Raw genomic sequence first — 86,762 nt, 5'->3', positions numbered from 1 at the left:
CGGGTGACCTGCTGGAACGCGACTTCACCGCTGACCGGCCGGATCTGCGATGGGTCGCGGACATCACCTATGTGGCGACCGCGGCCGGCTGGGTCTACACCGCGTTCGTGCAGGATCTGTACTCGCGGCGGATCGTCGGTTGGCAGGTCGCCGACCACCTGGGCGCTGACCTGGCACTCGACGCCCTGGAAATGGCGATCTGGTCTCGCGGAGGTGACGTCGGCGGCCTCGTCCACCACTCGGATAGAGGAGTTCAATACACTTCCATCCGCTACGCGGAACGGCTCGACCAGGTCGGCGCGGCGCGTTCTGTTGGCAGCAAGGGTGACTCGTATGACAATGCAGCAGCCGAGTCCCTGAACAGTCTCTACAAGAAGGAGCTCATCGACTTCCATGGCGGCTGGAAAGGCGTCATGGACGTGACTATCGCCACGATGGAATGGGTTGCCTGGTTCAATTCTGAACGGCTACATTCTTACTGCGGGAACGTCCCTCCGGCCGAGTACGAGGAGACGTTCCACCGATCGACCGCCGGCACTGACCTGACGGCCGAGAACCAAGCGATCTAGCCTCCAACTTCGCCGGGGCGATCCAAGTGCGGGGAGCGGCGCGAGATGGTTCCCACGTTCACTGCTGACCGCTCGCGAGAGGAGGTGTCCAGCTATGCCCCTGCGGCATCGCCCTGGCTACGCCGTAGACCTTCACCAGAGCCTCCTGGCCAGGCGCGACAACCGGCCCAGGAGTTCCCCAACCGGGCACTCGCCCGGCGGGTGCGCACCGCGACCCAGCCCATATCCACCGGATTTGAGCTGGTGGAAGCCTTGAAGGGCGTTACACCACTGGTTCCTCACGTACACCTTTCCCGCTCGTTGACCAGGCCCGCACCGTCCGGCAGTACCGGCACGCCCTGACGTCGTCGAGGCTGCTTTCCGCCCTCACCCGCGCCTCCGGGGTCAGACTGCCTCCTACTTCAACGGCCCGCTACGACGAGCCATCGGCGAAGGTCTTCCACCTCCGCACGGTCAAACAGCGCCTCGTGGCGCACGCCGCCCCGCTTCCGGTGCTAATGACGGTCGGGTTGCCATCGGATGAAACGGGCGACCTGATCGCGGCCATCTCGGGTCGGGTGCGGCGGCGCGGGTGCGGGAAGAGGAAGGAAGGTCCCGTGCCGCCACACCGGCTTTCAGGAGTGATGTCGAGGTGTCCCGTGGAGGTCCGCCACCACCAGAGCATCACTGAGCACGGTGATCGCCAGCGACCCAGCGGGCATGAACTCGCAGTACAGATCGAGGAAGTCGAGATTCCGCCCTGCGGGCACCCGCCGAAGGTCAGTGACGCGTGCCCACACCGGATCCGTCACCCCCTGCCGGTCCGCCGACCAGTCCTCCGCCCGTACCGGCCGGACCACAAACGAGTTACCTGCATCCCGCGCGAACAGCAGGCCGTAGCCGTCGCGCAGTTCTGCCGCGGGCCGCGCGAGCGCCGGTTTCCCCACCACGGGGAGGACCGCGTCCTGGCCCGTCGTGCCGGTCATGTCGAGGCTCCGCCGGGGTGCGCGGAGCCGGGGGGCGATTGCCAGAAGCGGGCGTGGTGGGCGGCGATCCTCTCGGCGGCCCGGTCGAGCGCGCTCACCTCCTGCGAGGCGTTCACCCGGCAGCGGCGCTGCGCATCCCACCTGGCGTACCACCAGAACCGTTCCCCGTTGCACCACACCGTCAGGCCCGCGCAGACCGAGACCATCGCCAGCCCGTCGTCACCCTTGACGATGGCGCTGATCCCGTGCCGCGCCAGGGCCGCCCGAAGCCGCTGAGCCGTGGCCAGCGCTGCCGGAGACCGCGCGGGAACCACGTCCCGCCTTTGGTGCGGTACCACTACGCCGTCTCCTTCGGACCGGCCGCCACGATCATCTCCATGACCCCGTCCGGGTGCTCGCTCTTCACTGCCTGGAGAGCGGGGCCGTTGTGCGGTGACACCAGGCGGTGGCTTGAGCGCGGTCCCACGGCCGTCGTGGCATTCATGACTCCAGCCCTTCCTGGTCGCGAAGGTGCTGGGCGAGTTCGGGAACGTCGTCGGCATCGATCGTCTGGCAGAGGCCGCGGTTCACTTCTTCATCGGTGAGATGTCGGCCATTCCGGGTAGCCCACAAGCGGCCCGCAGAACTACGCCATATGCACCATCCGGGAAAAGCGGCCTGGAGGTCTTCCAGAATCACGGGGGTTGACATGGGGTAAGCGTCGTTTCGTTCGGGTGACGATCCCACCGCGTTCCGGAGACGTCCAGGACGTTTCAACGTTAGAGTTGAAAACGTCCCTGACGTCCTCAGCGCCCAGAGGTGTACCGTGGCCAACGTCGCCTTACGCCGTGCCATGCGCGATGCGCAGGTCGGCAATCAAAGTCTGGCGGAACGCTGTGGGGTGGACGTTAAAACGGTGGAACGCTGGTTGCAGGATGAGACGCGCATTCCGCACCTTCGGCACCAGTGGGCCGCTGCTGAGGTATTAGGAGTTGATACGTCCGTGTTGTGGCCAGAGGCTATCCGTAACACCGTGAAAACCGGCCCGGATCGAGAAGTCCTGACCGTTTACCCCTACCGGTCCGCCTGTCCGAAATCGATCTGGCGCAACCTGATCAGCTCAGCCCGAAATGAGATCGTCTTCGCTGGATACACCAATTACTTTCTGTGGCTGGAACATCCCAACCTGGCCAAGGTTCTCAGGCGCAAGGCCGAGCAGGGTTGCAAGATCCGTTTCCTCATAGGTGACCCGGACAGTGAGGTCACCCGCCGTCGTGAGGAGGTGGAGGACGTCCCGCTGACCGTCTCCACCCGTATCCGGATCACCCTGTCGGAGATCGAGCAGGTGCGCGGGGTGCCCGGCATCGAGGCGCGGTTCGGTGACGAGCACATCGCGATGAGCGTCTTCCGGTTCGACTCCGAGATGCTGGTGACACCGCACCTGGCCAATCTGGTCGGGCACGATTCGCCGATGCTGCACCTACGCCGCTACCAGGACGACGGCCTGTTCGACCGGTTCGGGTACCACGCCTCCGAACTGTGGAGCAACGGCCGGGATATCTGGGCGGAGAACCCGAAGGAGCACACGGGGAGCGTGAATCCTGGGTGACTAACTGAGTGACAACGACCCTGGACAAGGTCGGACAACGGTGGATCGCCATGGACTGTCTGCGCAGGTGGGGGCAGGTGTAACCCATGATCCCGCCCCCTCCCGGTTTGCCTGGGGGTCAAGGGGTCGCAGGTTCAAATCCTGTCGTCCCGACCATGCTTTGGCTGGTCGGCAAGGGTGTCACCCGAAAGGGAGACACCCTTTCTGCATTCCGGGTGACCATCTGAGTGGCTGCCGCTCCGCTCACATGAAGATCCGGTCCATCGCCTCCACGCCACCGGGCGGCACCGGGCGGATCCGCTTGCGGTGGACCGCCTCCGTGACCGCCGTCCCGAACCGGCCGGCGGGCCGGGCGTGCGGTCCTGACGCCGGTCCCGGCCCGTGCCATCCGGACCGGCACGGCGTACGCCCGTCACCCGGACCGGCACGGCATACGCCCGCCGCCCGACGCACCGAGCGCACCCGCCCCGGGTGCGCGCTGCCGCCGCTCCGTCGCCGGTTCCAACCGCTTTACAACCCCCGACCGCCTCGCATGGGCACGGCCGTTGTACCGCGCGCCGGCTTCTCCCGCTCGGGGGCGACCGGGCGCGCGGGACACCTGTGAGGGGGAGCCGGGAGGAGTCTGCACCGTACCCTTACATTCTCTGCGCCCGATGGTCACAGGAATCTGTTTTGATCGCTTCGTGACTGAGAGAAACACATCGGGAGCCGACGATGTGTTCTGGGCCATGGGCTGCGGAACGCTGGTGGCCGTCGCATTGACCTGGGCAACGCTCGGAACTCTTCTGGATATTGTTCTGGTGGCTCGAACGCAACGCTACTGTCTCGGTGATCTGAGTGTCGGCGAGGGGCTTGCCGGATTCATGTGGGCGGCAAGCAGGCTCGTCATATTTCCCGTCGTTTCGGGCGTCTCGGTGCTCGTCTCCCTGCCGATCGATCTCCTCGCCCGCCTGCCATGGTTTGCCGAACGTGGCTGGCTGAAGGCGGCCATGGTGACTCTCGCCATTCTTGTTTCGATTTCGGGACCAATGGCGATGATCCTTTACGACGTTGCCACCGTAGGAACTCCGGGTGATTGTGTCCCGCCTTGGTGGCCCTCCTGGCTTCCTCTGCAATAGGACGCGAAGCTTTCGCGTACCGTAAAAGCTGCCGCCCCGCTTCCCGCGCTCGGGCCTGACGGCCCCGCGCTCCGGGTCGGGTTGCCGTCGAATGACACGGGTGACCTGACCACGGCCGTTCCGGACCGGCCGCCACGATCATCTCTGCGGCCCCGTCCGGGTGCTCACTCTTCACGATCCGGAGATCGGGGCCGTTGTTTGCGCCTGCTCCAGCCGCGCCCCGTACGCGCCGAGCAGGCAGGCGTCGTCCGGGGCGGCGGCGAGCGCACGGGTGAGCCGGTCGAGCTCGGTCAGGTCCGCACGCGCCTCGCGCAGGGCGTTGTCGAGCACGTCGGCGATCGTGGACCGGCCGTCGAACGGCATCTCCTGGTGCAGGAAGCCGAGGTCGGCGGGGCGGACGACAGTGCCGGAGTCGGGCTGGTCCACCCCGGCCAGCAGCCGCAGCAGGGTGGACTTGCCCGCGCCGTTCTCCCCGATCAGCCCGATTCGGCGGCCGGGGGCGGCGGTGAGAGTGACGCCGTCGAGCACCCGCCGTGTGCCCAGCGTACGAACGAGGTCGCGGGCGAGCAGCGCGTCACTCACCGGCGGGCCCTCCGGTCTCCAGGAGACGGCCGCCGGACAGCTCCAGCCACCGATCCACCCCGATCTCCGCGAGGAACCGCTCGTCGTGGCTGACCACCACGAACGCCCCCTCGTAGGCGCCGAGCGCGCTCTCCAACTGCCCCACGCTGACCAGGTCGAGGTTGTTGGTGGGCTCGTCGAGCAGCAGGAGCTGGGGTGCCGGCTCGGCGCACAGCACGCAGGCCAGCGTGGCGCGCAGCCGTTCACCGCCCGACAGCACGCCCACCGGCAGGTGCGCCCGTGCGCCACGGAACAGGAAGCGGGCGAGCAGGTTCATCCGCTCCGCCTCCGGCATGCCGGGGGCGAACGCGGCCAGGTTCTCCGCCACGGTGCGTTCGACGTCGAGCAGGTCGAGCCGCTGCGACAGGTAGGCGACCCGGCCGTCGGCCCGCCTGGTCCTGCCGCCGTCCGGCTCCAGCTCGCCGCTGATCAGGCGCAGCAGGGTGGACTTGCCCGCGCCGTTGGGGCCGGTCAGCGCGATGCGCTCGGGTCCGCGGACCGTCAGGTCGATGCCCGGCTCGGCGAACAGGCCGCGGGCCTGCAGACCTTCGCCGAGGAAGACCGTGCGCCCGGCGGGCACGTTGGTCCCCGGCAGCTCCAGTGAGATCTTCTGGTCGTCGCGCAGAGCCCGCCCGGCCTCGTCGAGCCTGGCCTTGGCGTCGCTGACGCGGGCGGCGTGCATCTGGCCCGCCCGCCCGGCCGACTCCTGGGCGCCCCGCTTCATGTTCCCGGCGAAGATCCGCGGCAGCCCGGCGTTCCTGAGGTTGCGGGCGGCGTTGCCCGCCCGGCGCTCGGCCCGCTCGCGGGCCTGCTGCATCTCCCGCTTCTCGCGCTTGAGCTCCTGCTCGGCGCTGCGCACGTTCCGTTCGGCGGCCTCCCGCCCGGCGCGTACGGTCTCCTCGTACGTGGTGAAGTCGCCGCCGTAGAAGCGGATCTCGCCCCGGTCGAGTTCGGCGATGCGGTCCATGCGGTCGAGCAGGACCCGGTCGTGGCTGACCACGAGCAGGCAGCCGTTCCAGTCGCCGAGCACGTCGTAGAGCCTGCGGCGCGCGCCGAGGTCGAGGTTGTTCGTCGGCTCGTCGAGCAGCAGGACGTCGGGCCGCCTGAGGAGTTGCGCGGCCAGGCCGAGCGAGACGACCTGGCCGCCGCTCAGCGTGCGCAGCGTGCGGTCGAACGCGATGTCGCCGAGCCCGAGCCGGTCGAGCTGGGCGCGGGTGCGCTCCTCGATGTCCCAGTCGTTGCCGATCGTGGTGAAGTGCTCCTCACTGGTGTCGCCCGACTCGATGGCGTCCAGCGCGGCGATCGCCGGGGCGATGCCGAGGACCTCGGCCACGGTCAGGTCGCCGGTGAGGGGCAGGCTCTGCGGCAGGTAACCGAGCACGCCGCTGACGGACACGCTTCCGCCACCGGGCCGGTACTCGCCGGCGATCAGCTTGAGCAGCGTGCTCTTGCCCGCGCCGTTCGGGGCGACGAGACCCGTACGGCCGCTGCCCACGGTGCAGGACAGGTCACTGAAGACGGGCGTGTCGTCAGGCCAGGAGAAGGACAGGTGAGAACAGACGATGAACGCATCGGACATGCGAGAGACCTCGTACGTGATCCGGGCGCGCCGGAGCCGCCCGGCAAGGGGACAGGGATTCGGGGAACGACGACGAGGGCCACATCGGCGGCGGTCATGTGCGCCTGCCGGGGCCGGTCAACCTCCGGTATCACCCGGAGATGTCGTCGTCACCTGCCATGTCTGGTCTCCTAGCTTCCGATCATGAGCGTTTCGTACTGTAGCATCCCGCCGGCAGTGGTCGTCCCCGGTTCCGGAGCCGGGCCGCCACGGTATGGAGTCTGGCGGACGTCCACGGTGTGCTGCGCGGCCAGGCGGCCATCCGTTCCGTCGCTCCTGCCTGAGCTGGTGAAACCTCGTACCGGGACACTTTCGGTATGGTCGCGGTCAGGACTCGCGTACGGCCGGGGGAGACCGCCGAGGACACCGAAGGTAGGAGTGCCGCACCATGCCGCTTTTCGGACGGGAAGCCGAGCTGAAGGTCCTGGCCGAGCTCGTCGACGGGCCGGGGGGCCGCAGCGGCGTCCTCATTCGGGGAGAGGTGGGCATCGGGAAGTCCGCGCTCGTGGCGGAGGCCGTTTCCGCCGCGTCGGTCGCGGGCCTGCGCGTGGTGACGACGACCGGCGTGGAAGCCGAGCAGAACCTCGCCTACGCCGGTTTGCACCAGCTGCTGTACCCGGTCCGGGCGGGCGTGGACGCGCTGCCGGCCCCGCAGCGGGACGCCCTGCGCAGCGCGCTGGGCCTCGCCGACCCGGCCGAACCCAGTGCCTACCTCGTCGGCCTGGCCACGCTGACCCTGCTGGCCGAGGCGGCCGCCGACCGGCCGTTGCTGGTCGTCGCCGAGGACGTGCACTGGCTCGACCGCGCCAGCGTGGACGTCCTCGCCTTCGTGGCGCGCCGGATCGAGTCCGAGCCCATCGTCGTGATCGCGACCCTCCGGGAGGGCGAGCGCTCGCCCGTGCAGGACGCCGGACTGTCCGCGATGCCCGTCGACCGGCTCTCCGACGAGGTCGCCGCCGAGTTGCTGGACTCGATCGCCCCCGACCTCAACCCGGCCGTCCGGGCGCGGCTGCTGGAGGAGGCCGCCGGGAACCCGCTGGCGCTGACCGAGCTGCCGGCGGCCATCGGAGGCCACGGCGGAGCCGGTTCGCCGCTTTCGCCGAGCGATCACCTCGGCGGGCCCGGCCCGGTGCCGCCCCTGAGCGAGCGTCTTGAGCGCGCGTTCACCGCCCGGGTCGCCGCCCTGCCGGCGCCGGCCCGCACCGCCCTGCTGGTCGCGGCGCTCAACCAGAGCGACTCGGTCTCCGAGACGCTCGCGGCCACCGGCCTGATCCTGGAATCGGCGGCCGAGCCGGAGATCCTCGAACCGGCCGTCGAGGTCCGGTTGATCGAGCTGTCCATCGGCGCGGTGAGGTTCCGGCATCCCCTGATGCGGTCGGCCATCCCGGCGGCTTCGACGCTCGCCGAGCGCCGGCAGGCACACCTGGCCCTCGCCGAGACGTTGCGCGAACAGCCGGACCGCCGGGCATGGCACCGGGCCGCCGCGACGGCCGGAGCCGACGAGGGCGTGGCGGCCGAACTGGACCGCGCGGCCGACCGGGCCCGGCGCCGGGCCGGGGTCGCCGCCGCGATCGCGGCGCTGGAGCAGGCGGCCCGGCTGAGCGAAGGGCAGGACCGCAAGGCGGTCAGGTTGCTGCGCGCGGCCGAGCTCGCGGTCGAATCCGGCCGCCGCGACACGGCCGAGCGTCTGGTCCGCGACGCGCAAGCCCTCGAACTCTCACCGCGCCGGCGCGCCACCGCAAGCTGGTTGCTCAGCGGCTTCGAAGACGGGGTGCGCGAGGACGTCTCCCGCGTGTCGGAACTGGCCGGGCTGGCCGCGTCGGTCGCCGCCGACGGGCAGGCCGAGCCCGCTGTCCGGATCCTGTGGGGCGCCGCCATGCGCTGCTTCTGGTCCGAACCCGGCCCGGCCGTCCGCCGCTCGCTGCTGGACGTGGCCGACCGGCTGCCCGTTCGTGACGGCGATCCGCGCATGGTCGCGGTCGCCGCGTACGTCGCGCCGTTCGAACGGGGCGCCACCGTGCTGGACCGGCTGCGCGAACTGGCCGGCGTGGCCGGTGCGGACCCGGAGGTCGACCGCTACCTGGGCAGCGCGGCCCTGCAGGTCGGGGCGTTCGACCTGGCCGCCCGCTTCTCCGCGGCGGCCGCGCCCGGCCTGCGCGCCCAGGGACGCCTCGGGCTGCTGCCCCGGGCGCTGGCGGTCCAGGCGTGGAGCCGGGCCCGGCTGGGCGACCTGGCCACGGCCGTGCCGGTCGCCGCGGAGGCCGCCAGGCTCGCCCGGGAGACCGGCCAGCCGTTCATGTACGGGCTGGCCACGGCCGTCCAGGCCGAGATCGCCGCGCTGAGAGGTGACCACGAGCAGGCCGGAACACTCGCCGACGAGGCCGAACGGGTTGGACTCGCCGCCGGCGCCCGGCCCGTCCTGGCCACCGTCCAGCTCACGCGCGGGCTCACCGCCCTGAGCGAGGGGCGCTTCGACGACGCGTTCGCCGACCTGAGCCGGATGCTCGATCCCGCGGACCCCGCCTACCAGCTGGCCCTGCGCGCGTACTGCGTCGCGGAGCTCACCGAGGCCGCCGTGCGTGCCGGGCGGACCGCCGCCCTGCGCGACATCCTGCGCGACCTGGAGCCGCTGGCCGCGTCGACGCCGTCACCGGCGCTGCACATCGGGTTGCGCTACGCGCGCGCCGCGCTCGCCCCGAACGAGGAGGCGGAGAAGCTGTTCACGGCCGCGCTGCGGACGGACCTGACCGGGTGGCCCGCGGAACGCGGACGCGTCCATCTGGCGTTCGGCGAATGGTTGCGGCGGCAGCGCCGGGTGGTGGAATCCCGGACGCACCTGCGCACGGCCAGAGAGACCTTCGACGCGCTCGGCATGGCCGCATGGGGCGAGCGCGCACGGCGGGAGCTGCGCAGTGCGGGGGAGTCGAGCCCGAACCGGGGCCCGGACGCGCGGGAAAAGCTGACCCCGCACGAGCTGAGCATCGCGCAGCTGGCCGCCGAGGGGCTGACGAACCGGGAGATCGGGCAACGGCTGTACCTTTCCCACCGGACCGTGGGCACCCACCTGCACCGGATCTTCCCCAAGCTGGGGGTGAGCTCCCGGGCCGATCTCGCGCGGATGCTCGAGACTTTCCAGGAGACGTCTTCCCGGTGAGGGTTGTCCGCCGGTGACGCACACCGGCCTGAGCCCGTCACCGTCACGGGGCGGGCTCAGGCCGTGCCCGGATGTCAGGCCACGGTGGCGTCGAGAGTGACCTCGATGTTGCCGCGGGTCGCCTTCGAGTACGGGCACAGCTGGTGCGCGCCGTTGACCAGCTCGTCGGCGGTCGCCTGGTCGATGCCCGAGGCCTCCAGGTGCAGAACAGCGCTGAGCCTGAAGTCGTTGGCGTCGGTGTCGTGGTGCAGGGTGACCTCCGCGACGACGGCGAGGTCGTTCAGCGGCACCTTCTTCACGCTCGCCACCCGGCGCACGGCGCCGATGAAGCAGGACGCCCAGCCCGCGGCGAACAACTGCTCGGGGTTCGTGCCGCCGCCCGCGCCGCCGAGCGCCTTGGGCACGGCGAGGTTGACGTCGAGCATGCCGTCGTCGGAGGTCGCCCGCCCCCCGTTCCGGCCCTCCGCGGTGGAGGTGGCTACCGCGGTGTACGTGATTTCAGACATGGTTTCCTGCTCGTTCTCGGGTTTCCAAGGTGAAGCCACGGTAGGAACCCGGGGAAAGCCGTGGCGACTGTCGGATGACGTCATGTGTGTACGTCATCGACGCGTGGAGTGGCTCAGACCGGTGAGGCCGTCCTGATCCGGGCGTACGTCCTCCGCCGGCCGCGACCGGGCGCCAGGCCCGGATCGTCGTCCGGCAACCGGGCGATCCGCCGGTGGGCCGAGCAGGGCCGGGGCGAGCCGTCGCCGGCCCTGCACGGGACGCCGGCCGTCACCCGGCTGAATGTCGTCGGACCACCGGCGAGTTGCCGCCGCGGCCGGCGAACACATACCGACCGTCGACATGATGCAACATGACCTTGCGGTGTCCCGGAGGGAACGCTCTCACGCCTTCTGGGCGAGGACCGGCGCGCGATCGGCGTCGTCCCTGTCATTGACGAAAAACTGATTCTGCAGGAGTGACAGAATGAACAAACGAGAGGTCTCGGTCACGCGGATCGTCCGCGCGAGCAGTGACACGATCTTCGACCTGCTGGCTGATCCGCGCAAGCACCACCTGATCGACGGATCGGGGACCGTGGTGGCGCCGAAGACGGACGCGCCGGACCGGCTGAGCCTGGGCGCCCGGTTCGGGATGGACATGAGGATGGGCCTGGCGTACAAGGTCCGGAACCAGGTGGTGGAATTCGAGGAGGGGCGGCTGATCGCCTGGCGGCACAGCGGTGGTCACCGGTGGCGCTGGCGGCTCGAGCCCGTCGGCGAGCACGCCACCCGGGTGACCGAGACCTTCGACTGGTCGACGGCGAAGGGCAGCCTGTTCTTCCCGCTGTTCCGGTTTCCGGCCAAGAACAAGGTGTCGATGGAGAAGACCCTCGAACGGCTGGCGGGCCTGCTCGAGCGGTGATCGCGCGGACGGTGCGAGAAGCGGTGCACAGTGGCCGGTCCTCGCATCGTCCCCGTACGCCGCCCAAGCCGCCGCCGCGGTGGACGACGAGGTCCGTCAGCCCCTGCTTCCGGACACCCAGTTCCGCACGGCCGGGGCGTACCCGGCCGGCTTGTCCCCGACCTTGACGCCGGGACTGACCAGCCAGCTCTGGTAGTCCGGCGTGAACATCCGGTAGACCGACCGGGGCGGCACGGAACTCGCCTCGTCGAGCTTCGCGCGCAGCTCGGCCGGCAGCTCGAAGTCGAGGGCGGCCATGTTGGCCCCAAGCTGGTCCGTGCTGCTCGCCCCGATGATCGCCGAGGCGACCCCGGGCTGGGTGGCGACCCAGTTGACGGCGACCTGGGCCATCGTCCTGTCGAGCTTGTCGGCGACGCTCTCGAGTGTCGCCAGAAGCTGCCATTCCCGGTCCGTCCACGGGTGTCCGGCCGAGCCTCCGCCGCTGAGCCGGCCTTCCCCGGCCAGGCCCTGGTCGGCATGCCGGTACTTCCCGGTGAGGAAGCCGCCGCCCAGCGGACTCCAGGCGGTGATACCGAGCCCCAGGCTCTGCCCCATCGTGATGTGCTCCGGTTCGATCGTCCGGTCGACAAGGGAGTAGGGCAGCTGCAGGCTGACCACCGGTACGAGGGAGTGGGCCTCGGCAAGGGTCTGGGCCCGCGCCGCGTACCAACTGGGCACGTCGGACAGGCCCGCGTACCGGATCTTCCCGGCCCGGGTGAGGTCGTCGAAGGTCCGCATGACCTCCTCGACAGGGGTGATCCGGTCCCAGGTGTGCAGCAGGAACAGGTCGATGTAGTCGGTGCGCAGGCGGCGCAGCGACGCCTCGACCGCTCTGATCATGTGCTTGCGGCCGTTGCCCCCCGCGTTCGGATCTCCGGGGTCGACGCTGTTGGTGAACTTGGTGGTGAGCACCACCCTGTCGCGCACCTTGGCCTCTGCGATGAGATTGCCGAGGATGGTCTCGCTCTCACCGGCGGTGTAGAAATCGGCGGTGTCGATGAAGTTTCCGCCTGCTTCGAGGTAGCGACGGAAGATGGGGCGGGCTTCCTCTTCGGTCTTGCCGTATGCGGCATGGAAGCCGCCGGTGCCGAAGTTCATCGTGCCCAGTGCCAGTCGGCTGACACGCAGCCCGGAACGGCCGAGCAGATAGTAGTGGTCCAGAGACATGAGGTTGTTGCTCCGTTCGGAAGTGGACTCGCGGAGACCGGCCTTTCCCGGTTCCTCCGGGAGCGGATGGCGCACCCGGGACGCAGGCGGGGCGGTGACCGGCGGCGCGTCAGCCGCTGACCAGCTGCGTGGCGTAGGCGGTGTTGGTGTAGTCCCGCCAGGCGGCGATCTTGCCGTCACGGATCTCGTAGACGGCCATGTTCATCACCGGGGCCGGGGAACGGCCCGGCAGGGCGAGGCCGTGGACCTGCTCGGCGATGACGACGTCGTCGTTGACCGCCTGGTGGACGGTCTCGAACCTGACCTGCTCGAAGGTGCCGAAGACGTGCTTCCACACCCGCAGCACCGCGTCGCGGCCGCGGACCTCGTCCTCGCCGTAGTTGTGAAAGAGGACGTCGGGGTGGAGATAGGGCGCGAGACGATCGGTGTTCTTGGTGTTGAACGCCTCCACGAACTCGCGGACCAGGGTGTCGTTGTCGATGGGCATGGGATTCGCTCGCTTTCCGAACCGTGCGGTCCGTTCAGCTTGCGCACCAAAAAATGGACTGTCAAGTCCAAAAAGGCGTGGTCGCACGCGGCGGACCGGTGAGGCCACGCATGGTGCGGGCATGCCGGCTCCCTGCGGAAGTGCCCGGTTCGCGGTCCGGGACGCCCGCGCTAATATGGACCGGACAGTCCAACCTGGGGGTGACCATGCGCACGCTGACCCGCAAGGGAGCCGCGACGCGACAGCGCATTCTCGAGGGCGCGGCCGCGCACATCCGCGAGCACGGCGTGGCCGCCACGACTCTCGACGACGTGCTGGCCAGGACCACCACCAGCAAGAGCCAGCTGTTCCACTACTTCCCCGGCGGCCGGGAGGAACTGCTGCTGGCCGTGGCCCGCTTCGAGGCCGACCGGGTGCTGGAGGACCAGCGACCCCAGCTCGGCGACCTCACCTCCTGGCCCGCCTGGCAGTCGTGGCGCGACAAGGTCGTCGACCGTTACCGGCGGCAGGGCCGCCTGTGCCCGCTCAACTCCGTCACGTCGCACCTGGGCAACCGCACACCTGGCGCCCAGGCCGTGGTCACCGAGCTGATGGACCGCTGGCAGGCCGAGATCGCCACCGGTGTGCGGCACATGCAGGACGCCGGCGAGGTCGACCCGGGCCTGGACCCCGACCGCGCGGCGGCCGCCCTGCTCGCCGGCATCCAGGGCGGCGTCCTGATCCAGATGTCCACCGGCCGGACCACCCACCTGGAGGCCGCCCTGGACATGGGCATCGCCCATCTCAGGACTGGCAGGCTCCCGCCGCCCTGACGAGCGGTTTCACGACCCGGGAGCGGCCCGGGGGCGGCGCGGAACCCATGGCTGTCACGACGCGCTCGCGAACCCGCCTTCTTCGAGGCGTCCCATGCGCGTTGGATCACCGGCGACGGCGAAGAGGAAGAGAGGGGCAGCGGCCCCGTACGGCCGACGAATCCGCATGATCCGCTCACACCATGATCAGCCGGAACGGGTGCGGCCGCCGCGAACTGCCGGGAAACCGGATACCCTCGCGGGGTGAACGCTGCCTCCGGTCCCCGCCGTACGTCGCCGCGCGCCGACGCGCGGCCCTGCCCCTGCGGCCTGCCCGCCGCCTACGGCGAGTGCTGCGGCCGGTTCCACCGCGGGCAGGCCGCGCCGACGGCGGAGGCGCTCATGCGCTCGCGTTTCACCGCGTTCGCGGTCGAGGACGAGGCCTATCTGCTGCGCACCTGGCACCCCACCACCCGGCCGGCCCGCGTCGAGTTCGAGCGGGGCATGCGGTGGACCGCGCTGGAGATCGAGGACGTCTCCGGCGGGAGCCCTTTCCACACCGAGGGAACCGTCACCTTCCGCGCCCGCTACACCCACCGTGGGCGGCCCGGCGAGCTGCGCGAGCAGAGCCGGTTCACGCGGTACGAAGGCGCCTGGGTCTACCTGGACGCCGTCGTCACGGGCTGACCGGCCGCCTCTCCCGTCCGTGACCGGGCGCGCGTCGCCCCGACGGTGGGCGGCTCGGGTGGCACCCGACGCGTGCCGGCTCGGCGTCCGGAGCGTGCGCGCGGGCGCCGCCCGGCGGAAGAGGCCCGGCCATGGATCACCCGGATGGGGGACCCCGGGTCATTCCGGCGGCGGGCGCGATCGGGCCGGAGACCGGACTATGGTCCCTTCCCATGACGACAGTGCGGCGGAAACCGCTGATCGGAACGGGGCTGCTGGTCGTGGCCCTGCTCCTGCTGGGGGTGAGCATTTTCCTGTTCCTGCGGGCGAGCGACACGCAGGAACGGATCGACGGGCACCTGCAGAAGGCGACCGGACTGCTCAGCGAGGCGGAGAGCGTCAAGGAGACCGATCCGGGGCGCCATGACGAGCTGACCCGGGAGGCCAACCGGTACACGTGGTTCGCCGAGACCGACCAGGAGGAGCACAGCTCCCAGTACTCGAGCGCGTGGCTCCTCGCCGCCGGTGCCGCCGGATGCCTGACCGGAGGCCTCATCGTGTTCCTCTCCCGCGGTGGCCGTGCGCCCCGGGGCGCGAAGTTCGACCGGGTGTGACGACCCGCTCCGGACCGCGGTTCCGTCCCTCCCGGTTCACCCGGGGGCCGAGCGGGCGAGGGCCCCGCGCCACGCCCGCCGCCCGGCAGGCCGTGCGTCCGAAGGCGCCGAGCCGCGTACGGGCCGTGCGGACCGTACGGGCCGCCGTTCACGGTCCCGGGTGGCTCCGGTTCGCGGGACGGGCGGGCTGGGGCATACTGGCAGCCACGTGAATCCGTGGCGGCATCCCGTGTGCCGTCGGCGACACCCGGAGAACTGTGAGGCCGACCTGATGAGCGATGCGACCACGACCGGTACGGTGGAGGTCACCGACGCGCCGGACGCGAAGCGGTACGAGGCGCGGCTGGACGGTGTCCTGGTCGGGATCGCCGAGTACATCCGCACCCACGAGCTGATCGCCTTCGTGCACACCGAGGTGGAGCCGGCGTACGAGGGCCGGGGGATCGGCGGGTCGCTGGTGCGGGCGTCGCTGGACGCGGCGCGTGCGGACGGCCTGGCGGTGCTCCCGGTGTGCCCGTTCTACACCGCCTGGATCGCCCGGCACCCCGAGTACCAGCCCCTGGTGTACACGAACAAGAGCCGCGTCACCGACTGACGACCGGGCCGGCGGGGAACGCGCGGTCAGCGTGAAACGTTCTTTCGCCAGGGTGCCGATATACCTGCCGGGGGAGGGCTCCGCGGAGGCACGGCACGGGAGGCCGACGACCATGGCGATCACCGCTTTGATCCTGTTCATCGCCTTCCTGGCGCTCGTGGCCGGGGCCCGCACGTGGATTCAGGTGCGGCGCACCGGGGACACCGGTGACAGGCGCGAGGCGGCCCGGCGTGACCCGGTGCAGCGGCGGATCGACGGGCTGGCCGCGGCGGGCGCCCTGGCCCTGGGCGTGGTCTCTCCGGTCGCCGCCCTGGCGGGGCTCCCCCCTGTGGTGGAGAGTTCACCGGTCGAGGTGGGCGGCCTGGTGCTGGCGCTCCTGGGAACGGCCGCCACCTTCGCCGCCCAGCTCGCGATGGGCGATTCCTGGCGGGCCGGCGTCGACCCCGGTGAGCGGACCACGCTGGTCACCTCCGGGCCGTTCGGGGTGGTCCGCAACCCGATCCTGACCGCCGTGCTGATCACCTGCACCGGACTGACCCTCATGGTGCCCACCGTGGTCGGCCTGGCCGGGCTGGCCGCCGCCGTGGTCGCCAACCAGTTGCTGGTCCGCCTGGTGGAAGAGCCTTACCTGCGCCGCACGCATGGCGAGGACTACCTGCGCTACGCCGCGGCCGTCGGCCGGTTCGTGCCCGGCGTCGGCCGCCTCAGGTAGTCTTCCCCGTCGCCCGTCGCCCGTCGCCCGTCGCCCGTCGCCCGTCGCCCGTCGCCCGTCGAAGGTTCGGCCCTGGGAGGGCCGCTGTGTGAGCCGGGCACCGCCCCGCCGGACGCCGGAGGGCGGTCCGGGGGAGGGGCAGGCGCAGAGGAACCAGAGGTCGCCCGGCGTTCCGCCGCGGTGTCAGCGCCCGCGCACCGCCGGAGCCACGGTGACGCCCACGCCCTTGCGCCGTAGCCGCTCCACGTGCTCCGCCGGGGTCCGCCAGTCCACGATGACGTGGTCGAAGTCGGTCAGGGGCGCGAGGGCGTGCAGGGCCCGGCGCTCGAACTTCGTGTGGTCGACGATCAGCAGGCGGGTGGCCGCCGAGTCGAACATGGCACGTTTGGTGTCGACCGTCTCCTGCGTCTGGTGGAAGCAGATGTCGTCGGTGATGGCCGAGGTGGACATGACGACGATGTCGGCGCGCAGGTCGCGGATGGCCGCGACGGTCATGTGCCCCATGAACGAGTTCGCCCAGGGATGGAACTGGCCGCCGAGCGCGATCAGGGTGAGGTCCGGTTCGCCGGTCAGCTCCTCGATGATGGGGAGGAAGTTCGTGATCACCGTCAGGGGCGCCTTGTCGGTGAGCACCGGGACGAGCTGCAGGGTGGTCGTCGAGTCGTCGAGGATGACGGCGTGTCCCGGCTCGATCCACGCGCAGGCGGCTCGGGCGAGCGCTGCCTTCTCGGCGTGCTGCCGGCCGCGGCGGAACAGGTCGCTGGCCTCGACGAGGCTGGACGGCAGGGCGGTGACCACGCCCCGGGTTTTGCGGACGATGCCTCGGGCGACGAGCGCGTCGAGGTCGCGATGGGCGGTCATCAGGCTGATGCCGTGCTTCTCCGCGAGCGCCTCGATGCGGACCGAGCCGTCCGCCATCACGTCCGCGGCGATCGCGCGCTGGCGCGCGCGCTGCCGTGACAGGCGGCCCTCCGCGGGCGGCTCCCCCATCACGCCTCCTCCTCGATCCGGCTGTCGCGTGTCCGGCCGTCGTGTATCCGACTATCCCGCATCCGGCTGCCTCCCGTGACCGGCACGGGCCCCGATGCGTACCAGTTCGACGAAGCCCGCCACGTCCCACGCGGCCCGGCCGACGAACAGGCCGTCGGTCCCGGGCACGTCGAGCAGCGCCGCCGCGTTGAACCGGTTGACGCTTCCACCGTAGAGAACCGCCGAGATCTTATGACGCGCGTCCCCGCCCGGACCGAAACGGGTGGACAGCATCTCCATGACGGGGGCGATCTCGTGCGGCGACGCCTCGCGGCCGAGGTCGCCGATCGCCCAGACGGGCTCGTAGGCGACGACGACTTTGCGCAGGTCGTGCGCGGCGAGCCTGGAGAGCCCCCGGCTCACCTGGCCGGCGATCCAGTCGATCTCCCCGCCCGCGGCGCGCACCTCGGCCGGTTCGCCGACGCACAGCAGCGGCGTGAGACCCGCCGCGGCGGCGGCCGCCACCTTGCGGGCGACGGTGTCGTCGGTCTCGCCGAAGTACTCCCGGCGTTCGGAGTGGCCGATCTCGACGAGCGTCGCGCCGGCGTCGGCGACCATCCCCATCGACACCTCGCCGGTATAGGCGCCGGCGGGCTCCCAGTGCGCGTTCTGGGCGCCGACGAGGACGGGGACGTCGGACGGCAGGCGCTCGCGTACGGCGGCGATCGCGGTGTGCGGCGGGATGACGAAGGCCCGGACGCCGCCGAGCGCGTCCCGGGCGGCGACGAGTCCGTCGACGAACGCGCGCGCCTCGGCGAGTGTCTTGTTCATCTTCCAGCTGGTGCCGATCCACGTCGTCATCGGGTCTCCTCGAACTCGGCCCACACGGCCGTCATCCTTTCCACGACGCGCCGGTAGCGCCGGTAGTTCTCCTCCTGCCGTGCCACGCCGCCGGGTTCGGGTTCGCAGATGACGGGCTCCGCGCCGGTCGCCGCGGTGGCGTCCGGCAGGTCCGCGTAGACGCCCACCGCGATGCCGGCGAGCATGGCCGAGCCGAGCGCGCCGGCCTCCCGTACGGTGCTCACCCCCACCGGCGCGGCCAGGGCGTCGGCGAACATCTGCACCCACCGGGTGCTGTTGGCCGCCCCGCCCGTGAGACGGATGTCGGTGACGTCGAACCCGTCCCGCAGCGCGTCGACGTGATGGCGGTGGTTGAAGACCACCCCTTCCATCACCGCGCGGAGCATGTGCCCGCGCTCGTGCCACCCCCGCAGCCCGACGAAGGCCGCACTCGCGTCCACCGGGTAGGGGGACCCGTAGAGGAAGGGAAGGTAGACCAGGTCGCTCGGGCTCGACTCGATCGCGCGGAGGTCCTCCTCCACGAAGCCGAACGGCCGGCCGGTGGCGCCGCCGGCCCGCACGTCATGGGCGGCGAGCCTGGTTGCGAACCACTCGAGGTTGGCCGCGCTCGACGGGGAGAGCGACATGTTCATCCACTGGCCCGGTACGACGAAGTTGCGGGCGTTCCACCGCTCGTCCACCCGGGCGGCGTCGGAGATGACCTCGTTGATGCTGAAGGTTCCCGCGATGATCGCGAGCTGGCCCGGGAGCACCGTTCCCATGCCGATGGCCCCGCAGTCGACGTCGTGCGCGCCCGACGCGACCGGGGTGCCGGGGCGGAGGCCGCACCGCTCCGCCGCCGCGACGGTGACCTCACCCGCGACCTCTCCGGACGGGATCACCTCGGGCAGCAGGCGGAACAGCTCCTCGACCCCGAAGACGCGCAGCGTCTCGCGGTCGTACTCCTGCGAGTACACGTTGGTGAACGACAGGCTCGACTCCGTCGGATCGGTGGAGAAGACGCCGGTGAGCCGCTGTTTGACGACGTCCTTGCCGGGCAGCGCGTAGGCCGTCCGCGCCACGACGTCCGGTTCGTTCCGCAGCAGCCAGGCGAGCACCGAGACCGGCGAGCCCGGCCAGGGCTTCTGCCCGCTGAGCGGGAGGGCGGTGTCGCTCCGGCCGGTGCGCTCCCAGTCCGCGACCAGCTCCGCCGCGCGGGTGTCGAGCGAGAGGATTCCCGGCCGGGTCGGCCTGCCCCGCTCGTCGACCAGGTAGATCCCGTCGCCGTGGGAGGTGACCGCGACGCCCGCGATGTCCCCGGCACGGACGCCGGTCGTCGCGACGACCTCGCGGATGACCGAGCAGGTCACCTCCCACAGTTCGTCCTGGTCGCGCTCGACGTGGTGCGGGCGCGGGTAGCTGTGCGGCACCCGCCGTGCGGCCTGGCCGATCTGGCCGCCGGTCTCGTCGAAGAGCACGGCCTTGGTGACGGTGGACCCGGCGTCGACGCCGAGGAGGTAGCGTCCCATCTAGATCACCGGCGTCGGTTCGAGTTCCAGGAACCGCCGGAGGTAGCGCAGGTAGGCCGCCTTCTGCCGGGCGGTCTCCGCGTCGTCCCAGCCGAGTTCGGCGGCGCAGACGGCGGCGACCGCGTCCATGGCCCCCTGGCCGAGGTCGGGCTCCAGGCCGATCATGGTGCGGCGGGCGAGCACGTCCGCGAGGCTGACGGCCTCCTCTTCCCTGATCGCGAAGACGACCTCGCCCGCCCGCAGCCCGGACACGGGGTCGACGGTTCGCGAGAGGGCCTCGGACGAGGCGATGAGGGCGGCGACCCGGCGGGCGCGGGCGCCGTAGACGCGGGCCAGCCGGTGCGCCTCGGCGGCCGGGAGTCCGCTCTCCCGCTCGAACGCGCGCCCGAACTCCTCGGGCCCCTCGGGGGGTCTGCCGGGGAGGTCGAGCCCGCGGGTCCGCGACGTCGTCCTCCTGCCCAGGCGCCTGCCCACCTCGTCGACGGCGTGCTCGGCGAGCGTGCGGAAGGTGGTCAGCTTGCCGCCGACGACCGAGAGCAGCCCGTCGAACTGCGGGCGGTGGTCGTGCAGGATATGCCTGCGTGTGATGTCGCCCGGTTCGCCGCTCGGCACGTAGGGGAGGGGCCTGACCCCGGTGTAGGCGTACAGGATGCCGTCCTCGCTCAGGTTCGCGGCGGGGAACAGGCGGTTGGTCTCGGCGAGGATGTAGTCGATCTCTTCCTGGTCGGCCGCGGCCATGTCGAGGTCGCCCTCGAACCGCTTGTCCGTGCTGCCGATGAGGTATCTGCCGAGCCAGGGGATCACCATGAGGGGACGGCCGTCGCTGAGCGCCTCGTAGTACATCGCGCAGCCGGGCGAGCCGGGGAACGGCTCGACGACGAGGTGCGTGCCCTTGGTCCCGCCGATCAACCGCCGGGGTGCGGGTGACGAACCGGAGGGGAGCCCGGAGAGCACTTCGTCGACCCACGGGCCCGCCACGTTGACGGTGAAGCGCGCGCTGACGTCGTGGACCGTTCCGGTGACCGCGTCGCGGACCGATGCCCCGATCACGCGGCCGTGCTGGACGCGCAGCCGGGTCGACTCGGCGAAGTTGAGCGTGACGGCCCCGGCGCCGCGCGCGGCGAGCATGATCTCGACGGAGAGCCGCTCGGCGTACTCGACCTGCGCGTCGTAGTAGACCGCCGAGCCCTGGAGCCCGTCCCGTGACAGGCCGGGCAGCAGGGCGGTGGTCTTCTCGCGCCCGTAGGCGCGGTGGGTCGGCAGCGATTTGTCGAAGGAGAGGACGTCGTAGAGCAGCATCCCCGCGCGCAGCTTGAGCCGGTGGTGCGTGTTGTTCCGGTAGAACGGCAGCGCGAACGGGAGCGGCGTGACGAGATGCGGCGCGTGCCGCAGCAGCCACTCCCGATCCCGCAGTGACTCGCGGACGAGCCCCAGGTCGAGTTTCTCCAGGTATTTGAGGCCGCCGTGGATCATGCGGGACGACCACGAGGACGTCCCGCTGCCCCAGTCTCCTTTCTCGATCACCAGCACGGACAGGCCGCGGTCGGCCGCGTCCCACGCTATGCCCAGCCCGTTCACGCCTCCACCGATGACGAGCAGGTCGAAATCGTGCCGAAGGCGGGCGAGGGAGTGGTCCCGGTAGCTGCTCATCGCGATCCCCGAGTGATCATCTCACCGCCAGGTGAGATGTTTGGTGTTACTTCTAACGTGAGTGGCGTAGACGTTATCGCTACCTGCGTGATAAATCTAGCGAACCGTGACCTGTGTCACATCTGTTGGAGATCTACCAGCGTACATAACAGACAAACCTTGATAGTTAACGTTAGGTACTGTTACGTTCTCGTGAACGCGTGACAAGTCCGCGTATCTCGCCCCCGGATCGCCGTGTTCCCGGCGTGTTCCCGGCGTGTTCCCGGAAAGGAGCCCCCGAGTCCGATGAGTACCGCAGCCGCCGCCGGCCCGCCCCGCATGCTCGCGCGCCTCGTCTGGCCTGCCGTGATGGTCGTCCTCGCGGTCGCCATGGCCATGGACACCAGGGTCCTCTCCAGAGAAGAGGTCACCTCGATCAACCCCGCGGAGTTCAACGCCAAGGACTTCGTCGCCGGGGAGTACCCCAAGATCGTGAGCGCCGTCGAGGCGAAGGCCGTGGGCCTCAAGGAGGTCGCCGCCGCGGTCGCCGCCGACCCCGCGGCCGCCGGTGAGAAGTACGGCAACGTCGCGGGCACCGACAAGTACGCGATCCCCGTGAGCTTCACCGGCGAGGTCACCGAGGCCGACGAGGGTCTCCTCACCGTCGAGGTGGCCGGCCTGCCCAAGGACAGCGTGGTCCGCGTCGCCCTCGGCCAGGCCGCCAACGGCACCGCCCTGCGCGACGCCCCCGGAACCATCAAGTTCAAGGACTTCCAGAACCAGACCGACTACCAGCAGGTGGCCAACGAGCTGAAGACCAAGGTGCTCGCGGACGTGGCCGGCAAGGTCGACGCCGCCGCGGCGCGGGGCAAGAACGCGTCGGTGGTCGGCGTGTACGTCACCAACACGGGCCCGGAGGGCAGCTACCTCGTCACCCCCGTCAAGATCGAGGTGGCGGGCTGATGTTCCGGGAAGCCGCGAGCCCTCCCCGGGCCGACGTCGTCCTGCGGGCGGTCGACATCACCAAGTGGTACGGCGCGACGCAGGCCCTCAAGGGCGTCAACTTCGAGGTGCAGCGGGGCAAGGTCACCGTTCTGTTCGGTGAGAACGGGGCCGGCAAGTCGACGCTGATGAAGATCCTCGCCGGCGTGGAGACCCCCACCGGCGGACACCTCGAACTCGACGGGGAGCGGATCGAGCTGCGCTCGCCCAACCAGGCGGTCGACCACGGCATCTCGATCATCCACCAGGAGCTCAACCTCTGCCCCAACATGAGCGTGCGCGACAACATCTTCATCGGCCGTGAGCGCACCGGCCTGTTCGGCACGGTGGACTACCGCGGTGAGCGCAAGGTCGTCCAGCGGCTCATGGAGCGGCTGGAGGAGGACATCGACCCGAGCACCCTCGTCGCCGACCTCCGCATCGGGCAGCAGCAGATCGTCGAGATCGCCCGCGCCCTGGCGACGGACGCCCGCATCCTCATCATGGACGAGCCCACCTCGGCGCTCAGCGCCTCGGAGGTCGAGGTCCTCTTCAAGGTCATCAAGGACCTCACCGACAACGGGGTCGCGATCGTCTACATCTCCCACCACCTGGAGGAGGCGATCGAGATCTCCGACCACGCGGTCGTGTTCCGCGACGGCGAACTGGTGGCCACCGAGGACGCGGCCAACATCGATCTCTCCTGGGTCGTCGGCAAGATGGTCGGGCGGGCCGCCGAGTACGACTTCCGCGACGCGGAGCGGGACTACGGCGACGTCGCGCTGAGCATCCGGAACCTCAAGGTCGTCGACGCCACCGGCGAGGGCCGCCTCGCGGTCAACGACGTCTCGCTGGAGGTCAGGCAGGGCGAGATCGTCTGCCTGTACGGGCTGATGGGCGCCGGCCGCACCGAGCTGGTCGAGGCGCTGGCCGGCCGCGGGCCGATCGCCTCCGGCAGCGTGAAACTCGGCGGCGAGGACGTCGCCGGCACGTCCATCACGGAGCGGATCGAACGTGGCATCGGTCTCGTCCCCGAGGACCGGCAGCGCGACGGGCTGGTCCAGTCGATGTCCGTCGGCCAGAACCTGTCCCTGTCGAGCCTGCTGGAGATGACCAGGTCCTTCCTCGTCTCCCGGTTCATCTCCGGCAGGCGCGAGGCGGGCCGGATCCGGGACGGCATCTCCGACGTCCGGGTGAAGACCGCCGGTCCCGGCGCGGCGATCACGTCGCTGAGCGGCGGGAACCAGCAGAAGGTCGTCATCGGCAAGATGCTGCTGACCGGCCCGAAGGTGCTCCTGCTCGACGAGCCGACCCGCGGCATCGACGTCGGCGCCAAGGGCGAGATCTTCTCCCTGCTCTTCCGCGAGGCGCGGAAGGGGCTCGCGGTCCTCTACGTGACCAGCGAGATCGGTGAGGCGATCACCGCGTCGCACCGCATCGTCGTGATGTCCAAGGGCCGGGTCGTCCGGGAGTTCGACCCCCGCACGGCGTCACGTGAAGAGATCATGGCCGCCTCCGGCGAGTCCGAGGTCGGCATCCACCCGATTGGAACGCCCAGTGAGTGAGTTGAGCCAGGCCGCCGTGAAGGCGACGGCGCCGCACGCCCTCCGCAAGATCAATACCAGGGCCCTGATGGTCGAGGGGCGCGCCCTGCTCGCGCTTCTCCTCATCGTGGTCGTCTTCTCGCTGCTGTCCCCCAACTTCCTCAGCGCCGACAACCTCATCATCATGACCCGGCACGTCGCGATGAACGCCATCCTGGCGATCGGGATGCTCCTGGTGATCCTCAACGGCGGCATCGACCTGTCGGTCGGCTCGATCGTCGGCCTGTCCGGCGTCATCGCCGGCATGCTGCTGGAGGGACTTGAGATCAAGAGTCTCGACCTCTTCGTCTACCCCGCCGTCTGGGTCGTGATCGTCGTCTCCCTCGGTGTCGGGACTCTCGCCGGCTGGGTGAACGGGGTGGTGGTGACGAGACTCAAGGTCGCCCCGTTCATCGCCACCCTCGGCATGCTGTACGTCGCCCGCGGCATCGCGCTGCTGATCACGAACGGCACCCCGTTCTCCAAGCTCCGCGGGGAGGAGGGGCTGGGCAACACCGGTTTCCTCACCTTCCTCAAGGGCGCGCCCCTCGGACTGCCCATGCCGGTCTGGGCGATGATCCTCTTCGCCGCGGTGTTCGCGGTGGTGCTCAGCAAGAGCCCGTTCGGCCGCTGGCTCTACGCGACCGGGGGGAACGAGCGCGCCGCCGAGCTGTCCGGTGTCCCGGTGAAGAAGGTGAAGACCCGCATCTACGTCCTCTCCGGGCTGTGCGCGGCGGCCGTCGGCCTGCTCCTGACGGCCGACCTGTCCTCGGCCACCCCGGCGGCCGGTGAGTTCTTCGAGCTCAACGCCATCGCCGCCGTGGTGATCGGCGGCGCCGCGCTCTCCGGCGGCCGCGGCACGATCCGCGGGACCCTCATCGGTGCCTTCGTCATCGGCTTCCTCGTCGACGGTCTCGTCCTCGTCGGGGTCTCCCAGTTCTGGCAGCAGATCATCAAGGGCGCCGTCATCATCATCGCCGTCGCGCTGGACCAGCTCCAGCAGACCCTGCAGAAGCGCCGGTCCGCGAAGGCCGCGTTCTCACCCCCCAAGCCGTCGGAGCGCGTGCCCGCCCCGGTGTAGCCCGACGTACCCCAGACGGCCCGCTGCGCGCCGCCGTCCGCACTACCAGCGTTTGTGAAAGGCTCCACATGTTCCGAAAGATCGCCGCCATCGCAGCGACAGGTGTCATGGCACTCAGCCTCGCCTCCTGCGGTTCCTCGGGTTCCGACTCCGCTTCCGGTTCCGCCGCGAGCGCCGCCCCCGCCTCGGGCGGCGGTTCGGCGGGCGGGACCATCGCCGTCATCACGGTCGACCTCGCCAACTCCTACTGGCAGGCGGAGGCGAACACCGCCAAGGCCGAGATCGAGAAGGCCGGCTACCAGGCCACGGTCAACGCCCACGGGGCCGACCCCGACAAGCAGAACCAGCTGCTCGACACCGCCATCAGCAACAAGGTCAAGGCCGTCATCCTCGACCCTGCCGGCGCCGACGAGTCCGTGGCCGCGGTCCAGAAGGCGACCGACGCCGGCATCCCGGTGTTCCTCGTGAACGCCGAGATCTCCCAGCAGGGCATCGCCAAGTCGCAGATCATCTCCAACAACGCCCAGGGCGCCACGATCGGCGCCGAGGCCTGGGTGAAGGCGATGGGCGGCAAGGGCAAGTACGTCGAGCTGTTCGGAAACCCGACCGACAACAACGCCCAGGTGCGCTCCGACGGGTACGCCGCCGTCATCTCCGCCTACCCCGACCTCAAGAAGGTCGGCCAGGAGACGGCGAACTGGGACCGCGCCCAGGGCAAGGAGAAGATGGAGGGCCTCCTGGCGGCCCACCCGGACATCACCGGCGTCATCGCCGGTAACGACGAGATGGCGCTCGGCGCGATCGAGGCCCTCACCGACGCCAAGATGATCGACAAGGTGAAGGTGCTCGGTTTCGACGGGAACGCCGACGCGGTCGAGGCGGTGCGGTCCGGGACCATGGTCGCCACGGTGCTCCAGCCCATCGTCCAGGGCACGACGAACGCCGTCACCCAGGCCGTCGAGTACCTCAAGAGCGGCAAGACCGGTGTCGCCGACGAGAAGCAGAGCATCGACTGCGTGCTGATCACCAAGGAGAACGCCGACAAGTACACAGCCCCGTTCGTCCTGGAGAAGTGAGCGGGCGGCATCCGAAGCGGGGTACCGAGCCGGCCGTCGCCGTCGCCTCGCGGCGGCCGGCACCCCCTCACCACCCGGAACCGGAATCCGAAGATCCCTACCATCTGCCAGAAAGGGCCCGATAGCGCATGCCGAACGGCCAACTGAGCCCTGCGAGGCGCGCGGAAGCGCTGGTGCGACTCGCCCGCACGGAATACGACGTCCTCGTCATCGGTGGTGGCGTCACCGGTGCCGGGGCCGCCCTCGATGCGGCCACACGCGGGTTGGCCGTCGCGCTCGTCGAGATGCGCGACTACGCGGCCGGCACGTCCAGCCGGTCGGGCAAGCTCATCCACGGAGGTCTCCGCTACCTTGAGCACTTCGACTTCGGCCTCGTCCGCGAGTCGCTGCGCGAGCGCAAGCTGCTCCTGAAGGACCTCGCGCCGCACCTTGTGAAGCCCATCCGATTCCTCTACCCGCTCCGCCGGCGGGTCTGGGAACGCGCCTACATGGGCGCCGGCCTCCTGCTCTACGACACCATCGGCGGTGCCGGCGCGGTGCCCCGCCACCGGCACCTGTCCCTCGGCGCGGTGCGGCGCCTCGCGCCCGGCGTCAAGCGGAGCGGGCTGATCGGCGCGATCACGTTCTACGACACCCAGGTCGACGACTCGCGTCACACCCTGGAACTCGTCCGCACCGCGGCGGCCCGCGGCGCGGAGGTCGCCTCCGCCGTCAAGGTCATCGGGCTCGTCACGTCCGGCGGCGCCGTCCGCGGCGCGGAGGTGCGGGACCTGGAGACCGGGGAGACCTTCACCGTCCGCGCCAGGCACGTGGTCAACGCCGCCGGCGTCTGGACCGACGAGCTGCAGAGGCTCGCGGGAGGCAGGGCCGGCTTCAGCGTGAAGGCGTCCAAGGGCGTCCACATCATGGTGCCGCGGGAGAAGATCCGGAGCGACATCTCGCTGTTCGTCCGCGCCGAGGACAGCGTCCTGTTCGTGCGGAGTTGGGGCCGGCACTGGCTGATCGGCACCACGGACACGGCGTGGACCGCCGGGCTCGACCACCCGGCGGCGACCTCGGCCGACATCGACTACCTGCTGCGCAACGTGAACGCCGTGCTGGAGACCGAACTCACCCGCGACGACGTCGACGGGGTCTTCGCCGGGCTCCGCCCGCTCATCCGCGGCAACGCCGGTACGACGAGCAAGCTCAGCCGGGAGCACGCGGTGGAGACGTCCGTCCCCGGGTTCACGACGGTCACGGGCGGCAAGTACACCACCTACCGGGTCATGGCCAAGGACGCGATCGACGAGGCGGTGAAGGGGCTCGGCCGCCGGGTGCCCCCGTCGCGCACCGAGAGCGTCCCCCTGATCGGTGCCGTCGGCTACGCCGAGACCAGGGCGCGCAGAGCCCAGCTCGCCGCGTCCGGCGGTCTCACCCCGGCCCAGGTCGACCACCTCCTCGGCCGGTACGGCTCGCTGACCGAGGACCTGATCGCCATGATCGTCGAGCGCCCGGAGCTCGGGCGGCCCATCGACGGCGCGCCGGACTACCTCCTCGCCGAGGCGGTCTACGCCGTCACGCACGAGGGCGCACTTCACCTCGACGACGTCCTGACGCGCCGTACCCACATCGCGATCGAGACGCGCGACCGGGGCGTCGCCGCCGCGCGCGCGGTCGCCCCGGTGATCGGCGCGGAACTCGGGTGGGACGCCGAGCGCGCCGGGAAGGAGCTCGGTTTTTACCTCGCCCGGGTCGAGGCGGAACTGGCCTCCCAGCGCCTTCCCGATGACGCGTCGGCCGTGGCGGCCCGCGATATCGTCAGGGACCCCCGGCTCCGAGTGGCGGACGGCGAGCGGCTGTGACGAACCTTCGGAGCGTCCCCGACGTCGAAAGAGCCCCCGTGCGGAAGAACAAGGCTCGTCAGAACCAGATCGCCGACCTCATCCTGGGCCAGGGGTCGATGACGGCGCAGGAACTCGCGGAGAGGTTCGGCGTCAGCGTCATGACGATCCACCGTGACCTCGACGAACTGGAGCGGCAGGGCGTCCTGCGCAAGGCGCGCGGCGGCGCGACCGCCCAGCCGAGCGGTGTGTTCGAGTCCCGTGTGGCGTTCCGGCACGCGGCCGCCATCGAGCAGAAGCGCCGGATCGCCCGGGCGGCGCTGCGCCACGTCGAACCCGGCATGTCCGTGATGCTCGACGACTCGACGACCGTCCTGCACATGGTTCCGGGCCTCGCGGAGCTCTCCCCGCTGCACGTCGCCACGAACTTCCTCGCCGCGCTCAAGGAGCTGACCGCCCTGCCGGACATCCGTGTCATCGGGATCGGCGGCGACTACGACCCGCTGCACGACTCGTTCCAGGGCATGCACGCCATCGAGGCCATCGAGGCCATCCACGCCGACGCGCTGTTCATGTCCACCTCGGCCGTCTCGGCCGGCCACGCCTACCACCAGGAGGACCGCATCGTGGCGTTCAAGCGCGCGATGATCGAGTCCGCCTCCGCGCGGTACCTGCTGGTGGACAACAGCAAGCTGGAGAAGACCGCGCTGCACCGGCTGGCCCCCCTGTCCGTCTTCGACCTGGTGATCACCGACTCCGAGGCGAGCTCGCAGGCGCTCGACGCCCTTGAGGCGGCCGGAGCGACCGTGGAGGTGGCCTCATGACCGACGCCCGGACCATCGACGGGGTCGTGTTCGACCTGGACGGTGTGATCATCGAGAGCGAGCACCTCTGGGAGGAGGCCTGGCGCGACTTCTCCGAGTCCCGGGGGCGCCCGTGGGAGTTGTCCGACACCCTGGCCGTCCAGGGTATGAGCGCGCCCGAGTGGGCAGGCTACCTCGCCGCGCACGTCGGCGCCCCCGGCGACGCGGACGTGGCCCGCGACCACTGCGTCGACGGCCTCGTCGGCCGCATCCGGCGCGGTGAGGCCGAACTCCTCCCCGGCGCGCGGGAACTGGTCGTCAGCGTGAGCGACCGGGTGCCCATCGCGCTGGCGTCGTCGGCCGCCCGCAGGGCCATCGACGCGGTGCTCCGCCACCACGACCTGGCCGGCCTGTTCACCGCGACCGTGTCCAGCGAGGAGGTGCCTCGCGGCAAGCCGAGCCCCGACGTCTACCTCGAGGCCGTCGCCCGGCTCGGGATCAGCCCCGGCAACGGCCTCGCCGTGGAGGACTCCAGCAACGGCATCCGGGCCGCGTACGCCGCCGGCCTGCTCGTCGTCGGGATTCCGAACGCCACCTACCCACCGAAACCAGACGCGGCGGCACTGGCGGACCACCTTGCCGCCGACCACGTCGATGCGCGCGAGTTCATCCTCGCGCAGTTGTCCGAGGGAGTACGCCGGTGACGAAGGTCTACAACGACCCCGCCGAATTCAAGAACGAGGTCATCAACGGGTTCGCCCTCGCCTACCCGGACTATGTCGAGCGGGTGCCCGGCGCCTCCGGATTCATCCGGTGCGGCGGCCCGCGCGCGGGCAAGGTCAGCCTGGTCGTCGGCGGCGGGTCGGGCCACTACCCGTCCTACTCGGGGGTGACCGGCGTCGGGTTCGCCGACGGCGCCGTACTCGGCGACGTCTTCACCTCGCCCTCGGCCGAGCAGGTCTACCGGGTCGCGCGGGCCGCCCACGGCGGCGCCGGCCTGGTCCTGGCCTTCGGCAACTACGCCGGTGACCGGCTGAACTTCGCCGCCGCCGCGGACCGCCTGCGCGCGGAGGGCGTCGACGTCCGCATCGTGTACGTGACCGACGACATCGCCTCCGCCGCCGCCGCCGAGGCGGACAGGCGACGCGGGATCGCCGGCACGTTCACCGTCTACAAGATCGGCGGTGCCGCTGCGGAGCGCGGCGACGACCTCGACGAGGTGGAGAGGATCATGCGCGCGGCGAACGCCCGCACGTTCTCGTTCGGCGTCGCCTTCGCCGGCTGCACCTTCCCCGGGCAGTCCGGCCCGCTGTTCGCCGTGGCCGAGCGCACGATGGACTTCGGACTGGGCATCCACGGCGAGCCCGGCGTCCGCTCCGACGCCTGGATGCCCGCGGCGAAGATCGCCTCGGCGCTGGTGGAGCCGCTTCTCGCCGAACGTCCCGAGGGCGCGCACCGCGCCGCCGTGCTTCTCAACGGTCTCGGGGCCACCAAGTACGAGGAACTGTTCCTGCTCTGGAACAACGTGCGTCCGCTGCTCGTCGACGCCGGCGTCGAACCGGTCATGCCGGAGGTCGGCGAGCTCGTCACGAGCCTGGACATGGCGGGCTGCTCGCTCTCGATCACCTGGCTGGACGACGAACTGGAGGAGCTCTGGCGGGCCCCGGCGCAGACGCCCGCCTTCCGCCGGGGCAGCGTCCGCACCGCGACCTCCGAACGCTACGTCGCCCCGGCGGCGGCCGCCGCCGCGGGCACGGCCGGGCAGGCCGCCCCCGAGTCGGAGCGCGCCGCCGTCGTCGTCAGGGAAGCGCTCCGCGCGATGACCGCCGTCGTGGTCGAGAACGAGGACGAGCTCGCGCGGATCGACGCGATCGCCGGCGACGGCGACCACGGTTCCGGCATGGTCCGCGGGCTGCGCGCCGCCGAGTCGGCGGCCGGGGCGGCGCGGGGAGGCGTCGCCACCGTCCTCGCCGCGGCCGCGAGCGCCTTCGGCGACCGGGCCGGCGGCACCTCCGGGGTGCTGTGGGGCCTGTTCCTGCGCACGATCGGGGAGTCCCTCGGCAACGACGAGCCCGTCGACGCGGCGCGGCTCGCGCGGGCCGTGCGGCGGGGCGCGGAGGCGATGAAGGACTTCGGCGGGGCCGAACTCGGTGACAAGACCATGCTCGACGCGGTCTTCCCGTTCGCCGACGCCCTCGACGCGAACCTCGCCGCGGGCTCCGCGCTCGCCGACGCGTGGGCCGCGGCGGCCCGCTCCGCGGTCGAGGCGGGCGCCGCCACCGCGCATCTCGTGCCCAAGGTCGGCCGGGCTCGTCCCCTGGCCGAGCGCAGCGTCGGATCCCCGGACGCCGGCGCGACCTCGATGGGCCTCATCCTCACCGTCGTCGGCGGCGTGCTCTCCCGGCACCGCGGCTGACGCCGGACCTCTCACTGACGGAACGTACGAAGGAGACGAATATCCATGGCTTCCAAGCGCTGGCGGATGGCGATCGGTTCCGATGTCGCCGGGCTCGCCTACAAGGAGATGATCCTCGCGGATCTGCAGGACGACGACCGGGTGGAATCGGTCCGGGACCTCGGCGTCCCCGCGTCGGATCCGGAGAGCGAGTCCTACGGCCAGGTCGGTATCAGGCTCGCCGAACTCGTCGCGGCGGGGGAGATCGACCGGGGTGTCCTGATCTGCGGCACCGGCATCGGCATGGCCATCAGCGCCAACAAGGTGCCCGGAGTGCGCGCCACGGTCGCCCACGACTCCTTCAGCGCCGAGCGGTCGATCCTCTCCAACAACTGCCAGGTGCTCGCGCTCGGCCAGCGCGTGATCGGGCCCGAGCTGGCGCGCCGGCTGGTCAAGGAGTGGCTCGGCTACGAGTTCGACAGCTCCTCCCCGTCGAATGAGAAGGTCGTGGTCATCACCCGGTACGAGGAGCGCTTCGCGAGCTAGGGATCCGTCCCCGGCCGCCGAGCGCAGCGCAGTCACGAAGGAGCGAGAAGCATGGCCATCCTGTGCGTCGACGCAGGCACCACCATGGTCAAGGCCGTGATGTTCGACGAGGAGGGCCGCGAGCTGCAGGTCGCCCGCCAGGCGACGCAGGTCTGGCGACGCTCCCCGGGCTTCAGCGAGCAGGACATGTACAGCGTCTGGGACGCGGTCGTGTACACCGTCCGGTCCGTCGTCCACGGTGCCCGCGAGCCGGTGCGGATGCTCGCGTTCACCGGGCAGGGGGACGGGTGCTGGCTGGTGGGACCCGACGGCCGCCCCACGGGCCCGGCCATCCTGTGGAACGACGGGCGGGCCGCCGACATCATCGACCGGTGGGAGGCCGGCGGGGTGCTCGACGACGCCTTCAGGATCAACGGGAACTACGGCTTCGCGGGCACGTCCGGCGCCATCATGAAGTGGCTGTGGGCCAACGACCGGCAGCGGCTCGACGCGTCGCACAAGGCGCTGTACTGCGACGGCTGGCTGTTCCTGCGGCTCACCGGCGAGTACGCGGCCGAGGAGTCCGACGCCGCCTCGCCGTTCTTCGACATCCGCGGGCGCAAGTACTCGCCGGAGATCCTCGACCTCCTCGACATGCCCTGGGCCGAGCGGCTCCTGCCCGACGTCCGGGGCGACGGCGACCGGGCCGGTGAGCTGCAGCCGCTCGCCGCGGCGGAGCTGCGGCTCCCGGCGGGGCTGCCGGTGGTCATGGCTCCCTTCGACATCCCGGCCACGGCGATCGGCATCGGGGCCGTCACCCCGGGTCACGCCTGCACGATCCTCGGGACGACCCTGTCCACCGGGACGCCCATCGCCGCGGTGGACACCTCGGGCACGCCGGCCGGGATGACCCTGCCCTCCGGCGTACCCGGGGGATACCTGCGCTCCCTCGCCGCGATGTCCGGGGTGGAGGCCATCGGCTGGGGGATGAAGCTGATCGGCCTGGACAACCCGAACTGGATCTCCGACCTCGCGCAGACCGTCGATCCCGGCGCGGGCGGCATCTTCTTCCACCCCTACCTCAGCCCGGCGGGCGAGCGCGCCCCCTTCCGGGACACCCGTGCCCGCGGCTCGATGAGCGGGCTCACCTTCGAGCACACCAGGTCCCACATCGCGCGCGCCATGCTGGAAGGGCTGAGCTACGTCGTCCGTGAGTGCCTGGAGTTCTCGGGCACCCGCGCCACGGAGCTGCGCATCACGGGAGGCGGCGCGAACAGCGACTTCTGGTGCCGGCTGCTCGCCGACATCACCGGCGTGCCCACGCTGCGGTCCGTCGACTCCGAGATCGGGGCCAAGGGCGCGTTCGTCACCGCGCTCGTCGCGTCCGGCGACGAGCCCACCATCCAGGCCGCGGTCGAACGGCACGTGTCCACACGCGACGTCTTCGAGCCCGACGAGAAGCGTTCCGCGCTCTACGACGAGCTGTACGGCGACTTCCTGGCCATCCGCGACGGGATCAGGAACGACTGGGGCCGCCTGGCCGCCTCCCGGGCCCGCCACCGGCCGGTGGACCCGGTCGCCGGGGAGGACACCGGCCCCGTCGTCCTCGGCTGACAGCGAAGACGTAGCCGAGCGCCTCCCACCAGGGTCTGACCCGTCGGCTGACCGGCCTCGAGGTCCTCAACGGGATCCGTCGGCCCTGGCGGGGAGGCGCTCATCTGCACTCACCGGGCGCCGCGTCTCCGGGGCCGCCGCCGAGCGTGCCGGGGGCGGCGATGTCTTCGCCCGAGGTCCGGTCCGCGGGTGAGCTCAGAACGACTGCCAGGTGCGCGGGGTCACGCCGCACGGGCCGCCCGGGTGGAACTCCAGGCGGGACGCCTCCAGGTCGAGGCTGATCGTCATCAGCGTCTCCCACCGGTCGGTGATGGGGGCGTCCGCGTCGGGATGCGCGCACAGCGGGGCCCCGTCGGGTGCGTGGGACAGCAGCGCCCTCGCCCGATCGGTCAGGTCGGCGGAGCGCAGCGCCGGGCGGCGTTCGGCCAGCGTGGCCAGCCGGTCGCGGCTGTCCGAGTCGTCGGCGTGGCGTTCCCCCCGGGCCAGTTCCGGGTCGAGGAAGTGGTTGGTGTGCAGGAGCGTGCCGTCCTGCTCGGGCCGTACCTCGCCGAGCCCCGCCGGGGAGAGTTCCAGGCACACGGCGTCGGAGTGCCCCCGGTCGAAGCCGACCACGGTGATCACGGTCGAGGCCGAGGTACGGGCCGACGCCGCGATGTCGCGGGCCTCGCCGACGGTTCCGGCCTCGTCGAGGATCCGGCGGGCGACCAGGTGGACGGGAACGCCGATCTCGTCGGTGTCGGAGCCGTGTTCGAGGAAGTTGAAGTGCACGCCGAGACCCCGGCTGTTCACGCCGATCTTGGCGAGCACGCCCAGCTCGGTGAACGTGCGGACCCGGTGGCCGGGCCGCGGCTCGTAGGCCCATACGAGCCGGACGTCGCGGAGATGCTCGTGCCAGTCCCACGTCTGGATGGTGCGCGGGGGCCGCCCGTCGCGTGGCAGGTGCACGGCCGTCGAGCACTCCCCCCTCGGGACCGTGGCGCCGCGCCGTACGGCGCTCGCGGCCAGGATCTCGGTGCGCGCGTTCAGCGCGCCGATCTGCCAGGCGGGCAGCCCGCTGCCGTCGGCGATCGCGTTCATCTCGGTGGTCAGCCGCGGGCACCAGCCGTCCGTCACGGCGAGGGCCTGCTCGCCCCATGTCCGCACCTGCGCCGCCGAGGAGCCCGAGGCCGCGAACAACTCGCCGTAGCGGGTGAAGGTCGACGCGATCTCGTCCCGCCAGGCGCGGCCGAAGGCGAAGCCCCGGAGTGCGGGGTCATGCTCGGCGGACTCGAATCGTCTGACTGTCACGGCGCGGCTCCCGTCTGCTGCTGCGTTGTCCGCGCCGGATCACGGGGATCACAGCCGAGGGCGGCCCGCGCGAAGTCGCCGATGGGTTCGAGCACCTCGTCCCTCGCCGTGCTCGTGCCCGTGACGACGTGAAAAGCATAGATGTCCGTAATGTCGGTGCAAGTAGGGGCGAGACCGGGGCCGCTCTCCGGCGGGCACCGGTCTCGTCATGGGGAGGCACGGCGCCGGACGACCCGCCGGGTCGCGGCGAAGCGGCTCCGGGCCTTCGTGCGGTTCGCGTCTCCGGGTGATTCATGCCTCCGCGTGGTTCGTGTCCCCGTGCTCGCCGTGTCCGGCCGGGGCCGGGTGGGGCCCGCCCCGCAGGCCCAGGCGTTCGAGCGGGAGGAAGCGTTCGGCGAGCACGGCCGCGACGACGGCGGCGAGCGCGATGCCCCAGGCGAGGGGGTCCAGCGGCACGCAGCCGAAGAAGTGGCTGACCCCCGGGACCTGGACGACGACGGCCAGCGCGGCCGCTGAGCCCAGCGAGCTGAGCAGGACGGCACGGCTCCGGCCGCCGGCCAGGAGCGTCTGGGCGAGCTGGGTCCCGACCAGGGCGACCAGCCCGACGGTGCGGGCGCGGGACCGGGGCCCGGTCAGCCGGGCGAGCGTCCAGCCCGCTCCCGCGCCGAGGGTGGTGAAGACCGCCCGCCGCACGATGTCGTGGGTGAGGGCCGCGCCGAGGGAGGACTCCGGTCCCTCGTCGAGCAGGGCCGCCGCCGCGTCCGCCGAGGGGGCCCGTACGGCGATGGCCAGTGCCGGGGCGAGGTCGGTGAGCATGTTCACCAGCAGGAACTGCCGCGCCGAGAGCGGGGAGCGGCCGGTGGCGAGCGACACGGCGGTGGTGAAGCCGATCTCGCCGAGGTTGCCGCCGACGAGGATGGCCAGGGCCTCCCGTACCGAGGCCCACATGGCCCGCCCCTCGACCAGGGTCGAGATGATGGTCTCCAGGCTCTCGTCGGCCACGACGAGGTCGGCCGCGGCCTGGGCGGCCGGGGTGGCGCCCAGGCCCAGGGCGATCCCGATGTCGGCGAGCCGGATCCCGGCCGCGTCGTTGGAGCCGTCGCCGGCCATGGCGACGACCTTGCCCAGCCGCTGGAAGGACCGGATCACCCTGACCTTGTGGGCGGGGGTGCACCGGGCGACCACGTCCACCGTCGGCAGGATCTTGTCCAGCTCGGAGTCGTCCATGTCGTCGACGTCGTTGCCGGTCAGGACGTGGAGGTCGGTGTCGTCGGTCACGTGGGCGGCGATGGCGCCGGCCGTGCCGGGGTGGTCCCCGGTGACGATGACGATCTGGACGCCCGCGTTCCGCAGGCCCGCCACCGCGGACACGGCGGTGTCGCGCACGACGTCGGCGAGCCCGAGCAGGCCGGCGAAGGTGAGGTCGCCGACCACGTCGTCGTCGAGCCGGTCGGTCTCCACCCGCCGCTCCGCGACGGCGAGGACCCGGTGCCCCAGGGACGCGAGATGCTCGATACGGTCCTCGACGGCGCGACGGCCGCGGTCGTCGAGCCCGGAGCATCTCGGCAGCACGGTCTCCGGGGCCCCCTTGACGCTGAGGAGCCGGTCCGCGCCGGAACGCCCGAGCGTGGCGTGGTAGCCGCGGGAGGACTCGAAGAGGAGCGCGGTGATCTCCTCCCAGCCGTCGGCGCCGGTCTGACGCGAGACCCCGAGGCCGGCCGCGCCCTCGCCGATGGCCTCGTCCGTGAGGTGGCTGTAGTTGCCGTCATCGGAGTGCGGCGTGGCGCGCAACGCCGCGGCGACCACCTTCCGCAGGGTGTCGTCGAGCTCGGTGACGTCCTGCTCCCGGTCGGCGTCGCCGACCCTGGCCAGCCGGATCCGCCCCTCCGTCAGCGTTCCCGTCTTGTCGAAGCACAGCACCTCGACGCGCCCGAGCGCCTCGATGGTCCCGGGATTGCGGGCGTGGACGCCGCGGGCGGCGAGCCTGCGGGTGGCGGCCAGCTGAGCCGCGCTGACCAGCAGCGGCAGGCCCTCGGGGACCGAGGCCACCGCCAGGCCGATGCCCTCGCCCAGGGTCTCCCGGAGCTGCCGTCCGTGGCTCAGACCGGACAGGGTCACTCCCACGGCCGATCCGATGGCGAGTGGCGTGGTCGCCCGGGTGATGGCGGCGAGCCGTTCCTCGACGCCGCTCACCCGCCTGGCGTCCCCGGTGGCGGCCATCGCGCGCCCGGCCTCGGTGCCGTCCCCCACGGCCACCACGACCGCGGTGGCGCAGCCGGCGGCGATGGTCGTCCCCTCGTACAGCATGGAGCGGCGTTCGGCGACGTGCCGGGCGAACACCGGCCCGCTGCCCTTGGACACGGGCAGGGACTCGCCGGTCAGGGACGACTCGTCCACCTCCAGGCCGTCCGCCTCCAGGATGCGGCAGTCGGCGGGGACCACCTCCCCGGTCTCGAGCATGACGACGTCTCCGGCCACCAGCTCCACCGCCTCCACCTGGCACTCCGCGCCGTCGCGCAACACGCGGGCGCGCACCTTGGCCAGGGTGGACAGCTCCGCCAGGGTCCTGGCGACGGCCGTCCGCTGCGCCCCGCCCACCAGGGCGGACAGGCCCATGACGCCGAGGACGAGCGAGGCGTCGACGGCGGAGCCGAGGATCGCCGAGCCGGCCGCGCCGGCCGCCAGCACCGGGGTGAACGGGTTGGCGAGCTCGGCGCCGACGGCGCGGGCCAGCGTCCAGGGTGCCGACGGGGGCTTCGCGCGGGTCATACGGCGCCGCTCCGCCTCCGCCGCCGTGAGCCCGGTCCGGCGGGTCTCCAGCTCGGCGAGCACCTGCTCGCCCGGCATGGCGTGCCAGGGCGTCGCGGGCGGCGCCGGGACGGTCGTCTGCCGCATGCTCTGGTGGGCCTGCCAGGTGCCCTGCACCAGCGAGAGCGCGGCGACGCCGTTCACCGCGGACAGCACCTGCCCGGTCACCCGGCTCATCCGCCCGGTCAGCCCGTAGATCGCGGCCACGGTGGTGCCCGCCCTGGCGAGCGTCACGCCGCGCTCGCTGACCCGGCGGGCCGCGCCCGCCGACTCGATGATCAGGGCCGCCGTGGTCAGGTCGTCGCCCACGAGCAGGTCGGCGCCCCACGGCGGCAGGCCGCCGGGGCCGGTCACGCCGATCGCGCAGTCGGCGGCCGCGAGCGCCCCGCGGTCGCGCGAGAGGAGCAGGACGACGGCTCCGCCCCGCTGCAGCCGGCGTACCGACGCCGTGAGATCCGCGCCGCCCGCCACCCGGTCGCCGGACCTGCCCGGCAGGTCGGGTTCGTCGCCCGCCGCGACGAGCCGCAGCCCGGCGCGGCGCGCGGCCACGGTGAGGGCGTGCGCCTCGGGAGCCCGGCGGGCGACGACCGAGACGACGGCGTGCAGCCGGTCCCCGCGGGTCAGGGCCAGCACGTGCGCGGCGGAGCCGGCCCGGAAGCGGTCGCGGTGTTTCCGGCCCGCCCAGCCCGTCCGGGGCAGGTCGTCGTACGGGCCGAGCGCCCAGTCCCCGTCCCGGTGCGTCTCTCCCGGCGCGGCCGGGTCGAACAGCCCGTGGATCCGGGTGGCGACCTCCTCGTGGTCCGCGTACTCGGCCGGGGCCACCTCGCCGATCATCATGTGCTCCGAGACCAGCGCCTCGCCGTCCACCACCACCGTGTCGACCCGGTCCAGCCGGCTCAGCGCCGCGGGGTCGGTGATGATCACACCGCGCTGGGAGAGCAGCGCGCCCAGCTCGGCGGCGAAGGCGTCCCGGCCGGCGGAGGACGCCTTGGGCAGGCCGGCGAGGGCGACTTCGAGGCCGCGGTGCGTGTCACCGGTCAGCAGGCTGCCGACCAGGCTGCCGATCGCGCTGCCGGAGAGGACCTGCCCGGCGTGCCGCTCGATCGGGCCGTCGGGCAGCGGAGCGGCCCGCTCGGGTGCCTGCAGGTGCGCCTCGGCGCGCTGCGGGGTGCCGGTCAGCTCACCCTCCTTCCGCGCCCACAGGGCGATCTGCAGCTGCGCCTGGCGCATCTGCAGCACCCGCTGCACCAGGTCGATGGCCAGACCGGTCCCGCCCGGGGTGAGGGTCTGGACGGTGGTGTTCACCAGGGGCATCCACGACCGGCATGCCGGGACCGACCTGTCGATCACGCGCCGCAGCTGGGGGACCGCGCTCATGTACCCGGCGACGCCGGCGGCCCCCGGGGGCAGCGGAGCCCGGTGGACCAGCCATTCCACGGCGGTCACCGCGAGACCGGCCGCGTCGGCGGCCAGGAGGAGGGCGGTGGGCGGCCCGCCCGCCGTGCCCTGCGTGGCGGCGGGGTTCTTCTCCAGCGCGGCCCGTTCCACCTTGTCGAGGATCGCGCCGAGGTCGTCGGCGGCCGGGGGCGGCTCCGTCACGCCGACGATCGCCCGCCGGAGCGGGACGTTGACCCGGGCCCACCGCACGGAGGGATGCACGCACAGGGCCGACTCGATGGCCTCGCACTGCTCCTCCTGGATCGGGCAGCGGAGCTCGAGGTGGATCCGGCCCGGATACGTCCACGTCGAACGGCGCATGCCGGTCAGGCCGGCGACGGCGCTGCCGGTCAGGCGGGCCGCCTGCCGCGGCACCTGCGACATCCTGCCGGCCGCGTCCGCGGCCCATCTGGCCGGCGCCGCCACGAGATCCTGACCGGGCAGCCGGGGCAGACGCGGAAGAGAGACACCAAACACCATGTCCGGTTTCTACCCATAAGAGATTTATTACGCATGATGGGAGTTTTTGGAGAACGTCGGGCGGGGTGGCGGGCCATTGCCCGGCGGGGACAATCAGGGTAGATTCATGAATATCAATAGCATTGAAGCGAGGAGGGTGGCGTGTCGCTGACGTTCGGCCTCGCCGTCATGAACGACTTCCCGCCGGGTACCGTCGCCGCCGACCGGATCGCCATGCTCCGCGAGCAGGTCCGCGCGGCCCGTGCGTCCGGGATCTCGTCGATCTGGGTGTTGCAGCACTACCTGGGCAACATGCCGACGCTGCAGCCGGTGGCGTTGCTGGCCGCGCTGGCGCAGGACGCCGGGGAGATGAGGCTGGGCACCAACATGTTCATCCTGCCTCTGCGGCACCCGGTCGAGGTGGCCGAGGAGTTCTCCACGCTGGACCACATCAGCGGCGGCCGGGCGATCGCCGGCTTCGGGATGGGGTACCGGGAGAACGAGTTCGACTCCTTCGGGATCGCCATGGGCGACCGCGTCGGCCGGTACGAGGAGAGCATCGAGGTGATCAGGCGGCTCTGGTCCGGAGAGCCCACCACCTTCCACGGGGACCATTTCCGGATCGAGAGCCAGAGCATCAGCCTCGAACCGGTGCAGCGGGGCGGGCCGCCGATCTGGGTCGGCGCGGGCCCGCACAAGACCGGCGCGCACCGTGCCGCCCGCCTGGGAGACGCCTGGATCGTCCCCCCGCACGTGCCGCCGGAGAGGCTGGGCGTCCTGCACGGCCACTACCTCGCCGAGCGGGAACGACTCGGCCGCGGCGCCGGCTCCGGTCTTGTGGTCCGCCGGGAACTGGTGCTCGACGAGGACCGCGACCGCGCGCGGGCCATCGGGATCGAGGCGCGCGGTGCGCTGACCCGCAAGTACGCCGCCTTCAACGCGCCGCAGGGCGGCGACTACCGCCACCTGCGGACGGACCGGGCGGCCGCGGAGGTGGCCGACGCGTCCTACCTGTTCACCGATCCGGCCGGCGCGGTCACGGCGCTGAAGGAGCTCGAGGCGCAGGGGGTGACCTACGTCGTCCTGCGCGCCCAGTGGTACGAGCTGCGGCAGGAGCAGGTGCTCAAGACCCTCGACCTGTTCCGGCGCGAGGTGCTCCCCGCCTTCCGCTGACACCGCCGTCCGCCGAAGCCCACGCCGGCGTCGGCGCCGCCCGTGGGGTGGCGCCGCGGGGGAACGTGGCGCCGCCCGTGGGGTGGCGCAGTGGGAAACGCGATGCCGCCCGTGGGCTCACGCCCGCGCCGGTGCCCGGCGTTCCCACGGCGCCTCGTCCAGCACCGCCGAGAGCGGGCGGCGGTCGCCGACCGCCGTCCGGCAGCGGGCGAGGGCGGCCGGCATGTCCATCGCCGCGGCTCCGGTGACCCGGCCGTCCTCGGCGTACAGGACGAGGAACCTCCCGGACTCCAGCGACCCCTCGGCCGTGACCGGTTCGGCGCCGGCGCCCGGCACGCCGAGGCACTGGATCCTGGACCCGTACTGGTCGCTCCAGAAGTACGGCACCTCGGTGAGCGGCCGCCGGTCCCGGGGCGCGGCGAGCAGGTTCGCCGCGACGAGCGCGGCCGTGTCCCCGGCGCCGGTCCAGTGTTCGAGCCGGATCGTCCCCCGGCCGTCCGGGTGCGGCATCCGCGCGACGTCCCCGGCGGCGAAGACGCCCTCGGCGGACGTGGCTCCCGTCCGGTCGCAGAGCACGCCGTCGTCGAGCGCGAGACCCGAGCCCTCCAGCCACTCGGTGTTCGGGACGGAGCCCACGGCCAGCACGACGAGATCGGTCGGGATCGCCGTGCCGTCGGCGAGGACGACCGTGTCCGCGCGGCCGTCGCCGCGCACCGCGGTCACGCCGGCGGAACAGCGCACCGTCACGCCGCGGGAACGGTGCAGCGCCGCGACCGAGGCGCCGACCGCGCCGCCCAGCACGCGTGCGAGCGGCTGGTCCAGCCCTTCGAGCAGGTCGACCTCGACGCCCCTGGCGCGGGCGCTCGCGGTGATCTCGCACCCGAGCACACCGCCGCCGATCACGGTGACGTGCGAGGCCGAGCCCAGCGCGGCGCGCAGGCGCAGGCAGTCTTCCCAGGTGCGCAGGGTGTGCACGTTGGCGTGGCGGGTGAAGGCGGTGATCGTCCGTGCGCGCGCGCCGGTGGCGATCACGAGGCGGCCGAAGGGCAGGGTCTCCCCGCCGTCCAGGGTCAGCTCCCGGCGGCCGGTGTCGAGGGCGACCGCGTGGCGGGAGAGCCGCAGGTCCAGGCCGAGTTCCGGATACCTGCCGGGGTCGCGGAGCGGTTTGGGTCCGGCCGGTTCGTCCTCGGTCAGCAGCGACTTCGACAGGGGTGGGCGGTCGTAGGGCGGGTGAGCCTCCCCGGAGACGAGCGTGACCGGGCCGGTGTGCCCGAGCCGCCGCAGCCGCTCGGCGGTCCGCAGGCCGCTGAGGCCACCCCCCACGATCACGATTCGCTCATCGGTCATCGGCGTCTCTTTCCTTGACCCCTGTCTCAGGGGTGGCTTAAGTTGTGTTTCATTATCATGAAATGTGGCGAAAATGTGAAGGCCGCAGCACCTGGAGGGCCGGTTCGGTGTCGATGATGGAACGTTCGGAGCTGTTCATCGGGGGCCGGTGGGTCCGGGGAAAGGGCTCCCGCCCGATCCAGGTGCGCAACCCCGCGACCGGTGAGCGCGTGGGCGGCGCGAGCCTCGCCTCACCCGCCGACGTCGACGACGCGGTCGCCGCGGCGCGGGAGAGCTTCGACTCGGGAGTGTGGGCGGGCGCCGCGCCCGAGCGGCGGTCCGAGGTCCTGAGCGCGGCGGCGGACCTGCTGGAGAAGCGGGCGCCGGAGATCGCCAGGCTCATCACGTCCGAGCTCGGCTGCCCGATCTGGTTCAGCGAGCGAGCGCACGTGCCCAACCCGATCAGGCATCTGCGCTACTACGCCGCGATGGCCCGGGACTTCACCTACGACGAGCGCAGGACGGACGGCGTGAACACGAGCCTCGTCACGCAGGAGCCGGTCGGCGTGGTCGGCGCCGTCACCCCGTGGAACGGCCCGTTGAGCACGCCGGTCCTGAAGGTGGCGCCCGCGCTCGCGGCGGGCTGCTCGGTGGTCCTGAAGCCCCCGCCGGAGACGCCGCTGACGGCGTACCACCTCGCCGAGGCGCTGGCCGAGGCGGGCCTTCCCGAGGGCGTGCTGAGCGTCCTGCCCGGCGACCGGGACGCGGGCGAGCACCTCGTGGCGCACCCCGGGGTGGACAAGGTCGCGTTCACCGGCAGCAGCGCGGCCGGCAAGAAGATCATGGCGGTCTGCGCGGACCGGATCGCGAGGGTGACGCTGGAGCTCGGCGGCAAGTCCGCGGCGATCATCCTCGACGACGCCGACGTCGACCGGGTGGTCCCGGCGCTGCTGCCGATGGCGCTGCTCGTCAACGGCCAGGCGTGCATCGCGCAGACCCGGCTGCTGGTCCCCGGGAACAGGCAGGCCCGGCTCGTCGAGGCGGTGGCCGAGGCGCTGCGGGCACAGCGGGTCGGCGACCCCATGGACGCGGAGACGACGATCGGCCCGATGGTCAGCGAACGGCAGCGGGAGCGCGTCGAGGGCTACATCGCCGTCGGCCGCGACGAGGGCGCGCGGGTCGTGGTCGGCGGGGCGCGGCCCGTGCTCCCGGCCGATCTCGCGCACGGCTGGTTCGTCACCCCGACGCTGCTCGCCGACGTCGACAACTCCATGCGCGTGGCACGGGAGGAGATCTTCGGACCGGTGCTGGCGGTGATCCCCTACGACACCGACGAGCAGGCGGTCGCGATCGCCAACGACTCGCCCTACGGGCTCTCGGGGTCGGTGTGGAGCGGTGACGAGGACCGGGCACTCGCCGTCGCCCGCCGGATCCGGACCGGAATGGTCAGCGTCAACGGCAGGCCGCAGGCGTTCGGGTCGCCGTTCGGCGGCTACAAGCAGTCCGGTGTGGGGCGGGAGATGGGCCCGGAAGGCTTCCGCATCTACCTGGAGACGAAGTCGATCGCGGTCCGGTCCTGACGGCCGCCGCCCATCCTGACACCCTGGGAGAACAGTTGAACGGACGTCTGCCCGGCCGCGTGGCCGTGATCACCGGTGGGGCCAGCGGCATAGGGGAGGGCACGGTCCGGCGGTTCCACGCCGAAGGTGCCAAAGTCGTGATCGCCGACGTTCAGGAGGCGGCGGGCAGGGCGCTGGCGCGCGAGCTGGGCGCGGACACGGTGTTCGTGCGGACGGACGTGACGCGGGAGGACGAGGTCGCCGCGGCGGTGGACACCGCGGTCGACCGCTTCGGCCGGCTCGACGTCATGTTCAACAACGCCGGGATCATGGGCGCGCTCGGGCCGATCGACAGGACCCGCCTCGACGACGCCGACGTCACCGTGGCCGTCAACCTGCGTGGCGTCCTGTGCGGGATGAAGCACGCGGCCCGCGTGATGAAACCGCGGCGCTCGGGTGTGATCGTCTCCACCTCCAGCCCGGCCGCCCTGATCGGCGGCGTGGGCGCCCACGTCTACAGCGCGGTCAAGGCGGGCGTCATCGGGCTGTCCAACTCGGTGGCCGCGGAGCTGCGGCCGTACGGCATCCGGGTCAACACGATCGTGCCCGGCGCGGTCGTGTCCGCGATGACGGCGGAGATCCTCGCCGACGGCGCCGGTGACATCGACGGCGCCGAACGCGCGTTGAGCAGGTCCGCCTTCATGGACCGCCCGCTGCGCCCCGCCGACGTCGCCGCCGGCGTGCTCTATCTGGCGAGTGACGACGCGGCGTTCGTGACCGGCGTCGTCCTGCCGGTGGACGCCGGCATGACCGGCGCGGGCGGGACGTCCCCGTTCGCCTCCGGCAGGTACGGGGAACCGGCCGCGATGCTCGGCCCGCGCGCCGCCGCCGGGAGCTGAGCGCCGGTGGTCACCTCCGCACAGCTCAGGGCGTTCTTCGAGCCGCGCTCGTTCGCACTCGTCGGCGCCAGCGACAAGTCCACGTTCTCGCGGCTGCTCTACCGGAACCTGGTCGCCGCCGGCCACGAGCCGTCCACGTTCCTGGTGAACCCGCGCTCGGACCGGGTGCACGGGCGCCGTACCCGTCCCAGCTGCGTGGCGATCGGGCGCCCGGTCGACCTCGCGTTCGTGATGGTGCCGGCCACGGCCGTCGCGGACGCGGTCCGCGACGCCGCGGCGGCGGGCGCGCGGGGAGTGGCCGTGCTGAGCTCCGGCTTCGCGGAGACGGGGGAGGAGGGCCGGCGCCGCCAGCGGGAACTCGTCCTCCTCTCCGAGGAACTCGGCGTGGTCCTCCTCGGGCCCAACGTCCTCGGGTTCGTCGACGTCGCCGCCGGGATCCCGGCCATGGCGCTGGCCGGTCCGCCGGGGAGCGCCGGGAACGTCGCGCTCATCTCCCAGAGCGGCGCCAGCTGTGGGGCGATGAAGGACTTCGCGGCGCTGGCGGGCGTCGGGCTCTCCCACGTGATCACCGTGGGCAACGAGGCGATGGTGACCGTGGGGCACCTCCTCGACCACCTCGTCGACGACGAGCGGACCCGGGCCTTCGCCGTGTTCATGGAGGCGATCCGCGAGCCCGAGGTCTTCGCCGCGGCCGCGCGGCGGGCCGCGGCGGCCGGGAAGGCGATCGTCGTCCTCAAGGCGGGCCGGAGCGAGCTCGCGGCGAAGGCGGCCACCGCCCACACGGGCGCGCTGGTGGGCGACGACCGGGTCGTCGACGCCGTCCTCGCCCGGCTGGGCGTCATCCGCGTGGACACCATCGAGGACATGCTGGTCACGGCCGGCGTCGCGGCGCACACCGGGCCGCTGGCGTCTCCGGGGATCGGCGTGGTCTCGATCTCGGGCGGCGCCTGCGACCTCGTCGCCGACCTCGCCCAGGCGGCCGGGGCGGTCCTGCCGGAGCTGTCCGGCGCCACCGCCGAGCGGGTCGCGGCCGTCATGCCCTCCTACGGTCACGTGCAGAACCCGCTGGACATCACCGGCGCCGCGGTCATCGACCCGGGCATCTGGGAGACCGCCGTCTCCGCCGTCGGCGGCGATCCGGACGTGGGCGTCGTCGTCGCGGTCAACAGCCTGCCGTGGCGCGAGGAGGACCGGCCCTTCTACGGGCAGAAGTACGTCGACGCCATCGGCGCCGGGATGGCCGGGGCCGGCGTTCCGGCGATCTATCTCACCCAGGTCACCCAGCCGATGGGCGCGTACACGCGCGAGGTGCTCGACGCGGGCGGCGTCGCGCACGCGGTGCCGGGGCTCAGGCTGGGGATCGACGCGCTGGCCCGGGTCGCCGGGTGGTCGCGGAGCCGCGCGACGGCCGCGGACTTCACGCCCCCCGCCGTGCCGGTACGGGACGTCCGGCCGGTGCCGTACTCCGAGGCCGACGCCAGAAGGCTCCTGGAGAGCGCGGGGATCCCGGTCGTGCCCGCCCGGCACGTCCACTCCGGCGGCGAGGCCGCCGAGGCGGCGCGGGCGTTCGGCGGGCCGGTCGCCATGAAGATCGTCTCCGCGGACATCGCGCACAAGAGCGACCTCGGATGCGTCCGTCTCGGCGTCCCCGCGGAACGCGCGGCCGCGGTGTACGAGGAGGTCATGGCGGCCGGCCGGGCCCCCGCCGCGGGGGGAGCCCGGCTGGACGGCGTGCTCGTCTCCCCCATGCGGGAGGGAGGCCTCGAACTCCTGGTCGGCGTGACGCGCGACGCCGACTGGGGCCTGGTGCTCGCCGTCGCGCTGGGGGGCGTCCTCGTCGAGGTCCTCGACGACGTCGCGCTCACCCCGCTGCCGGTCTCCCCGGCGCGGGCCCGCGCGATGCTGGAGAGCCTGCGGGGCGCCCCGCTGCTGCGCGGCGTGCGCGGTGGCTCTCCCGCCGGCGTCGGGCGGCTGGCCGAGGTCATCGCCGCCGTCGGGACCCTGGCGGCGGAGCTGGAGCCGCACCTGGAGTCCCTGGAAATCAACCCGCTGCGCGTGGACGGGCCCCGGATCGAGGCCCTTGACGCGCTCGTCGTGTGGCGCACGGCCGACGGCCGGGCCACGGAAGGAAGACAGTGACGATGCTGGACGGGAAGCGGATCCTCATCACCGGCGCGGGCAACGGGATGGGCCGCGAGATCGCGATCGAGGCGGCCAGACAGGGGGCCGCGTTCGTCAGCGTGGCCGACGTCGACCCCGTCGCCGCGGCGGAGACCGTGGCGGCCGTCGAGGCCGCCGGCGGCTCCGCGCAGACCATCGAGGTGGATCTCGCGGACGCGGCCCAGGTGCGCCGGATGGTCGACCGGGCCGTCGAGGGAGCGGGCGGTCTCGACACGCTGGTCAACAACGCCGGTCTGCTGGACCACGCGGTGTTCCCCGGCGCGACGTTCGAGAACCTCCCCGAGGAGGCCTGGGACAGGGTCTACGCCGTCAACATCAAGGCCATCTGGCTCGCGACCAAGTACGCGGCCCCCCACCTGCGGGCGTCGGGCCGCGGGCCGTCCGTGGTGAACGCCTCCTCGGTGGCCGGCATGACCGGCTACGGGCTGCCCGCGTACACCTCGTCCAAGGGCGCCGTCATCCAGCTGACCCGTTCCGCGGCCATCGCCCTGGCGCCCGAGGTGCGGTGCAACGCCTACTGCCCCGGGTCCGTCGAGACGCCCATGAGCCGGGCGCACCTGGCGGCCGCGCAGGACCCGGAGGCCACGCTGCGCTCGATGACCGGCGCGCACTTGATCCCCCGGTTCGGCACGGTCGGCGAGGTCGCCCAGGTGGTGTGCTTCCTGGCCTCCGACGCCGCCTCGTTCGTCACCGGCGCCGTCCTGCCCGTCGACGGCGGGACCACGGCCTGGCGCGGTCTCCGGTAGGGCCGGGGCGGTGCCGGCCCAGGTTTCCGATTCGTTAATAATCCATGCGCATAGACTCTTGACCCTGACCCAAATCTAGGCGAATGATATGCACATCCGGTGACATAGATCACCAAGATCGATCGAGTTGTCGGCGACGATCACGTCAACCCGACGATCGCACCAACCCTCAGTGACGGAGTAATCGATGGTCACAATGCGTGGAAGCCGGGGGGCCAAAACCTGCTGCATCGCGATCGGCCTGGCGGGCGCGCTGACGCTCGCCGGATGCGCCGAGGGCGAAGCGGACCGCGCGGAAAGCGGCTCGGGGAAGGGCGTCGCCTACGGCGCCACGATCGAGCAGTACAAGGCCGCCTTCGCGGACGTCAGTCCGATCACGCTGCACACGCAGACGCCCGCGCCGAAGGGCTCGGCGACGGGCAAGAACGTCGAGGACTACCTCAACGCGATCACCGAGTGGTCCGACGGAAAGATCAAATTCGACGTCGCGTACGCCAACGCCGTCGCCCCGCCCGCCGAGATCGACAACGCCCTGCAGGACGGCCGCCTCGACCTCGGCCAGGTGCTGCCCATCTACGAGCCGACCGACTACCCGGCGAACGCGGCGCTCATCGAGACGAGCTTCGTCTCCGACCAGAGCGTGGTCGTCGGAGCCCTGCAGTCGAACGCCTGGCCGCTGGAGGTGGCGGCGGCCACCCCGGCGATCACCAAGGAGTTCGAGGACAGGGGCATGAAGCTGCTCATGCCCCTGTACAACTCCGGCTCCAACGCCCTGTTCTGCAACTCCAAGCGCCGCGACCTCGCCGCCCTGAAGGGCGCGCAGATCGCGGCCGGCGGCCAGGCGCAGAGCAAGGAGATCGCGGCGCTGGGCGGCTCCGCGGCGTCGGTCCCCTACACCGAGCTGTTCGAGAGCCTGGAGCGCGGCGTCGTGTCCTGCTCGGTCTCCAGCCTCACCGTCGGGGTGCTGGGCGGCTTCATCCCGGCCGCGCCCCACGTGGTCGTGGACCCGGCGGCGGGCTTCGCGCTGGCCCCCGGGGCGATGGCCGTCAGCAAGGCCGCCTGGGACAAGCTGCCGCTCGCGGGGCAGCAACTGTTCTACGACCGGCTCGACGTCTTCATCAAGGGGAACATCCAGGACAAGATCTGGCCCAACATCGTCGAGGCGTCCAAGCAGGTCGGCAAGGCCGGCGGTTCGATCGACACCTTCGCGGACGACGCGCGGGCGGCCATCCAGCAGGCCAACGCCAAGCTCCTGGACGACCTCCGCGCCAACAAGGCCGTCGGCGACGGCAACGCGTTCGTCGACCGGGTGAAGTCGGCCTCGGACAAGTGGCTCAAGACCATCCAGAACGACCTGGGTTACAAGAACGAGACCGACTACAACGGGTTCGGCACCTGGTACACCCCCGGCAAGGTGAACCTCGACCCGTACGTCAAGAAGGTCTACGAGGAGATCTTCCTTCCGCGGCGCCCGGACGCCTGATCACCCCCCGGGTCGCGGCGGACGTGACGCGCCCGCCGCGACCCGTGCCTCTCCCTCCCTCCATCTGGAGATGACATGACCGCATCACCGGCGACGGCGCCGAAACGCCGCCACGGGGTCGAGCTGCTGATCGAAGTGCCGGCCGTGATCGTCACGTTCGTCATGATGATCCACATCACCGCGAACGCGCTCCTGCGCGCGTTGGCGAACAGCCCCCTGCCGAACACGCTGGAGATCGTGCAGTACTGGTACCTGCCGACCGTGGCGTTCCTGGGGTTCGTCGCGGCCCAGTACCGCGGCCAGCACATCGCGGCCGACCTGGTCTTCCAGATGCTGCCGGACGTGACCCGCCGTTACGTGCTGGCCCTGGTGTTCGTCCTGTGCACGGTGCTGTCCGCCGGCTTCGCCTGGTTCTCGTGGGGCGAGGCGGTGCACGCCATGCAGACGGGCAAGACGGCGGGCGTCAGCGACGTCGTCGCGTGGCCGGCCTACTTCCTCGTGCCGCTCGCGTTCGCGAGCCTCACCGTCCAGTTCGGGCTGGCGTCCCTGCGGGCCGTCACCCATCCCGAGGCGGACCAGTTCATCGGCGATCCGGACGACGCGATCCTCCTGGAGGAGATGGCGTCCGCCGAGGGGGAACGGAAATGACGAAGACCACCGAGCACCGGACCACACCGCCGGCCCGGGAGCCCGGTTCCGGAGGGACACGGCCCGGGACGACCGGCGGGAGCGGCGAGGGGCGCCGCCCGTGGATCGTGCTCGCCGTCACGGCGGTCGTCCTCGTCGGGTCCACCGTCGCCATGTTCTTCCCGCTCAAGCCCGAGGCGATCGGCGTCCTGGGCTGCGTGCTGATGCTGGGCCTGATCTTCCTGCGGATGCCGGTCGCGGTCGCCATGATCATCCCGGCGCTGCTCGGGATGCTCGCGCTGCGCGGCCCCCTCCTCGTCGAGAGCACCCTGACGACGCTGCCCTACCAGCAGGTGGCCAACTGGACGCTCAGCGTGGTGCCCATGTTCATCCTCATGGGCCTGCTGCTGTGGAAGGCGGGCCTCACCCAGAGCCTGTACGCGGCCGCCCGGCAGTGGCTCGGCTGGCTCCCCGGCGGGCTCGCCGTCGGGACCAACCTCGCCGGCGCCGGTCTCGCGTCGGTCAGCGGCTCCTCGGTGGGCACCACCTACGCCCTCGCCCGCATCGGGATTCCGGAGATGCTGAAGGCCGGCTACGACAAGCGACTCGCCCTCGGGGCCGTGATCGTGGCCGGACTGCCCGGCCAGCTGATCCCCCCGAGCATCATGCTGGTCATCTACGCCGGCATCGCCGAGGTCCCGGTCGGCCCGCAGCTGCTCGCCGGGATCGGCCCCGGGATCCTCGTGGCGGTCCTCTTCACGGTGATGATCGTCCTGTTCGCCAGGAAGTGGGCGGTCGCGACGCCGGGAGAGGCCGGGACGCACCCGAGGACGACCTGGAACGAGCGGTTCGCCAGCCTGCTGAAGGTCTGGCCGGTGCCCCTGCTGATCGCGGTCATCGTCGTCGGCATGTTCTCCGGGATGTTCACCGCGACGGAGGCCGGTGCCGTGGCGGCCGTCTTCTCACTGCTGATCACGTTCCTGTGGAAGCGCGGCGACGGACCGTGGCGGGCGATCGCGGACGCGTCGATGGGCACCGTGAGCAGCGTGGGCGCCATCTTCTTCATGCTCGTCGGCGTGGAGGCGCTGTCGCGCATGTTCACCCTCACCGGGATCAGCACCGGCTTCGCGGACCTGGTCGAGAGCATGAACCTCGGGCGGGTGGAGTTCCTCCTCATGATGACGGTCGTCTACATCGTGCTCGGCACGTTCATGGAGCCGCTGCCGATGATGGTGCTGACCATCCCCATCCTGATGCCCACGCTGCAGGCCCTGGACGTCTCACTGCTCTGGTACGGCGCGTTCGCGGTCTTCATGGGAGAGCTGGCCGTGGTCTCGCCGCCGGTCGGAATCCTGGCGTTCATCATCCACACCATCACCAAGGACCCGGAGGTCAACCAGGGCCACGAGATCAGCATGAACGACATCTTCACCGCCCTGTGGTGGTTCATGCCGATGGCCATCGTGGTGACCATCATCATGATCTTCTTCCCGGAGATCGCGACGTTCATCCCCGACCTGACCGCCGGCAAGTAAGAAGGACGAGAACCATGGCCGAGACCACGAGAGGCTGCCCGATCAGCCACGCCGACTTCGGCGCCGACACCGAGATCTACGGTCACTACGCGCTCCTGGACGCCCACCGGGAGGAGAGCCGTTTCCACTTCAACGACACCACCCCGCGCGGTTTCTGGATGCTGGAGAGGTACGACGACGTCCTGGAGGGCTTCCAGAAGCACGAGGTGTGGACGACGCACGCCAGGAGCGCGCTGAACCCCGACGCCACGCTGGAACTGCTGCCCCAGGACCTCAACGGCGAGGCCCACGTCAAGCTGCGCCGCGTGATCAACCCGTTCTTCGCGCCCGCCGCGGTGAAGCGGATGACCCCGATGGCGCACCGGCGGTGCGTCGAGCTGATCGAGGAGCTGAGGCCGAAGGGCTCGTGCGACTTCGTCGCCGAGTTCGCGATCCGGTATCCGACCGACCTCTTCCTCGCGCTGCTCGGCCTGCCGGTCAGCGACGGCGAGTTCTTCCTGCCGTGGTCGGAGACGCTGTTCGCCGGGTTCTTCGGCGGCGACCCGGTCGCCGCGGCCGCCGCCAGGAAGAACATCGTCGACTACTTCAGCGAGGCGGTGAACGAGCGCCGCGCGAACCCCCGGGACCCCAAGGAGGACATGGTCTCGCGGCTCGTCGAGGCACGCGTCGACGGGGAGCCGATCTCCCACGAGGACATCCTCACCATCTGCATGACCCTGATGCTGGCGGGTCTCGACACCACCCGCAGCGCCCTCGGCTACATCTACACGCACCTGGCCCGGCACGACGAGGACCGCAGGCTGCTCACCCGGGAGCCCGAGCTGATCCCGGCGGCCGTCGAGGAGTTCATCCGGATGTACCCCCTGGTCTTCCAGGCCGGACGCGAGGTCCGGCAGCCGGAGAACTTCCACGGCGTCGACCTGGAGGCCGGCGACGTCATCTGGCTCGGCATCGCCTCCGCCAACCGCGATCCCCGCAAGTTCCCGGAGCCGGACAGGTTCGTCATCGGCCGCAAGGGCGTCAACCAGCACCTCGGCTTCGGCGCCGGCCCGCACCGGTGCCTCGGCATGCATCTCGCCCGTCTCGAACTCGCGGTCGTCATCAAGGAGTGGCACGAGCGCATTCCCGACTACCGCATCAGGCAGGGGACCGAACTGGTCGAGCGGGGCGGGCAGCTCACCCTGACGACCCTGCCCCTGGAATGGGAGGTATGAGCGTGTTCATCTCCATCGACGGAGACAAGTGCATGGGGCACGGCCGCTGCTACTCGGTGGCGCCCGATCTGCTCTCCGACGACGAGCAGGGATACGTCGCGCAGTGCGGCCAGACCTTCGAGATCCCGGAGGGCCTGCTGGAGCAGGCACAGGAGGCGGCCGACGCCTGCCCGGAAGGCGCCATCTCCCTCCTGGACCACGCCCGCGCCGATGCTTGAGCACATCCGTGTCCTCGACCTCACCGACGAGCGCGGGCTGATGTGCGGCAGGCTGCTCGCCGACCTCGGCGCGGACGTGGTCCAGGTCGAACCGGTGGGCGGGTCGACGGCGCGCTCGGCCCCCCCGACGGCGGGCGACGGGCCGGGACGGTCGATGTTCTGGCAGGTCTTCGCCGCGAACAAGCGCGGCGTCGCCCTCGACCTCGACGACGAGACGGGGCTGTCCGCCCTGAGGCGGCTGGCCCGGCGGGCGGACGTCTTCGTCACGTCGATGCCGCCGGCGTGGCTGCGCGAGCGCGGACTGGACCCGGACACCCTCCGGGCGTCGCACCCGGGCCTCGTCTACGTGGCGATCAGCGCCTTCGGCCGGTCGGGACCCAAGGCGGAGTACGCCGACAGCGACCTCGTCGTCTGGGCGGCCGGCGGGCCGCTGGACCCGCACCGTGACGGTGACCGCCCGCCGCTGCGGATCAGCGTCCCGCAGGCGTTCCTGCACGCGAGCGCGGACGCGGCGGCCGGCGCCCTGCTGGCGATCCTCCAGCGCGGGCGGAGCGGGCTTGGGCAGGTCGTCGACGTCTCGGCGCAGGCCAGTCTCGGCGTCGCCACGCTGGCGCGGGTGCTGGCGCACGCGGTCGGCGACGCGCGGCCGGAATGGCACCGCAAGCCTGTCGCCAGGACGGACGCCGCCGGACCGGACGCCGCCAGGACGGACCAGAGCGGCAGCGGCGCGGCCACCCCGAACACCCTGAAGAAGTGGCGGTGCAAGGACGGACTGGTCGAGCTGCACCTCTCCATGGGGCCGGCGGCCGGCGGCTTCACCAACAACCTGTTCGGCTGGCTGCTCTCCGAGGGCGCCGTGGACGAACGCGTCGCCTCGTGGGACTGGCGGACGATGCCCGACCTGATCGCGCGCGGCGAGCTGACCGACGCCGATCTCGACGAGGCTCGCCACGCGGTGCGCGAGTTCCTCGCGACCAGGACGAAGAGCGAGGTCCTCGACGCGGCCATCGAACGCCGCCTGCTGTGCATGGCCATCTTCGACATGGCCGACATCTCCGCCGCGCCCCACCTGGAGCAGCGGGGATTCTGGGCGGACGTGCCCCTCGGCGAGACGACGATCAGGATCCCGGGCGCCATCGCCCGGGTCGGCGGGGACGGGCAGCCGGGAGTGCGCAGGCCCGCGCCGCGGACGGGGCAGCACAACGACGAGGTGCTCGCCGATTGGCTCACCGCCGCGGCCCCGGACGGCCCCGGACGGCCCGGCGGGCGAACGCCCGGAGGCGCGACCACGCCCCGGCCGCTCGACGGCCTGAAGGTGCTCGACCTGTCCTGGGTGGTGGCCGGGCCGCTGATCGGCCGGGCGCTCGCCGACTTCGGCGCCCGGGTGGTCCGCGTGGAGTCGAGCAGGCGCGTCGAGACGGCACGGCTGATGCAGCCGTTCCATGGGGGCGTCCCCGGCGTCGAGAACTCCGCGCTGTACGGCAACTGCAACGCGGGCAAACTCGGGATGACGGTCGACCTCTCCACCGAGGACGGCCGGGCCGTCGTCCGGGACCTCGCCAGGTGGGCCGACGTCGTCGTCGAGTCCTTCTCGCCGGGGCAGATGGCCAAGTGGGGGCTGGACTACGGCTCCCTGTCCCGGGAGAACCCCGCGCTCGTCATGCTCAGCACCTCGATCGCCGGGCAGTCCGGCCCGTGGTCGAGACTCGCCGGCTACGGCAACGTCGGGGCCTCCCTGAGCGGCTACCAGACCCTCGTCGGCTGGGAGGACGCGCTCCCGCTGGGGCCGTTTGGCCCGTACACCGACTACGTCGGGCCGCGGCTCGCCCTGGCGACCCTGCTCGCCGCGGTCGAGGACGGCCGCCGCACCGGGACGGGCCGCTACATCGACGTCGCCCAGGTCGAGGCGGGGATCTTCTTCCTCTCGCCCCAGGTCGCGCACCACGGGGCCGACGGCACGGTGGCCGGCCGACGCGGCAACCGCGACGCGGTGTACGCCCCGCACGGGGTCTACCCGTGCGCGCCCGAAGGGGGAGCGGACCGGTTCGTCGCGATCGCCGTCCGCGACGACGACGAGTGGCTCCGCCTGGCGGAGGCGATGGGCCGGACCGACCTCGCCGGGCGGGCGGACCTGCGGACGGCGGCGGGACGGCGGGCCGACGAGGACCTCCTCGACCGGCAGATCGCCGCCTGGACGGAGACCCGCCCGGCGGCGGAGGTGGAGCGCCTGCTGCAGGCGGCGGGCGTGCCCGCGCACGTCTCCGCGTCCAGCGCCGACGTCGCGGCCGACCCGCAGCTCGCGTACCGGGGGCACTTCGTCCGGCTCCCGCACCCCGTGCACGGCGAGACGGTCGTCGAGGGGCCCCGGTACCTGCTGTCGGAGACGCCGGGCGGCCCGGCCGGCCCCGCCCCCACCCTCGGCCGGGACAACGAGTTCGTACTGCGGGAGATCCTCGGCTACCCGGACGAGGAGATAGCCCGTCTGACAGATGGCGGAGTACTCACATGACTTCAGAAGCCGCAACCGAGACGGAGAACTGGCAGGCCGAGTGGGAGCCGGTCATCGCCGCGATCGGGCGGGACTTCTCCCCCGAGGTACGGATGGGCGCCGACGCGGTCGAACGCGGCGCGATCCGCCGGTACCTCGAACCGCTGGAGTTCGACTGCGCGCTGCACACCGATCCCGAGGCCGCCCGCGCCGCGGGGTTCGACGACGTCACGATGCCCTACACGGGGGTGGTCGCCTGGACCATCCCGCCGATGTGGCAGCCCGGGGAGCGGCTGTTCGACAGCGACGACCGCGACGCCCAGCCGGTCAGGAGCCCGATCAACAACCAGGAGATGACCCTCGGGCCGAAGACGACGGGGTTCTTCGCGACGGACATCTCCCTCGACTTCCTCCGCCCGGTGGTCGCGGGGGAGCGGATCGGCCGCCGGTCCAACCGGCTCCTGTCGTGCGTTCCGAAGGAGACGTCCGTCGGCCGGGGCGCGTTCCTGAAATGGGAGAGCGACGTCGTGACCGAGACCGGCGAGGTGGTCGCGCGCATCCGGATCGGCACCTACGCCTACATCCCGAAGAACGAGAGTGGACAGTGATGGCCGAACAGCGCTTTTTCGAGGACGTCGCGGCGGGCGACGAACTGACCGGCGTCGAGTACCCGCTGAACGTCTACCGCCTGGTGATGGCCGCCGGGTCGAACCGTGACTTCAACTCGATCCACCACAACACGGAGTACGCGCGGAGCACCGGGGCCGGGGAGATGTACGCCAACACCTCGTTCCTGCTGAGCGCGTGGGAGCGGTGCGTCCGGGACTGGATGGGGCTCGGCGGTGAGATCCGGAGCATCCGCGACTTCCGGATGAGGTCGTTCAACGTCGTCGGAGACACGATGTGGGTGCGCGCGCACGTCGCGGGCAAGCGGCTGGAGGGCGACGCGGGAGTCGTCGACGTCGCCATCCGGTGTGAGAACTCGAACGGGATCACCGTGGGGCCGGGCACCGTCGAGGTCGTCCTGCCCCGCCGAGCGGAGAGCGTGAAGTGACCATGGAACGCGCGGCGGCCATCGCCGGTCTGGGAATGACCGAGCTCGGCAAGGTGTACGGGAGGACCCCGGCGGAGTTCGCCCTGGAGGCGGTGTCACGCGCCGCGGCCGACGCCGGGCTCGCGCTGGGCGACATCGACGGGCTGCTCGTGAACCCGGGCGTCGGCAACGACATCGACCTCAGGCTCCAGTCGACCCTGCAGATGCGCGACCTGCGGCTGCTCTCGACGCTGCAGGGGTTCGGCTCGTCGGCCGGCCAGATGGTGCAGTACGCGGCGCTGGCGATCGGCGCGGGCATGGCGGACGTGGTGGCGTGCGTCTACGCCGACGCGCCGCTGAAGCAGGGCGCCGGCGCAGGTTCGGCCTACTCCGGCGCCGGCCGCGCCCTGCGCGGGCTCGACGCGCTCCCGGCCGCGGCCGGGCTGAAGTCGGCGCCCGCGCGCTACGCCGTCGCCGCGAGACGGCACATGGAGAAGTACGGCACGACGAGCGAACAGCTCGGGGCGATCGCGGTGGCGGCGCGGCAGTGGGCCGCGATGAACCCGCTGGCGCAGATGCGCGACCCGATCACGCTGGAGGACCACCAGAACTCCCGGCTCATCGCCGACCCGCTGCGGCTGCTCGACTGCTGCCTCGTGAGCAACGGGGCGATCGCCGTCATTGTGACCGGCGCGGAGCGCGCCGCCGGCCTGGCCCAGCCCCCGGTGCACGTCTGGGGCTGGGGTCAGGCGCACCCCGGCTACGCCAACCACCGGGGGAGCGACTTCGGGCTCGTGAGCGGCGCCGCCCGCTCCGGCCCGGACGCGCTCAAGATGGCCGGGGTCGGCCTGGACGAGATCGACATCCGTGAGATCTACGACTGCTTCACCTACACCACGCTGATCACGCTGGAGGACTACGGGTTCTGCGCCAAGGGCGAGGGCGGTGAGTTCGCCGCCAGCGGGGCGCTGGCCCCGGGCGGGAGCCACCCCACCAACACCGGCGGGGGCGAGCTGTCGTCCTACTACATGTGGGGGATGACGCCGCTGTCCGAGGCGGTGATCCAGGCGCGCGGCCAGGCCGGTGAGCGCCAGGTCGCCAAGCACGACCTCGTGATGGTCAGCGGCAACGGCGGAGTGCTCGACTTCCACTCGACGCTCATCCTGAGCCCGCACCCGAAGACCCGCTGAGCATGGGAGCCGAGATGACCCTGACCCCCGTCGTACGCGACGACCGTTCCGCGCCGTTCTTCGACGCCGCCGCGCGGGGAGTCCTGCTGCTGCGCTACTCGCCGAGCCGCGGCGAGTGGTCCGAGCCGGCCGCGCTGCTGTGCTCGGTCACGCAGGCCGACGACCTCGAATGGCGGGAGGCCGCGGGGGAGGGCCGGCTGGTCAGCTGGACCGTCATCCCCGGCCGCGCCAAGGACGACCGGCCGGCCGCCGACACCGTGGTGGGGATCGTCGAGCTCGTGGAGGGGCCGTGGCTGACGCTGCGGCTCGTCGACGCGGCCGGGGCGGAGCTGAAGGCCGGCCTGCCGGTGCGCGTCGCCTTCGCGCGGCCCGAGGGCGGCGAGGCCATGCCCGTCGGCCGGCTGGACGCGGCAACAGATTCATGATTACAAAAAGCATCGACTATGGCCGTCTGCCGTGAAAGGAGCGAGGTGTCCGCTGTCGAGGTCGAGCACCGGGACGCGTCGGTCTGGATCCGGCTGAACCGGCCGGAGCGTCGCAACGCGTACGACGTGGAGATGGCCAATGCCATGATCACCGCCCTGCACGGGGCCGCCGAGGCGGACGCGGTGGTGATCACGGGAAGCGGCGGCTCGTTCTGCGCCGGAGGCGCACTGGGCCAGCTCGGCGATCCCGATCCCGCGCGGCTGCGCGAGCTGTTCACCACCTCCCTGCGCCTGGTCGACGCGATCCGCGCCTGCCCGCGCCCCGTCATCGCGGCCGTCGACGGGCCCGCCGCCGGCGGGGGCAACGAGCTCGTCGTCGCCTGCGACTTCGCCGTCGCCACGAGACGCTCGACCTTCGGGCAGACCGGCCCCAGGGTCGGATCGGCGCCCGTGCTGGGCGCGACCAACCTGATGGCGGTGCAGGTCGGGGAGAAGCGCGCCAAGGAGATCGCGATGCTGTGCCGCCGGTACACCGCCGACGAGGCCCTCGCCATCGGGCTCGTCAACGAGGTCGTGGCCGACGACGAGCTGGAGGCGGCGGTCGGCCGCTGGCTCGCCGAGATCCACCGGCTGAGCCCGCGCTACCTGGAGATCACCAAGGTGAGCTCGAACCTGTGGTGGAACGCGGCGAAGGACAACATGAACGCCGGCCTGGGCATGCTCATCCAGGCGATCGGCAGCGAGGACATGCGCGAGGGCGCGCAGGCCTTCCTGGAGAAACGCAAACCCGACTTCCGCGGAGGCCGCCGAGCCGGCGCCGCCACCGATGAAAGGGAGCCTTCGTGACGTTCCGGTACTACCGCGACCTGCATCCCACCTTCCCCGACCGCCGGGACTGGTCGCTCCCGACGGTGCTGCGCCACCACGCGGCGCGACGGCCGGACGCCGTCTGGCTCGACGTCCCGGAGGAGGGGCGCACCTGGACCTTCGCCGAGGCGCTGGCCGCCGCCGAGGCGGTCGGCCGCGCCCTCCTCGCGGCGGGCGCGAGCCCGGGGGACCGGGTCGTCATCGTGGCCGCCAACTCCTCGCAGTTCGTCCGCACGTGGCTGGGGTGCGGGGTCGCCGGCCTGGCGGAGGTGCCGATCAACACCGCCTACGAGCACGACTTCCTCGCCCACCAGGTGCGCACGGTCCAGGCGCGGCTCGCCGTCGTCGACGACGTCTTCGCCGAACGATTCGTCGCGGTGTCCGAGACGGCCAAGGACATCGAGAAGTTCTGGGTGATCGACACCGGCCGCCAGGCGGAGGCGATCGAGATCCTGCGCGCGGGCGGCTGGGACGCCGCCCCCTGGGAGGAACTGGAGGAGGGCGGCGCGGCGGAACTGCCCGCGGTCACCCCGCGCGACCTCGCCTCGGTGCTCTTCACCTCGGGCACCACCGGGCCCTCCAAGGGCGTGGCCATGCCGCACGCGCAGATGTACTTCTTCGCCGACCTGTGCGTCTCCCTGACCAGGCTGACCCCCGAGGACGCCTGGATGGCGGTGACGCCCCTGTTCCACGGCAACGCCCAGTTCATGGCCGCCTACCCGACCCTGGTGGCCGGGGCCAGGTTCGTCCTGCGCCGCAGGTTCAGCGCCAGCAGGTGGATCGACCAGATCCGCGAGAGCCGGGTGACCGTCACCAACTTCATCGGCGTGATGATGGACTTCGTCTGGAAGCAGGAGCCCCACCCGGACGACGCGGAGAACACGCTGCGCTGCGTCTTCGCGGCGCCGACCGCGTCCACGATCCTCGAACCGATGAAGGAGCGGTTCGGCATCGAGGCCTTCGTGGAGGTGTTCGGGCTGACCGAGACCACGTCACCGATCATGACCCCGTACGGTGAGGAGCGCCCCGCGGGCGCGTGCGGCCTCCAGGCGGACGAGTGGTTCGACGTCAGGCTCGTCGACCCCGAGACCGACGAGGAGGTGCCCGTCGGCGTGGCCGGTGAGCTCGTCGTGCGGCCCAAGGTCCCGTTCATCTGCAGCAACGGCTACTACAACATGCCCGAGCGCACGGTCGAGGCGTGGCGGAACCTGTGGTTCCACACCGGCGACGCGCTCAAGCGCGACGAGAACGGCTGGTTCTACTTCGTCGACCGGATCAAGGACGCGCTGCGGCGGCGCGGCGAGAACATCAGCTCCTACGAGGTCGAGACCGCGATCCTGGCCCACCCGGCGGTCGTCGAGTGCTGCGTGATCGCCGTGCCCGCCGACACGGAGGCGGGGGAGGACGAGGTGATGGCGTACCTGATCACCAGGGACGAGGTCACGCCCGAGGCCGTCTGGGAGTGGTGCGACAGCCGGATCCCGAACTTCGCGGTGCCCAGGTATCTCCGCTTCGTCGACGAGCTGCCCAAGACCCCGTCGCAGCGGGTGCAGCGGAACACGCTGCGCGCCGCCGGCGTCACGCCGGACACGCACGACCGCGCGCTCGCCACGGGGTGAACCGCGATGCACCCGTACCGATCCGTACTGTTCGTGCCCGGCCACAAGCCCGGCTGGGCGCGCAAGGCGGCGGCCGCCGGAGCCGACGCGATCGTCCTCGACCTGGAGGACTCGGTCCCGCACGACCTCAAGGCGCCGAGCCGCCAGACCGTGCGGGAGACCCTCGCGGAACTGCGCGCGGAGCACCCGCGACTCGGGCTGTTCGTCCGGCCGAACGCCCTCGCGACCAGGCTCGCCGGCGCCGACCTGGAGGTCGTGGTCTGCCCCGAGCTGACCGGGCTCTTCACCCCGAAGATCAGGGACGCCGCCGACGTCCTGCGCTGGGACACCCTCGTCGACTGGTTCGAGGCGCGCAACGACGCCGCCGGGCTCGAAATGATCATTCCGGTCGAGACGGTGGACGCGATCGCGAACTGCTCCGAGATCGCGTCCGCCTCCCCCCGCGTGGGCGCGATGATCGGACCCACCTCCGAGCACGCCGACATCGCCCGCGCGGTCGGCTTCCGGTGGTCGCCGGAGGGCAGCGAGTCGCTGTACCTGAGAAGCCGCATCCTGCTGGCCTGCCGCCGGTACGGCCTGCACCCGCTGACGGGGCTCTGGGAGGACCTGGCCGACCTCGACGGCCTGCGGCGGTTCGCCGACTACGGCCTGCAGCTCGGCTTCCGCGGCCAGATCGTCATCCACCCCTCGCACGTGCCCGTCGTCAACGAGGTCTTCACCCCGGCGGACGCGGAGGTGGCCTACTACGAGGAACTGGTCGCCACGATGGAGAAGGCGGTGGCGGCCGGGCACGGGGCGGTCCGCTTCCGCGGCCAGCACATCGACCTCGCCCACGCGGAGAAGGCGCGCGACTGGCTGGCGCACGCGAGGCTCGTGCGCGGCGAGGGCTGAGCCGCGCGGGCGCCTCAGCGCCCCGTCCACCTCGGGGCGCGCTTCTCCACGAAGGCGAGCGCGCCCTCCTTGGCGTCGGCGGACTCGCGGACCGGGTTCACGAACTCCTCCTGGCGGTCGAACCTCTCGTCGAGCGGCCAGTCCGCCGAACGGACCATGACCTGCTTGGACGCGACGAGCGCGAGCGGCGCGTTCTCCGCGATCTCGCGGGCCAGTTCGAGCGCGCCGTCCAGGGCGGCACCGGGCTCGGTGAGCCGGCTGACGAGACGCGCGTCGTGCGCCTGCGGCGCGGGCCACATGCGGCCGGTCAGGACCAGCTCCATCGCCAGGTGGTAGGGGATGCGGTGCTGGAGCCGGAGCAGGCCGCCGGCGGCCGCGGTCAGGCCCCGCCTGACCTCCGGGAGGCCGAACGTCGCCGCACGCGAGGCGACGACCAGGTCGCAGGAGAGGACGATCTCGAAGCCGCCCGCCAGGGCGTATCCCTCGACGGCGGCGATCAGGGGCTTGTCCGGGGGGCGCCTGACGAGCCCCGCGAAGCCGCGGCCCTCGACGATCGGCCGCTCGCCGCGGGCGAAACCCTTCAGGTCCATTCCCGCGCAGAACGTCCCGCCCGCTCCGGTGATCACACCGACGCTCAGGTCGGCGCGCTCGTCCAGCATGGTGAGCGCGTCGGCGATCCCCCGCGCCATGCGCAGGGACATCGCGTTCCTCGCCTCCGGGCGGTTCATGGTGATCACGAGCACGCGCCCGCTCTCCGCCACGACCAGCTCCTCGGCTCCCGTGCCGGTCTCGGTCATGTGTCAACTCCCGTGCGGTCGCCGGTCGCGGCGCCCGATCGCGTTCGGCCGCGCGTGCCGGCGACGGCCGGCACGCGCGTGGGGTGGTTCGGGCCCGGACGTCACCGCGGCGCCATGCGCAGGGCACCGTCGAGCCGGATGGTCTCGCCGTTGAGCATCTTGTTCTCGATGATGTGCAGCGCGAGCGACGCGTACTCGTCCGGGACGCCCAGCCGATCGGGGTGGGGCACCGACCGGCCCAGCGACTCGCGGACCTCCTCGGGGAGCCGGGCCAGGATCGGGGTGTCGAACAGCCCCGGCGCTATCGTGGTGACGCGGATCTTCTTCGAGGCCAGGTCACGCGCGGCGACCAGGGTCATCCCGACGACCCCGGCCTTGGCCGAGGCGTACGGGATCTGCCCGATCTGCCCTTCGTACGCCGCCACCGACGCGGTCAGCACGCAGACTCCGCGCTCCCCGCCGACCTCCTCGTTCCTCGCCATCCGCGCGGCGGCCAGCCGCAGCACGTTGAACGTGCCGACGAGGTTGATCCGGACGATCTGCTCGTAGAGCTCCAGGGAGCCGGGGTTGCCGTCGCGGTCGACCAGGCGGACGGGGCCGCCGCGACCCGCGCAGTGCACCAGCGCGCGCAGCGGCGCCCCGGCCTCCGCCAGGTCCAGCGCCGCGTCGACCTCGCCGGGCTCCGTGACGTCGGCCGGCGCGAACCGCCCGCCGATCCGCTCGGCCACGGCCTTGCCCTGCGACCGGGGGAGATCGAGGATGACCACGTGGGCGCCCCGCTCGGCGAGCCGGGCCGCGGTCGCGGCTCCGAGGCCGGAAGCGCCTCCGGTGACGACGACAGAAGCTCCGTTGACGTCCACTGTGTCTCCAATTCCGGTACGGGCGAGCGTGCCTACAGACGCTCGATGATGGTGGCGTTGGCCATTCCGCCTGCCTCGCACATGAGCTGCAGGCCGAACCGGCGGTCGTCGTCCTCCAGGGCGTGCAGCATGGAGGTCATGATCCGGGCGCCGGACGCGCCCAGCGGATGTCCCAGCGCGATCGCCCCGCCGCGCGGGTTCACCCTGGCCGGGTCCACGTCGAACTCGGCGAGCCAGGCGAGGGGGACGGAGGCGAAGGCCTCGTTGATCTCGATGTGGTCGATGTCGTCCAGGCCGAGCCCGGAGCGTTCGAGGATCCTGCGCGTCGCCGGGATCGGCGCGGTCAGCATGAGCAGCGGGTCGTCCCCGCACACCGCCATCGCCCGCACCCTCGCCCTCGGGGTGAGCCCGAGCTCCTCGCACCTGGCCCGGCTCATCAGCAGCAGGGCGCTGGCGCCGTCGGTGATCTGGGACGAGTTGCCCGCGGTCACGCTCCAGGTGATCTGCGGGAACCGCTCGGCGAGGTCGTCGCGCCGGAAGACCGCCCGCAGGGCCGCGAGGCCCTCGACGCTGCTGTCCGGCCGGATCGTCTCGTCCCGGTCGACCGGGCCGTCCGGGGTCCGGACACCGATGATCTCCCGGTCGAACAGGCCGGCGTGCTGCGCGGCGGCCGCCAGCCGGTGGGAGCGGACGGAGTACTCGTCCAGGGCGGTCCGGTCGATCTTCCACGCCGCCGCGACGAGCTCGGCCGCCACGCCCTGCGACACGAGTCCGGGCGCGAACCGCTCCGCCACCTGCGAGCCGTACGGGTCGGCGCCCATCCGGGCCGAGCCCATCGCGACCCTGCTCATCGACTCGACCCCGCCCGCGATGGCGATGTCGTAGCAGCCGGCCATGATCGCCTGCGCGGCGAAGTGGATCGCCTGCTGGCTCGACCCGCACTTGCGGTCGATGGTCGCGGCCGGGACGTGCGCCGGCAGGCCGGCGCCCAGCCAGGCCATCCGGCCGGGGGTCGCGGACTGCTCGCCGGCCTGCGACACGCACCCGACGAGGACGTCGTCCACCGTGCCCGGGTCCAGGTCGTGCCGGGCCAGGAGGCCGGTGAAGGTCTGGGCGAGCAGGTCGACCGGGTGGATGTCCGCCAGGGCACCGTTCGGCCTGCCCCGTCCCATCGGGGTCCGGACCGCGTCGACGATCACAACTTCCGTGCTCAACAGATGCCTCCTTTCCCGGATATTGCTTATCATGATATTCATCTGAACGTCCAGGGTTCCGGGTCGCGGTCCCGCTGTTGACGCCCGGTCGCCGCAAATCTAGGATAATCATTACAATCAAGGAGGTTGAATGCCGTGACCATTCACCCTGTCGACGAGCATGGGGAGATCCGGGCCCTGGCGGCGCGCGTCGCCACCGAGATATACGCGCCCATGGCAGAGGACCTCGACGTGAACCGGCGCCCGATCCCGCTCGCGGAGCGCAAACGCCTGGGAGACCTCGGTTTCCTCGGTATCGCCCATCCGGAGCGGTTCGGCGGCTCGGGCTCCCCGCTCTCCGAGGCCCTCGCCGTGATCGAGGAGTTCGGCAAGGTGTGCCGGCCCGCCGCGTTCCAGATCTTCGAGGCGAACACCGGTCCGGCGCAGGTGATCAACCATCTCGGGACCGAGGAGCAGCGCGAGCGCTGGCTGCCCGACATCATCGGCGGCGACCGGACGATGGCCGTGGCGATCTCCGAGCCGGACGCCGGATCCGCCGCCACGGACATGCGCACGTCGGCCAAGCCGATCGACGGCGGTTACCTGCTGAACGGCACCAAGCGCTGGATCTCCAACGGCGGCGAGGCGGACCAGTACCTGGTCTACGCCCGCCTGAGCGACGCGCCGGGCGCGAAGGGGATCGGCGCGCTCGTCGTGGACAGGGAGATGCCCGGCGTCGGCTTCGGCCCGCCGGAGCGGCTCATGGGCTTCCGCGGGATCCCGTCGGCGGACGTCATCTTCGACAACGTCCAGGTGCCGAAGGAGAACGTCGTCGTGCCCGCCGGAGACTTCGGCCGGTTGTTCGGCGTGTTCTCGATCGAACGGCTCGGGAACTCGACCATGAGCCTGGCGATCGGACAGGCCGCCCTCGACCGGACGATCAAGTACGTCGAGGAGCGGGAGCAGTTCGGCAAGCCGCTGATCGAGTTCCAGAGCGTGCAGGTGATCCTGGCCGACATGGTGCTCCAGGTGGAGGCCGCACGTCTGCTGCTCCAGCGCGCCGCGGCCACGGCGGGCACCGGCCTGCCCGATCCGCTCCAGGTGTCGCTGGCCAAGTGCACCGCCAACGAGATGGCCAAGCGGGTGTCCGACCTCGCCATGCAGCTGCACGGGGGCAACGGGTACACGGAGGAGTACGGCATCGAACGGCTGCACCGCGACGCCCACGGCTGGGCGATCGCGGGCGGCACCCCGACCATGCAGCGCATCAGGATCGTCTCCGAGCTGCTCGGCCGGCGATTCGACCAGCGCCGGTGAGCCGGGCCGTCCCACGGCGCATCGCAACGAACCAGGAGACACGTCAGTGGAAGATGGACCGATGTTCGATCTGAGTCCGCACCACCGGAAGATCCAGGAGCTCGCCCGGGCCGTCGCGGCCCAGGTCGAGGACATCGCCGACGAGGCGGACTCCTTCGTGCGCGTTCACCCCGGCGTCGCCGCGGCGCTGCGGGACAGCGGTCTGACCCGGTACGTCGTACCGGCCGCCTACGGCGGCGAGGACGAGATCCTGGACCCGCTCTCCATCGCCGTCGTCCGGGAAGCCCTGATGTACAGCTCGGCCCACCTGGACTCGCTCTTCGGCATGCAGGGGGTCGGCAGCTACTCCCTGGCCGTCGGCGGGGCCGAGGAGCTCAAGCGCGACTGGCTGCCGAGGGTCGCACGGCTGGAGGCGATCGCCGGGCTGGCCCTGACCGAGCCCGACGTCGGCTCGGACCTGCGGGGTGTGACGACCACGGTCGAGAGCCGCCCCGGGGGCGTCCGGGTGAACGGCCGCAAGTCGTTCATCACGAACGGCGGAGCCGCCGACTTCTACTGCGTCCTCGGCCGGGAGGGCGAGGGCTACTCGATGGTCCTGGTGCCCGCCGACGCCCCGGGGCTGACCGTCCGGCCGGGCGCCGACCTGATCGCCCCGCACATCCTCGGCGAGCTGCACTTCGACGACGTCCACGTCCCCGAGGGCAACCGCCTGGGCGTACCGGGCAAGGCGTTCTCGCTCATGCTGCAGACCCTGGCGGTCTTCCGGGTCACCGTGGCGGGCTCCGCCGTCGGGCTGGCCCAGGCCGCGCTCGACGTCGCGCTGCGGCACGCCACGACGCGGGAGCAGTTCGGCAGGCCGCTGATCGGCCTCGGCGCCGTCTCCCAGAACCTCGCGCTGTCCTGGGTGGAGGTGGAGTCGGCGCGCGCCGTCACCTACCGCGCGGCGTCCCTCGCCCGGCGGGACCCGCTCGGCCATCTCGACTACTCCTCCATCGCGAAGGTGAGCGCGACCGAGGCCGCGGGCCGGGTGGTCGACCGCTCGATGCAGGCGATGGGCCGGTTCGGGTTGGTCCGCGGTTCGAAGATCGAACGGTTGTACCGCAACGCCCGCCCGCTGCGCGTCTACGAGGGGGCGACCGAGGTGCTGCTCGACTCGCTCGCGCGCCGCCTGGCGAAGGGAGCCTCGTGATGGATCTCCGACTGCGCGACACCGTCGTGCTGGTCACCGGCGCCAGCCGCGGTCTCGGCGCGGCGATCGCCGTCGAGCTCGCGGCGGAGGGCGCGTACGTCGTGGCCGCCGCCCGCTCGCGGGACGGCCTGCGCGAGGTCGAGGCCAAGGGCGACGGCCGGATCTCGGCCGTCGAGGCCGACATGCGCGACGAGGCGGCGGTGGCGGGCCTCGTCGAGAAGGTCGTCGAACGCCACGGCCGGATCGACGGCCTGATCAACAACGCCGGCATCGCCCCGGCCGGGAAGTTCGTCGACCAGGACCCGCAGGTGTGGAAGGACACGCTCGCGGTCAACGTCATCGCGCCGATGCTGCTGGCGCAGGCCGCGGGCCGGCACATGATCGCGCAAGGCGGCGGGCGCATCGTGAACATCGCCTCGACGACCGGCCTGCGCGGCAAGCCCGTCCTCGTCGGCTACTCGACGTCCAAGGGCGCCGTCATCCGGATGACCGAGGCGCTGGCGGCGGAGTGGGCGTCCAAGAACATCCAGGTCAACGCGATAGCGCCCGGTGCCTTCGTCACCGAGGCGCAGAAGGCGGTGCTCGAATCGCCCGAGCTGCTCAGGCGGCGGGTCGCGAAGATCCCCGCCGGGCGGATGGCCGACCCGGCCGAGCTCGTCCCGCTCGCCTGCCTGCTCGTGTCGCCGCTGTCGTCGTTCACCTCCGGAGCCACTTTCGTCGTCGACGGTGGCGAGGTCGGCAAGCTGTGAGGCTCTCATGATCATTGACGCGCACACCCACGTCTGGCCGGACCGGATCGCGGAGATCGCGCTCCGCGGCAACCGGCTGCCCGGCCTGCGGGCCCGGGGGGACGGCACCGTCGCCGGCCTGACCCGCCAGATGGAGCACGCCGGCGTCGCGATGAGCTGCTGCCTCGGCATCGCGAACGAGGCCAGGCACGTCGACAAGGTCAACGCCTTCGTCGCCGGGCTCCAGTCGCCGGAGCGGTTCGGCTTCGGCACCGTGCATGTCGACCTCTCCGCCGAGGAGAACCTCGCCAGCCTCCGGCGGCACGGCATCAGAGGTGTCAAGCTTCATCCGCTCTTCCAGAACTTCGCCCTGGACGACAGGCGGCTCCGGCCGATCCTCGAGGCCTTCGGCGGCGACATCGCGGTCATCACCCACGTCGGCGCGGGCGGCGACGCGCACGCCAACAGCCTCTCCAGCCCGAAGATGATCGCCGACATCGCCAGGAACTTCCCCGACCTGCGGCTGGTCGCGTGCCACTTCGGCGGCTACAAGATCCTCGACGACGCCGAGGAGATGCTGTGCGGCGCCGACGTCGTGCTGGAGACGTCCTGGCCGCCGTCGCTGGCGCGGCTCCGGCCGGAACGGGTCAGGAGGCTGATCCGTAAGCACGGCGCCGAGCGCGTCGTCTTCGGCTCCGACTGGCCGATGGCCGAGCCGGCCGAGGAGATCGCCGCGATCGAGGCGCTCGGCCTGAGCGACGACGAGACCAAGCTCGTGCTCGGCGGGAACCTGGCGCGCCTTCTCGGCGTCGATTCCCCGTGGTCCCGCTGACGCGGGAGGTCAGCCGGTGATCGGCGGGAACCCCGTGGCGGGTATCGCGGGGTTCCCGGCGTATCGCGGACCGGTGACACCGCCCACGGCTTTCGTTATCGGCGCATCGGTCAAATGCGCTTTATTACACATTGCTCCAGACGATCGGCGCGGCGAGCACTTCGGGGAACTTGCGTTCGGCGTAGCGGAGGTATTCGGTGATGTGCCTCGCCATGGCGGCCGAGGAAGCCGCGGGGTCGCGGGCCTCGAGCGCCTGATAAATCTGCAGATGCGCCTTGTGTACCGCGGATCGGCGCACCTCCGGATAGTCGATGCCAATGGCGGATCCGTCGAGGATTCCGAGAAGGGCGTCGATGAGGTATCCGAACATGGCATTGCCCGACCCGTGGGCGATGATGTCGTGGAACCGCTTGTTCTCGTCGAGGAACACCTCCTGGTCGCCCAGGTGCGCGTGCATGGTGTCCACGCTGGACTTCAGGGCGGCGAGCTGCTCGTCGCTCATCCGCTCGGCCGCCAGCTGGGCCATCATCGGCTCAAGCCCGGCGCGCGCCTCCGCGACCGTGCGGAACGGCGCGTTCTCGAACTGGAGCAGCAGGGTCAGTGTGGTCGCCAGGCTGGTGGCGTCCGGCTGCTGCACGACCGGACCGCCGCCGGGCCCCGGCTTCAGCGAGATGACGCCCTGCAGTTCGAGGAAGCGAAGCGATTCGCGCAGCGTGCCGCGGCCCACGTCGTACTCGTCGAGCATTACGCGCTCGGGAGGCAGCCGGTCGCCGACGGTGTTGCCGCGGCGGTTGATGTCCGCGACGATTCGCTGTGCGACGAGCATGGCTGTCTTCTGCGGACGCAATGACACCGGTGCCATTTTCAAGACCTCCGAGTAAGCCATACCGACGCCTCACGCGTCGCCGATGTTGAAAAATGATCCCATAGCTTGCGCGTAACCGCTGACGTCCGTTGCGAACTCGGTTCGGCGGTGAATAGCGGAGTCGGACCTGCGGGGAGGTCGCCCGTCGCGTTCAATTGGAGACGCTCGGAAACCGGCCGGCGGGCCGCACGGGCAATGGCGCGCCCGCGCCGGCGCGTGCCGGCCGCGACCGCCGCATTCGTGCTCCGGGAACCCGCGGGCGCGCTCATGATGATCGATCGCTCCGATCCGCGGGCGCGGAGCCACCGGAGACGACCCCGTCCTCGGTCAGGCGGGCGAGGGCTTCCTCGCTCAGCTTCAGCTCGCCGCCCAGGACGGCGTACGTGTGCTCGCCGATCGCCGGAACGCCGTCGTAGGCCGGTCCGGGATAGTCCTTCATGTGCAGGATCGGACCGGGCGTCAGCGCCTTGCCCAGTACGGTGTTCGCCAGGTCGACCAGGGTGCGTTCGGCGAAATGGGCATCCTGCGTGATGTCGCGGGAGTCGTTCACGGGGGCGGCGACGACCTCGTGGGCCTCCAGGACGGCCAGGACCTCGGCGCGGGGGCGGGAGGCGACCCAGGCGATCACGATCTCCTGGAGGGAGTCGTTGTTGGCCATGCGCGCGGTGTTCGTCGCATACCGTTCGTCGGTCTTGAGCTCCGGGCGTTCCATCGCGTCGAACAGGCGCATGGCGATCGTCTGGTTGGAGGCGGCGATGGAGAGCCACCCGCCGTCGGCGGCCCGGTAGATCCCCCGCGGCGAGGCGGCGCCGGAGGCGTTGCCGTGGCGCTGCATGATCTCGCCCGTGGCGGTGTAGTTCAGCACGGCGTCGCCGAGGATGAACATGAGCGGCTCGTAGAGCGCGACGTCGACCTCGGAGCCCGTGCCGCGCACCGCGCGCCGGTACAGCGCCATGGTCGTGCCGAAGGCGGCGGAGATGCCGGCGATGGAGTCCGCGAAGCCGAACGGCGGCGCCGTCGGCGGGGTGTGGGGCCAGCCGTTGAGGAAGGCGTAGCCGCTCGCGGTCTCCGCGACCGTGCCGAATCCGGGGCGCTCGCGGTACGGGCCGGTCTGGCCGAACCCGCTGACCCGCGTCATGACCAGGCCGGGGTTCTCCCGGGAGAGTTCCTCGTAACCGAGGCCCCAGGACTCCAGGCGGCCGGGGCGGAAGTTCTCGATGACCACGTCGGCGTCGCGGGTCAGCTGCCTGACGATCTCGCGGCCCTCCGCGCGGCGCAGGTCGACGCCGACGGAGCGCTTGCCGGAGTTCAGCCGGGCGAAGCCGATGCCGAGGCCGTTGTGCGCCGGCTGCCAGTGCCGGGCGAAGTCACCGTGGACGGGGTCCTCGACCTTGACCACGTCGGCGCCGAAGTCGCGCAGCATCCGCCCGGCCGTCGGCGCGGCGTACATGGAACCCAGCTCGATGACACGGACCCCGGCCAGTGGCGCGGCGGCGGTCACGGACTCCCGGCTCTCCACGAGCTGGACCTCCTTTGGTATGAATGGTGATAATAGATTAGCACCGGATGGGGGTTTCCGGTGGTGACGCCGGTCAGGTGGTGCGGAAACCCTCGTAGCCGTTGGCCGCCACCTCGTCGCAGATCTGCCGATAGCGGCCGACGCCGCCGACGTAGGGCATGAAGACCCGCGGCTTGCCGGGCACGTTCGCGCCGAGATACCACGAGTTGGCGATCGGGTAGAGCGTCGCGTTCGCCACCTCGTTGACGTGCTCGACCCAGGCGTCCTCCTTCTCGGGGATCGCCTCCGACCGGACGAGGCCGTTCTTGCGCATGTACTCCAGGTAGTCGGTCACCCATTCGACGTGCTGCTCGATGGAGACCAGGACGTTGCTGAGCACCGACGGGCTGCCGGGCCCGGCGATGAAGAACAGGTTGGGGAAGCCGGCCGTCGAGAGCCCCAGGTAGGTGCGCGGACCGGCCGCCCACTTCTCGCGCAGCGTCACCCCGCCGACCCCGCGGATGTCGATCTTCAGGAGGGCTCCGGTCATCGCGTCGAAGCCGGTGGCGAAGACGAGGGCGTCGAGCTCGTACTCGCGATCGGACGTCCGCACCCCCGCGGGTGTGACGCGCTCGATGGGGGTGGAGAGGGTGTCCACCAGCTCCACGTTGTCGCGGTTGAAGGTGGTGAAGTAGTCGATCTCCAACACCAGCCGCTTGGTGCCGAAGGGGTACCCCCTGGGGGACAGGAGCTCGGCGACCCGCGGGTCCTGCACGATCTCGCGGATCTTCGAGCGGACGAAGTCGGCCGCCTTCTCGTTGGCCTCGCGGTCGACGGTCAGGTCGCGGAACGCGGCCTGGATGTCCGGGCCGCCGTGGTTCCAGTGCTTCTCGAAGGTCGCGCGCAGGGTGCCGGGATCGACGTCCAGGGCTGATTCCTTGCCGAACACCCGGTGCGTCCCGCCGGGGTGGTTGCGCGCGAACTCCCGGTACTCCTCGAACCGCGTCTTCAGGTCCGCGACGTAGGCGGGGTCCAGCGGCCGGTTCCGCGCCGGGACCGCGAAGTGCGGGGTGCGCTGGAAGACCGTCAGGTGCGCGGCCTGCCTGGCGATCTGCGGGATCGACTGCATGCCCGACGAGCCGGTGCCGATGACGCCCACGCGCCTGCCGCCGAAGTCCACGCCCTCGTGCGGCCAGTTCCCGGTGTGGTACCAGTCGCCGGCGAACTCGCCGAGCCCCGGGATCTCGGGGAGCTTCGCGACGGACAGTTGGCCGCTCGCCATGATCACGTGATTCGCGGTCACGCGGTCGCCCCGGTCGGTCTCCGCCGTCCAGGTGCCGGACTCGTCGTCGAACGTCAGGGCGGTCACCATGGTGTCGAAGGTGATGTCGCGCCGCAGGTCGAACTTCTCGGCGACGTGGTTGATGTAGCGCAGGATCTCCGGCTGCGCCGGATAGCGCTCCGTCCAGTTCCACTCCTGGACCAGCTCGTCGGAGAACGAGTAGCAGTAGTCGACGCTCTCGATGTCGCAGCGCGCGCCGGGGTAGCGGTTCCAGTACCAGACGCCTCCCACGTCGCCGGCGGCCTCGATCACGTGAACCTTGCGCCCCATCTCGCGGAGGCGATGCAGGGAGTACAGGCCCGAGAACCCGGCGCCGACCACCAGGACATCCAGCCGGTCTGGAATGTGGGGCGGTGTTGCGTTCTCCGCCATGGGACCTCCCTTTCGCGCAATTTATGCATATAAATACTAGCGTTTAGGGTCGTGTTCAACCAGAGCGTTCTTCGCCGGGCGCCGTGCCGCTCGCCCGCCGGGTGACGGGGGGCGGACGGGCGAGGTGAGCGGGGTGTGGGAAGGGCTGAGGGGGAGGACAGGCGGGCGCGGGGATGCCGCGTTCCGGCGGCTCCGCATGGATCCGTCCAGTGGACTCCTTTAGCGGATTCCCAGTGGGAGACAAGCGGTGATTGCGACAGTCGTGCGGCAGGCCGGACTGGAGGCCGGCCTGCCACACGACCACGACGGCAGGAAAGCGATGACCGCGCCAGAACATGACCTCGACGTGTCCACGGGGCCGTCCGACGCACCGGAGAAGAAGCCTGATCCGGCGGGATCTTTCCGGAAGAGCCGGTGGGACGACGTGAAGGCGTCCCATGTCATCACGCTGGCGGCGGTCGGCATGGTCTCCGTGGTGGTCGCGGCCTCCTGCGCGACGGAGAGCGACTACGACGAGGACCGGGGGATAACCGCCGACTGCGTGGCGTCGGACTCGCTCGACGCTGACGGGGCCTACCTGGTTGTCGACGACGGCAAGTGCGCCTACGACTCGTCGGACACCTACACCTACCACGACTCCTCGGGCTACTCGGGCTCCTCGGGCTCCGGCCCGTACCACGCCTACCACTGGTACTACGGGGGCAAGCGCGCCGGCGACCGGGTGTCCCTGGGCTCCACGGTCCGCCCCGCGGACGTCGACATCTCCAGCCGCGGCGGCACCGTGATCCAGCGCGGCGGCTTCGGCGGACGTGGTTCGAGCGGAGGATGACCTTCCGCGCCCGGACTCGGCGAGACGGGGCACGGGAGAGAGCCCGCCGGGTCCCGGCCGATCCAAGTAGATCACTAGCGATCGACAAGTGGTGATCACGACACTTGTGCTGTCCGTGGGACGGGGACCGGCCGCCGTGCGACCACCACGGCGGGAAAGCGATGACGGCGCCAGAACGTGAGACCGATGTGCCCATGAGGATGCCCGACGTGCCGGTGAAGCGGCGTGAGCCGGCGGGCTCTCCCCCGAAGGAGCCGCGAGGCGGAACGAAGGCGTCCAGCGCTGTCAAACTGGCGGTCCTCGGCGCGATCTCCCTGGTGGTGGCCACGGGCTGCGCGGAGAGCGATGACGACCTGCCGGAGACCCACGCCGACTGCGTGGAGGCGGACTCGCGCGCGGAGGACGGCTCCTACCGGATCGTCGACGACTCCTACTGCGTCCGGGAAGACTCGGGCGAGACGTTCAGCCACGGCTCGTACCAGGCCTATCACTGGTACTACAGCGGCGTTTACGTCGGTGACCGGGTGTCCCTGGGCTCCACGGTCCGCCCCTCGGACGTCAACATCTCCAGCCGCGGCGGCACCGTGATCCAGCGCGGCGGCTTCGGCGGACGTGGTTCGAGCGGAGGGTGACCGGCATGCCGTCCGGGGCGCCGGGGGAGCACGCGGTACGGCACTGCCGGAGGAGCGCGCGGTACGGCGGGCCGGGTCGCGACCGAATCGACCTGTAGAAGCCTGTAGAAGCCTGTAGAAGAGAGACGAGATATGACGACCGTTCTGGCGGTGGCCCCCCTCGGTGAGACCCTGGGCCGTGGCGCGCTCGCGATCCTGGGCTACGCCATGCTCGGCGTGATCCTGCTGATCATCGGCTTTTACGCGCTGGACCTGGCCATCCCCGGCAAGCTCAGCGCCATCATCCGCGCCGAGCGCAACCCCAACGCCACCCTGCTCACCTCCTCGGGCATGGCCGCCGTCGGGCTGATCGTGGCCGCGTCGGTCTGGTCCTCCGGCGGCGCGCTGCACGAGGGCCTGCTGGCCACCGCGGTCTTCGGCCTGGTGGGCATCGCCGTGCAGACCGTGGCGATGCTGCTGTTCGACCTGGTGGCCGGGATCTCGGTGCGCGCGCTGGTCAAGGAGGCCGACCTGCAGCCCGGGACCCGCCTGCTGGCCGCCACCCATGTCGCCATCGGCCTGATCACGGCCGTCGCCGTGATCTGAGCGGGCTTCGCGCCGGCCGGGCCACGTCCCGGCCGGCGCCGCGTGGTCAGGCGTCCGCGTCGCCGTCCGAGGCGGGGACGTAGAACCTCGTGGTGTTCCCGGCGGCCTTGGCCGCCTCCTCGGGGGTCGCGCCCGAGGCCACGAGCGCTGCCCCCCACGCGTCGCTGCTGGCGGTCATGAACCGCGTCCCCTCCGGCGACCGGTCCCACGCGTCGGGATCCTCGATGGATTCACCGTTGCGCAGGTACAGGCCCAGGCCGAGGAGGGCGAGGTCCCAGCCGACCCCGGTGGCGCCGGGACCGTACTCGGCCCACCGCTCGTCGGGGACCACCGCGGCGTGTTCGAGCTCGAACACCGTCTCGCCGCCGGGACCCGAGGAGAGTCGTACCTCGACCTCGCCGATGTCGGCCTCGGCCGGATCCTCGCCGTACACCCAGGTCACCTTGAGCAGGCGCGGCGGCTCGCAGCGCAGGATCTCGCCCCCGGCGTTGCCCTTGAGCTGGTAGTTCCCGCCAGGACGGAGATCGCCGGTGACCGGGAGGAACCAGCGGCCGATCCGGTCGGGGTCGGTGAGGGCGTCCCAGACGTCCTCCACCGGGGCGTCGTAGCTCCGCCGCACCAGGACGGTGCGGCCCTCGCCCGCGGGGATGCGCCGACGGCCGGTCTCGCGATGGACGGCGTTGATCTCACCGATGATGTCGATCATCGTTTCCTCGTCTCCTTCGTCTTCGGTGCACCGCACGCCGGCGGTCCCGTGCGGCGTTCCGCCCGTGCCGGGCGGCTCCGGCGAGACCGGCGTACGGGATGGCGGGCGTGTCCACGGATCGGCAATGTATCAGCATTCGCTTATATAAATAAACCTTGATATCGATCGGCGTTACGTGGCCCGCAGGGGCCGGCGGCGGCTCTTCGGCCGATCCGGGCCGGCGCCCGCGAGCCGGTGGGTGGATGGCGAGCCGGTACGGCGGAAGAGGTGCGGCTTCTGAAGTCTTTTGGTGACTCCGCATGACGGCATGCCGCGAGAGGTAGGCTGACAGGCGCGAGATCCGCCGTTTCGCGCAGCATGTTGTCGCGACGTCGCGGCTCCTGCCGCGAGATCCTGCTCCGACCGGCCGCGGCGAGATCCCCACGGACTCCGATGGCGAGAGACGCGCCACCGGCTGGGGTGTGCGCCAGGACGATGAGGCTCGATCGGCGGATCAGGCCTGGAGGTCACGATGAGCGAGCCCAGCGACGCCGATATCCGAGCCATGATGTTGGTGATGATCCACCGGGCGGGCGGTGCCATAGAGATCAGCAACGCCGAACTGTACGAGGCGATGATGCCGGCGGGGGGCAGTTCCACCGCGCGCTTCACGATGGAGGAAACCTCCTCGGGCATTCGGATCCGCCTGCACGCGGATCCGCGCCGGGAAAAGTGATCCCATCCCGGGTCCACCGGCCGGATCTGGCGATGAATTACCCGGAGATTGACACCCCTCCATTGAGCATGTACTTTTCATGTGTTGCGGTCTGGTTTTCCTCGAACGTTTTTGAAGCGCCCGTGGGAAGTTTTCGGCAGCGGGCTTCTCGCTTCTCCTGACCGGGCTGGCGCAAAGTGGCCCGTAACGCAATCTTCTGGCCGTCGCCATGGCGGTCCGGTGAGACTCCACAGAGGGAGAAGCAGTGACTGAAGGCACCGTGAAGTGGTTCAACGCCGAGAAGGGGTTCGGGTTCATCGCTCCTGACGACGGGAGCGCCGACGTCTTCGTGCACTTCTCGGCGATCACCACGGGTGGCTACCGCAGTCTGGAAGAGAACCAGCGAGTCGTCTTCGAGACGGCGAACGGTCCCAAGGGGCCGCAGGCCGAGAAGGTCACGGCGCTCTGATTTTCCGGCGGATGCCCACCTGAGCCCACACCCGATCGTGGTGTGGGCTCAGGTGTTTTTCATGGCTGCTTGCCGTCTTGCGCCCGGCATTTTCGGTGGATATCTCCGCCGTTGCTTCCCGAATTTTTCCACGATGTCAGAGAAACGATCTGAACCGGTGAATGATCTGTCCGGTGCCCGGGAGGGCCCGTCCGGCAGCCGGGTCGCGGTGCCTGGAGGCGAGCGCGCCGGACAGCGTGGGATGGATCATGAAGCTGCGATCCAGGCGGGTGATGCTCAGCAGCCTGGCCATGTGCGGCTGAGGTGAGATGAGGAAGAGCGTGATGCCGGACTGCCTGGCACGGCGCTGGATGCCGATCAGTACGGTCAGCCCGGAGGCGTCGCAGAACGACACCTCCGACAGGTCGAGGATGAGCAGGTCCGCGCTGCGCTGGAGTGCGTTGCGCAGGCGTTTGCGCAGCGCCGGCCCGGTGCCGATGTCGATCTCGCCCTGCAGCCTGACGATGGTGTGAGCGGGCCGGCAGGCGGCCAGGAGGCTCGCCCGAGTCCGGTCCGCGGCGTGGACGGCGGTGGTCATGAGATCTCCAACGGTGGTGAGAAAGGGGCGGGCAACCGGCCGGCGGCATGGGGCCGTCCCCGCCGGGGGTAGGGGGGCACGCGATTGGTCGCGCTGTCAGATCGCGGAGGCGCAGTTCACGGTCTGACTGCCCTCGGCACGCCGGACGGCGTGACCGGGGTCGCCCGAGACCCGGAACCCGGCCGCATCCTGCTCCCGGTCCGTGAGCATGTCGGGCCGCCGGAAGCGTCCCTCACCCGAGGCGGCCGTCCCGAACGCGTCGTTCGGCCGGGCGCTTACCATGTCCGGCGCCGTCACCAGCAGGTTGACGTACCCGATGGTCGTCGTGGTCAACCTGACCAGGCGGGGGTCGGCGTTCCGCGACCGTCCCACCTCGACGAGGCGGCCCCGGGCCTGGACGTGGGACGGGATGCCGTCCCAGGCGTCCGGATCGAGGGTTACCCGCGCGGTGACCCGGTGCAGCCGCTCGTCGACGGCTGCGATGAGACCGGGTAGCTCCGCGGCGGCATTTCGCGAGCACGGCCACCATGTCCCGTCCACGGCGCCGCGATGGCCGAGCACGAGATCGAGGTTCAGCCGTACCGAGGGAGACCCGGCCGTCGAGACGGAGGAGGAGAACGCCGTGGCCGGCGTGGTGTGGTAGAGAAGCGTGGGCATCATGATCGACCGGTCTGCCTCGGTCTTGAAGGACCGCGATTGCGATTCGCCTCGGGCGACGCCAGCCCTGATGCCAACGCACGAAATATCCTAGGTGACCTCACCCTACCTCACGAACGGGTCTCGTTGCGTAACCGGCGGACCACGGCCAGTGCCCGCCGCTCCGGTCGTGACCTGCGCCGTTCGGGCCGTGACCTGCGCCGTTCCGGTCGTGGTCCGTGCCGTTCCGGTGGTGACTCACGCCGGGCGCCGTTAGCGCCCCGGGAACGGAGCCGGGCCGGCGGCACGGCGACACCGCCGGCCGGCGTCCCTCCGGCGGGCGCGCGGGTGGGGCAGGCGGTACCACATCGCCCCGAAGGCCGTGCCGGCCGCGAGGACGACGCCGGCGGGGACGGCGCCCGGCCCCGGGTTGAGCCGGGCGACCAGGGCGCTCGCCGACGGGAAGAAGGCGGAGGCCGCGGCCCTCTGCCCGAGCCCGGCCAGCCACAGCAGCCCGGGGCCGGGGCCCATGCTCCGGCCCGGGGTCCGGCTCCGGGGCGGTCCGGGGGCCGCGTTCCGGCCGGGAGCCGAGTTCCGGGGCGGGCCCGGGACCCGTCCGGGCCGTCTAGCCGATGCCCGGCTCCGCCCAGAAGACCGTGCCGGAGCCGCGCAGCTCGACCGGGCCGGAGCCGGCCGCGGCGAAGGCGGACTCGCCCGGCCGCAGCGTCCGCCCGCCCGCCTCGACCTCGCCCTCGGTGCACAGCAGGATGCGCGGCACCCCGCCTTCCAGGGTGAGCCCGGCACCAGGGACGGTCGTGCCGAGGCGGAATTCGGGCGCGGGGGTGCGGTAGAGGTTGCCCGACGGCTCCACCCGCAGGGGCGAGACCGAGGGGTCGGTGACCCGCAGCAGTTCCTCGACGTCCATCGGCTTGCTGGTCAGGCCCGCGCGCAGCACGTTGTCCGAGCCGCCCATGATCTCCACGCCGAAGCCGCTCAGGTAGCAGTGGAGCACCCCCGCGCCCAGGAACAGCGCCTGGCCGGGCTGGAGCTCGTGGCGCTGGAGGAACAGCGGGGCGAGGCAGGCCGGGTCCTCGGGGTGGATGCCGGCCAGCCGGACGACCAGCTCGTGATCGGGGCCGCCGGCGGCGGAGGCGGCGCGCACGATGGCGGCGACCAGGCCGGCCCTGCCGTCCTTCGGCCACTCCACCAGCTCGCGCAGCGCCGCGGAGATGTCCCCCGAGGCCAGTGACGCGACGACCGGCTCCAGTTCCGGCACACCCAGCCCGCCGATCAGCGTCGCGGCCTCGTCCCCGGTGCGGAACCCGGCCAGCGCGGTGAACGGGGTCAGCGCGCAGATCAGCTCGGGCTTGGGGAACGGGTCGACGTAGGTTCCCCGGGCGAACCCCTCCGCGGCCTGCTCCTGGGAAGGGTGGACCTGGAGCGAGAGCGGGAGGTCCACGGCGATCAGCTTCAGCAGGTACGGCAGGCGCTCACCGAACCGTTCCACGGTCGCCGAGCCCAGTTCGGCCCGCGGGTCCGCGGCCACCGTCTCGGCGAGGGAGCGCCACGTCCCCTCCCGCAGCACCGACGAGGAGCCGGAGGGGTGGGCGCCCAGCCACATCTCCGCCTCGGGCTGCTCCGTGGGGGCGGGCCGGCCGGTCAGCGTGGCGATGGCCGTGTGCGACCCCCAGTCGTAGTTCTTCACGGGGTTGCGCAGCGGGTCCGTCATGACGCCTCCACCCACGCGGGCGCGGACGCGGCGGTGCCGGGCCGTCCGCCACCGATCTCCGGTCGCGGAGACCGCCGCCACGCGGGGATCTCGACCGGTCCTGCCGTTCCTGCCGCCGCGCGGGCGGCGGGGGTGAAGGAGTCGTTCATGGTCCTCTGTGTCCGTGAGCATGGAGTGAATGAATGCCGCAGAACGCCGATGTTACGCGTCTCCGGCGCTTCGCGGCTGCCGGGGCGCCACCGGACCGGACGGCGGGACCACCGGCCGGGCCCGCCGGTCATGATCGCTGCCCGGCCGCCGGGCGGACGCCGGCCGCGCGTCCGGCGGGCCCGGGTTAACCCCACCCCGATTTCCGAGAAAGGGCCGGGAAAGGGAGCGTGCCGACGGACCTGGTGCTCCAGGAGGGTTCTCGCAGGCCGGAGGGGTGCCGGGCGACCGTGTGACACGCCGTGCCGCGCGCGGCGCCCCGGGAGGGTGATCAGGGGTTCCCAAGGCGGCGGTGCTCCTGGAGACTCCGCTGGGGAGTCCTGCGGACTCCGCAGGGAGAGGACAGGCGCCCGGCGCGCGTATCTCGCCTCGCCCCTCCCGCACCCACGGTCTCGCGCGCTCCCGATCCACCTCCCGGGAACGCGGTGGCCCGCGGCGCAGGAGAGGGACGGCCTGAGGGAAGGAGATCAGCATGCGTCCACTCGGCATCGAGGGTTCGTGGGTGTTCGAACCCACGGTGTTACCCGACGACCGGGGCAGTTTCCACGAGTGGTTCCGCGGGGGCGCCTTCCGCGAGGCCACCGGCCAGGACCTGGTCCTCTCCCAGGCGAACTGCTCGATCTCCCGCCGGGACACGCTGCGCGGCGTCCACTTCGCCGACGTGCCGCCGAGCCAGGCCAAGTACGTCACGTGCGTGCGCGGCGCGGTCCTCGACGTGGTCGTCGACATCCGCGCCGGATCACCCACCTTCGGGCGGTGGGAACCGGTCCGCCTGGACGACCGGGACCACCGCGCCGTCTACATCTCCGAGGGGCTGGGCCACGCCTTCATGGCGCTCAGCGACGACGCCACCGTGGTCTACCTCTGCTCCGAGGGGTACGCGCCGGAGCGCGAGCACGGGATCCACCCGCTCGATCCCGGGCTGGGCATCGCCTGGCCGGCGGAGGCGACGCCGCTGCTGTCCGCCAAGGACGCCGCGGCCCCCACCCTCGCCGAGGCCCTGCGGCAGGGCCTGCTCCCCGACTACGAGGAGTGCCGCCGGCTCTACGCCAAACTCCGGCCTGACGGACCGCTCGGATCCTGACCCGCTCGCGTCCTCGGCCACGGCGGGTCTGCCCGGGATCCGCGGTCCCGGTCTCGGCGGGCTTTCCGGGATCCGCCGTCCCGGTCGCGGCGGGTTTCCCGGGAACTCGTCGTCCCGGTCTTGGTGGGTCTGCCCGGGATCCGCCGTCCCGGTCTTGGCGGGTTTCCCGGGAGCTCACCGCGACCGGTCGCGGCGAGCTCCCGGGTGGGTGCCGGGGCGGCCCTGAGCCCGATCGTCCGGCGGCCTGCCGCAGCCACGGGTCAACCGGCGCCCAGACCGGCCTTGAGCGGCTCCCACCAGGCGCGGTTCTCGCGGTACCAGGCCACGGTCTCGGCCAGGCCGGTCGCGAAGTCCTTGCGCGGGCGGTAGCCCAGCTCGTCACGGATCTTGGTCCAGTCGACCGAGTAACGGCGGTCGTGGCCCTTGCGGTCGTCCACGTAGTCGATCATGCTCTCGTCCGCGCCGCAGGCCGCGAGCAGCATGTCGGTCAGCTCGCGGTTGGTCAGCTCGGTGCCGCCGCCGATGTTGTAGACCTCGCCGGGCCGGCCCGCCGCGCGGACCAGTTCGATGCCCCGGACGTGGTCGTCGACGTGCAGCCAGTCGCGGACGTTGAGGCCGTCGCCATAGAGCGGGACCTTCTCGCCGTCCAGCAGGTTCGTGATGAACAGCGGGATGACCTTCTCGGGGAAGTGGTGGTGCCCGTAGTTGTTCGAGCAGCGCGTCACCCGCACGTCCAGGCCGTGGGTGCGGTGGTAGGAGAGCGCCAGCAGGTCGCCGGCCGCCTTGGATGCGGCATAGGGGGAGTTGGGCCGCAGCGGGTCGGTCTCCGGCCAGGAACCCTCCGCGATCGAGCCGTAGACCTCGTCGGTGGAGACGTGCACGAAGGTCGTCGGCCCGCCATGGAGCGCCGCGTCGAGGAGCGTCTGGGTGCCCATCACGTTGGTCCGGACGAACTCGGCGGCGCCGAGGATGGACCGGTCGACGTGGGACTCGGCGGCGAAGTGCACCACCTGGTCGTGCTCGGCGACGAGCTTGCCGGCCAGTTCCGCGTCGCAGATGTCACCCTGGACGAACGTGAAGCGGTCGCTGTCGCGAACCTCGTCGAGGTTGGCGAGGTTACCGGCGTAGGTGAGTTTGTCCAGGACGGTGATTGTTTCCGGCCCGTCCGCCCCGAGAAGGGTGCGTACGTAGTGTGAGCCGATGAACCCGGCACCTCCGGTGACGAGAACCCGCATCGAAAGATCCACCTCGCTGTGGTCGCTGGACAGGGACGGCCGCCGTCCGCCGCCGGGAGAACCGCGAGGACGCGGTCTTCGGGCGCGGGAGGTGCGCCCCGGTGCGGGAAGCCCCGGCCATCGTGGTGAATTCGCCACCCGGGAACAGGGGGCGAGAGACGCCGGTAGGGGTTTGACGGCATGCGCGGCCCGCGTGAGTCTTTTCCCCGACGGCCGGCCGTCCGTCCACCGGCTTTCGTGGGCCGGTTTCGCCGCGGAGGGCTTTTCCGTGAAAGGCGTTGTTCTCGCGGGCGGTCACGGCACAAGGCTATATCCGCTGACGCCCGCCGCCTCCGAGCGACTCCTGCCCGTTGGCGACAGACCAATGATCTGTCACCCGCCGTCGGCGCTCATGCCCGCCGGCATCGGCGTTATTCCGGTCATATCCCATCTATCGGCCTGCTCCCCGCCCAGGTCCTCCGGCGGGCGACTCGTGCGGGAATCGCGGAACAGCCCACCTCATCCGAATGGCCGCCTCCCTCATTTTCATCAGCGAATTCCTTATAACCTGATTTAGAGGAAATTTCGTCAAGGTGTAGAAACTTCCCGGCATCGGTGGTCACGCCGGACGTCTCCGGGACGACCACGCCTCCTATGTGGCCGTCCTGTCTCCGGAACCGTTCCCGGAACGGTTCCCGGAACCGTCCCCGGAATCCGTCCCCCCGCCGCGCGCCGGTTCCCGCTCCCCGTTCTCGATCAGCACGGCCAGGCCGTCGAGGAGACGCCGCAGGCTGAACTCGAACCACTCGTCGATGTCGATCTGGTCACCCTGCTCGGCGTAGAGCCGGGACAGCATCGGGAACCGGCCGGACTCCAGGATCTCCCGGAGCATCGGCGTCTTCGACGCGCGCCACTGCGGCGTCGTGACGCCGGTGCGTCGTTCGGTCTCCGCCTCGTTCACCAGCAGCAGCGCCGCGCCCTGCACCTGGGCGCTCACCATGATGGCCACCCACTGCATCGTCCTCGGGCCGAGGCCCAGGCCGTCCAGGGCGCGCATCGTCCACTCCATATCGGCCAGCACGTTCGGTCCGAGCGGCGGCCGGGGGGTGGCGATGACCTGCAGGACCCACGGGTGCCTGGAGTACATCGCCCACTCCCGTCGGGCGGCCGTCTCCAGCCTCGTGCGCCAGTCCCCGGGAACAGGGGCCGAGTACGCGTTCTCGCCGAAGACGGCGTCCACCATCAGCTCGATCAGCGCGTCCTTGCCCAGCACGTAGCGGTACAGCGACATCGCGCCCGCGCCCAGCTCGGTTGCGACACGGCGCATCGACAGCGCGTCCAGTCCCTCGGCGTCGGCGATGCGGATCGCGGCGCGCACGATCCGCTCGATGCTCAGCCCGTTCCGCGGCTCGTGATCCTCCGGCGTGGCCGTCGCGGGACGGGCGTCACCGGCGTCGCCGTGGCCGTCGGATCGGTCGCCCACGGGCGGGGGAGCGGCCCGTACGGCGGGTGCCGCCGTACGGGCGGCGGACGATCCGGTGGCGGATGGTTCGGTGGGCGGTCCGGCGGGCGATCCGGCGGCGGGCGATTCGGTGGCGGGCGGTGCGATGCGCTCGGCGGCGCGGGACCGGTAAGCCCGCGCCTGGCACGCCCGGGAGCAGTACCGGGGGCGCCGCCCCCGGGGCGGGGCCTGCAACGGCTTCCCGCACTGTGCGCACGTCAACATGGGCTCCTCGCTCGTTTCTGTCACACCGGGCTGAGTGTGACGAAACTCTAACATATGGATTCTGTGACGTAATAGCGGGCGCGAGTGTGACGATAATGCGGATCGGGCGAGTGGTGGGAGGAGTGCGCCGCTATCTTCGGAGATTCGCGATGAGGTTCGTTCGCGGTTCCCCGTGGAACTGGTCGTTGTCCGTTTCCGGAGATTGTGCGTACGATGTATGCGACGCTGTGCGTACAACGTACTCAAGGAGTTGGGACCGTGATACGAGACGTGAGGGCAGCCGGACGGAGAGAGTGGCTGGGGCTCGCCGTGCTGGTCCTGCCCGTCCTACTCGTCTCCGTGACGGTGACGGTGCTGTACTTCGCCCTGCCCTTCCTCGGCGCCGAGCTCAAGCCCACCGGGCCGGAGCTGCTGTGGATCGTCGACATCTACGCCTTCCTGCTGGCCGGCCTGCTGATCACGATGGGCACCCTGGGCGACCGGATCGGCCGCCGCAGGCTGCTGCTGTCCGGGGCCACCGCGTTCGGCGTCACGTCGGTCATCGCCGCGTACGCGCCCAACGCCGAGTTGCTCATCGCGGCCCGTGCGCTGCAGGGCGCCGCGGCGGCGAGCCTGATGCCGCCGACCCTCGCGCTGATCCGCGACATGTTCCAGGACCAGCGGCAGCGTCGGATGGCCATCGCCCTGTGGGCGGCGAGCTTCGCCGGGGGCAGTGTGCTCGGGCCGATCGTGGGCGGCTGGCTGCTGGAGCACTTCTGGTGGGGCTCGGTCTTCCTGATCAACGTGCCCGTCATGGCCCTGCTCCTGGTGCTGGGCCCGATCCTGCTGCCCGAGTACCGCGACCCCCGCCCCGGCCGGTTCGATCTTCTCAGCGCCGTGCTGTCGCTGGCGGCGGTGCTGCCGATCGTCTACGGGGTCAAGCAGTTCGCCGCCGGCGGTTTCGGCCCGGTGGCGGTGCTGAGCGTCGCCGCCGGCCTGGCGGTCGGCGCCGGGTTCCTGCACAGGCAGCGCAGGCTGCCCGACCCGATGCTCGACCTGCGGCTGTTCGCCGGCCGGGGCTTCACCATGTCGCTGATCACGAGCACGCTCGCCGTCTTCGCGCTGGTGGGCCTGTTCTACTTCATCACGCAGTACCTGCAGATGGTGCTGGGGCTGCGGCCGTTCGTCGCGGGGCTGCTGACGCTCCCGGCGGCCGGTGCGGCCCTGGCCGGTTCGATCCTGGCCGCCGTGATCGCCCAGCGGATCCGCCCGGGGTGCATCATGGGCGGCGGCATGGCGCTGGGCGCCGCGGGCTTCCTGGTGGTGAGCCAGCTCGACGCCGGTTCGGGCCGGTGGCTGCTGATCTCCGGTCTGTTCCTGCTGGGCGGGGGGATCGGCGCGGTGCAGGCGGTGGCCTCCGACATGATCGTCGCGGTCGCCCCGCCGGAGCGCGCCGGCTCCGCCTCGGCGGTCCTGGAGGCCGCCACCGAGCTCGGCGGCGCGCTGGGCATCGCGATCCTGGGCAGCATCGGCCTCGCCGTCTACCGCGGGGAGTCCGCCCCGGCGGGGCGGGTCGGGTTGTCCCCGGGCGAGGCCGAGGCGGCCCGGGAAACCCTCGGTGGCGCGGTCGGGGTGGCCGCCCGGCTGCCGGAGCAGGCCGCGGCGGAACTGCTCGACGTCGCCCGGACGGCCTTCACGAGCGGCATGCAGGTCGCCGCGCTCCTGGGCGCGGTCCTCATGGCGGTGACGGCCGTGTTCGCCGCGATTCTCCTCCGGGCGGTGCGGGTGGACGCCTCCGCGGCGGATCCCTCCGCGGCGGATCTCTCAGCGGTGAATCCCGCTGTGGCGGATCCCTCCGCGGTGGACGGCCGCACCGGGTGAACCGGTCCGCGGGAACACCAGCTGATCTGCGACTATCCTGCTCGGAAGGGCGGAGTGCACGCCTCGGGGAGCCGAGGCGTGCGATGTGCAAGGCATGGGGGGAGGAGGCCGGTCCTATGGTGCGGCAGGACTTCGCCTCCTTCCGAGCGCCCCCCTTCCGAGGAGCCCCATGACCGCCACCGAAACCCCGACGCTGCCCATCGGTGCCGCGTTCGACAGGATGCCGTTCACCCGCCGGCACGTGCTGATCGCGCTGGCCCTGTTCGTCGCGTTCGTCATCGAGTCGTGGGAGCAGCTCGCTCTCATCTACGTCTCCACGGACCTCGGCTCGGCCTTCGGCGTCGACGAGGCGGGGATCGGGCTGATCCTGTCCGCCGTCGCGTTCGGCATGATCCCCGGCTCGCTGGTCTGGGGACCGGTCGCCGACCGGATCGGCCGCCGCCCGGCTTCCTTCTGGTCCCTGCTCGCCTACGGGGTGATCGCGCTGGCCTCGGCGTTCGCGCCGAACGTGGAGACGCTGATCGGGCTGCGGGTGCTTTCCGGGCTCGCCCTGGCCGGTGTCTACACGATCACCTTCCCCTACTTCCTGGAACTGCTGCCCACCCCCGTCCGGGGCCGGGCGGCGGTCTACCTGTCGATCGGCTGGCCGATCGGCATGCTCGCCGCCATCGGCGCCTCGGTTCTCCTGGGGCACCTCGGCTGGCACGTGGTCGTCCTCGCCAGCGCCGCGGCCGGGCTCTGGGCGTTCGCGATCCGGGCCTGGGTGCCCGAGTCGCCGTACTGGCTGGCCGCCCGGGGCCACCAGGACGAAACCCGTGCGGTCCTGCGCGCCCTGGGCAGCCCGGACGCCGAGGCGGTCTTCACCGTCGCCGCCGAGCGTCCCGGCCGCCCGCTCGACCTGCTCCGCGGCAGGCTCCGCACGGTCACCGTGGTGATGATCCTGCTGAACTTCGCCTTCAACTGGGGCTACTGGGGCCTGCAGACCTGGCTGCCCACGCTGCTGCAGCAGAAGGGCCTCAGCATGGACGCGAGCCTCGGCTTCGCCGCGCTCAGCGCGCTCATGATGATCCCCGGCTATGTCAGCGCCTCCCTGCTGACCGGCCGCTTCGGCCGCAAGAAGGTGTTCCTGGTCTACGTGGTCGCCGCGGCGCTCGGCGGCCTGGCCTTCGCCACCGCGTCCACGACGACCGGCCTGTACGCCGGCAACTTCGCGATGTCGTTCTTCGGCCTGGGCGCCTGGGGGGTGTGGAACACCTGGAACGGCGAGTTCTACCCGACCTCGCTGCGCGGCACGGGTTACTCCTGGGCGACGGCCTCCCAGCTCGTGGCGACCACCGTGGCCCCCTCGGCCGTGGGGGTGCTCCTGGCCAACGCCACCGGCTTCACCGCGACCATGCTGGTGATCAACGCGTTCATGGTGGTCACCGCGCTGCTGGCGATCCCGCTGCCGGAGACCGAGGGGCGCGGCCTCGAATGATCCTCGGCGTCGATCTCGGGGCGCCCGCGACCGTGGTCGCGGCGCTCCGTGACGGCGTCCCGGAGGGTCCGATCCCCACCCGCGCACCCGGGGGTGTGCGGCCCGCCGCGGTGTGGGGGACGCCGGTCCGGGCGGTGTGCGTCGCGGTGGATCTCGACACCGTACGCCTCGCGCCGGTCGCGGCGATCCGGGTCGGCGGGCCGTGCCCCCCGGCGCTCGGGCCGCTGACCGGCTGGCCGGAGGGGGCGGGCCGGGCGGTGGTCGTGCGCGGTGGGCACAGCCTCACCGGCCGGCCGGTCGCGGAGCTGGACTCCGCCGCGGTGGCGGAGTTCGCGGCCGGATGCGGCCTGACCGACTTCGCGGTGACGGCGACCGGTTCGCCGGTGCTCGCCGAGCACGAGCTGGCCGTCGCGGAGATCGTCGCGGCCGAGGTGCCGGGCGCGCGGATCACCCTGTCGTACGAGTTCGGCCAGGTGGGGTTGCGCGAGCGGGAGAACAGCGCGATCCTCAACGCCGCGCTCGGCCCGTACGCGGACGACCTGGCCGCCCGCCTCGGGCGCGACCTACCCGGCGTCCCGCTGTTCTTCGCCAGAACGGGCAGCGGGCTCGTCTCGGCCCACTACTTCCGCCGCTACCCCCTGGTCTGCTACCTGGGGGCCTTCACCTGCGCGCTCCGCGGCGGCGCCACCCTGGCCGGGTTGTCCGACACGGCGGTTCAGGAGCGCAGGCCCGCGACCTGCGATCGGCGGGCCGCCGCGCCGGGCGTCGGACGGACCGGCGGGGAGGGCGCGGCGGCGACCGCGGTGCGGACCGGCATGGTGACCGGCGGCCTGCCCAGGACCGGTGCCCGGTCCGACCTGCCGGTCCGCGTCAACCTGCCGTTGCCGCTCACCGTCGAGGCGGACACCGGGGTGGCCGTG

General features: G+C 71.6%; 79 protein-coding genes (1 of these 79 only partly in view). 52 read left to right on the top strand and 27 right to left on the bottom strand.

Annotated features, from left to right (window positions below):
* Positions 1-569: IS3 family transposase (locus tag ABD841_RS05620; RefSeq protein WP_344968528.1), on the top strand; the 569-nt coding region annotated here is incomplete at its 5' end.
* A gap of 614 nt (positions 570-1,183) precedes the next feature.
* On the opposite strand, the gene ABD841_RS05615 is transcribed toward ABD841_RS05620, so the two are convergent.
* From ABD841_RS05615 to ABD841_RS05605, 3 genes are read right to left on the bottom strand one after another with little or no spacing between them, the layout of a single operon-like run.
* Positions 1,184-1,534 carry a hypothetical protein gene (locus tag ABD841_RS05615; protein ID WP_344968527.1) on the bottom strand — a complete coding sequence of 117 codons (351 nt, stop codon included), beginning with the start codon at positions 1,532-1,534 and terminating at the stop codon, positions 1,184-1,186.
* The gene (locus ABD841_RS05610; RefSeq protein ID WP_344968526.1) at positions 1,531-1,872 is read right to left on the bottom strand and encodes a hypothetical protein; all 342 of its coding nucleotides are present in this window, start codon (positions 1,870-1,872) and stop codon (positions 1,531-1,533) included. The genes ABD841_RS05615 and ABD841_RS05610 overlap by 4 nt, the downstream gene beginning before the upstream one ends.
* Complete coding sequence (locus ABD841_RS05605) at positions 1,872-2,018, bottom strand: hypothetical protein (RefSeq protein ID WP_344968525.1); 147 nt, start codon at positions 2,016-2,018, stop codon at positions 1,872-1,874. The genes ABD841_RS05610 and ABD841_RS05605 overlap by 1 nt, the downstream gene beginning before the upstream one ends.
* A gap of 321 nt (positions 2,019-2,339) precedes the next feature.
* Between ABD841_RS05605 and ABD841_RS05600 the strand changes: the two genes are divergently transcribed.
* Together ABD841_RS05600 and ABD841_RS05595 are read left to right on the top strand one after the other, a co-directional pair.
* Positions 2,340-3,122 carry a hypothetical protein gene (locus ABD841_RS05600; RefSeq protein ID WP_344968523.1) on the top strand — a complete coding sequence of 261 codons (783 nt, stop codon included), beginning with the start codon at positions 2,340-2,342 and terminating at the stop codon, positions 3,120-3,122.
* 653 nt (positions 3,123-3,775) lie between these two features.
* Positions 3,776-4,240, top strand: a complete 465-nt coding sequence (locus tag ABD841_RS05595; RefSeq protein ID WP_344968521.1) for a hypothetical protein — start codon at positions 3,776-3,778, stop codon at positions 4,238-4,240.
* Positions 4,241-4,411: 171 nt separating this feature from the next.
* Here the strand turns inward: ABD841_RS05595 and ABD841_RS05590 are convergent, their stop codons facing one another.
* Both ABD841_RS05590 and ABD841_RS05585 read right to left on the bottom strand, forming a co-directional pair.
* On the bottom strand, positions 4,412-4,822 hold the full coding sequence (locus ABD841_RS05590) for an ATP-binding cassette domain-containing protein (protein ID WP_344968519.1): 411 nt from the start codon (positions 4,820-4,822) through the stop codon (positions 4,412-4,414).
* Positions 4,815-6,440, bottom strand: a complete 1,626-nt coding sequence (locus ABD841_RS05585; protein WP_344968518.1) for an ABC-F family ATP-binding cassette domain-containing protein — start codon at positions 6,438-6,440, stop codon at positions 4,815-4,817. The genes ABD841_RS05590 and ABD841_RS05585 overlap by 8 nt, the downstream gene beginning before the upstream one ends.
* A gap of 427 nt (positions 6,441-6,867) precedes the next feature.
* On the opposite strand from ABD841_RS05585, the gene ABD841_RS05580 reads away from it, so the two are divergent.
* A complete protein-coding gene (locus ABD841_RS05580) occupies positions 6,868-9,633 on the top strand; it encodes an ATP-binding protein (protein WP_344968516.1) in 2,766 nt (921 codons plus the stop codon).
* Between the two features lie 74 nt (positions 9,634-9,707).
* Here ABD841_RS05580 and ABD841_RS05575 read toward each other — a convergent pair whose 3' ends face one another.
* A complete protein-coding gene (locus ABD841_RS05575) occupies positions 9,708-10,139 on the bottom strand; it encodes an organic hydroperoxide resistance protein (RefSeq protein WP_344968514.1) in 432 nt (143 codons plus the stop codon).
* A 463-nt stretch (positions 10,140-10,602) separates the two neighbouring features.
* Between ABD841_RS05575 and ABD841_RS05570 the strand changes: the two genes are divergently transcribed.
* Complete coding sequence (locus tag ABD841_RS05570) at positions 10,603-11,040, top strand: SRPBCC family protein (RefSeq protein ID WP_344968513.1); 438 nt, start codon at positions 10,603-10,605, stop codon at positions 11,038-11,040.
* A gap of 96 nt (positions 11,041-11,136) precedes the next feature.
* On the opposite strand, the gene ABD841_RS05565 is transcribed toward ABD841_RS05570, so the two are convergent.
* A complete protein-coding gene (locus ABD841_RS05565; RefSeq protein WP_344968511.1) occupies positions 11,137-12,246 on the bottom strand; it encodes an aldo/keto reductase in 1,110 nt (369 codons plus the stop codon).
* Positions 12,247-12,355: 109 nt separating this feature from the next.
* Complete coding sequence (locus ABD841_RS05560) at positions 12,356-12,733, bottom strand: nuclear transport factor 2 family protein (RefSeq protein WP_344968509.1); 378 nt, start codon at positions 12,731-12,733, stop codon at positions 12,356-12,358.
* Between the two features lie 206 nt (positions 12,734-12,939).
* Here ABD841_RS05560 and ABD841_RS05555 point away from each other — a divergent pair, with 206 nt between their 5' ends.
* From ABD841_RS05555 to ABD841_RS05535, 5 genes are all read left to right on the top strand, one after another.
* Positions 12,940-13,545: a TetR/AcrR family transcriptional regulator gene (locus tag ABD841_RS05555; protein ID WP_344968507.1), complete on the top strand. Its 606-nt coding sequence runs from the start codon at positions 12,940-12,942 to the stop codon at positions 13,543-13,545.
* A 243-nt stretch (positions 13,546-13,788) separates the two neighbouring features.
* A complete protein-coding gene (locus tag ABD841_RS05550) occupies positions 13,789-14,211 on the top strand; it encodes a YchJ family protein (protein WP_344968505.1) in 423 nt (140 codons plus the stop codon).
* Between the two features lie 212 nt (positions 14,212-14,423).
* A complete protein-coding gene (locus tag ABD841_RS05545) occupies positions 14,424-14,804 on the top strand; it encodes a hypothetical protein (protein WP_344968503.1) in 381 nt (126 codons plus the stop codon).
* A 271-nt stretch (positions 14,805-15,075) separates the two neighbouring features.
* Positions 15,076-15,399 (top strand): GNAT family N-acetyltransferase, encoded by a 324-nt coding sequence (locus ABD841_RS05540; RefSeq protein ID WP_344968502.1) that lies wholly within the window; start codon positions 15,076-15,078, stop codon positions 15,397-15,399.
* Positions 15,400-15,430: 31 nt separating this feature from the next.
* Positions 15,431-16,111, top strand: coding sequence for a methyltransferase family protein (locus ABD841_RS05535; protein ID WP_344968500.1), 681 nt, complete (start codon positions 15,431-15,433; stop codon positions 16,109-16,111).
* Positions 16,112-16,294: 183 nt separating this feature from the next.
* Here the strand turns inward: ABD841_RS05535 and ABD841_RS05530 are convergent, their stop codons facing one another.
* Genes ABD841_RS05530 through ABD841_RS05515 form a run of 4 tightly spaced genes read right to left on the bottom strand, consistent with a single transcriptional unit; the run spans position 16,295 to position 21,099 of the window.
* Entirely contained in the window at positions 16,295-17,101 is an 807-nt protein-coding gene (locus ABD841_RS05530; RefSeq protein WP_344968499.1) for a DeoR/GlpR family DNA-binding transcription regulator, read from the bottom strand.
* A 51-nt stretch (positions 17,102-17,152) separates the two neighbouring features.
* Positions 17,153-17,941: a triose-phosphate isomerase gene (locus ABD841_RS05525; RefSeq protein ID WP_344968497.1), complete on the bottom strand. Its 789-nt coding sequence runs from the start codon at positions 17,939-17,941 to the stop codon at positions 17,153-17,155.
* Positions 17,938-19,449 (bottom strand): FGGY-family carbohydrate kinase, encoded by a 1,512-nt coding sequence (locus ABD841_RS05520; protein ID WP_344968496.1) that lies wholly within the window; start codon positions 19,447-19,449, stop codon positions 17,938-17,940. Before ABD841_RS05520 ends, ABD841_RS05525 begins: the two co-directional genes overlap by 4 nt.
* Entirely contained in the window at positions 19,450-21,099 is a 1,650-nt protein-coding gene (locus tag ABD841_RS05515) for a glycerol-3-phosphate dehydrogenase/oxidase (RefSeq protein WP_344968494.1), read from the bottom strand.
* Positions 21,100-21,384: 285 nt separating this feature from the next.
* Here ABD841_RS05515 and ABD841_RS05510 point away from each other — a divergent pair, with 285 nt between their 5' ends.
* The 10 genes from ABD841_RS05510 (at position 21,385) to ABD841_RS05465 (ending at position 32,959) form a co-directional block, all read left to right on the top strand.
* Positions 21,385-22,041 carry a DUF2291 family protein gene (locus ABD841_RS05510; protein WP_344968492.1) on the top strand — a complete coding sequence of 219 codons (657 nt, stop codon included), beginning with the start codon at positions 21,385-21,387 and terminating at the stop codon, positions 22,039-22,041.
* Positions 22,041-23,624 (top strand): sugar ABC transporter ATP-binding protein, encoded by a 1,584-nt coding sequence (locus ABD841_RS05505; protein ID WP_344968491.1) that lies wholly within the window; start codon positions 22,041-22,043, stop codon positions 23,622-23,624. Before ABD841_RS05510 ends, ABD841_RS05505 begins: the two co-directional genes overlap by 1 nt.
* On the top strand, positions 23,617-24,723 hold the full coding sequence (locus tag ABD841_RS05500) for an ABC transporter permease (protein ID WP_344968489.1): 1,107 nt from the start codon (positions 23,617-23,619) through the stop codon (positions 24,721-24,723). Before ABD841_RS05505 ends, ABD841_RS05500 begins: the two co-directional genes overlap by 8 nt.
* Before the next feature lie 107 nt (positions 24,724-24,830).
* Positions 24,831-25,799 (top strand): D-ribose ABC transporter substrate-binding protein, encoded by a 969-nt coding sequence (locus ABD841_RS05495; protein WP_344968487.1) that lies wholly within the window; start codon positions 24,831-24,833, stop codon positions 25,797-25,799.
* Between the two features lie 173 nt (positions 25,800-25,972).
* A complete protein-coding gene (locus tag ABD841_RS05490) occupies positions 25,973-27,643 on the top strand; it encodes a glycerol-3-phosphate dehydrogenase/oxidase (protein ID WP_344968485.1) in 1,671 nt (556 codons plus the stop codon).
* Positions 27,644-27,681: 38 nt separating this feature from the next.
* Positions 27,682-28,446, top strand: coding sequence for a DeoR/GlpR family DNA-binding transcription regulator (locus ABD841_RS05485; RefSeq protein WP_344968483.1), 765 nt, complete (start codon positions 27,682-27,684; stop codon positions 28,444-28,446).
* The gene (locus ABD841_RS05480; RefSeq protein ID WP_344968482.1) at positions 28,443-29,129 is read left to right on the top strand and encodes an HAD family hydrolase; all 687 of its coding nucleotides are present in this window, start codon (positions 28,443-28,445) and stop codon (positions 29,127-29,129) included. The genes ABD841_RS05485 and ABD841_RS05480 overlap by 4 nt, the downstream gene beginning before the upstream one ends.
* Positions 29,126-30,841, top strand: a complete 1,716-nt coding sequence (locus tag ABD841_RS05475) for a dihydroxyacetone kinase family protein (RefSeq protein ID WP_344968480.1) — start codon at positions 29,126-29,128, stop codon at positions 30,839-30,841. Before ABD841_RS05480 ends, ABD841_RS05475 begins: the two co-directional genes overlap by 4 nt.
* Positions 30,842-30,886: 45 nt before the next feature.
* The gene (locus ABD841_RS05470; RefSeq protein WP_344968478.1) at positions 30,887-31,366 is read left to right on the top strand and encodes an RpiB/LacA/LacB family sugar-phosphate isomerase; all 480 of its coding nucleotides are present in this window, start codon (positions 30,887-30,889) and stop codon (positions 31,364-31,366) included.
* A gap of 51 nt (positions 31,367-31,417) precedes the next feature.
* Positions 31,418-32,959: an FGGY family carbohydrate kinase gene (locus ABD841_RS05465; RefSeq protein WP_344968476.1), complete on the top strand. Its 1,542-nt coding sequence runs from the start codon at positions 31,418-31,420 to the stop codon at positions 32,957-32,959.
* Between the two features lie 195 nt (positions 32,960-33,154).
* Here ABD841_RS05465 and ABD841_RS05460 read toward each other — a convergent pair whose 3' ends face one another.
* Positions 33,155-34,246, bottom strand: a complete 1,092-nt coding sequence (locus ABD841_RS05460) for a C45 family autoproteolytic acyltransferase/hydrolase (RefSeq protein WP_344968474.1) — start codon at positions 34,244-34,246, stop codon at positions 33,155-33,157.
* 291 nt (positions 34,247-34,537) lie between these two features.
* On the bottom strand, positions 34,538-38,971 hold the full coding sequence (locus tag ABD841_RS05455) for a cation-translocating P-type ATPase (protein WP_344968472.1): 4,434 nt from the start codon (positions 38,969-38,971) through the stop codon (positions 34,538-34,540).
* A 141-nt stretch (positions 38,972-39,112) separates the two neighbouring features.
* Between ABD841_RS05455 and ABD841_RS05450 the strand changes: the two genes are divergently transcribed.
* Entirely contained in the window at positions 39,113-40,123 is a 1,011-nt protein-coding gene (locus tag ABD841_RS05450; RefSeq protein ID WP_344968470.1) for an LLM class flavin-dependent oxidoreductase, read from the top strand.
* A 117-nt stretch (positions 40,124-40,240) separates the two neighbouring features.
* On the opposite strand, the gene ABD841_RS05445 is transcribed toward ABD841_RS05450, so the two are convergent.
* A complete protein-coding gene (locus tag ABD841_RS05445; protein ID WP_344968468.1) occupies positions 40,241-41,470 on the bottom strand; it encodes an NAD(P)/FAD-dependent oxidoreductase in 1,230 nt (409 codons plus the stop codon).
* Positions 41,471-41,583: 113 nt separating this feature from the next.
* On the opposite strand from ABD841_RS05445, the gene ABD841_RS05440 reads away from it, so the two are divergent.
* From ABD841_RS05440 to ABD841_RS05360, 17 genes are all read left to right on the top strand, one after another.
* A complete protein-coding gene (locus tag ABD841_RS05440) occupies positions 41,584-43,029 on the top strand; it encodes an aldehyde dehydrogenase (RefSeq protein WP_425581950.1) in 1,446 nt (481 codons plus the stop codon).
* Positions 43,030-43,064: 35 nt separating this feature from the next.
* Positions 43,065-43,907, top strand: a complete 843-nt coding sequence (locus ABD841_RS05435) for a glucose 1-dehydrogenase (RefSeq protein ID WP_344968465.1) — start codon at positions 43,065-43,067, stop codon at positions 43,905-43,907.
* Positions 43,908-43,913: 6 nt separating this feature from the next.
* Positions 43,914-46,046 carry an acetate--CoA ligase family protein gene (locus ABD841_RS05430; RefSeq protein ID WP_344968463.1) on the top strand — a complete coding sequence of 711 codons (2,133 nt, stop codon included), beginning with the start codon at positions 43,914-43,916 and terminating at the stop codon, positions 46,044-46,046.
* A gap of 2 nt (positions 46,047-46,048) precedes the next feature.
* Positions 46,049-46,834: an SDR family NAD(P)-dependent oxidoreductase gene (locus ABD841_RS05425; protein WP_344968540.1), complete on the top strand. Its 786-nt coding sequence runs from the start codon at positions 46,049-46,051 to the stop codon at positions 46,832-46,834.
* A 187-nt stretch (positions 46,835-47,021) separates the two neighbouring features.
* Positions 47,022-48,317 carry a TRAP transporter substrate-binding protein DctP gene (gene dctP, locus ABD841_RS05420; protein WP_344968462.1) on the top strand — a complete coding sequence of 432 codons (1,296 nt, stop codon included), beginning with the start codon at positions 47,022-47,024 and terminating at the stop codon, positions 48,315-48,317.
* Between the two features lie 75 nt (positions 48,318-48,392).
* A complete protein-coding gene (locus tag ABD841_RS05415; RefSeq protein ID WP_344968460.1) occupies positions 48,393-48,965 on the top strand; it encodes a TRAP transporter small permease in 573 nt (190 codons plus the stop codon).
* Positions 48,962-50,479 carry a TRAP transporter large permease gene (locus tag ABD841_RS05410; protein WP_344968458.1) on the top strand — a complete coding sequence of 506 codons (1,518 nt, stop codon included), beginning with the start codon at positions 48,962-48,964 and terminating at the stop codon, positions 50,477-50,479. The genes ABD841_RS05415 and ABD841_RS05410 overlap by 4 nt, the downstream gene beginning before the upstream one ends.
* 14 nt (positions 50,480-50,493) lie before the next feature.
* Positions 50,494-51,693, top strand: a complete 1,200-nt coding sequence (locus ABD841_RS05405; protein ID WP_344968456.1) for a cytochrome P450 — start codon at positions 50,494-50,496, stop codon at positions 51,691-51,693.
* Positions 51,690-51,911, top strand: coding sequence for a ferredoxin (locus ABD841_RS05400; protein ID WP_344968454.1), 222 nt, complete (start codon positions 51,690-51,692; stop codon positions 51,909-51,911). Before ABD841_RS05405 ends, ABD841_RS05400 begins: the two co-directional genes overlap by 4 nt.
* Positions 51,904-54,420 carry a CaiB/BaiF CoA-transferase family protein gene (locus tag ABD841_RS05395; protein WP_344968452.1) on the top strand — a complete coding sequence of 839 codons (2,517 nt, stop codon included), beginning with the start codon at positions 51,904-51,906 and terminating at the stop codon, positions 54,418-54,420. Before ABD841_RS05400 ends, ABD841_RS05395 begins: the two co-directional genes overlap by 8 nt.
* Complete coding sequence (locus ABD841_RS05390; protein WP_344968451.1) at positions 54,417-55,007, top strand: FAS1-like dehydratase domain-containing protein; 591 nt, start codon at positions 54,417-54,419, stop codon at positions 55,005-55,007. The genes ABD841_RS05395 and ABD841_RS05390 overlap by 4 nt, the downstream gene beginning before the upstream one ends.
* Positions 55,007-55,453: a hotdog family protein gene (locus tag ABD841_RS05385; protein ID WP_344968449.1), complete on the top strand. Its 447-nt coding sequence runs from the start codon at positions 55,007-55,009 to the stop codon at positions 55,451-55,453. Before ABD841_RS05390 ends, ABD841_RS05385 begins: the two co-directional genes overlap by 1 nt.
* A gap of 2 nt (positions 55,454-55,455) precedes the next feature.
* Positions 55,456-56,622: a thiolase family protein gene (locus tag ABD841_RS05380; RefSeq protein WP_344968538.1), complete on the top strand. Its 1,167-nt coding sequence runs from the start codon at positions 55,456-55,458 to the stop codon at positions 56,620-56,622.
* Positions 56,623-56,636: 14 nt separating this feature from the next.
* On the top strand, positions 56,637-57,047 hold the full coding sequence (locus tag ABD841_RS05375) for a Zn-ribbon domain-containing OB-fold protein (protein ID WP_344968447.1): 411 nt from the start codon (positions 56,637-56,639) through the stop codon (positions 57,045-57,047).
* Positions 57,048-57,092: 45 nt separating this feature from the next.
* Complete coding sequence (locus tag ABD841_RS05370) at positions 57,093-57,893, top strand: enoyl-CoA hydratase/isomerase family protein (RefSeq protein WP_344968444.1); 801 nt, start codon at positions 57,093-57,095, stop codon at positions 57,891-57,893.
* A complete protein-coding gene (locus tag ABD841_RS05365; protein WP_344968442.1) occupies positions 57,890-59,533 on the top strand; it encodes an AMP-binding protein in 1,644 nt (547 codons plus the stop codon). Before ABD841_RS05370 ends, ABD841_RS05365 begins: the two co-directional genes overlap by 4 nt.
* A 6-nt stretch (positions 59,534-59,539) precedes the next feature.
* The gene (locus ABD841_RS05360) at positions 59,540-60,424 is read left to right on the top strand and encodes an HpcH/HpaI aldolase/citrate lyase family protein (RefSeq protein WP_344968440.1); all 885 of its coding nucleotides are present in this window, start codon (positions 59,540-59,542) and stop codon (positions 60,422-60,424) included.
* A gap of 14 nt (positions 60,425-60,438) precedes the next feature.
* Here the strand turns inward: ABD841_RS05360 and ABD841_RS05355 are convergent, their stop codons facing one another.
* The 3 genes from ABD841_RS05355 to ABD841_RS05345 all read right to left on the bottom strand — a co-directional run bounded on the left by ABD841_RS05355 (position 60,439) and on the right by ABD841_RS05345 (position 63,295).
* Positions 60,439-61,221, bottom strand: a complete 783-nt coding sequence (locus tag ABD841_RS05355; protein ID WP_344968438.1) for a crotonase/enoyl-CoA hydratase family protein — start codon at positions 61,219-61,221, stop codon at positions 60,439-60,441.
* Between the two features lie 101 nt (positions 61,222-61,322).
* Positions 61,323-62,081, bottom strand: coding sequence for an SDR family NAD(P)-dependent oxidoreductase (locus ABD841_RS05350; protein WP_344968436.1), 759 nt, complete (start codon positions 62,079-62,081; stop codon positions 61,323-61,325).
* Between the two features lie 32 nt (positions 62,082-62,113).
* Positions 62,114-63,295: a thiolase family protein gene (locus tag ABD841_RS05345; protein WP_344968435.1), complete on the bottom strand. Its 1,182-nt coding sequence runs from the start codon at positions 63,293-63,295 to the stop codon at positions 62,114-62,116.
* Between the two features lie 135 nt (positions 63,296-63,430).
* Here ABD841_RS05345 and ABD841_RS05340 point away from each other — a divergent pair, with 135 nt between their 5' ends.
* From ABD841_RS05340 to ABD841_RS05325, 4 genes are all read left to right on the top strand, one after another.
* Positions 63,431-64,591 (top strand): acyl-CoA dehydrogenase family protein, encoded by a 1,161-nt coding sequence (locus ABD841_RS05340; RefSeq protein ID WP_344968433.1) that lies wholly within the window; start codon positions 63,431-63,433, stop codon positions 64,589-64,591.
* Positions 64,592-64,652: 61 nt separating this feature from the next.
* Positions 64,653-65,780, top strand: a complete 1,128-nt coding sequence (locus ABD841_RS05335) for an acyl-CoA dehydrogenase family protein (RefSeq protein WP_344968431.1) — start codon at positions 64,653-64,655, stop codon at positions 65,778-65,780.
* Positions 65,780-66,529 carry an SDR family NAD(P)-dependent oxidoreductase gene (locus ABD841_RS05330; protein WP_344968429.1) on the top strand — a complete coding sequence of 250 codons (750 nt, stop codon included), beginning with the start codon at positions 65,780-65,782 and terminating at the stop codon, positions 66,527-66,529. The genes ABD841_RS05335 and ABD841_RS05330 overlap by 1 nt, the downstream gene beginning before the upstream one ends.
* Before the next feature lie 7 nt (positions 66,530-66,536).
* On the top strand, positions 66,537-67,340 hold the full coding sequence (locus tag ABD841_RS05325) for an amidohydrolase family protein (RefSeq protein ID WP_344968428.1): 804 nt from the start codon (positions 66,537-66,539) through the stop codon (positions 67,338-67,340).
* 124 nt (positions 67,341-67,464) lie between these two features.
* On the opposite strand, the gene ABD841_RS05320 is transcribed toward ABD841_RS05325, so the two are convergent.
* From ABD841_RS05320 to ABD841_RS05310, 3 genes are all read right to left on the bottom strand, one after another.
* Positions 67,465-68,166, bottom strand: coding sequence for a FadR/GntR family transcriptional regulator (locus ABD841_RS05320; RefSeq protein WP_344968426.1), 702 nt, complete (start codon positions 68,164-68,166; stop codon positions 67,465-67,467).
* A 304-nt stretch (positions 68,167-68,470) separates the two neighbouring features.
* Entirely contained in the window at positions 68,471-69,724 is a 1,254-nt protein-coding gene (locus ABD841_RS05315; protein ID WP_344968424.1) for a CaiB/BaiF CoA transferase family protein, read from the bottom strand.
* A gap of 73 nt (positions 69,725-69,797) precedes the next feature.
* On the bottom strand, positions 69,798-71,417 hold the full coding sequence (locus ABD841_RS05310) for a flavin-containing monooxygenase (RefSeq protein ID WP_344968422.1): 1,620 nt from the start codon (positions 71,415-71,417) through the stop codon (positions 69,798-69,800).
* 247 nt (positions 71,418-71,664) lie between these two features.
* On the opposite strand from ABD841_RS05310, the gene ABD841_RS05305 reads away from it, so the two are divergent.
* The 3 genes from ABD841_RS05305 (at position 71,665) to ABD841_RS05295 (ending at position 73,463) form a co-directional block, all read left to right on the top strand.
* The gene (locus ABD841_RS05305) at positions 71,665-72,246 is read left to right on the top strand and encodes a hypothetical protein (protein WP_344968420.1); all 582 of its coding nucleotides are present in this window, start codon (positions 71,665-71,667) and stop codon (positions 72,244-72,246) included.
* Positions 72,247-72,440: 194 nt separating this feature from the next.
* The gene (locus ABD841_RS05300; RefSeq protein WP_344968418.1) at positions 72,441-72,878 is read left to right on the top strand and encodes a hypothetical protein; all 438 of its coding nucleotides are present in this window, start codon (positions 72,441-72,443) and stop codon (positions 72,876-72,878) included.
* A gap of 132 nt (positions 72,879-73,010) precedes the next feature.
* A complete protein-coding gene (locus tag ABD841_RS05295) occupies positions 73,011-73,463 on the top strand; it encodes a DUF350 domain-containing protein (protein WP_344968416.1) in 453 nt (150 codons plus the stop codon).
* A gap of 46 nt (positions 73,464-73,509) precedes the next feature.
* Here the strand turns inward: ABD841_RS05295 and ABD841_RS05290 are convergent, their stop codons facing one another.
* Entirely contained in the window at positions 73,510-74,169 is a 660-nt protein-coding gene (locus tag ABD841_RS05290; RefSeq protein ID WP_344968415.1) for an SRPBCC family protein, read from the bottom strand.
* A 511-nt stretch (positions 74,170-74,680) separates the two neighbouring features.
* On the opposite strand from ABD841_RS05290, the gene ABD841_RS05285 reads away from it, so the two are divergent.
* The gene (locus tag ABD841_RS05285) at positions 74,681-74,884 is read left to right on the top strand and encodes a hypothetical protein (RefSeq protein WP_344968413.1); all 204 of its coding nucleotides are present in this window, start codon (positions 74,681-74,683) and stop codon (positions 74,882-74,884) included.
* A 244-nt stretch (positions 74,885-75,128) separates the two neighbouring features.
* Positions 75,129-75,332 carry a cold-shock protein gene (locus ABD841_RS05280; RefSeq protein ID WP_344968411.1) on the top strand — a complete coding sequence of 68 codons (204 nt, stop codon included), beginning with the start codon at positions 75,129-75,131 and terminating at the stop codon, positions 75,330-75,332.
* 136 nt (positions 75,333-75,468) lie between these two features.
* Here ABD841_RS05280 and ABD841_RS05275 read toward each other — a convergent pair whose 3' ends face one another.
* The 3 genes from ABD841_RS05275 to manA form a co-directional block, all read right to left on the bottom strand.
* The gene (locus ABD841_RS05275; RefSeq protein ID WP_344968409.1) at positions 75,469-75,909 is read right to left on the bottom strand and encodes an STAS domain-containing protein; all 441 of its coding nucleotides are present in this window, start codon (positions 75,907-75,909) and stop codon (positions 75,469-75,471) included.
* A gap of 96 nt (positions 75,910-76,005) precedes the next feature.
* Complete coding sequence (locus ABD841_RS05270) at positions 76,006-76,569, bottom strand: DUF5994 family protein (protein WP_344968407.1); 564 nt, start codon at positions 76,567-76,569, stop codon at positions 76,006-76,008.
* A gap of 601 nt (positions 76,570-77,170) precedes the next feature.
* Entirely contained in the window at positions 77,171-78,274 is a 1,104-nt protein-coding gene (gene manA / locus ABD841_RS05265; protein ID WP_344968405.1) for a mannose-6-phosphate isomerase, class I, read from the bottom strand.
* A 679-nt stretch (positions 78,275-78,953) separates the two neighbouring features.
* Here manA and rfbC point away from each other — a divergent pair.
* Positions 78,954-79,565: a dTDP-4-dehydrorhamnose 3,5-epimerase gene (gene rfbC, locus ABD841_RS05260; protein WP_344968403.1), complete on the top strand. Its 612-nt coding sequence runs from the start codon at positions 78,954-78,956 to the stop codon at positions 79,563-79,565.
* 260 nt (positions 79,566-79,825) lie between these two features.
* Here the strand turns inward: rfbC and rfbB are convergent, their stop codons facing one another.
* A complete protein-coding gene (gene rfbB, locus ABD841_RS05255) occupies positions 79,826-80,800 on the bottom strand; it encodes a dTDP-glucose 4,6-dehydratase (RefSeq protein WP_344968401.1) in 975 nt (324 codons plus the stop codon).
* On the opposite strand from rfbB, the gene ABD841_RS40755 reads away from it, so the two are divergent.
* On the top strand, positions 80,766-81,356 hold the full coding sequence (locus tag ABD841_RS40755) for a sugar phosphate nucleotidyltransferase (RefSeq protein ID WP_425581949.1): 591 nt from the start codon (positions 80,766-80,768) through the stop codon (positions 81,354-81,356). The genes rfbB and ABD841_RS40755 overlap by 35 nt on opposite strands.
* A 75-nt stretch (positions 81,357-81,431) precedes the next feature.
* On the opposite strand, the gene ABD841_RS05245 is transcribed toward ABD841_RS40755, so the two are convergent.
* On the bottom strand, positions 81,432-82,262 hold the full coding sequence (locus tag ABD841_RS05245; RefSeq protein WP_344968399.1) for a TetR/AcrR family transcriptional regulator: 831 nt from the start codon (positions 82,260-82,262) through the stop codon (positions 81,432-81,434).
* Positions 82,263-82,763: 501 nt separating this feature from the next.
* On the opposite strand from ABD841_RS05245, the gene ABD841_RS05240 reads away from it, so the two are divergent.
* From ABD841_RS05240 to ABD841_RS05230, 3 genes are all read left to right on the top strand, one after another.
* Positions 82,764-84,365 (top strand): MFS transporter, encoded by a 1,602-nt coding sequence (locus tag ABD841_RS05240; protein WP_344968398.1) that lies wholly within the window; start codon positions 82,764-82,766, stop codon positions 84,363-84,365.
* A gap of 169 nt (positions 84,366-84,534) precedes the next feature.
* On the top strand, positions 84,535-85,842 hold the full coding sequence (locus ABD841_RS05235) for an MFS transporter (protein WP_344968396.1): 1,308 nt from the start codon (positions 84,535-84,537) through the stop codon (positions 85,840-85,842).
* Positions 85,839-86,762 carry the 5' portion of a hypothetical protein gene (locus tag ABD841_RS05230; protein ID WP_344968394.1) on the top strand. The gene runs 303 nt beyond the window's last position, so only the first 924 of its 1,227 coding nucleotides appear in the window; its start codon is at positions 85,839-85,841; its stop codon lies off the right edge, out of view. Before ABD841_RS05235 ends, ABD841_RS05230 begins: the two co-directional genes overlap by 4 nt.

Origin of the sequence: Streptosporangium fragile, assembly GCF_039534445.1 — a bacterium.
Taxonomy (GTDB): Bacteria; Actinomycetota; Actinomycetes; order Streptosporangiales; family Streptosporangiaceae; genus Streptosporangium; species Streptosporangium fragile.
Note: the sequence above shows the minus strand (reverse complement) of the source record. Positions and strands in the feature narration are given on the sequence as shown.

Coding starts and splice junctions, on each gene's coding strand:
- ABD841_RS05425 (WP_344968540.1), top strand. CDS start 46,049: ATGCTGGACGGGAAGCGGATCCTCATCACCGGCGCGGGCAACGGGATG.
- ABD841_RS05375 (WP_344968447.1), top strand. CDS start 56,637: ATGACCCTGACCCCCGTCGTACGCGACGACCGTTCCGCGCCGTTCTTC.
- ABD841_RS05455 (WP_344968472.1), bottom strand. CDS start 38,971: ATGGTGTTTGGTGTCTCTCTTCCGCGTCTGCCCCGGCTGCCCGGTCAG.
- dctP (WP_344968462.1), top strand. CDS start 47,022: ATGGTCACAATGCGTGGAAGCCGGGGGGCCAAAACCTGCTGCATCGCG.
- ABD841_RS05515 (WP_344968494.1), bottom strand. CDS start 21,099: ATGAGCAGCTACCGGGACCACTCCCTCGCCCGCCTTCGGCACGATTTC.
- ABD841_RS05615 (WP_344968527.1), bottom strand. CDS start 1,534: ATGACCGGCACGACGGGCCAGGACGCGGTCCTCCCCGTGGTGGGGAAA.
- ABD841_RS05410 (WP_344968458.1), top strand. CDS start 48,962: ATGACGAAGACCACCGAGCACCGGACCACACCGCCGGCCCGGGAGCCC.
- ABD841_RS05585 (WP_344968518.1), bottom strand. CDS start 6,440: ATGTCCGATGCGTTCATCGTCTGTTCTCACCTGTCCTTCTCCTGGCCT.
- ABD841_RS05355 (WP_344968438.1), bottom strand. CDS start 61,221: ATGACCGAGACCGGCACGGGAGCCGAGGAGCTGGTCGTGGCGGAGAGC.
- ABD841_RS05270 (WP_344968407.1), bottom strand. CDS start 76,569: ATGATGCCCACGCTTCTCTACCACACCACGCCGGCCACGGCGTTCTCC.
- ABD841_RS05530 (WP_344968499.1), bottom strand. CDS start 17,101: ATGGGGGAGCCGCCCGCGGAGGGCCGCCTGTCACGGCAGCGCGCGCGC.
- ABD841_RS05510 (WP_344968492.1), top strand. CDS start 21,385: ATGAGTACCGCAGCCGCCGCCGGCCCGCCCCGCATGCTCGCGCGCCTC.
- ABD841_RS05545 (WP_344968503.1), top strand. CDS start 14,424: ATGACGACAGTGCGGCGGAAACCGCTGATCGGAACGGGGCTGCTGGTC.
- ABD841_RS05380 (WP_344968538.1), top strand. CDS start 55,456: ATGGAACGCGCGGCGGCCATCGCCGGTCTGGGAATGACCGAGCTCGGC.
- ABD841_RS05480 (WP_344968482.1), top strand. CDS start 28,443: ATGACCGACGCCCGGACCATCGACGGGGTCGTGTTCGACCTGGACGGT.
- ABD841_RS05505 (WP_344968491.1), top strand. CDS start 22,041: ATGTTCCGGGAAGCCGCGAGCCCTCCCCGGGCCGACGTCGTCCTGCGG.
- ABD841_RS05555 (WP_344968507.1), top strand. CDS start 12,940: ATGCGCACGCTGACCCGCAAGGGAGCCGCGACGCGACAGCGCATTCTC.
- ABD841_RS05580 (WP_344968516.1), top strand. CDS start 6,868: ATGCCGCTTTTCGGACGGGAAGCCGAGCTGAAGGTCCTGGCCGAGCTC.
- ABD841_RS05330 (WP_344968429.1), top strand. CDS start 65,780: ATGGATCTCCGACTGCGCGACACCGTCGTGCTGGTCACCGGCGCCAGC.
- ABD841_RS05275 (WP_344968409.1), bottom strand. CDS start 75,909: ATGACCACCGCCGTCCACGCCGCGGACCGGACTCGGGCGAGCCTCCTG.
- ABD841_RS05565 (WP_344968511.1), bottom strand. CDS start 12,246: ATGTCTCTGGACCACTACTATCTGCTCGGCCGTTCCGGGCTGCGTGTC.
- ABD841_RS05325 (WP_344968428.1), top strand. CDS start 66,537: ATGATCATTGACGCGCACACCCACGTCTGGCCGGACCGGATCGCGGAG.
- ABD841_RS05470 (WP_344968478.1), top strand. CDS start 30,887: ATGGCTTCCAAGCGCTGGCGGATGGCGATCGGTTCCGATGTCGCCGGG.
- ABD841_RS05385 (WP_344968449.1), top strand. CDS start 55,007: ATGGCCGAACAGCGCTTTTTCGAGGACGTCGCGGCGGGCGACGAACTG.
- ABD841_RS05595 (WP_344968521.1), top strand. CDS start 3,776: ATGGTCACAGGAATCTGTTTTGATCGCTTCGTGACTGAGAGAAACACA.
- ABD841_RS05560 (WP_344968509.1), bottom strand. CDS start 12,733: ATGCCCATCGACAACGACACCCTGGTCCGCGAGTTCGTGGAGGCGTTC.
- ABD841_RS05465 (WP_344968476.1), top strand. CDS start 31,418: ATGGCCATCCTGTGCGTCGACGCAGGCACCACCATGGTCAAGGCCGTG.
- ABD841_RS05525 (WP_344968497.1), bottom strand. CDS start 17,941: ATGACGACGTGGATCGGCACCAGCTGGAAGATGAACAAGACACTCGCC.
- ABD841_RS05395 (WP_344968452.1), top strand. CDS start 51,904: ATGCTTGAGCACATCCGTGTCCTCGACCTCACCGACGAGCGCGGGCTG.
- ABD841_RS40755 (WP_425581949.1), top strand. CDS start 80,766: ATGAACCCGGCACCTCCGGTGACGAGAACCCGCATCGAAAGATCCACC.
- ABD841_RS05570 (WP_344968513.1), top strand. CDS start 10,603: ATGAACAAACGAGAGGTCTCGGTCACGCGGATCGTCCGCGCGAGCAGT.
- ABD841_RS05320 (WP_344968426.1), bottom strand. CDS start 68,166: ATGCTCGTCGCACAGCGAATCGTCGCGGACATCAACCGCCGCGGCAAC.
- ABD841_RS05605 (WP_344968525.1), bottom strand. CDS start 2,018: ATGAATGCCACGACGGCCGTGGGACCGCGCTCAAGCCACCGCCTGGTG.
- manA (WP_344968405.1), bottom strand. CDS start 78,274: ATGACGGACCCGCTGCGCAACCCCGTGAAGAACTACGACTGGGGGTCG.
- ABD841_RS05405 (WP_344968456.1), top strand. CDS start 50,494: ATGGCCGAGACCACGAGAGGCTGCCCGATCAGCCACGCCGACTTCGGC.
- ABD841_RS05235 (WP_344968396.1), top strand. CDS start 84,535: ATGACCGCCACCGAAACCCCGACGCTGCCCATCGGTGCCGCGTTCGAC.
- ABD841_RS05445 (WP_344968468.1), bottom strand. CDS start 41,470: ATGACCGATGAGCGAATCGTGATCGTGGGGGGTGGCCTCAGCGGCCTG.
- ABD841_RS05360 (WP_344968440.1), top strand. CDS start 59,540: ATGCACCCGTACCGATCCGTACTGTTCGTGCCCGGCCACAAGCCCGGC.
- ABD841_RS05540 (WP_344968502.1), top strand. CDS start 15,076: ATGAGCGATGCGACCACGACCGGTACGGTGGAGGTCACCGACGCGCCG.
- ABD841_RS05495 (WP_344968487.1), top strand. CDS start 24,831: ATGGCACTCAGCCTCGCCTCCTGCGGTTCCTCGGGTTCCGACTCCGCT.
- ABD841_RS05310 (WP_344968422.1), bottom strand. CDS start 71,417: ATGGCGGAGAACGCAACACCGCCCCACATTCCAGACCGGCTGGATGTC.
- ABD841_RS05390 (WP_344968451.1), top strand. CDS start 54,417: ATGACTTCAGAAGCCGCAACCGAGACGGAGAACTGGCAGGCCGAGTGG.
- ABD841_RS05300 (WP_344968418.1), top strand. CDS start 72,441: ATGAGGATGCCCGACGTGCCGGTGAAGCGGCGTGAGCCGGCGGGCTCT.
- ABD841_RS05295 (WP_344968416.1), top strand. CDS start 73,011: ATGACGACCGTTCTGGCGGTGGCCCCCCTCGGTGAGACCCTGGGCCGT.
- ABD841_RS05440 (WP_425581950.1), top strand. CDS start 41,584: ATGATGGAACGTTCGGAGCTGTTCATCGGGGGCCGGTGGGTCCGGGGA.
- ABD841_RS05575 (WP_344968514.1), bottom strand. CDS start 10,139: ATGTCTGAAATCACGTACACCGCGGTAGCCACCTCCACCGCGGAGGGC.
- ABD841_RS05415 (WP_344968460.1), top strand. CDS start 48,393: ATGACCGCATCACCGGCGACGGCGCCGAAACGCCGCCACGGGGTCGAG.
- ABD841_RS05400 (WP_344968454.1), top strand. CDS start 51,690: ATGAGCGTGTTCATCTCCATCGACGGAGACAAGTGCATGGGGCACGGC.
- ABD841_RS05285 (WP_344968413.1), top strand. CDS start 74,681: ATGAGCGAGCCCAGCGACGCCGATATCCGAGCCATGATGTTGGTGATG.
- rfbB (WP_344968401.1), bottom strand. CDS start 80,800: ATGCGGGTTCTCGTCACCGGAGGTGCCGGGTTCATCGGCTCACACTAC.
- rfbC (WP_344968403.1), top strand. CDS start 78,954: ATGCGTCCACTCGGCATCGAGGGTTCGTGGGTGTTCGAACCCACGGTG.
- ABD841_RS05520 (WP_344968496.1), bottom strand. CDS start 19,449: ATGGGACGCTACCTCCTCGGCGTCGACGCCGGGTCCACCGTCACCAAG.
- ABD841_RS05290 (WP_344968415.1), bottom strand. CDS start 74,169: ATGATCGACATCATCGGTGAGATCAACGCCGTCCATCGCGAGACCGGC.
- ABD841_RS05335 (WP_344968431.1), top strand. CDS start 64,653: ATGTTCGATCTGAGTCCGCACCACCGGAAGATCCAGGAGCTCGCCCGG.